General features: G+C 48.3%; 95 protein-coding genes (2 of these 95 running past the window's edge). 64 read left to right on the top strand and 31 right to left on the bottom strand.

Going from position 1 to position 115,343, the window contains the following annotated elements:
• From MJO52_RS17575 to MJO52_RS17585, 3 genes are all read left to right on the top strand, one after another.
• Positions 1–2,623, top strand: the 3' portion of a protein-coding gene (locus MJO52_RS17575) for a S8 family peptidase (protein WP_252083254.1). 1,061 nt of this gene lie to the left of the window's left edge; only the last 2,623 of its 3,684 coding nucleotides appear in the window; its start codon lies beyond the left edge, outside the window; its stop codon occupies positions 2,621–2,623.
• A gap of 14 nt (positions 2,624–2,637) precedes the next feature.
• Complete coding sequence (locus MJO52_RS17580; RefSeq protein WP_252083255.1) at positions 2,638–2,928, top strand: hypothetical protein; 291 nt, start codon at positions 2,638–2,640, stop codon at positions 2,926–2,928.
• Between the two features lie 597 nt (positions 2,929–3,525).
• A complete protein-coding gene (locus MJO52_RS17585; protein ID WP_252083256.1) occupies positions 3,526–3,783 on the top strand; it encodes a hypothetical protein in 258 nt (85 codons plus the stop codon).
• A gap of 255 nt (positions 3,784–4,038) precedes the next feature.
• Here MJO52_RS17585 and MJO52_RS17590 read toward each other — a convergent pair whose 3' ends face one another.
• Positions 4,039–4,314: a hypothetical protein gene (locus MJO52_RS17590; protein WP_252083257.1), complete on the bottom strand. Its 276-nt coding sequence runs from the start codon at positions 4,312–4,314 to the stop codon at positions 4,039–4,041.
• Positions 4,315–4,986: 672 nt separating this feature from the next.
• Between MJO52_RS17590 and csrA the strand changes: the two genes are divergently transcribed.
• Complete coding sequence (gene csrA, locus MJO52_RS17595) at positions 4,987–5,175, top strand: carbon storage regulator CsrA (protein ID WP_252083258.1); 189 nt, start codon at positions 4,987–4,989, stop codon at positions 5,173–5,175.
• A 190-nt stretch (positions 5,176–5,365) separates the two neighbouring features.
• Here csrA and MJO52_RS17600 read toward each other — a convergent pair whose 3' ends face one another.
• Together MJO52_RS17600 and MJO52_RS17605 are read right to left on the bottom strand one after the other, a co-directional pair.
• Positions 5,366–6,550 (bottom strand): serine hydrolase domain-containing protein, encoded by a 1,185-nt coding sequence (locus tag MJO52_RS17600; protein WP_252083259.1) that lies wholly within the window; start codon positions 6,548–6,550, stop codon positions 5,366–5,368.
• Positions 6,551–6,607: 57 nt separating this feature from the next.
• Entirely contained in the window at positions 6,608–7,453 is an 846-nt protein-coding gene (locus MJO52_RS17605; RefSeq protein WP_252083260.1) for an alpha/beta hydrolase, read from the bottom strand.
• Between the two features lie 220 nt (positions 7,454–7,673).
• On the opposite strand from MJO52_RS17605, the gene MJO52_RS17610 reads away from it, so the two are divergent.
• A complete protein-coding gene (locus MJO52_RS17610) occupies positions 7,674–9,842 on the top strand; it encodes a winged helix-turn-helix domain-containing protein (protein ID WP_252083261.1) in 2,169 nt (722 codons plus the stop codon).
• Positions 9,843–10,112: 270 nt separating this feature from the next.
• Here MJO52_RS17610 and MJO52_RS17615 read toward each other — a convergent pair whose 3' ends face one another.
• Positions 10,113–12,926 (bottom strand): Ig-like domain-containing protein, encoded by a 2,814-nt coding sequence (locus MJO52_RS17615; protein ID WP_252083262.1) that lies wholly within the window; start codon positions 12,924–12,926, stop codon positions 10,113–10,115.
• A gap of 450 nt (positions 12,927–13,376) precedes the next feature.
• Here MJO52_RS17615 and MJO52_RS17620 point away from each other — a divergent pair, with 450 nt between their 5' ends.
• Positions 13,377–14,195, top strand: a complete 819-nt coding sequence (locus MJO52_RS17620; RefSeq protein WP_252083263.1) for a hypothetical protein — start codon at positions 13,377–13,379, stop codon at positions 14,193–14,195.
• 202 nt (positions 14,196–14,397) lie between these two features.
• Here MJO52_RS17620 and MJO52_RS17625 read toward each other — a convergent pair whose 3' ends face one another.
• Positions 14,398–15,297, bottom strand: coding sequence for a LysR family transcriptional regulator (locus tag MJO52_RS17625; RefSeq protein WP_252083264.1), 900 nt, complete (start codon positions 15,295–15,297; stop codon positions 14,398–14,400).
• 142 nt (positions 15,298–15,439) lie between these two features.
• Between MJO52_RS17625 and MJO52_RS17630 the strand changes: the two genes are divergently transcribed.
• Together MJO52_RS17630 and MJO52_RS17635 are read left to right on the top strand one after the other, a co-directional pair.
• On the top strand, positions 15,440–16,930 hold the full coding sequence (locus tag MJO52_RS17630; protein ID WP_252083265.1) for an aldehyde dehydrogenase family protein: 1,491 nt from the start codon (positions 15,440–15,442) through the stop codon (positions 16,928–16,930).
• Between the two features lie 36 nt (positions 16,931–16,966).
• On the top strand, positions 16,967–18,091 hold the full coding sequence (locus MJO52_RS17635; RefSeq protein ID WP_252083266.1) for an alkene reductase: 1,125 nt from the start codon (positions 16,967–16,969) through the stop codon (positions 18,089–18,091).
• A 183-nt stretch (positions 18,092–18,274) separates the two neighbouring features.
• On the opposite strand, the gene MJO52_RS17640 is transcribed toward MJO52_RS17635, so the two are convergent.
• Both MJO52_RS17640 and MJO52_RS17645 read right to left on the bottom strand, forming a co-directional pair.
• Positions 18,275–18,976, bottom strand: coding sequence for a cytochrome c biogenesis CcdA family protein (locus MJO52_RS17640; RefSeq protein ID WP_252083267.1), 702 nt, complete (start codon positions 18,974–18,976; stop codon positions 18,275–18,277).
• Positions 18,969–19,370, bottom strand: coding sequence for a thioredoxin family protein (locus tag MJO52_RS17645; protein ID WP_252083268.1), 402 nt, complete (start codon positions 19,368–19,370; stop codon positions 18,969–18,971). Before MJO52_RS17645 ends, MJO52_RS17640 begins: the two co-directional genes overlap by 8 nt.
• A 337-nt stretch (positions 19,371–19,707) precedes the next feature.
• Between MJO52_RS17645 and MJO52_RS17650 the strand changes: the two genes are divergently transcribed.
• The 11 genes from MJO52_RS17650 to MJO52_RS17700 all read left to right on the top strand — a co-directional run bounded on the left by MJO52_RS17650 (position 19,708) and on the right by MJO52_RS17700 (position 32,339).
• The gene (locus tag MJO52_RS17650) at positions 19,708–20,067 is read left to right on the top strand and encodes a hypothetical protein (protein WP_252083269.1); all 360 of its coding nucleotides are present in this window, start codon (positions 19,708–19,710) and stop codon (positions 20,065–20,067) included.
• Positions 20,068–20,116: 49 nt separating this feature from the next.
• Complete coding sequence (locus MJO52_RS17655; RefSeq protein WP_252083270.1) at positions 20,117–20,680, top strand: DUF4166 domain-containing protein; 564 nt, start codon at positions 20,117–20,119, stop codon at positions 20,678–20,680.
• A gap of 219 nt (positions 20,681–20,899) precedes the next feature.
• The gene (locus tag MJO52_RS17660; protein ID WP_252083271.1) at positions 20,900–23,920 is read left to right on the top strand and encodes a DUF2339 domain-containing protein; all 3,021 of its coding nucleotides are present in this window, start codon (positions 20,900–20,902) and stop codon (positions 23,918–23,920) included.
• Positions 23,921–24,177: 257 nt separating this feature from the next.
• On the top strand, positions 24,178–24,714 hold the full coding sequence (locus tag MJO52_RS17665; protein WP_252083272.1) for a hypothetical protein: 537 nt from the start codon (positions 24,178–24,180) through the stop codon (positions 24,712–24,714).
• Positions 24,715–25,044: 330 nt separating this feature from the next.
• Positions 25,045–25,929, top strand: a complete 885-nt coding sequence (locus MJO52_RS17670; protein WP_252083273.1) for a hypothetical protein — start codon at positions 25,045–25,047, stop codon at positions 25,927–25,929.
• A gap of 45 nt (positions 25,930–25,974) precedes the next feature.
• Entirely contained in the window at positions 25,975–27,237 is a 1,263-nt protein-coding gene (locus MJO52_RS17675) for a hypothetical protein (protein WP_252083274.1), read from the top strand.
• Positions 27,238–27,521: 284 nt separating this feature from the next.
• The gene (locus MJO52_RS17680; protein ID WP_252083275.1) at positions 27,522–28,259 is read left to right on the top strand and encodes an OmpW/AlkL family protein; all 738 of its coding nucleotides are present in this window, start codon (positions 27,522–27,524) and stop codon (positions 28,257–28,259) included.
• 165 nt (positions 28,260–28,424) lie between these two features.
• Positions 28,425–28,856, top strand: a complete 432-nt coding sequence (locus MJO52_RS17685) for a DoxX family protein (RefSeq protein WP_252083276.1) — start codon at positions 28,425–28,427, stop codon at positions 28,854–28,856.
• Positions 28,857–28,934: 78 nt separating this feature from the next.
• Positions 28,935–29,906, top strand: coding sequence for a glutathione S-transferase family protein (locus MJO52_RS17690; RefSeq protein WP_252083277.1), 972 nt, complete (start codon positions 28,935–28,937; stop codon positions 29,904–29,906).
• A 610-nt stretch (positions 29,907–30,516) separates the two neighbouring features.
• Complete coding sequence (locus MJO52_RS17695) at positions 30,517–31,413, top strand: LysR family transcriptional regulator (protein ID WP_252083278.1); 897 nt, start codon at positions 30,517–30,519, stop codon at positions 31,411–31,413.
• A 230-nt stretch (positions 31,414–31,643) separates the two neighbouring features.
• Complete coding sequence (locus MJO52_RS17700) at positions 31,644–32,339, top strand: pirin family protein (protein WP_252083279.1); 696 nt, start codon at positions 31,644–31,646, stop codon at positions 32,337–32,339.
• 25 nt (positions 32,340–32,364) lie between these two features.
• Here the strand turns inward: MJO52_RS17700 and MJO52_RS17705 are convergent, their stop codons facing one another.
• Complete coding sequence (locus MJO52_RS17705; protein WP_252083280.1) at positions 32,365–33,507, bottom strand: flavohemoglobin expression-modulating QEGLA motif protein; 1,143 nt, start codon at positions 33,505–33,507, stop codon at positions 32,365–32,367.
• A 507-nt stretch (positions 33,508–34,014) separates the two neighbouring features.
• Between MJO52_RS17705 and mbhE the strand changes: the two genes are divergently transcribed.
• From mbhE to mnhG, 7 genes are read left to right on the top strand one after another with little or no spacing between them, the layout of a single operon-like run.
• A complete protein-coding gene (mbhE, locus tag MJO52_RS17710) occupies positions 34,015–36,300 on the top strand; it encodes a hydrogen gas-evolving membrane-bound hydrogenase subunit E (RefSeq protein ID WP_252083281.1) in 2,286 nt (761 codons plus the stop codon).
• On the top strand, positions 36,297–36,716 hold the full coding sequence (locus MJO52_RS17715; protein ID WP_252083282.1) for a Na+/H+ antiporter subunit B: 420 nt from the start codon (positions 36,297–36,299) through the stop codon (positions 36,714–36,716). Before mbhE ends, MJO52_RS17715 begins: the two co-directional genes overlap by 4 nt.
• 1 nt (position 36,717) lies before the next feature.
• Complete coding sequence (locus MJO52_RS17720; protein WP_252083283.1) at positions 36,718–37,092, top strand: Na+/H+ antiporter subunit C; 375 nt, start codon at positions 36,718–36,720, stop codon at positions 37,090–37,092.
• The gene (locus MJO52_RS17725; RefSeq protein ID WP_252083284.1) at positions 37,089–38,609 is read left to right on the top strand and encodes a Na+/H+ antiporter subunit D; all 1,521 of its coding nucleotides are present in this window, start codon (positions 37,089–37,091) and stop codon (positions 38,607–38,609) included. Before MJO52_RS17720 ends, MJO52_RS17725 begins: the two co-directional genes overlap by 4 nt.
• A 2-nt stretch (positions 38,610–38,611) precedes the next feature.
• Positions 38,612–39,085, top strand: coding sequence for a Na+/H+ antiporter subunit E (locus MJO52_RS17730; protein ID WP_252083285.1), 474 nt, complete (start codon positions 38,612–38,614; stop codon positions 39,083–39,085).
• Positions 39,085–39,420: a cation:proton antiporter gene (locus MJO52_RS17735; protein ID WP_252083286.1), complete on the top strand. Its 336-nt coding sequence runs from the start codon at positions 39,085–39,087 to the stop codon at positions 39,418–39,420. The genes MJO52_RS17730 and MJO52_RS17735 overlap by 1 nt, the downstream gene beginning before the upstream one ends.
• Positions 39,407–39,751 (top strand): monovalent cation/H(+) antiporter subunit G, encoded by a 345-nt coding sequence (gene mnhG / locus MJO52_RS17740; protein ID WP_252083287.1) that lies wholly within the window; start codon positions 39,407–39,409, stop codon positions 39,749–39,751. Before MJO52_RS17735 ends, mnhG begins: the two co-directional genes overlap by 14 nt.
• Before the next feature lie 20 nt (positions 39,752–39,771).
• On the opposite strand, the gene MJO52_RS17745 is transcribed toward mnhG, so the two are convergent.
• From MJO52_RS17745 to MJO52_RS17760, 4 genes are read right to left on the bottom strand one after another with little or no spacing between them, the layout of a single operon-like run.
• Positions 39,772–40,872: a 5-(carboxyamino)imidazole ribonucleotide synthase gene (locus MJO52_RS17745; RefSeq protein ID WP_252083288.1), complete on the bottom strand. Its 1,101-nt coding sequence runs from the start codon at positions 40,870–40,872 to the stop codon at positions 39,772–39,774.
• A gap of 5 nt (positions 40,873–40,877) precedes the next feature.
• Positions 40,878–41,369 carry a 5-(carboxyamino)imidazole ribonucleotide mutase gene (gene purE, locus MJO52_RS17750; RefSeq protein WP_286036982.1) on the bottom strand — a complete coding sequence of 164 codons (492 nt, stop codon included), beginning with the start codon at positions 41,367–41,369 and terminating at the stop codon, positions 40,878–40,880.
• A 6-nt stretch (positions 41,370–41,375) separates the two neighbouring features.
• The gene (locus MJO52_RS17755; protein ID WP_252083289.1) at positions 41,376–42,305 is read right to left on the bottom strand and encodes a sodium-dependent bicarbonate transport family permease; all 930 of its coding nucleotides are present in this window, start codon (positions 42,303–42,305) and stop codon (positions 41,376–41,378) included.
• A 2-nt stretch (positions 42,306–42,307) separates the two neighbouring features.
• A complete protein-coding gene (locus MJO52_RS17760; RefSeq protein ID WP_252083290.1) occupies positions 42,308–42,529 on the bottom strand; it encodes a hypothetical protein in 222 nt (73 codons plus the stop codon).
• A gap of 115 nt (positions 42,530–42,644) precedes the next feature.
• On the opposite strand from MJO52_RS17760, the gene MJO52_RS17765 reads away from it, so the two are divergent.
• The 3 genes from MJO52_RS17765 (at position 42,645) to MJO52_RS17775 (ending at position 47,015) form a co-directional block, all read left to right on the top strand.
• Complete coding sequence (locus MJO52_RS17765; protein ID WP_252083291.1) at positions 42,645–43,598, top strand: LysR family transcriptional regulator; 954 nt, start codon at positions 42,645–42,647, stop codon at positions 43,596–43,598.
• Between the two features lie 253 nt (positions 43,599–43,851).
• Complete coding sequence (locus MJO52_RS17770) at positions 43,852–44,616, top strand: OmpW/AlkL family protein (RefSeq protein ID WP_252083292.1); 765 nt, start codon at positions 43,852–43,854, stop codon at positions 44,614–44,616.
• Between the two features lie 17 nt (positions 44,617–44,633).
• Positions 44,634–47,015, top strand: coding sequence for an autotransporter outer membrane beta-barrel domain-containing protein (locus MJO52_RS17775; protein WP_252083293.1), 2,382 nt, complete (start codon positions 44,634–44,636; stop codon positions 47,013–47,015).
• A gap of 38 nt (positions 47,016–47,053) precedes the next feature.
• Here the strand turns inward: MJO52_RS17775 and MJO52_RS17780 are convergent, their stop codons facing one another.
• From MJO52_RS17780 to MJO52_RS17790, 3 genes are all read right to left on the bottom strand, one after another.
• Entirely contained in the window at positions 47,054–47,950 is an 897-nt protein-coding gene (locus MJO52_RS17780; protein ID WP_252083294.1) for a glycosyltransferase, read from the bottom strand.
• A gap of 268 nt (positions 47,951–48,218) precedes the next feature.
• Positions 48,219–49,145, bottom strand: coding sequence for a hypothetical protein (locus MJO52_RS17785; RefSeq protein WP_252083295.1), 927 nt, complete (start codon positions 49,143–49,145; stop codon positions 48,219–48,221).
• Positions 49,146–49,362: 217 nt separating this feature from the next.
• Positions 49,363–50,130 (bottom strand): class II aldolase/adducin family protein, encoded by a 768-nt coding sequence (locus MJO52_RS17790; protein WP_252083296.1) that lies wholly within the window; start codon positions 50,128–50,130, stop codon positions 49,363–49,365.
• Between the two features lie 81 nt (positions 50,131–50,211).
• On the opposite strand from MJO52_RS17790, the gene MJO52_RS17795 reads away from it, so the two are divergent.
• Positions 50,212–50,901, top strand: coding sequence for a Crp/Fnr family transcriptional regulator (locus MJO52_RS17795; protein ID WP_252083297.1), 690 nt, complete (start codon positions 50,212–50,214; stop codon positions 50,899–50,901).
• A 7-nt stretch (positions 50,902–50,908) separates the two neighbouring features.
• On the opposite strand, the gene MJO52_RS17800 is transcribed toward MJO52_RS17795, so the two are convergent.
• On the bottom strand, positions 50,909–51,811 hold the full coding sequence (locus tag MJO52_RS17800) for a bile acid:sodium symporter family protein (RefSeq protein WP_252083298.1): 903 nt from the start codon (positions 51,809–51,811) through the stop codon (positions 50,909–50,911).
• A 216-nt stretch (positions 51,812–52,027) separates the two neighbouring features.
• Between MJO52_RS17800 and MJO52_RS17805 the strand changes: the two genes are divergently transcribed.
• The 10 genes from MJO52_RS17805 to MJO52_RS17850 all read left to right on the top strand — a co-directional run bounded on the left by MJO52_RS17805 (position 52,028) and on the right by MJO52_RS17850 (position 63,223).
• Positions 52,028–52,978: a DUF1853 family protein gene (locus MJO52_RS17805; protein WP_252083299.1), complete on the top strand. Its 951-nt coding sequence runs from the start codon at positions 52,028–52,030 to the stop codon at positions 52,976–52,978.
• A 174-nt stretch (positions 52,979–53,152) separates the two neighbouring features.
• A complete protein-coding gene (locus tag MJO52_RS17810; protein ID WP_252083300.1) occupies positions 53,153–53,707 on the top strand; it encodes a GbsR/MarR family transcriptional regulator in 555 nt (184 codons plus the stop codon).
• Positions 53,708–53,906: 199 nt separating this feature from the next.
• Positions 53,907–55,301, top strand: a complete 1,395-nt coding sequence (locus MJO52_RS17815) for a cytochrome ubiquinol oxidase subunit I (protein ID WP_252083301.1) — start codon at positions 53,907–53,909, stop codon at positions 55,299–55,301.
• Positions 55,294–56,313 (top strand): cytochrome d ubiquinol oxidase subunit II, encoded by a 1,020-nt coding sequence (locus MJO52_RS17820; protein ID WP_252083302.1) that lies wholly within the window; start codon positions 55,294–55,296, stop codon positions 56,311–56,313. Before MJO52_RS17815 ends, MJO52_RS17820 begins: the two co-directional genes overlap by 8 nt.
• 206 nt (positions 56,314–56,519) lie before the next feature.
• Entirely contained in the window at positions 56,520–57,212 is a 693-nt protein-coding gene (locus MJO52_RS17825) for a TetR/AcrR family transcriptional regulator (protein WP_252083303.1), read from the top strand.
• 509 nt (positions 57,213–57,721) lie between these two features.
• Positions 57,722–57,973 (top strand): YdcH family protein, encoded by a 252-nt coding sequence (locus MJO52_RS17830; protein ID WP_252083304.1) that lies wholly within the window; start codon positions 57,722–57,724, stop codon positions 57,971–57,973.
• Positions 57,974–58,049: 76 nt separating this feature from the next.
• The gene (locus MJO52_RS17835; protein WP_286036983.1) at positions 58,050–58,652 is read left to right on the top strand and encodes a glutathione S-transferase N-terminal domain-containing protein; all 603 of its coding nucleotides are present in this window, start codon (positions 58,050–58,052) and stop codon (positions 58,650–58,652) included.
• Between the two features lie 227 nt (positions 58,653–58,879).
• Complete coding sequence (locus tag MJO52_RS17840) at positions 58,880–60,463, top strand: ethylbenzene dehydrogenase-related protein (protein WP_252083306.1); 1,584 nt, start codon at positions 58,880–58,882, stop codon at positions 60,461–60,463.
• Positions 60,460–61,101 carry a DUF1566 domain-containing protein gene (locus tag MJO52_RS17845; protein WP_252083307.1) on the top strand — a complete coding sequence of 214 codons (642 nt, stop codon included), beginning with the start codon at positions 60,460–60,462 and terminating at the stop codon, positions 61,099–61,101. The genes MJO52_RS17840 and MJO52_RS17845 overlap by 4 nt, the downstream gene beginning before the upstream one ends.
• A 79-nt stretch (positions 61,102–61,180) precedes the next feature.
• Positions 61,181–63,223 carry a DNRLRE domain-containing protein gene (locus MJO52_RS17850; RefSeq protein WP_252083308.1) on the top strand — a complete coding sequence of 681 codons (2,043 nt, stop codon included), beginning with the start codon at positions 61,181–61,183 and terminating at the stop codon, positions 63,221–63,223.
• Here MJO52_RS17850 and MJO52_RS17855 read toward each other — a convergent pair.
• Entirely contained in the window at positions 63,134–65,122 is a 1,989-nt protein-coding gene (locus MJO52_RS17855) for an alkyl/aryl-sulfatase (protein ID WP_252083309.1), read from the bottom strand. The two genes, MJO52_RS17850 and MJO52_RS17855, sit on opposite strands and share 90 nt — an antisense overlap.
• Before the next feature lie 532 nt (positions 65,123–65,654).
• On the opposite strand from MJO52_RS17855, the gene katG reads away from it, so the two are divergent.
• A complete protein-coding gene (katG, locus tag MJO52_RS17860; protein ID WP_252083310.1) occupies positions 65,655–67,928 on the top strand; it encodes a catalase/peroxidase HPI in 2,274 nt (757 codons plus the stop codon).
• Positions 67,929–68,006: 78 nt separating this feature from the next.
• On the opposite strand, the gene MJO52_RS17865 is transcribed toward katG, so the two are convergent.
• Both MJO52_RS17865 and MJO52_RS17870 read right to left on the bottom strand, forming a co-directional pair.
• Positions 68,007–68,444 (bottom strand): rhodanese-like domain-containing protein, encoded by a 438-nt coding sequence (locus MJO52_RS17865; protein WP_252083311.1) that lies wholly within the window; start codon positions 68,442–68,444, stop codon positions 68,007–68,009.
• Positions 68,445–68,739: 295 nt separating this feature from the next.
• A complete protein-coding gene (locus tag MJO52_RS17870; RefSeq protein WP_252083312.1) occupies positions 68,740–70,950 on the bottom strand; it encodes a S9 family peptidase in 2,211 nt (736 codons plus the stop codon).
• Positions 70,951–71,727: 777 nt separating this feature from the next.
• Here MJO52_RS17870 and MJO52_RS17875 point away from each other — a divergent pair.
• The 3 genes from MJO52_RS17875 (at position 71,728) to MJO52_RS17885 (ending at position 74,646) form a co-directional block, all read left to right on the top strand.
• Positions 71,728–72,387: a TetR/AcrR family transcriptional regulator gene (locus MJO52_RS17875; RefSeq protein ID WP_252083313.1), complete on the top strand. Its 660-nt coding sequence runs from the start codon at positions 71,728–71,730 to the stop codon at positions 72,385–72,387.
• Entirely contained in the window at positions 72,377–73,639 is a 1,263-nt protein-coding gene (locus MJO52_RS17880) for an NADH:flavin oxidoreductase/NADH oxidase family protein (protein ID WP_286036984.1), read from the top strand. Before MJO52_RS17875 ends, MJO52_RS17880 begins: the two co-directional genes overlap by 11 nt.
• 575 nt (positions 73,640–74,214) lie before the next feature.
• Positions 74,215–74,646, top strand: coding sequence for a hypothetical protein (locus MJO52_RS17885; RefSeq protein WP_252083315.1), 432 nt, complete (start codon positions 74,215–74,217; stop codon positions 74,644–74,646).
• A gap of 99 nt (positions 74,647–74,745) precedes the next feature.
• Here the strand turns inward: MJO52_RS17885 and fghA are convergent, their stop codons facing one another.
• From fghA to MJO52_RS17915, 6 genes are all read right to left on the bottom strand, one after another.
• Positions 74,746–75,609, bottom strand: a complete 864-nt coding sequence (gene fghA / locus MJO52_RS17890; protein ID WP_353505445.1) for an S-formylglutathione hydrolase — start codon at positions 75,607–75,609, stop codon at positions 74,746–74,748.
• A 12-nt stretch (positions 75,610–75,621) separates the two neighbouring features.
• Positions 75,622–76,755 (bottom strand): S-(hydroxymethyl)glutathione dehydrogenase/class III alcohol dehydrogenase, encoded by a 1,134-nt coding sequence (locus MJO52_RS17895; protein ID WP_252083316.1) that lies wholly within the window; start codon positions 76,753–76,755, stop codon positions 75,622–75,624.
• Between the two features lie 153 nt (positions 76,756–76,908).
• Positions 76,909–77,955: an AraC family transcriptional regulator gene (locus MJO52_RS17900; protein ID WP_252083317.1), complete on the bottom strand. Its 1,047-nt coding sequence runs from the start codon at positions 77,953–77,955 to the stop codon at positions 76,909–76,911.
• 188 nt (positions 77,956–78,143) lie between these two features.
• A complete protein-coding gene (locus tag MJO52_RS17905) occupies positions 78,144–78,719 on the bottom strand; it encodes a PhnA domain-containing protein (protein WP_252083318.1) in 576 nt (191 codons plus the stop codon).
• Positions 78,720–78,884: 165 nt separating this feature from the next.
• Positions 78,885–79,301, bottom strand: a complete 417-nt coding sequence (locus MJO52_RS17910) for a CBS domain-containing protein (protein WP_252083319.1) — start codon at positions 79,299–79,301, stop codon at positions 78,885–78,887.
• A 65-nt stretch (positions 79,302–79,366) separates the two neighbouring features.
• Positions 79,367–79,795, bottom strand: coding sequence for an Hsp20/alpha crystallin family protein (locus tag MJO52_RS17915; RefSeq protein ID WP_252083320.1), 429 nt, complete (start codon positions 79,793–79,795; stop codon positions 79,367–79,369).
• A 378-nt stretch (positions 79,796–80,173) separates the two neighbouring features.
• Here MJO52_RS17915 and MJO52_RS17920 point away from each other — a divergent pair, with 378 nt between their 5' ends.
• A complete protein-coding gene (locus MJO52_RS17920; RefSeq protein WP_252083321.1) occupies positions 80,174–80,611 on the top strand; it encodes a host attachment protein in 438 nt (145 codons plus the stop codon).
• A gap of 100 nt (positions 80,612–80,711) precedes the next feature.
• Here the strand turns inward: MJO52_RS17920 and MJO52_RS17925 are convergent, their stop codons facing one another.
• Complete coding sequence (locus MJO52_RS17925; protein WP_252083322.1) at positions 80,712–81,617, bottom strand: acyltransferase; 906 nt, start codon at positions 81,615–81,617, stop codon at positions 80,712–80,714.
• A gap of 122 nt (positions 81,618–81,739) precedes the next feature.
• A complete protein-coding gene (locus MJO52_RS17930) occupies positions 81,740–83,248 on the bottom strand; it encodes a dipeptidase (protein WP_252083323.1) in 1,509 nt (502 codons plus the stop codon).
• Between the two features lie 357 nt (positions 83,249–83,605).
• On the opposite strand from MJO52_RS17930, the gene MJO52_RS17935 reads away from it, so the two are divergent.
• From MJO52_RS17935 to MJO52_RS17955, 5 genes are all read left to right on the top strand, one after another.
• Positions 83,606–84,271: a hypothetical protein gene (locus MJO52_RS17935; RefSeq protein WP_252083324.1), complete on the top strand. Its 666-nt coding sequence runs from the start codon at positions 83,606–83,608 to the stop codon at positions 84,269–84,271.
• A 272-nt stretch (positions 84,272–84,543) separates the two neighbouring features.
• Positions 84,544–85,155, top strand: a complete 612-nt coding sequence (locus MJO52_RS17940) for a cytochrome b (protein WP_252083325.1) — start codon at positions 84,544–84,546, stop codon at positions 85,153–85,155.
• Positions 85,152–85,718: a YceI family protein gene (locus MJO52_RS17945; RefSeq protein WP_252083326.1), complete on the top strand. Its 567-nt coding sequence runs from the start codon at positions 85,152–85,154 to the stop codon at positions 85,716–85,718. The genes MJO52_RS17940 and MJO52_RS17945 overlap by 4 nt, the downstream gene beginning before the upstream one ends.
• Positions 85,719–86,353: 635 nt before the next feature.
• Positions 86,354–87,328, top strand: coding sequence for an FHA domain-containing protein (locus MJO52_RS17950; protein WP_252083327.1), 975 nt, complete (start codon positions 86,354–86,356; stop codon positions 87,326–87,328).
• Positions 87,329–87,682: 354 nt separating this feature from the next.
• Positions 87,683–90,229, top strand: coding sequence for a serine/threonine-protein kinase (locus MJO52_RS17955; protein ID WP_252083328.1), 2,547 nt, complete (start codon positions 87,683–87,685; stop codon positions 90,227–90,229).
• On the opposite strand, the gene MJO52_RS17960 is transcribed toward MJO52_RS17955, so the two are convergent.
• Positions 90,226–90,720, bottom strand: a complete 495-nt coding sequence (locus MJO52_RS17960) for a hypothetical protein (protein WP_252083329.1) — start codon at positions 90,718–90,720, stop codon at positions 90,226–90,228. The genes MJO52_RS17955 and MJO52_RS17960 overlap by 4 nt on opposite strands.
• Before the next feature lie 534 nt (positions 90,721–91,254).
• Here MJO52_RS17960 and MJO52_RS17965 point away from each other — a divergent pair.
• The 6 genes from MJO52_RS17965 (at position 91,255) to MJO52_RS17990 (ending at position 98,536) form a co-directional block, all read left to right on the top strand.
• Positions 91,255–93,036 (top strand): trans-sulfuration enzyme family protein, encoded by a 1,782-nt coding sequence (locus MJO52_RS17965; protein WP_252083330.1) that lies wholly within the window; start codon positions 91,255–91,257, stop codon positions 93,034–93,036.
• Between the two features lie 109 nt (positions 93,037–93,145).
• The gene (locus MJO52_RS17970) at positions 93,146–94,444 is read left to right on the top strand and encodes a S1C family serine protease (protein WP_252083331.1); all 1,299 of its coding nucleotides are present in this window, start codon (positions 93,146–93,148) and stop codon (positions 94,442–94,444) included.
• Positions 94,435–95,472 (top strand): FHA domain-containing protein, encoded by a 1,038-nt coding sequence (locus tag MJO52_RS17975; RefSeq protein ID WP_252083332.1) that lies wholly within the window; start codon positions 94,435–94,437, stop codon positions 95,470–95,472. Before MJO52_RS17970 ends, MJO52_RS17975 begins: the two co-directional genes overlap by 10 nt.
• Positions 95,469–96,542: a histidinol-phosphate transaminase gene (gene hisC, locus MJO52_RS17980; RefSeq protein ID WP_252083333.1), complete on the top strand. Its 1,074-nt coding sequence runs from the start codon at positions 95,469–95,471 to the stop codon at positions 96,540–96,542. Before MJO52_RS17975 ends, hisC begins: the two co-directional genes overlap by 4 nt.
• Positions 96,543–96,618: 76 nt before the next feature.
• On the top strand, positions 96,619–97,527 hold the full coding sequence (gene mepA / locus MJO52_RS17985) for a penicillin-insensitive murein endopeptidase (protein WP_252083334.1): 909 nt from the start codon (positions 96,619–96,621) through the stop codon (positions 97,525–97,527).
• Positions 97,528–97,531: 4 nt separating this feature from the next.
• The gene (locus tag MJO52_RS17990) at positions 97,532–98,536 is read left to right on the top strand and encodes a D-alanine--D-alanine ligase (protein ID WP_252083335.1); all 1,005 of its coding nucleotides are present in this window, start codon (positions 97,532–97,534) and stop codon (positions 98,534–98,536) included.
• A gap of 85 nt (positions 98,537–98,621) precedes the next feature.
• Here the strand turns inward: MJO52_RS17990 and MJO52_RS17995 are convergent, their stop codons facing one another.
• Positions 98,622–99,191 carry an HNH endonuclease gene (locus tag MJO52_RS17995; RefSeq protein ID WP_252083336.1) on the bottom strand — a complete coding sequence of 190 codons (570 nt, stop codon included), beginning with the start codon at positions 99,189–99,191 and terminating at the stop codon, positions 98,622–98,624.
• A gap of 801 nt (positions 99,192–99,992) precedes the next feature.
• Between MJO52_RS17995 and MJO52_RS18000 the strand changes: the two genes are divergently transcribed.
• From MJO52_RS18000 to MJO52_RS18020, 5 genes are all read left to right on the top strand, one after another.
• Positions 99,993–101,471: a PQQ-dependent sugar dehydrogenase gene (locus MJO52_RS18000; RefSeq protein WP_252083337.1), complete on the top strand. Its 1,479-nt coding sequence runs from the start codon at positions 99,993–99,995 to the stop codon at positions 101,469–101,471.
• Positions 101,472–101,553: 82 nt separating this feature from the next.
• Complete coding sequence (locus MJO52_RS18005; RefSeq protein ID WP_252083338.1) at positions 101,554–101,805, top strand: exodeoxyribonuclease VII small subunit; 252 nt, start codon at positions 101,554–101,556, stop codon at positions 101,803–101,805.
• Complete coding sequence (locus MJO52_RS18010; RefSeq protein ID WP_252083339.1) at positions 101,806–102,714, top strand: polyprenyl synthetase family protein; 909 nt, start codon at positions 101,806–101,808, stop codon at positions 102,712–102,714. It begins immediately after the preceding gene.
• Between the two features lie 94 nt (positions 102,715–102,808).
• Positions 102,809–104,725 carry a 1-deoxy-D-xylulose-5-phosphate synthase gene (gene dxs, locus MJO52_RS18015; RefSeq protein ID WP_252083340.1) on the top strand — a complete coding sequence of 639 codons (1,917 nt, stop codon included), beginning with the start codon at positions 102,809–102,811 and terminating at the stop codon, positions 104,723–104,725.
• Between the two features lie 131 nt (positions 104,726–104,856).
• The gene (locus tag MJO52_RS18020; protein ID WP_252083341.1) at positions 104,857–106,707 is read left to right on the top strand and encodes a DUF885 domain-containing protein; all 1,851 of its coding nucleotides are present in this window, start codon (positions 104,857–104,859) and stop codon (positions 106,705–106,707) included.
• Positions 106,708–106,778: 71 nt separating this feature from the next.
• Here MJO52_RS18020 and MJO52_RS18025 read toward each other — a convergent pair whose 3' ends face one another.
• Positions 106,779–108,854, bottom strand: a complete 2,076-nt coding sequence (locus tag MJO52_RS18025; RefSeq protein ID WP_252083342.1) for a TonB-dependent receptor — start codon at positions 108,852–108,854, stop codon at positions 106,779–106,781.
• A gap of 289 nt (positions 108,855–109,143) precedes the next feature.
• On the opposite strand from MJO52_RS18025, the gene MJO52_RS18030 reads away from it, so the two are divergent.
• Positions 109,144–109,461 carry a DMT family transporter gene (locus MJO52_RS18030; RefSeq protein WP_252083343.1) on the top strand — a complete coding sequence of 106 codons (318 nt, stop codon included), beginning with the start codon at positions 109,144–109,146 and terminating at the stop codon, positions 109,459–109,461.
• Positions 109,462–109,551: 90 nt separating this feature from the next.
• Here the strand turns inward: MJO52_RS18030 and rsgA are convergent, their stop codons facing one another.
• Positions 109,552–110,673, bottom strand: coding sequence for a ribosome small subunit-dependent GTPase A (gene rsgA / locus MJO52_RS18035; RefSeq protein ID WP_252083344.1), 1,122 nt, complete (start codon positions 110,671–110,673; stop codon positions 109,552–109,554).
• A gap of 592 nt (positions 110,674–111,265) precedes the next feature.
• On the opposite strand from rsgA, the gene pulA reads away from it, so the two are divergent.
• Both pulA and MJO52_RS18045 read left to right on the top strand, forming a co-directional pair.
• Positions 111,266–114,592 carry a pullulanase-type alpha-1,6-glucosidase gene (gene pulA / locus MJO52_RS18040; RefSeq protein ID WP_252083345.1) on the top strand — a complete coding sequence of 1,109 codons (3,327 nt, stop codon included), beginning with the start codon at positions 111,266–111,268 and terminating at the stop codon, positions 114,590–114,592.
• 151 nt (positions 114,593–114,743) lie between these two features.
• Positions 114,744–115,343, top strand: partial view of an amidohydrolase family protein gene (locus MJO52_RS18045; protein ID WP_252083346.1) — the beginning only. It continues 675 nt past the right edge of the window; the window shows 600 of its 1,275 coding nt (coding positions 1–600); its start codon is at positions 114,744–114,746; its stop codon lies beyond the right edge, outside the window.

Below are 115,343 nucleotides of genomic sequence, written 5' to 3' on the forward strand. Positions count from 1 at the left end.
GGTGGATGGGGCGGGCCACCTGGCGGACTTCAGTTCCCGGGGCATGTTCGGTACCAGCCTGGACCTGAGCAGTAACAGCATCAAGCCGGAGATAGTCGCACCTGGTGTGGCTATCTCTAGTACCAACTTGGGCGGCGGCCTCCGCACTGAATCCGGCACTTCTTTTGCCGCGCCCCATGTGGCAGGCGCCGCGGCACTACTGCGCCAGTTACACCCGGAACTGACCAGCACCGAGATCAAGGCGCTGCTGGTCAACCGCGCCACGCAGGTGCACGGCAAACTGGCCGAGGTCGGCAACGGGCAGTTAGATGCCTTCGCGGCCGCGAGCGCGCGTTTTCTGGTCAGCCCCCCCACCCTGTATGCGGGTCACTTTGGACAGGGCGCTCACACTCAGAGAAACCTGCAGGTGACGGTGAAGAACCTGAGCGCTCCTACCGAATTTAAAGTTGCAAACGGGGGTAATTTCCCCGCTGGCGCCGACTTGGATCTTTCCGCCGACCAGTTCGATTTGGAAGTGGGTTCGAGCAGAGCCGAGTTCATCGACCTAAATGTCGATCACGATCAGGTGCCCTACCACGAACCGTTGGAAGCCGCCTACGATTCGGCACTTGAATATTTATCTGGCGATGAGCGCGTACGCCTGCCTGTGGCCTTCAATCGCGCGGAGGTGCTGGCCATACGTGAATCCGAGGCGCCGGGAGAATACTGGTCCTATTCCGCATTTTTGTTCAATGAGGGCTGGTCTGCCTGGGAGCAGCTCTCCAGTTTTGAAAATGCTGAACCTGTCCTGCACATGGCAGTACGTGACGAGCCTATCAATATTCTGTTCAGTACGGACGTCATTGCTGATGGGGAGCGGTATGACGTCTGGCATGCATTTGAAAACCGGCACACATCCGATGGTGAATTGGTCGTGCCTGCAAGAGTTCGGGGGGCTGGTATCCCCCCCCTGCGAACAGAAAGCGGCGAGACACTCCAGTTTATGGATCAAGTACTTAGGCTGACTCACCCCGAGATTCCCGGGTCAGGCTTGCACCTGAATTACAGTGGGGATGTGCCGATGAGAACTCTACGCAACCTATCTGACAACTTCCAAATTAATTATATGGGGCTGGCGGAAGAAGGGAGCGCGCACCCTCAAGACCGCAAACTGTATACGGTAAAGCACAGCCAACAGGGCATGTCTGAAGATCTGCACTTCGATCTCAGTAATTCCGGCAGTACGCAACTGCTGATCGGTAATCCGTTCTGGAATTGGGAAGGCTATACCGTGGGTTACGGGCTAAATACGTATGAAGCCGCTATAAACTGGTGGTCGTACCCAAGCGAGTTGACCCACAAATCGTCGCTGCTTACCCTGCATGGGCGCGAGGAGGATATTGCCGCTGGGCCCACATTTTTGAGTTTGTATGTACCCATAGGGGAAGATCAGACCACGGCGGCCCATAGTAACGAAATTTCCATCGGCCGCACGGTCTACCGCAAGCTGCGACCTAGTGATAAGGACTTCACCACCCCCGAGGTAATACTGGAGCGGTCCAACGGAATCATGCTTATGGGTCAGGGCCCCAGGTATTTTGCTGGGGGCCTGCGTAATGACAGCGGCAATCACCACTTGCTTCCCAGCCACATCGGCAGTATTTCTTCGAGCTGGATAATGGACAGCTGGGGCAACGGCTATAGACCGGAGTCCAGATACCGCGCCCTGTGCCTGCCCGGCGATAGTGAATTGAGCAGCAGCGACTTTATTCAAGAATACTTGTTCTTCGCCGACAGCGAATGCACCTCGGTGCAGGTGGATTTCGAGTACACCACGTCTCTCGGTGAAGATGAATATACCTCCAGCGCCCGGGTGCAACTCAACAATCTGGACGGTGCCACCGCGCCGCGCATCGCCATGCTGGAACTGCTGGATGACGGCGTGATTTCACACTATGCGCGCCGCAACGCCAAGCTGTTTTTGTCCCTCGAAAGCCAGTTGCCGCTCGACTCTGTGACCACTGAGCTGGCGCTGGACGGGGGTGACTGGTTGCCGCTGGAAACCGCACTAGAGGACGGGCGCTACCTTACCCTGCTGCCTGAAGTGTCGGAATCCGCCGTTGCCGACCTGCGCATTGTCGCCACAGACAGTGCCGGCAACAGTGTGCAAAACACGATTCGCGGCGCCTTCGTGCTGGGCTTGAATGCGGCAACGGTAGTGGATACCGATAATGATGGCGCTGTAGACAGCGAAGATGCCCAGCCCTTTAACCCCCGCTTCCAGCAGGCATCAAGTTCAGGCGTGAAGCTCAATTCGGGTACTGCAGACGATCGCGAGGCGAGTCCCGGCGAGAAGGATGTAGTGGTGCAACTGTTTAGCCTGGAGACGGACGTGGAGTCGGAACTCAACACCCTGACCTTGCAGGCATCCGGTAATGGGGACGACGTACTGGATATCGCCCAGGCAAAACTCTACCTTGACAATAACAGCGACGGAAACCTGGATGAGGACGACACCATACTTGCCAGCAGTGGGTTTCAAGCAGATGACGGTGAACTGACTTTCCAACTCGACATGCCTGGACCGATGGCGCTGAAGCCCGGCGAGAGTCATTTCATCGTCACTTACGATTTTGTGCAATGAAGGAGCACAAACTAATGAACGGGAAAAACTTCATACTTAAATCTGCTGTCTCTGCACTGCTGTTAATAGCTCTCAGTGCTTGTAGCGGCGGGGGCGGCAGTTCGGATAGCTCCAGCAGCACCGGCGGTTCCGGTAGCACCGGTGGTTCTGGCAGCACTGGCGGTTCCGGCAGCACCGGCGGTTCCGTATCTAAAACCTTCTCCAGCAGTGTTACCGCCGTGGATATTCGCCGAAAAGACAGCGGTGATTCGCTGCCGGTATCCGGATTGCCTGCTAAGGGCGGTGAAATTACGCTGAGCCAATAAATTGCTTTTGGGTATAGGAAACCTAAAAGCCTTTTTTGTCATCCACAAGTAAACACCAACCTTAACGGTCCACTTTGGGTTCTGTCGCAAAGTTTGCGACAGAACCCAACAATAATCCCCCTAAGAGCCGCCTTTGGGCTTTGCACAAAAATATCTTCAGTTGCTTAGAGTTTCGCAACCTTTTCCTCATAGGTGGGCAACCCTCAGCTATTAAACTCCCTTCCCCCTTTCTAGGTAGCGGACTTCCGCTGGCATCCCCCTACTAACCGGTAGATAGTACCTCACAACCAAAGGATTATTATTTCGTCAAACCCGAGTAAAAGTCTTATCAAAGAAGGAGCTTGTCCTAGTTTTTATGTGTGGGATCAATCCATCTGGAAGAAGCAGGCCTTGAAAAACAGTGGGATAATGAAATTGATAATGCCTAAAACCTGATTACGAGACCACCTTACAATGTGCAGCTACTTTTATAGTCGTTGTGGTAGCTACAGTAACTGACAAAAAACGGCTCAAATCACCTCCTATAAGCACTAAAGACAAACCGAAAAATCGCCTTTAGTTTGGAATAATTTTATAGAAAAAAATATTGACCCTTAAATGGTGATAAAAAGGAATGCACACGAACTCACCGCTAGAGATGCAGCTATTCACTACACTAGAAATCCAGCAAATCCACCGACTGAAAATATTGTGCTCAGCAACAATGACATTTCTTCCGCTGACAAAGAGATAAAGCTTGAAGTAGATCTTGACAGATTTATGGAGAAGCCAACAAATATATTCATTGGCCATACAAAAAATGTGGGTTTTTACCAGCAGTGGTTTGAAGATTCCAACAGGATAAACGACGTTTAAGGTTTATTCACCATCGAGTACAATGCCAGCTATTATCAGTATTCCGTTTATCCGCTTCTCTAGCGCTATTATTCTCGGTGAGCCAAAAAAGCTGGCCAACAGTTTACGGGAACCAATGAACTAAAATCATCAATAATTCTTCTATCTATTTTTTCTTCACAGACAGAATAGACAATAAATCTCGCCTGCTTACCAGTGCCTAACTTTGACTCTTCATAGAAACAGAAGGAAAGTATTGAATAACCTCATCACCGTCTACATCTTCATAAGCCACAGTAGGAGAATCCCATGAAGGCGAAGATATACCCTTAAGTAATTTTTTTGGGCACGCACATTATGCTCCTTATAAGCAACTGCCAAACCTGTAAGTTGGTTGCTGGACACATGGAAAGACAATTTCGTATCACCATATGCTTCCGGTAGAGAACACATAAAATCTGCTTTATCCGCTTTTAACACCTCAGGAATTCCTGCCTGAGAAATCGTAGAGGAAGAGGCTAGCAGAAATATTAAAATTCCTACTTTCATCATCCACCTTTCAGCTCTTCAGATAACACCGCCCCACCACATCAAAGACGCAAGAAATTCTAGCGAGTTAAAAATATAAACCAAATTAACAAATAACAAATAACAAATAACAAATAACAAATTCTACAGAGCAACATACCAATCATCTGTCAGATATAACCCCAGACAACCAGTAAAATATAGGCGCCAAAACAATCTTATTGGATTTTATTAAGTTTTCTTCAGCATCAAAGCTGCGTAAAATCGAGTGATATTAATCAAGATCGTGGGCTGAGATAAAACCAGCTTCTACAAGCCAACAGCCCAAGATAAAACAAGAACATCAAGAGTTTTTTAAAAGACCCACTCTCAAGGGAGAACGGTAGCGTGACGCAAGAGTAAGTAAAAGGCGCTGACCCAAGGTGCGGCAACACCCAGGGCCAGCTAACCAAATTGATAGCATAATTATCAAAGTGGCTCCATGAATGGTACGCTAGAAACCCACTCGTCTTCAATAAAAGGTTGCACATTCAGTAACCTGAGGCGATTCCCCAAGCACTGGGAGTCTAGCGCCCGCCTTTTCTTCTTTTACGCCTACCTTTCTCGCGTCCCTCCTCGTCTTTCCTACTGTTTCTTCCCAAGCTTTCCCATTGTGGAATGGCCATCCCATGGTTTGATGATCAGAAGGAAATAAGTATGTTAATTTTAAAACGCCGGGCCGGTGAGAACCTGAGAATTGGAGCTAATGTCTCAGTCACTGTATTGGAGGTTAATGGTAATCAGGTAAAGATAGGGATACACGCTCCCAGATCTTTACCTGTTCACCGAGAGGAAATTTACAGGCGTATCCAAAAGCACCAGAAGGCGGCTGATGAAAACCCTTAAGAGCTGGCTACTTCTAGTGGGGATGGCTCCTAAGCCTCCCCTCCCTATAACACAGTATCAAGTTGCCACGAAGCTTCCTCAGCCCCTCTATTTAACATTAGCAGAAGTGACTGAGGAAGCTCTGAAGTTACTACTTAAACACCCGGCCTATAAAAAATATAGGCCCATAGTTTGCTTTAACTACTTTCTATTAAGTGGATAAAGCAAAGGCAGGCAGAATACGTTTCTCTATTAAATCCAGGGTTTTATCATCATCACCACGGCCTGTGATCGCAATTACCAAATCCAAATCTTCAATAGAGATCACATACTGGCCACCACCGCCCCAGCCAAACTTCGCCAAGTATTTCTTGTTGCCAACCTTCAGAGGGGTTCGCCAGAAGAAATAACCATAGGAGAAATTGGTGTAGTCAAACTCATCATCTGTAGGAACAGCCACTTTACCAGTAGCCTTGGCAATATACGCCTCCGGTATTAACTGGTGGCCATTCCATTTTCCCTTATTAAGAACCAAAGTACCCCACTTAACCATACTGCGCGATGTCATCATGGCTCTTGATCCTGCCTGGGGCACCCCACTAACAGCTTCCTTCCAGTGATAGCTATCGATCCCCATCTTATCTAGCAGCTCTTTTTTAATAAAGTCGCTCGCGGAACCGGGAACCACGGCATCCAGAACCAACATTGCAATCATTGGGTCTGAGCCTTGGTATAAATAGGTTTGCGATTCTGAGGTTATCGGTTTGCTATGGCTCAAATAGATTTGAGCCAGCTTTTTCCCTGTTAACTGCTCTTTGTTTTCCAGTAAGGCGCTCAGTTTTTCCTCTTTAATACGAATTCCTGACTGCATGCTCATGGTATGATTCAATGTAACAAGCTCTGCGCCTTTAACAAGCTGCTTCCGATCCAACCCTTTTAGAAAGGAAATGACAGGCTTGTCCAGGTCTGCCATGGTCAAATAACCTAACTGTATCGCCCGACCAATTGCCAGGGCTGTATAGGCCTTGGTGGCAGATGCTTGCGGGTGAGGCAAGTTTACACGTCCAAGGGAATAGTAGGATTCAAAAACCAGTTTGTTATTTTGGGCGATAAGCAGGCTATCGTAGGGGGTGTGTTGGTTATCCGCTATTTCCTGGGCCAGCTGTTGCAAGCTCTCTTTGATTTTATCTATCTCACCGACTGGAATACCATCTTCTCTATCCGTTGGAGCTGTATCAATAAATGCTTTTTTTAGCTTTGGCGTGGATCTCTCTAGGCTTGGGAGGTCACTACGATAGTCGGCCATATTTATTTCTGGTGCCTGTAAGTCTCCCGCGCCTGCAGTGGCGCTTATGCCGTACAATAGGCCGATTGTGATTAGCTTCTTAAAAATCATCTTATATCCTCAATTTAACGTTGAAGTTTTTATTAATATGACTCGATATGCTCTCGATTAATTTTTCAGCTTCTCGGCAAGCCAATAGATACTGCGTACCGAAGTCTTCGGGAACGCTGTAGTGTGATTAGCGGATTCAATAACCACCGGCTCCAGAGTTAAATTAGCCAATTTTTGGTTCTTTAATTCACCAACAAACTTTTCTACCGAAGCGCCCAATTCCTTCTCTAATGCACCGTAAGCAATAAATACATTGGTTTGTTTGGGTAGTTCCATCAATGGTTTGTTAGGCTCTGATTCAAGACGAGAATCCATATAAGTGCCTATCAATCTTGATGGGCTACCGATAATATAGTTTTGAAAAGTATCCGGTTGGCTTATTAAGGCGTAAACCCCAAAGAGCCCCCCGAATGAGTAACCGAAATAAGTGCGGTTATCTGGATTCGCGCGGTAATTGCTTTCGATATACTGTATAACGTCATTTCTTATAAAGGCGAGATACTGATGGGCCTCTCCTTTATATGATTTTTTATCCTTTTTATTAGAGAGAACTGCCGGTTTAAAGTCTCGATATCGACTTGACCATTCTTTTTCAGCACCGGCCATATCCTTCTGCCAACTAATACCCACCAAAATGGCATCTTCCAGTGCGTATTCAGTGGTGGCAGATAACATTTCAACCCCCCATAAAGCATCTGTATAGTAAATAACCGGATGCTTCTTAGTATCACTCTCCTCGTATTTCTCAGGCAGCTTAATAAACAGCTCGTATTCTCTATTATTGCTGGAGTCCTGAATGGGTATTACTTGGATTGTGGATAACTCCAGGGCCTTATGCTCATCTGCTTTAAGGGCTGTAATAGGTAGCAACAAGAAGAGGGCGACTAGTAAGCGCTTTTTCATATCAGTATTTATACCGTTACATGTGATCGAAGAAGCACTCAATCTAAACAAGGAGCCAGTGAAACACCTGAAGTGCTCCTGATTTTTCGATGACTTTCTACTGCTGGTATAAAGTGCTTGTTTATCAATAGGTTACAAGGCGGGCTTTAGATGTAATCAGGGTTTATGCTAGTATCGATAGCAAAAATGTAGCTCAAATTTTGCTCAGGTAGATACATCAATGGCTTCACAATATTGGGTGGGTGAGTTCTTTATTGATTTATCCAGAAACCAGATCACCCGACATGAGCAATCGCAAACGATCCCCCCAAAAGCTCTTGCCGTCTTAACCCACTTGGCAAAGCATCAGCGAAAGGTGGTGAGCCAGGATGAGCTACTGTCTAAGGTCTGGCCCGATACAATAGTCACACCGAATACGCTGCAAAGAAGTATTACGCAACTTAGAAAAGCCTTTGGGGAGGATCGCAAGCAGCAGTCTTATATTAGAACCCATGCCAAACAGGGTTATAGCCTGGAATGTGATATTGTTTGGCAAGATGGTAGTTCTATTCTACAGGATAAGACAGCACCGGAAGAAGACGCCCTCTCTCCTGCTCCCCCTGAGCCTGTAATAGATATACAACCAAGTAATCCGGATTATCAAACCCAGCCAATTAAACCAAATAGATTCCCAATATTTGCGCTAATCGGGATGGTATTATTGATATTTGTTGGATTTAATTACTCTTCACCCAAGCAAAACGCTCAGCTTATATTTGATCGATTACAGGCAGTAACGGCTACGGATCACAAAGAGTTTGGCCCCTCATATTCACCTGATGGTGAATATATTATATTTAATCGTTATTTGGATAAGCTCTGTGTGAATAAAATCTGGGCCAGGAATATACATACCCAGCAGGAAACGGAATTAACTCCCGAATGGGGTACTAATGGCCGCCATACATTATCTCCGGATGGCAAAAAACTGGTATTTATTTCAGAAGAAGACTGTACCATACCGCTAACCCAGAATACCTGTTACAACCTGGTAAGCCTGGACTTCCAAAAAGCTATGGTAAGCCCACAACAACCAAATGTATTAATGCGCTGTAAGAACTCGGCCATTAAAAATCCGGTATGGTTAAATAACAATGACCTCGCTATTTTGCATAATGAGTCTGATCATTGGCGGCTAATCAAATATTCAGTGAGAGATAACACGAGTCAGGTACTTTATGACTTGGAAGAGGGAAACCTAGCTCACTTTGATTATTCAATCGATGACGATTTAATAGCCGTCACCAGCTATCATCAAGATGGCCAGCTTTATATCGATATGCTGGATTCTAAGGGGGCGCTTTTAACCAGCCATCCGATTGACTATCCAGATGAGATATCTGAACACAGAGCCATTTCCCCTAACTTTTCACCGAGAGAGGATGAGCTAATCTTTAGTACAGGGCGAAGACTCTTCTCTCTCACCTATGATGGCAAGGTCAGTAGAATTCAGTTACCTCTGGACCAGTCTGCCAGCTCTCCAGACTTTCATCCAGGTGGACATAGAGCACTGGTTATTAAAGGGCAATACGATAGTGATATTGCCTCAATACCGCTAAACCTGCCTGGGGCTAGCACCACACCTTCAGAAGAAGATGTCAGCACAATTTACCCAAGCGCCACACGGTCGATTTCCGGGGAGGATGACGGTATTTTCCAACCCAATGGCAACTTGATTGCGTTTACCTCCAGGCGCTCTGGTGAAGACCAGGTGTGGGTGACTGATGGTAGTGATTTACGGCAGGTATCTCAGTTTCCAATCGATACCAATATCGACGGTATCCATTGGTCTGCCGATGGAGAAAGTATTCTGGTAAATGCCAATAATGAGCTCAATAAAATTTTCTTGGATGGCCGTGTAGAGGGCTTGCCCCTGAATGCGCCTGTTGATCAGCTCTTCCAGTGGGACAGTATCGATAATTCAGCGTTATTATCCTTGACGATTAAAGGGGTTACACAATTTGCAGAAGTCGATTTAGATAGCCTTGAGCCCAGGTTTATCAATGAAAAACAAGTTAGCTGGGCCCAGAGGACTAAAGATGGTCGGCTGATCTATATGGACCATATGAACCGCTTCTGGCAGCCCGGCCCTGCTGAAGACCAACTAATTGAGAAGCTGGTTAATCAAGGTAGCGAAAAGAGATTTGTTATCAAAGAGAGTGTGATTTACTCAATCAATCGAGACGACCAGCTGTGGTCATACAATCTCGACACCGATATCTTTTCCATTTTGAGGGAAATGCATAGGGATATCGATTACTTGACCGATGTTAATCAAGAGAACCTGATGATTACCTATGTTGTTGCCGCTAAAAAGGAAGTGGCTGAGCTCTTTTTAAGAAATAAATAAGCCAAGCAACTACAAGTTAAGAAAAATTTAGGCTACCAAATGTTTAATATTGAGAGACATTTAAATTACTCCCAAGCTAACAAAGGATTTATAACCTTTCTTAGATAGCACTAGAGAATATTATCAAGTGCTGCTTCCATAGGCACACTACCATCCAAGTAGGACTTACAGTTGTGGTTGAGAACCACTTTGTAGTCCCTACGAACGATTTAAAAACCACATTTCGGGATAGAGAGATAGGACCCCTTTGAGCAGGGGCCCTGCTGATCTTTATTTGGAAGCTAGTGCGCGTTGACCAGAACGTAAATCGATAACGATGATTCCTTGCTGACCGCTATCATAGGCAAAAAGTCTACGGCCATCTTCGTCGATGGTCATAGACGTGAGACTGCCCGCCCAAACATGGCAATTTAAAGTAGAACAATTCCCACCACTAGACAGTATTGATTGTGAAGCGTCGCCCAGATCGATAGCTATCAGATTTTCGCTGTAGGTGCCAGAGAGTCCGTCAGTGCCCACAAGAAGCCGATTGCCAATTGTATCCAAGACAATACCTGTAGGGGACTGCTTTCTATTGCCACCATGCACCGTCGAGGCGAATGTACTCTTTTCACCAGTAGTCAAGTCTACCTGCCAGATGCCACCTGTACCTGAATCGCTGACGAACACACGATTATTAGCCAGATCCAGCGCTAAGCCGGAGGGATGGCTAAAGAAGGGGGTGTGGCCGAGGGAATCATCGCAAATAATTTCCCTATCGCCGCTATCCAGGTCGACGGTTATCAGTCCTGAGTGTTGTAACAAAACTATACGATTGTTAGTGATATCCAGCTCCATGGCCGCTACAAGACCGAAAAACGCGGGCCCCTCACCAATTCCGGAACCAGAGATTACCTGGGACTCTCCGCTTTCTAGATCAAGTTTGACAAGCCGGTTCCAATTAGGATGATTATCAAATATATAGGCGTAGCGACCTGACTCGTCGGAAACAATTGTGGATGGCTCAACACTCTTCAAGGGCAATGCATTCGAATCAAAGTCAGTCACAATAGTACGATTGCCGTTCTGCAAGTCTATTTCCACAACTATGCCATCATCATCGGAAACCGCCAGTAACCGATCGATCGAACGGTTATAACTTACATAGTCCCATATATAGCTGGGTCCCGTCCCGACATGATTGGAGGAAATTTCTGTGCCATCACCGGTACTTGTATCAACAGACATGATCACCGGATCGAAACCAATTCCGGACACCAGCAAACGATCGTTGTCAGCCCCTCGACTAATTGACCAGGGGTAACGAAGCTGTAACCCTTCACCTTTTGTCCAGCTAGTTACAACTGATCGATTACCGGTTGCAATATCCACTTGCAGGATATTCTGGGCGTTACCATTGGCAACATAAATTTGACCACTATCAACATCGACGATTAAATCCATTGGCTGGTGAATGGGTTGGCCGCTGCCAATACCATTGCCGCTTATTGTTGTTCTATTACCGCTAGCAATATCTACCTTAAGAATAGAATCGGTCCTTTCATCACCCACGTACAGCTGTCCATTCATCTCATCTAATGCAATACCCTTCGGGTACATCATATCGGGGCCAGTGCCCGCCGGGGATGATGAATTGGAGCTTGATATAACGGTGTAATTCCCGCTCGACAGATCAAATTTAATAATCTCACCATAAGTCACCGTTGCTCTTGTAGTGTAAGCCTCACCTCCAGAGCCCGTCAGTGTCAGTGCCTGGAGGTCTGCAGGAATCCATGTGGTCAATTGCTTACGGTTACCAGTGGTGCGTTGCACAGAATAGATACTCCCGTCATCATCTAATACGATGAGGTAGTCATCGGCAGGATTACTGCGTACTTCCGGGAAGTTTTTCTCCATGTCAATCGGCTCTAGCATCGGACCGGAACCGTTCGATGGACCAGAAATCACTCGGCGCGAACTGCCTATCTCAAATATCGTGCCCAAAATGCGATCGGCGAAATACCAACCTCTATAAAATTTATCGTAAAACACACCGACCGGAGACTTGATTAACTGCTCGTTCTTAACAGTGAGTGAGTCTTGGACCGTTTCACCAGTGACAAACTGGGCTGAAAGTGTGTAGGCATCCCGACCTTCATTAATCGGACTATCGAGATACCAGGTTGACGAAGAAGTTGCGTTCACAGTCGGTGACTGATTATTGATGGCGATACTGGCCAATTGCTCAGAGGCATTATCACCATTTTCAAGATCCAAAACCCTGGCAGTAAGGGCGAGGTTGGAAAGCTTTCCGACCATATTGGCACCGCCCGTCGGGAAAATAATGCGAGCCGAAGGTATAACCAGATTTGTCACGACAACTTGCAGCGAAAGCTGGTTCGAGACCCCCTCACTATCCGCGGCACTGATGAACAGCTGATAATTGTTATCCTCGTCACTATCCGCAGGCGACTCAAAATCTGGGGCCGTGTTGAAACGCAGCTCTCCACTAGTTGAATCAATAGAAAACAACGCAACATCAGCACCACCGCTCAAAGAATAGGTAACCTCGTCCTTATCTGGGTCCTTAGCCGTAGCGGTGTAAAAAATACCGCTAACACCTTCTTTGACTGTGATCTCAGCTGCAGAAGAAAATTCTGGAGCGCCATCATTAACATCAACAACGGTAATTACAATTTCCTGGGTTGATTGGCCGCCGTTACCATCGCTGGCCTCGACCGTTACCCGGTAGACATTATCTCCATTTGAGTCGGCAGGATTCTCGAAATCCGGTGCAGAGTCAAAGCGCAGCTGGTTTCCATTCTCGATTAAAAAACGGGACTGATCTTCACCACCGATAATACTGTAACTGATACTGTCTCCATCAGCGTCACTAGCCGATAGTGTGAGTAGAGCACCGGAACCATCTTCCCGGAAGGCTATTTCGCTTAAGGATAAGAACACGGGCGTACGATTGGATGGACTATTGGGGCTGTCACTGTTCGAACCACCATCGCTCGAACCGCTTCCACCACCTCCGCTACAGGCTGACAAAAAAATTAGTGGTAAAATTGTAGTCAATGTTTTTCCGAAAAACTGCTTCATATTCGGCTCCCTATTTAAAGGATCATTATAATTCTTATGATGCCTTGAATGCCAAAAGCGATGTAACCTCTAATCCTACTCCTCTTAGATGCTTTCGACGCATCAAGCCATTTAAGATTTATATTGCTGTAGTAATCTCGCGATCGGTAAGTTTCGTAAGTTGTACACAAGTGTCACTTTATCTATCACAACGAACTCTTTACTGATTTCCGTTAGAAGGTGACGACACAGGTTTAGTGAATATAGGTTCCGCCACTAATTAAGTTATCCCTTAAGCTGTAGCCAGTTGGCATGTTTGAATACCAGCTTTATCATGCGCACATTCCTATTGGATATCACCTTTACCCACTATGTACTGCTGAAAGCTCACCTCTGCATGGCAGCCTCTAGGAACTTACCATTTGGCGACAACTATTAGTTTTATAACCCTCGTACTATTAAGAAGTAACAATGAAGTGCATTCTGAAACTCCTCGTATTCACCATATTAATCTATTCTCAACTGACCTCTGCCGAGCTTTCGGAGAACAGCTTGATATCACAGGAAGATGCAAACTTCGCCCAAAATTATATTGGCAAATTTATGCAAAAGGATTCCGACTATGTGATAAGTCTTGTCGATCCAGAGCTGGCTGATGAACTCACACCTGAATTACTTGAAAAAATTCTCACCCACCTTCCAGAGGGGAACCTGCTTTCCACTGAGCTAATTGGTTCAGAAGCACAAGCCACCAATGACACTTGGATTGGAAATTTCATCTTCGAGTATCACTTTGAAGGTGGCTGGGCCTTGGCAAATGCGGCAATTAAGCGATCGGAGGGAAAGACTACCATTATAGGGCTTAATGTTTATAAAACATTGGCATCACAAAAGGAATTGAACCGTTTTACCTTATCCGACAAATCCCATTTACACTATTTAGTGCTGGCGATGACCATTATTTCCCCAATATTTATCCTTATAACGCTAGTAGTCTGTATTAGAACACCACTACAAAAGCGCAAATGGTTATGGATACTATTTATCCTATTTAGTGTCGGGGCAATCAAGCTTAACTGGACCACTGGGGCTTACCAAGTAAAACTCCTCAGTTTCCAGCTTTTTGGTGGCGGGGCGGTATCCGCAAGTGAGCATGCTCCATTAATTCTTACCGCAGGATTCCCATTAGGTGCCATAATTTTCTGGTTCAAACGTCGCAGTTTGATTGGCCAAAACAAAAAGACTGAACAAAATCAGCTGGAGCTTAAGGAATCAAATAATTCTGTTTGAGAGTGGCTATATAGAAAAGCGAGTAACGATTTATAACCAGTCCCACGCAAAATTGTAGAGAACTTTCTAGAGCCAACTGAGAGCTCAAGGCTTTTATCTACTACTACAGTGAGCAGCTCTTCATTCCGGAGAGCTGCTCCCTAAATCGAGAAATCGACACCTTATCCTGGAGTCGATAATTCCAGAATATTGCCACTTATTGTTAAACCTCACTTTTAAACAATCTCATAAGCTGATCAACTACCCACATATGGAGCTGGCTGTGATTAGATCGGCTATGCCATGCTGCAATGACTTCAAATTTTGGGGTTTGTGTATCCAAGTTGAGAGGAATCACTTTCTTATTGGGCAGCAATCTTGAAGGGTAAAAAGCAATTGTGTCAGTGGCAGCAATAATATCTGGTGCGGCTGAAAAGCAAGGTACTGACATTACGATATTGCGCTTTAGTCCTTGCATAGCAAACCATTCATCGTGAGACCCTCTCAAGTTCGGGCGAGAAGGCGAAATAATCAATTGTGGAAGCTCGGCTACGTCAGCCAAAGTCAATGACCTGCCCTTTAGAGGAGATTTTTTTCCTGCAATACAGACATGTTGCTCTTCAAATAACAGTTTGTAAGGCAAATCATCCGGGATGAAATCAGGGAAAGTGAGCGCTAGATCGATCTCGCCGGCAACCATTAATTGATTTAGGTTATCTGTTTCAAAGTCCCTGACGATAACTTTAAGTTCCGGGGCACATTTACGGACAACCTCTAGTAGTTGGGGTAGTACCGATTGAATCGCGTAGTCTGTGGCGCTAATGCTAAAAACCCCCTTATAGGTTGCCGGGTCAAAAGCAATTGGGGTCAGCAGTGACTCTACATCCTTTAAAATGCTGCTGATCCTACCACCCAGCTGTTCGGCAATAGGAGTGGGCACCATGCCGTTACCTTGCCTAATGAACAGACGGTCATCAAATACTTCCCTCAACTTACGCAGCTGCTCACTGATTGCTTGCTGAGTTAACCCTACCTTTTCCGCTACCCGCGATAGGTTTCTCTCTTGCAGTAGGGCTTCCAATATACGTAGCTGTTTCAGGTCTAACCGACTTATACCATTCATATTTGTAACCAAGACAAAGAGTAGTTGTTTCTAATTGTATCTTTGCCTATCTATTATTCCCACCATCGTAAGGCACAGCCACATCTGGCTGGGGCTATTTACTAGCCCAAGTAGTTACTCTTCTAATTATCTGGAGATAGATATGAGCCGACCCACTAAGCGCTTTGCTCCTCAGGAATCTTATAAATTATTTATTGGTGGTGAATGGGTTAATAGCAACTCGGGGCGTACGATAGACAGCCTCAATCCTGCTACAGGCGAATTACTGACTCGCATACCGTTGGCTGATTCAAGTGATGTCGATGCTGCTGTCATTGCGGCAGAAAAGGCGTTCCCCACCTGGAAACTTACTTCCGCTATTGAACGACAGGATTCACTGCTCAAAATTGCAGACATGCTTTCAGAAAAGAAAGCATTTTTCGCCCACCTTGAGGCATTGGAAACCGGCAAGCCAATTCGCGAAACTTCAAATATTGATATCCCACTGGCCATCGACCACTTTCGCTACTTTGCAGGGGTTATCCGCTCTCACAGCGACGAAGCGGTGATGATTGATGATCAAACCATGAGCTTGGTATTCAGCGAGCCAATGGGTGTAGTCGGTCAGGTAATCCCATGGAACTACCCTCTGCTGATGGCCGCCTGGAAGATTGCACCCGCTATCGCAACCGGTAACACCGTAGTGATTAAGCCATCCGAGATGACTTCATCCACCCTGCTGGAGCTGACCAAGATTTTCAAAGAAGTATTACCAGATGGTGTGGTGAACGTTGTCACCGGCGTAGGCCCAGAAGCGGGCCAGGCTTTACTGGATCACCCTAAAGTCGCGAAGCTGGCCTTCACCGGGTCTACCGGCATCGGCTATAACGTGGCCAAAGCTGCGGCTGATAAATTGGTGCCGGCAACTCTGGAGCTGGGCGGTAAATCAGCCAACATTGTATTCCCAGACACAAACTGGGAAAAAGCACTGGAGGGCGGAGCCCTGTCTATCCTGCTGAACCAGGGACAAGTCTGTGAATCTGGTGCCCGCCTTTTTGTCCACGAAACTATCTTCGACCGTTTTACCACTGAATTAAAAGCCAAGTTTGAAGCCGTGAATGTCGGCGATCCGATGGACCCCAATACGCAGATGGGCAGCCAGATCAGTGAAGCTCAAATGAACCGTATTCTTGGCTACATAGATGTCGCCAAAGAGGAAGGTGCAAAAATCCTGACTGGAGGTAATCGATTACAAAAGCCGGGATTAGAACAGGGTTTTTATATTGAGCCGACAATCATTACCCATGCCGATAACGCAATGAAAGTCGCACAAGAAGAAATCTTTGGCCCAGTTGTTGTAGTGATTCCATTCTCCTCTGAGGAAGAAGTTATAGCGATGGCCAACCAATCCGATTATGGCTTGGCAGGTGCTGTTTGGACTCAGGATATAAACCGTGCACTGCGCGTTGCACGAGCCGTGGAAACTGGCCGCATGTGGGTGAATACCTATCATGAACTCCCTGCCCATGCACCGTTCGGCGGTTACAAGAAATCAGGTATCGGGCGTGAAACCCATAAATCGATGATTGATGCCTACACGCAGAAGAAGAATATCTTTATCAGTCTTAATGAAAAGCCCTACGGTCTTTTTTAAGCCTCACTGCAATAAGCTTTTAGCAGGAAAGTAGTTATGAAAAACGAAGCACTGTTCAGTGAAATCAACCTGGGCCCTTACACCCTGAAAAACCGCATTGTGCTGCCGCCGCTTACCCGATCGCGTAGTTCACAGCCCGGTAACATCGCTAATGACTTAATGGCCAACTACTACGCTCAGCGTGCCGGTGCGGGCTTTATGGTTACAGAGGGCACGCAAATTGAGCCCCGCGGCCAGGGTTATGCCTGGACCCCCGGAATTTATTCACAGGACCAGATCGAAGGCTGGAAAAAAGTGACCAAAGCCGTACACGATCAAGGCGGTATTATTTTTGCCCAGCTTTGGCATGTGGGGCGTGTATCCCACACATCACTACAACCGGGTGGAACGGCTCCTGTTGCGCCGTCTGCAATTCGTGCAGATGCGGTAAAGGTATTTATTGAGACAGGGCCAGGACAAGGTGCTTTGGCTGAACCCAGTGAGCCTCGTGCACTGACAACAGAAGAAGTTAAAGAACTGGTGCAGCTCTATGCCCAGGCAGCACGCAATGCTTTGGAAGCAGGCTTTGACGGCGTTGAGCTGCATTGTGCCAATGGATATCTTGTAAACCAGTTTATTTCTGAGCATACCAATCAACGCGATGACGAGTATGGCGGTAGCCTGGAGAACCGACTGCGTTTCCTCAAAGAGATTGTTGCAGCGGTATCAGCAGAGGTAGGCAATGATCGACTCGGCGTTCGATTTGCTCCGCTGTTTGAAAGTACCGATGAGGACCGTGTTTATCTTGGCCTGGTGGAGAGTGACCCACACACAACTTATATCGAAGCAATCAAACTATTGAACGAGGCAGGAATTGCTTACCTATCTTTAGCAGAAGCGGATTGGGATAACGCACCGGATTTACCCGAGAATTTCTACCAGGAAGTACGAGAGATCTTTGGCGGGCGCATCATGTATGCCGGCAAGTATTCCCCAGAGAAGGCTTTGCGGGTGCTGCAGGCGGGTAACGGAGATATCTTTGGTTTTGGTCGCCCTTTTATTGCCAATCCGGACCTTCCCATACGTATTCGCAATGATTGGCCTCTTAACAAGGTTGACCCGGAAACCATGTATGGCGGTACCGATGAAGGCTATACCGATTACCCTTCTTACCAGCCATAATTTTTAACAGTTCCTTAACAGGACATAAAAAAGCCCCAGTAATTGAAGGTTACTGGGGCTTTAAACTTACTCGTAAAACTTCTTGGATTCCTGAGGTAATTTTCAGTGTTTTTCCAGACACTAAAATAACTATTAGTCGCTTTGGACACCTCGACTAAATAGTGATTTATTTTGAGATGATTATTAAAAACTAAAAGTCCACTCAGGCATCCAGTTCAAAGCCCAGGTTTCCAGGACTTTATCAAAGCCACTCAACACCATAATCCCAAGCAACAAAAGTATGGCACCAAGTGCTACTTTGCCGCCAACAGCAAAAGTACCAACTGATGGTGATAAGCGGCTATAAATTTTCCTTGATAGCCCGCCTGCCACCAGTAGCGCAGCGCCGGTACCAAGCCCAAAAGAAAACATCACCATAAATGACTGGCCTAGTTGCTGGCCCATGGAAGCAAGCGCGATTGCTGCACCTAGCGTGGGACCAACGCAGGGCAACCAAATAATTCCTGTGAGAAAGCCGATACCAAACTGCCCGGCCCAGGCACCATCACCAGTAATACTCGCCCCAGCGGTAACTTTCGATAAACGCAGAGTCACCCAGTCAGAAAGTGGTTTAATCAGTAGAATAAGGGCAACGGCCACAAGCAGGATTGCAGCAATATAGCGAAATAGCTCTGGGTCCAGCCCTAAAGAGACCAGCAGGAAACTGAGTACAGTTCCCGCCAGGGCAAATGACAAGCTGAGCCCTACGGCGAGCGCATAAGGCCCCCAGCGCCCAGCACTGCTGGAGGCGCCAACCACCATTGGCACCAGCGGCCAAACACAGGGGGAGAGAATACTAAGTGTGCCCGCAATCAAGGCCAGGGGGATGGCGCTGACTTCAAGCATTTTCGCCGCAGGCCTTAACTGAGTTAAAGATATTCTGGCGAATAACATCAGCGCGTGTTTCAGCAACACTGAACCATACCTGCTTGTCCCCACGATAGAGCAGCAGAGTTGACTGCCTGGGCGCACGGAAATGCTTTACCCACTCTTTTTGCTTGTCGAAATTCACATTAAGGATTGTGAGGCCGCACTGGGGGTTATCTTCCTGGAACTGCGCAAGAATTATGCCCTGCTTCTTACAGGTAGGGCACCAGTCTGCCCGTACATCAATCAATACGGGTTGCTTGGCAGCTTGCAGCTCTTTGAAGCGCTCTTCGGAGAAGGGCTCTCCGGCTGATGCGAAGGGCATAGAGAGCAGTAAGATAGCTAAGAACAGGGTGCGGTGAAATACTTTCATGCTAGTAATATCCCAAGTGAAGGGTTGAAAATTTCAATAAATAGGCAAGTTTGACTGCTTACCTAGATTTGTCGTACTAGCTAGTAAATTTCTTACACCCGGTAGCTTTAAATATAAGCAACCTCACCTGTTCCGGAAAATCTGAGAACTGTGACAAATCTCAGGCTTCACTTATTGACTGGCTGTTCTTAACCATCTGTTGGGCCTATCTACCCACTAAGTCACTTGATTGCTGACAATATCCCTATAAGATCCCGCGGGTAATTTTTGCGACCGTAACAAGCGTGTCTCAAAACTCTACGTCAGTTTTCAATGTCAAATGGATTCAGATCGAAAAATGAACAAACTTTTTGCCCTTATAGCCATTACTCTTGCCACCGCTTCCTGCATGCAACTCGAAGTCAAACCGGGCCGTGTTATTGGCGATACCGTGGATGCGGGCAAAGAGGCTTATCAAAGTATTCAACGCAGCCGCCGCGGTGAGGAAGAGAGAGGTTTCTCCCATAAAACCAGTTACGATTCTGCCATTTCTAATGCCGCCAATATTGCAGGCTGCAAGGAAGAGCTAATGGAGGTGGTTAGTGTTTCAGACCTCGTTGTATCCCAGGTGATTTCTGAGTCTTCTGAAGTGCTGGTTAAGGATGGTGATAAAACCATTTACTGCGCAATGCGAGCCGTGGTTCGCCCTAAAGCTTGAACACTGCAGAAAACAAAAGAGTTCTAGTGATTTCTTTAAGTATTAACCAGTGAATACTGCCGTCATCAACTGGTTTGGGCCTAGTTTTAGTGAGTTGAATCCACTTTTGCAGCACCTGCATACGCAAGGTGCCAAGCTGTATGGGGAGGTGGAGACCCGTTTTGGTTCCGGCGTCGCCGGCTGGATTGGTCGACGAATGGCGCACAAGCTAGGGGCTCCAACGACAGCTGGCAAAGTGCCTTTTTCTGTAGACATCCATCACTCCCCAGAAAAACTGACTTGGTCCCGCACTTTTGCCAGAACCCATACTGTTACCTCAGAGTTCCAGCCAGTAAAGACCTACCAACAAAGTGGTTACTGGGTGGAATCCACTGGCCCTGTCAAAATACATCTAGGGGTCTCAACAGAGGGTGGCAACTGGCAATGGCTACAGCAATATGTGTCACTTTTTCGTATTCCTATTCCAACAATATTCAGGCCAAGGGTTTCCGCTGGAAAAGCCGTTGTGAATGGGCTCTACCAATTTGAAGTAAAAATCTCCTTGCCGGTGCTGGGCCTTATCTTTGGCTACTCAGATACATTAAAGAAAGACGATGGAAAAATGATCGATTAAACCCGTGCAGTTCACTAGGGAGCCCTTGAGTAACTCCGTAATATCTCTACAGATTTTGAAGACTGCAGGTGTTAGGCACAGCTTGCAGCGAATGGCCATAGCCCTTTGCAAGGCAGCTGTAGTCTTCAAGACCCGCCTACAGGGTTTTCAGAGGCTCCCCCAGGACTTGTTGTAAAAACAGACACGGGATAGTCTCGACCAAAACGATAAGAGCAAGTTATGGAAAGTGAACTGCTGTCGCTCCGGGCTGAACTAGCCCTTCTAGAACGTGACAACCGGCGTCGGCTGGAGACCTTCGAAAGGCGACTCTCCGCCCTTGAGGCACAACTCAAGCGAGGCAATACAGAAAACAAAGATGCCTTGTCAGAAAACACTACTGGGTTAGAGGATGATTTAGCCCTACTTATGGGCTCCCCCTCTGAGTCCCGGCAAACCATTGAGCCAACCCAGCCAGCAAACATACCCCTTACAACCGCGTCTGCTGAATCCAAATCAATTCCACAAGAAAACAGAAAAGTATCAGTAGTCACACCCTGGTTGCAGGAAGGGTTAGCTAGCCTAGTGGCACCAGCTCTGGAACCACTGAATCGCGTGTGGGAGCCCCTTGCAAACTTTTATCGCCATTACCAGCGCCAGGGTAAGGCCCCGGTATTCTTTATGACCGCTGCCGGCATACTGGCACTGGTCTTTGGCTTTGCTTACTTGCTGCAGTTCTCTTTCAATAACTATTTGGGCCCGGCTGGCAAGGTTGCCCTGGGCTTTGTTGTCGCGGCAGCCACAACTATTGGCGGTGTAACTTTCAGCCAGCGCATGCCACATATGGCCGACTACGGCTCTGGGCTGATAGCGCTCGGAGTGATTCTTCTCTACCTGTGTGGGTACTTTGCCGGGCCTTACTATCAGTTGCTGCCTGTTCCTGTTGGAGTCGGCCTGTTGGTGGCGACAACAGGGTTCTCTTACTTACTGGCCCTATTATTTGAGACACGAGTGGTGTCTATGGTGACCCTGCTGGGCGGTGCCACTATGCCCTTGGTGGCGAATCATTTTGATCCTTCCGCACTTGTTTATCTCAGCTATTTATTGGCTCTCGCCCTGGCGATGCTGCATTTGTCCAGGCAAATACGCTGGCCACAGCTTGCGATCGTAACCATGGTACTGAGCGCAGGCATGCTGGAGTTTTCCGTCTCAAATCTGGATGAGGCTACATCTACCTGGGGGCCATTACTAATACTACACGGTTTCTTTTATGGCTTTGCCCATTACGCCTTGCGGGGTCTAAACGCTGAATTAATAGAGTCCAGGGGGCTGGAACGGAAACGCCTGATTATTATTGCCGCAAACCTGGTACTGTTTATCCACATCAGCTGGTCGCTGGCACCCAACAGTAACGCACTGGGCATTGTGTGGCTGCTGAACCTTCTACCCTGGATGGCTCTGGCCATTTATTCACGCTGGCTGTTTGGTTACAGCGTCGCCAGTGTTTCCGCCCGTATTGTACAGAATATGGCTCTACTACACGGTGGATTACTGGCAGGCTTGGCAATCCTTGCTTTGTGCAGTCCCGCTTTATTGGGGATTGTCTGGTGCCTAGAGGGATTGTTGCTGATTTTTCTCGGTGCCCGTTTTGGTTTTCTCAGTGTAAGAAGCGAGGGTTACATCGCCCTATCTGCAGCTGGCGTTACCATGCTGTGGCAAGCTCTGACTTGGGTAGCTGGTGGCGTTGTTCCCGCACCAATGTTGCTGTCATTAAGCGCAGATACTGGTTGGGGTAACTGGTTGGCGCTCTGTGCGGCTGCCTTCGCATTAACCCGACTGTTGCAGCACTGCGCAGATCGGATTACTCCTAAAGAACACCATTTAACCTCTTTCGCGGATAACGCTTTTGTGGTGTTTTTATCCACAAGCTTTCTGCTATCTGTTGGCATCCTTTGGCCCCAGGGTATGTGGTTGCTTGCCTTGCTACCGATGGGCTTTTTAATCTGGCACGGCAAGCGCACTGGCTCAGCATTTAGTGAATGGTTTGGACTCAGCCATTACTTACTGCTGTTTATCCCACTACTGGCGAGTGCATCGATTGTGGGTAACTTGCATTTCTATGATCAAATACCTTATGGAAAGATCGCTAGTGTAGAGGCTTTCCTTAGCTTGTGGATGATTGCGGCTCTGTATAAACACCTGGATATGCAATCCACAGGCTTTTCTCTGGCACTCAATTTGCGCAAGCTGTTTTACGCCCTGTTACCGGCATTTTTCCTGCCGACGGTACTTTATAAAGCGGGAGACTACTTCCCTATCGCCGTTTGGCTATCTTGCGCTATCGCTCTAGCACTCTATACACACCTAAAGCTTGAGGTATTGAAACAGGAACTGAGAATCTTAATCGCAGGGGCAAGCTTTGTAGCAATAATCAGTTGTGCCCTGCAGGAGTTCGCCAACTGGCAAGGGTTTGCCTTGAGTGGGTTGCTGTTGGGGCTGGTATCAATGGCTGCACTGTTGTGGATCGGCCAGGGATTGCGGCGGAAGCCGGTCGGCCAGGATTGGCGGTTGGCCCTGCACCGGGCACTTAAGCCACTCTTTCCATTGGCCTTTTACTATCTTGCGGCAACGCTACTTATTATTAGCTACGCGCTAAGCCGTGACTTTGCACTGGCACTTTTACTATGCCAGCTGTACTTCGCCGGTCTGTATATTTTTAAACCCCAATTAGCGCCGCTGCGCAACCAGTTGACCCCGCTTTATATGCTAAGTCTGCGCCTGTTTGAGTTTATTACCTTGTTACAAGTTGCAGCAGTAATCGTCAATTCCAATAAAGCACCAATGATAGGAATTTATAATTTGGTGGCCTTTGGAGTTGCTTCGCTGCTGGTTTATCAGCGCAACTTCGCCAATAGAGCTGTATGGCCCGGCCGAAGGCTGTTTAATCTGTGGGGGCTGCACCTTACAGCTATTCCAGTTTATATTGCCCTATTGGCACAGATACTGGAAACCATGTGGCTGCCGGCAATATCATTTGCCTTAGTGGTACATGCAACACTGCTACTATTCCAAACCCTAAAACCTGATACCAAAAAGTTACTGAAGCTCTCACTTATGTTGTTCGGCATTGCTGCACTAAAAATTGTACTATGGGATATGCAGGACTTTTCCCTGATACAAAAGATTGTGGTCTGCATGCTGGTGGGGCTATGTATGCTGGGGGCGGCATTTCAGTATCAGAAATTCCTAACAGCAAGAAGCTAAATAAATTCTTATTTAGCTTCCTATCATTGTGGCGATCAGATAACCCATTATTTGATCGCCCAATAACATGTTAAACAGCCCGCCAATTTCAGATAGGATCACGATTTTGTAAAACTAAAAAACTGAGCGCCAAGCCCAATAGGCAGAGAACTTTAGCCTTTCCCACCCTAGACAAACAACTACTGATGTTATTATTACGACTTGCAAAATATCAACAAATCAACCAATGAATTAAACAGAATAAAAATTTTTGAACCATGAGAAAAGTATCAATCTCAAAGCCTACAAGAGAACATCTTGAAAAGATCCTATTAAATATTAGCTATATATATTTAACTTTATTTATCTATCAAGTGTACACCGAAGGCGACATTTTTGATCTCCAGCACTTATCCAACCTAGACATGCAAAATGCCAACACCATTTTCGCAACCAGCTTTCTTGCATTTTTATTTATTTCTTGTTCAGCCTGCATTATTTATCGCATACGGTACTTACTGACCGACAAACCTCTCATATCTGAACCGCAGAAAAAACACCTGTCCAAAATCAACTCAAATATTTGGTATAGCTATTTTTTCCTTTTTATTTTTCAACTATCTACTGAGGGTAATATTTTTGACGACCAGTATTTCTCCAGCTTGTTCAAACAAAGCGACGCCTTTATCCCAGCAGGTATTCTCATTGCACTCGGCATAATGATTTACTTCTTGGGGATCATTCACCATACCTGGCTTCTGCTAAAGCTATCCTTAATTCAGCACCAATCAAATTCAGTTGGTGAGCAGGGGTAAAGGTGCCTATTTTATTCACGAATAAAATAGGCACCTTTATTTGGCTTTATAAGTCAATTGAAATATTGGTTACACTTCGGAAGCGAACAGTCAAAAATGAAAGAACAAAAAGATAAACGGTACTCATCTACCAAATTTCACAGAAACTATTCCCCACCAGCGATACTTGATCCATAACCTGCCCGCGTACTGCACGAACGTACCCCAAAAAGGAACTCCCTCACAATGAAAATGTGAAGCAGTTTGCATTTTAAAATATATAGCCAGCACTATAATACGGCGGCCAAAATCCCGTAAGCGCTAGCGTTGTGGATAGGAACCACCAAGTCTATGTTTGAACGCCTCTTCGCCTCCAGAAAAAAGCCGTTTGTACCAAATCGAGACAAACTAGAAACACTGACTGCCAACTTGTCCGGCAACCGCCTTAGCATCTCACTGCCACCCAACAGTGTGCCCGATATTGATGAGGAATATTATGGCCCCCGTATTGATATCTATAACCGGGACGCTTATGACGATTTGAGCCGTGGAAAGTGGTACCAGGAAGGAAGAATGCCTGGGCAATCCATTATTAAGCGCAACTGGGGTTTTTATGGGCCTCCCTGGATTTCCAGAGAATATGGTTTTTTAACAATATCAATTAGGGTTTATCGGGTAGATGATCTACCTGAAAGTATGAGCTGCTTTAATCCAAGCCACCTTGAACAGGTGATTTTAAAGGATCTATATTTTCATTACGGCCCCCCTGAAATCGACATGATCCCCAAAGCAGCCCCTATCAAATGGCATTCAAAAAACATAAATGGCATAAACTGGCTGTACTGTGAGGCACATCCTAAATGTAGCGAACTAGAACTACGAGAGAATCCCTTTAGCGAAGCTGTGTACGACACGCAACTCTATGCTCCGATAGATGACCAATATTTCATTGATGTCAACTTCAGCGCATTAGGTTATGCCCCTGCCACTTATAGTATTGCCGCAATGGAAAATTTAATGACGAATACTTACTCAACGCTAAATTTAAAGTTGAGTCCGGCCATGCAAAAACGAAAAGAAGAAATTAAGCGACAATTCCCAGAAGCAAGATTTAGTCAGGCCCGCGATCCGGAACCCTGGGTTTACCATAAAATTCGCAAGGGTAATAGTAGAGTTGGCGAAGACTCTTTTGTTGTGGTCGAAAAAGGAACACCACCACCAAATTTTAATCCCTGATTAATTTATTTGCGATTTAGTTTAGAACTATGATAAGGAGATCTTATGCCAGCATTTCGTGCCGGTTGGACCAAAATAATTGAAATGGCTCCTATGGGGACAAAACAGGGCCGTGATGTTTATGTCAACAATGCCCATTACCCGATGTATGAAAAAGTAAAACAGGAAGCGCAAACTAATTACTATTCTGCCACCCTGCTACGAGCACTAATAAGCTTAAATGCCGATACTGGCAGTAGCCAGAGTGCCAATGGAGCTGGAACTATTCGCTATCTAGTACGCCATGGTATGGCCATTGAATACTTTATTGATAATGGCGATGTTCTGATCCATAAACTCCACTATGATGATTCTTTACAACCTAATACAGGAAGTCAAACAACAGGAGTTTACAAAGTTCGACATGATGGAAACGCCTGGAAAACAAATAGTATTCCCCTGGATAAGATGCAGCATAAACATAAATGGAATGGTGCGCACTATGCTGCAGTGAGCGGTAAATTCGGATCAAATAATTCAGCCGGCCGCATACTAATTAAGCATATTGAAAAAGCTTATGGCGGAACGGAGATACTTCCCAGAGATATTACCAAAGTTGACAACCATTACTCCCTCTATTGGATTAACAAAGGAGAGCACGGTGCATTGCCATCTGTCGATGGTCTGACCTCTCTGATACAACAGGCCGCTGATGCCCGTGAGTCAGTCAACTGGTTGGTACACGGTGAGGGTGCCAAAACCCTCCAGCGAGCGTTGGAAATCTTGCAGACTGCCCCCTCTTTAAGCCGTTTTGCGGCGAAGGATGAAGAAATCATGCGCGGATTGCGTATGAAAATGGCAGGTCAGAAGATCTTCCTTTCCAACCCAGTGGGCGCAAATCCCGATAAGATTGAAAAGCTTTGTAGTGTCGTTGGTCTTACCTATGTAAATAAAAATATCAATACACGAAATTTCAAAACAACTGGGGCATGGCGCAACTCCTGGGGAGAGATCAAAAAGATCGGAGCAACGGCTATGGCAATTGGTTTTGCGACAACGGTAAGTAAAAAGTCAGGTGTCTATTACCTTCAAAAACAGGGTGAACTAATGGGGGAGTCATTTGGCGCCGCTATGACTAATACTAGTTCTATTACTATCGCTACTGCGGGTGCGTCAGTTGCCGCCGTTTATGTTTTTGCTCAGTCCCAGTTCACCAAATGGAACGATCACTACCGAGCGATAAGAGCAACCGCAAGTAGTACCTTTGGTCGCGGCAATGAATATTGGTACGAGAGTGATAAAGATCTGCTAGAGCAGTTATCTGGCTAAGACTAGAACAATAATCACCCTACTATTTAGTAGGATAAATCTAGGATTTTATTGGTGCCCGCCTTGGCAGGCACCATTTATTGAAATTTAATAGATACTTCAGATATTTGATCTCATAAGTATCTATTCTTTAAATCACCTGTACAAAATCCCACCCACCCTATTAGATCTTAACTAGAAGTAGTCAATTCATCTACTTAAAAACATATCTAAATAAGTAATTTTTTAAAGTCTACACTCATTGAAAGCCCCCTTTCTCAGATGGACTTTCAGGGAAGTGAGAGATGATACGGCTCAGACTGGCATTAACACTCTTTGCCACCTTATTAACCAATAGCCAGGCAATAGCAGATTACCAAAAAGGAGACTTTATAGTTCGTGTTGGCGCCGCTGCAGTAGCTCCCAACGACGATTCCGACAATCTGCGCCTAAATGGCACCATACTGCCTGATACACGAGTTTACGTGGATACTGGTTACTCCGTGAGCTTTACAGGCACCTGGTTATTCGCCAATCACTGGGGGCTGGAGCTTTTGGCTGCACTGCCATTCAAGCACGACCTTAAGGTGAGTGGCCTGCCAGACCCGAATACCGGGGAACCTCTGGGCAGGGTTCGCCTGGGGGATATCAAACACCTACCTCCTACCCTCATGTTGCAGTGGTACCCGGTATGTACAGAATCCTGGGTGCAGCCATACATTGGTGTTGGAGTAAATTACACCCATTTTTTCAGCGAGCATATCAACCGTGTAGCCCAGAACTACTTTGAGACAGTTCTCGGAGCTGAATCACGGGCAAGACTCAAGCTGGACAACTCCTGGGGACTTGCCGGGGAGGTTGGTATAGATGTCGCCTTTGGCAGGGAGAGCCGCTGGTTGTTTAACGCGGCTATTTGGTATCTGGATATTGATACCAAGGCAAAGATCCATTTTCACTCTGGAGCTGATGATAGCTCTCACATTCGGGTGAATGTGGATATAGACCCATTTGTTTACTCCCTGGGTATCGGCTACCACTTCTGAGGTGTTCAGTACATCACAGCCCCTTTTTTCTATTTATTAGAATGAATAAGCCTATTTATACCAATTTTCATTCTATTAAATATCACTAAACTGCTCCTTAAAGACATCGACTACTTAGCCAAAACCCAGTGTTATCCACTTATTCACATTTTGAGGAGCATCCCTATGACCACTTCTACTTTATCCACAGTCCAGACAAGTACAAACTCGAATCTGTTTGCAGACATCGCCGACCTCAGTGGGCGTATCGGCCTGGCAGCAATCTTTATACTAGCGGGAGTGAATAAGCTTCAGAACTATGAGGGCAGCGCCCAGTACTTGGCTATGGGCGGCCTGCCAGAATTCCTTCTGCCACTGGTAATCTTATTTGAGATTGGCGGAGCCCTGGCATTGATCGTCGGCTTCCATGTTCGCCTTACCGCCCTGGCATTTGCGGCATTCAGCCTGCTAACCGCGGCCTTGTATCACCATAACTTAGCCGATCAGATGCAATTTTTGATGTTCTTTAAAAACATGGCCATGGCTGGCGGCTTCCTGGTACTGGCCGCTCATGGCGCCGGGCGCTTAAGCATCGATAAGCGTAAAAATACCATTTGATAATTTAGCCAACATACTTTTATCTCGCCCTGGCTACCTCAGGGCCGATTATCACAAACACTGATTCAGGAGAGAAACATGGGACTATTAGTCAACGGCCAATGGAAAGACCAGTGGTATGACACCAAAGATTCCAGCGGATCGTTTAAGCGAGAAGCTGCTCAACTGCGCAATTGGATTACCCGTGATGGCAGCGCAGGCCCCAGTGGTAGAGGTGGCTTTAAGGCGGAATCCGGGCGTTACCATTTATATGTATCTCTGGCTTGCCCCTGGGCTCATCGAACCTTAATTTTCCGCAAGTTAAAAAAACTGGAGGAGCACATCAGTGTTTCTGTAGTCAGTCCGGATATGCTTGAACATGGTTGGAGTTTTAATACCGATGAGGGCAGCAGTGGTGATTCGCTATTTGGCTATCAGTTCTTGCATCAGTTATATACACGTAATAAAGCTGATTACACTGGTCGCGTTACTGTGCCAGTACTTTGGGATAAGCTGCAAAATTGTATTGTCAGCAATGAATCTTCAGAAATTATCCGTATGTTTAATCAAGCATTTAATGAAATTAGCGGGGATACGCAGAACTTTTCCCCTGAGGAAAAACAAACAGAAATTGATACCATCAATGAACTAGTATACGAAAATATCAACAACGGCGTATACCGAAGCGGTTTTGCCACCACTCAGGAAGCTTATAAAGAAGCCTATACAAATTTATTTGATGCCCTGGATCGGGTAGAGAATATTTTAGGTCAAAAGCGCTATCTAGTAGGAGAGAAAATCACTGAGGCCGACTGGCGGTTATTTACTACCCTAATACGCTTTGATTCCGTCTATCACGGACACTTCAAGTGTAATCGTCAACGCCTTGAGGATTACCCCAACCTCAGCAATTATGTACGCGAACTATACCAGTGGCCCGGAGTTGCAGAGACCGTGAACTTTCACCATATCAAGCGGCATTACTACTTTAGTCACACAATGATCAATCCAACTCAGATAGTTCCAGTGGGACCGGATATCGATTACACCAACCCTCACAATCGGGGTTAAGCCTAGCCCAAAAAGCCGTTACTGCACACTTATCCACATATCCTTACAGTGGCCGCAACGCGGCCTCCTTTTTACTTTGGGGTCTTAAAGCGTAAGTCTGTTTGCAGATAAACCACGTCACAATAGTTTACAACTCACAGAGTTAATTACTGAGCAAGCTAATTTCGAGATTTTCCATGTACGGAATACAAAGATTAATATGCCAGAGAATATAAGACGTTGAGATTTAGCCAAGACCATTACGGTAAAGCAACAAACTTTTTCAATATCAATAGCAGAGTATTCAACTTTTCTCTATATCTGTTTCAGAAGTGACACGAGCAATACCATACTCGAATCAGAGCTTATCTTGCTTCTCATCCGGCTTACTTTTATGCATTCAAAAACAAAACCGCTGATTCACTCATTATCTCCTTCCTGGAACAACAAGTGTAAAAATACAATACAAGGAGATACCGATTTTTTTTCTCTTTCATAGCGCCTTACCAAGCCGGAGAAATAATTACTTTAAAATCTTCACAGGAGTACCGCCTATAATTTTCACTATCATTCTGTGTAGTCAAGGAATAAAGTAGCCTTTCTGAAATGGCTCTCAGGAGAGGGAAAACTCATGCAAAAGACCACCCTTGAGCAATGGCGGATGTTCAAGGCCGTTGTAGATGCTGGCGGTTTTAATCAGGCAGCCTCGGTGGTTCACAAGAGCCAATCCAGTATTCACCATGCGGTAACGAACTTGGAAGCCGCACTCGGTGTTAAGCTGTTTGAAGTATCGGGGCGTAAGGTAGTACTTACTGAAGCTGGTCGATTAATGCTGCGTCGTGGCAAGTTCCTACTGGAAGAGGTATCTCGTATTGAGGCTATTGCCGATAGCCTGAGTGAAGGGGTGGAATCGGAGTTACGCATTGCGGTGGATGGAGCCTTTCCACAGAAGGTAGTCTTCCAGGCTTTAGAGAAAGTATCTGGAATCTACCCTCAGGTCAATATTGATATTGTGGATACTGTTTTATCCGGTACCAACGAATTAATTCAGGAAGGACTCGTAGACCTGGGCCTTTCGGCCTTTACCATGGATGACAGCCTCAACGATGAAATCTGCCGTATCAAATTTGTGGCCGTGGCTCACAATGCACATCCACTACTCCAGTTTGACCGTGAGTTGACATTTGAAGATCTAAAATCCTATCGGCAGATTATTGTGCGGGATTCGGCGATTCAAACAAACCGGGATTCCGGCTGGCTGGGAGCAGAGCAACGCTGGAAAGTAGGTAGTTTGCGTGCATCTCTGGATTTAATCACCCAGGGCATGGGGTTTGCCTGGCTGCCTATGCCACTGGTGGCTGACTCACTCAATGATGGGACTCTGAAGCTGCTTCGCTTAAAAAAAGGTGGGACACGTTCCACCAGTTTTTATATAAACTTCAAAGACCAGGATAAGCTTGGACCTGTGGCTCGGGAATTTATTGGAGAACTGCGCCTACTAACCCTGGAGATGCCAGCCTCTGAGTAATAGTGCTTATTCTTCATTTTTTCCTGCTTCCTTTCTTCTCCATAGATCCATATTTCTTTATCGCTTTCTCTTTTTTAGCATGGGAAGATGGGATAGACGAATGTTAAGTTGGAGGCCATTCATTCGATTAAGGCGAATTACTTGTCCGTTTTTATCCAATATTTGTTTTCGTAACCATTATCTATCATAGCCCTATCATCACAACCAATCTTATTAATAGGGATCAGGCTATGTATTATTACAGACCCTCACAAGCACGTGGTAGAGCCCGTTTTGGCTGGCTAGATAGTAGACATAGCTTTTCTTTTGGGCATTATTACGACCCTAATCATATGGGGTTTTCTGTACTGCGTGTTATCAATGATGATACTGTTATACCTGGTGCAGGATTTGATACTCATGGCCATCGGGATATGGAGATTATATCCTACATTTTGCAGGGTGCGATTGAACATAGAGACAGTGAGGGTAATCGTTTGGTCGTATCAGCTGGAGAGATTCAGAGGATGAGTGCGGGAACTGGCATCACTCACTCGGAATACAACCACTCACAAACGGAGCAGCTTAAATTTTTGCAAATCTGGATTGAACCGAATCGCCAAGGCATAAAACCCAGTTACGAGCAACAATCAATCCCACAACGGGATAAGCTGACTGCGCTTATCACCCCCGATGGAAGCGGAAACACACTCTCCATACATCAGGATACCAGTCTATACCGTTTGCAATTAAATACCGGAGAAAGCATTACAATACAAACCCATGAGCGGCCCGGCTACTTACATGTCATTAAAGGTGAGGCCAGTGTAAATGATAAATCTATACTGGCCTCAGGGGACGGCCTGGGTTTATTCAAGAAACAAGTACAACTGAAAGCGATAAAGAATAGCATCACGGCCCTGTGGTTTGACCTACCAGCCAACTGAATTTAAGTAAGACTCTCTAAAAAAATTATTTAATCGCATGGGCAATAAACCGTTTAACGGGATCAATAGACTGCGGTTCTTTTATCGCAGGGCTGATAAAATGTGGTGCATGCAGATAGCCTTTATCAATCAACCGAGAAATAAGAGGCAGATATTCCACTGATACCTTGCCGGTCATAAGGTTATTAAAATCCTTACAGTTTTCCAGGGCATTTAACATCTGTTGAAAACCTTGTAGATAAAGATAATCCTTGGTGAAGCCGCCACCTCGATAGACTCTGGTAGTAATCGTAAAGGCCAGATTTTCCTCCACCTGATATTTTTCTTTGAGCAGGATAAAAGTACGTTTAAAATCCCTCTCTTGTAACATGGATTGCACCGCAACCACCCGCAAGGCCAATACTTTTAGTCTTGGCAGAGTGAGGTATCCAGCCAGGAACTCACACAGAATTGCCAAGCCTTCCTGAGTAGTTGTATTGACCGGGCAACCCAACTCTAGAATTTTTAGCGTCTGGCTACGGGCGTTAAGAGTGGTGACCAGGTGAACCCCCAGCTCGTGGTGAGCCAACGCAGAGACCTCAGTCTCCGAAATATTGGCATGGGAGTTGATTTTAATCGTACTACCAGCCACCAAAGCATTGGCAATCATATGATCGTCGATGTGAATATCGTAGCTATAGCCCTGTCTATTAGCGAAGTCACTGAGATACTGCATCATCTCATTAGCATTCAGAAACCGATCATCACTAGATTCCAAATCATCAGGCAAGTGCAGAATAAAATTGGCATTATTTACATCCTTATCTGTGGGCTCTCCAAAGTAACGCAAGGAGTTATAAACAAAATCATCCGTTCCCACAGAGTGAAACTGATCCAATTTATCGACATAAGATTCGATGATATCGCTATATAGCTGAGTCAAATCCCCATCTGGCAGGGATTCTACTGGAAGGGCATAAAGCAGCCGTTTGCGCTGAAATATGTCCATTTTTTGTTCACGGTATACAAACTGAGGATTAATGGAAAACTTCTTCGAGAAAAAATCTTCTTTCATCGCCCGAAAATTTCTTGGCTCAATTGCCGCAAGAATTTCCACCCCACGCACCAACTCGAATAAATCTTGATCTAGGATCTTTAGCTCAGGATGTTTGTTAAGTGACCGATTCATAGTTGCATCCTTTAAGCATATTATTTATGAAATTAGTGAAATTCTTATCTTGCTCAACTACCCAGGGAACCTCTAAATAGCAGGTATTCCACCATCAAATTATTACCCTACTTCTATTTATGCAATATGGCGCAAAGTCATATCCTAAGAAGAGCACCTGACTCTAAGTAAGATAAATTTCTTAGTCGAATAAACCGGCACTCATCGAGACATTCAACTTGAGCCCCTAAATACCTCAGATTCAGTAATTGACGGATATCCTCTACAGGCTTTTAAACAACTCTAATAAGAATTATTTCCAACTATCTGATTGAAAATTACTTTCTAAAAGGCTCATCTGAAAAGCATATATAGAAGCAGCTAGTCGCAATTTCCATTCAACTCGATACGTGCCAATTGGAAAGCATCCCAATCAACAGAAACATAATAATCTCGATACTAAGATTCCGCGCCAGCTCTATTGCCAATTCCCTCCTAAAATAGATCGAGGCAATCGGGGATGTATTGATGGGCGCAGTGGGCGACACGGAAGGTCGCAAAATCGATCAGGCTACGCCAGGGAGATGGATATCCCTACTCTCACCTGTGCTTCCGACTATTTTCACCATTATCTTAATGGTGCATATGCCGGATATTTCAGCCGGTAAGGAATTCTCCTTTGGCGTTACCTGGGTTGAAGCACTGGGAATTGACTTGCGTTTTTATATCGATGGCCTGAGTTTCCTTTTTGCCCTGTTAATTAGTGGCATTGGAATTTTTGTTACCATCTATGCTGCCGCTTATATGCGCGGCGACATTGATTTGCGCCGATTTTACTTTTACCTCTACCTTTTTATGGTGGGGATGCTGGGTTTGGTTCTGGCGGGAGACTTAATTACCCTATTTGTTTTTTGGGAAATAACAACCATTTCCAGCTATCTACTAATCAGCTATAACAACACCAGCGCCATTGCACGTCGCTCTGCTTTACAAGCCTTGCTGGTCACCACACTAGGTGGGTTGTGCCTACTCGTTGGGTTACTACTACTCGCCTCTCTGGCAGAGAGTTTCGATTTAGTCCAGGTATTGGCTACCGGTGAAACTGTACGAGCAAGCCCTCTTTATTTACCGATCTTAATACTGATATTAATAGGCGCCTTTTGTAAGTCTGCACAGCTACCCTTTCATTTCTGGCTGCCCAATGCTATGGCCGCCCCTACTCCAGTAAGTGCCTATCTTCACTCAGCCACCATGGTAAAAGCTGGTATTTACTTGCTCGCGCGTATGCATCCAGTGTTAGCACATACCGAGTATTGGGAATGGATTTTGACTTGTACGGGTGCCGCTACGGCAGCGGTTGCGGCCTTGGCGGCGCTGCGACAAACCGATCTGAAGTTGGCCCTGGCGTATACCACCCTGATTGCGCTAGGTACCCTGACCATGTTCCTGGGCTCAGATGCCTCGGCTGCTGTGGCCGCTGCCATTACCTTTCTTATCGTGCACTCTTTTTACAAAGCGGCACTGTTTATGGTGGTGGGCATTATCGACAAACAGGCCGGCACACGCAATCTCAACAAACTGGGCGGACTCGGCCACTCAATGCATATTACTGTGATTGCGGCTTCAGCGGCGGCTCTCTCCATGGCCGGGTTCCCACCTTTTTTAGGCTTTATCGGTAAAGAGCTTAAATATGAAGGCGCTTTAGCAGTGGCCTCAGAACCGGCGCTGGTTGCTACAGTGGCGGTTTTTGTCAATGCCGTCACGGTAACCGTAGCGGGTATGGTGGCGATCAAACCGTTCTGGAAAAAAAAGCCGCGACATATATCCAATGTTCAAGAAGCACCACTGGGCATGTGGATTAGCCCGTTAATTTTAAGTGGCTTGGGCCTTACTTTCGGTATGGCACCAGATCTTGTTGGTGGCGGCTTGGTAGAACCGGCACTGAGCGCAATTCTGGGAATCCCAGAGACCATCAAACTTAAGTTATGGCACGGCATTAATATTCCCCTGCTGATGAGTATTCTCACTTTTGTTTTAGGAGTCACCATGTATCTAGGCTTACGGCGCATGCGTGCTTGGTTGGCCTGGGATTTCAAACATGCGCCCACCAATGCCGATCAGTTGTGGGATAAATCTCTGGATTTACTCAAAGCCTTTGCCGCACTACAAACCCGTATACTACAAAACGGTATTATGCGGCGTTACCTAACAGTAATTTTTGTCACTGTATCCCTGGCCCTCGCTTATGCCCTGATACGCAGTGGACAATTTCCTATGGAATACGCTTGGCCACGCCTCAACCTAAAGGAATGGGCCGCCCTGCTATTGACCGTGGGAGGGGCCTATATGGCGGGCTCGGCGCGCAAGCCACTTATTGCCATCTGTGCCCTGGGAGCCCTAGGAGTGGGAATTGCCCTGATCTACTTATTTCTTGGCGCACCGGATGTCGCGATTACCCAACTACTAGTAGAAACCCTTTACCTGGTATTGGTTGCGGCAATCCTGCCGCGCCTACCGGTATTTAATCCCGGTCGCAAGGTATTGTTCCGCCCACGAGATGCCACCCTCGGCGCGGTTTTAGGTCTACTGGTCACCTTCAGCTTACTTGCGGTACTACAGACACCTCTGGAGAGCCCAACCACCGAGTTTTTTGAAAAAGCATCGGTTCCGGAAGCCCATGGCCGCAATATCGTCAACGTCATTTTGGTGGACTTTCGAGCACTGGACACATTTGGAGAAATTATTGTGGTCTTCACTGCGGCTGTGGCTGCAGTCACCCTACTCGGTCATCAATTGCGGCGAGGTAAGCAATGAATTCACTGATACTTCAAACCGCAACCCGAGTACTGGTAGCTCTGATTCTATTGTTCTCTATCTATATGTTACTGCGTGGGCACAACTATCCAGGAGGAGGATTTATTGCTGGCTTGATCGCCGCCTCCGCATTTGCCTTATTTGCCATCGCTTGGGGTATGGAGTCCGCACAGAGTGCCCTAAAGATTCCCCCTAGCACTTTGGCTGCGAGCGGTGTACTCATCGCCGCAGTTTCCGGAATGCTGGGCCTTTTTTCTGGTGAAGCGCCATTCTCAGGACAGTGGCTGCAGATTACCGGTGGTAAAAATACTGGCGGAATCACTATTAGCAATGTACTGATTTTTGATATCGGGGTTTATTTCGCAGTGCTCGGCGCTGTGTTGACCCTGATTTTTGCCCTGGAGGAGTCCAACTAAGATGGAAGGTCCACTCGCTCTCGTTGTTGGCATTCTGATCGCTACCGGTGTCTACCTGATGTTGGCCAGAAATTTACTACATTATCTTTTTGGGCTGATACTCATTAGTAATGCCGCCAACTTGGCAATATTTGTCGCAGGGCGCGTCACTCGCGCCGCCCCTCCCTTAATTCCAAAAGGCATGGAAGTTGCTCCTGGGCCAATTTCCAACCCCTTGCCTCAGGCATTAATCCTTACCGCCATTGTGATTGGCTTTGGCCTACTGGCCTTTGCTCTGGCCCTGATTGCTCAGGCCTATAAAGTACTCGGCACCCTGGATGTGGATTCGATGCGTATTGCCGAGCCGGTTTTGCCCAAGAGGGATAAATCCCCTTGAGCTGGTTACTGGCCCTACCCTTTTTAGTACCAATCCTTACCGCACTCGCCACTTTTCCGGCGCGAGGACGAAAGCGCCTGTGTGGTGCTATTTCTGTCTTTGGCTGCACACTTCTACTCGGTGTGACCTTTATCATTCTGTACTTGGTGGAAACAGGCGGCACCCGTGCGGCACAGATGGGAGATTGGGCTGCGCCATTCGGTATCACCTTAGTCGCAGATCGGCTGAGCGCCATTATGCTACTAATTAGCGGTATCGTTGGACTCTGTGTATCGGTCTTTTCCCTTTCCGATATCAGGAAATACCGGGTTAAACTGGGCTTTCATAGTTTCTTCCAATTATTACTGGCCGGAGTTTGCGGTAGTTTTATTACTGGAGATTTATTTAATCTGTATGTCTGGTTTGAGGTAATGCTAATTGCCTCTTTCGCATTGCTGGTGCTTGGTGGAGATCGTATTCAACTGGATGGCGGAATTAAATATGTAGCACTTAACCTAGTTTCCACATTGCTAATGCTGACCTCTATCGGTATGACCTATGGGCTGACAGGCACTTTGAACATGGCCCAGCTGCATGTCTCTTTAGCCACTGTGGATAACCCCACTGCTGTTTCTGCTCTGGCGGTGTTATTTATCTGTGCCTTTGGTATTAAGGCTGCCATTTTTCCATTATTTTTTTGGCTGCCCGCCTCTTATCATGCACCACCTGTCACAGTGACCGCAGTTTTTGCCGGCCTGCTTACAAAGGTAGGGGTTTACGCTTTAATCCGTACCTTCACTCTGATTTTTCCCAGTGAGCTGGAGTTCCCCCACACTATTTTGCTGGGTACTGCATTATTGACCATGCTCACCGGCGTATTGGGCGCAGCTGCACATTATGAATTTCGTAAAATTCTCGCATTCCATATCATCAGCCAGATTGGCTTCTTGGTACTAGGCTTGGCGCTCGATACACCACTGGCATTGGCCGGAGCGATCTTTTATACCATTCATAATATCGTCGCCAAAACCAATTTATTTCTTATCAGTGGTACAGCCAAACGCCTGACAGGCAGTTACGAATTAAGCCAGATTGGAGGCCTCTATCGGGCCAGTCCACTGCTTTCTGTTTTTTTCTTTATAGCCGCCTTCAGCCTGGCCGGTTTTCCACCGTTGTCAGGTTTCTGGGCCAAACTATTGCTATTGAAGGCAAGCCTAGATCTGGACGCTTACTGGGTTGTGGCCGTAGCCTTAATTACCGGGGCCCTGACCCTGTTTTCCATGAGCAAAATTTGGGCGGAAGCTTTTTTAAAGGATCACCCGAAGGACTATTGTCAGAGTTTAAAGAATATTCCCCAGCAGGAGCGCTACCAGCGCCTGCTGCCGGTGGCATTACTGGCCCTGATCACTCTAGTGCTCGGGCTGGCACCGGGCCCTTTTATCGAGTACTCACTGGCCGCGGCAGGGGAATTGTTGAATCCAAGTGATTACATTGAGGCGGTACTGGAAATGGAAACCCAATACGCGGGGAACCACTAATTATGCGCGTATTTTTACTCAATTTAATATTGGCCATTAGCTGGTCGGCCCTTACCGGTAATGCGACACTGACAAACTTTTGTTTTGGTTATTTTGTCGGTTATCTGGCATTGCGAGTTTCGCCCAAGATCCCTGAGGGAACCAAGTATTTCCAGCGTCTACCTCGTCTAATCCGCCTAGGCAGTTTTTTCCTACAAGAACTTGTACTTTCAAGTTTACGTGCAGTCTTGGAGGTGTTCTCACCAAAATTACAAAGCCGTCCACAGGTAGTGCGGCTACCTCTAGAAATAACCGATCAAACCCAGATTTTTATACTGGCGAATTTAATATCACTCACACCGGGAACGGTAGTTCTGGAAATCACTCCGGATAACTCTGAATTTTTAGTACACACTATGTTCGTTGATGACCCAGATATTTTTCGTGAGGAAATTCATCTGGGATTTGAGAAACGCGTGCGGGAGGCGTTTTCCTGATGCACAGTACTATCGTTGATATCAACGCGCCGCTAATCGTAGCGGCCATTAATGTCTCATCACTCATTTTATTACTGGCTCTGGCCATGTGTTTTATGCGAATTTTTCTTGGTCCAACACTGGCAGACCGGGTTGTAGCCCTCGATGTGCTGAATATTCTTGCAGTGGCCTATTGCGCTCTGTTAGCGATTGCCTCGGGAGAGCCAGCCTATCTGAGTGCGGCCATTGCCCTGGCACTGGTAGCCTTCCTGGTGAGTGTCGCCTTCGCCCGCTTTATCGAGAAAAGCGGAAAAAAGACCGTATTACAAGAGGGAGGTGGCAGTGGTATTCGATGAGGTTTTTATTGCTACCCTTTTGCTAGTAGGCAGCCTATTCGGTTTTAGTGCGGCTTTGGGTTTGTTACGGATGCCGGATTTCTACACTCGCATGAGCACTTCGGGCAAAGCCGCCACCCTGTGCTGCGGATTGTTACTGGGGGGCGTTGCCGCAATGTTCCACGATACCCAGGTAACCGCACGCGCAGTGGCGGCGCTGCTATTTTTGCTCTTCACTGTGCCCATCGGGGTGCATATGATTGCGCGAGCAGCCTATCGGGTAGGCACCCCTATGTGGCGAGGCAGGACCGCCAGTCCCCGCTTCAAAAACCCGAAGAGGGACTTAAAGTAGATCCTGCCCAGGTGAGTTAGTTACTGCTGATAGAGATCGGCAATCATCGCCTCACAGCGCTGAGCCAGCTCTTCTGAACTGTCATCCACCAGGATCACATGGCCCATCTTACGCCCGGGACGGAGCGTCTTGCCATAGAGCCAAACTCCCTCATTCTTGCCTGTTGGCGCTCGATCCACACCAAGCATATTGACCATGGCAGCGGGTCGCGGGCAATCGGTGTCACCCAGTGGCATATCCAATATCGCTCGCAAATGATTGGCAAATTGGCTGGTGCCCGCACCCACTAAAGTCCAGTGACCACTGTTGTGGACCCGTGGCGCAATTTCATTCACTAGCAAACCTTCACTGGTGACAAAGCACTCCACTGAAAGTACGCCCACATAGTCCCAGTCATCCATCAACTTTTGCAAATAGGCACGGGCACTGGCCAATAATTGCTCATCCTGATAAGGCGCCTTGGAGAGTAACAGCGTACCTTGGCGATGCAGGTTCTCAGTCAGAGGGTAAGTCTTTACTTCCCCTGAAGCAGAGCGGGCACCGATCAGGGAAACCTCACAGGAAAAATCTACCGAGGCTTCCACCACGCAGGGCAAATCTTTGGCCTCTTCTATGGCTTCCTGTAGCTCTGTCGCATCTTTCACCCGCCACTGGTTCTTACCGTCATAGCCATTTTCACAGCTCTTGATAAACGCTGGATAACCGAGCTTATCCAAGGCATTCAGTAATTCATCACGCCCCTGCGCCGGCATAAAAGACGCAACCGGAAGACCACTCTCAGTAAGAGCCCGCTTCTCCCTTAAACGGTGTTGGGCTTTCTCAAAAACATGGGGATCTGGGTAAACGGGACAGAAGCGTTGCAACGCTCTCAACAGCGCTACATCCACCTGCTCACGCTCGGCGGTAATCACCTCAGGGCAACCAAGTGCCTGAAATAAATCCTCGTCACTGCCCGCCTCATCCAGCCTGACTATTGTGCCGAGACCTTCAACGCAACCCGCGTCCTCGTCCTTCTCCGCCAGGAAACTAAATGTTATACCGAGGGGCTTACCCTCTTGTGCCATCATCTGCGCCAGCTGCCCGCAGCCGACAATAGCGATATGTCTGGTTACTTCACTCACTGACTTCACTCCACCGTTAGCGGAACCTGGTCAGTTTGACGCTCGCGCCAAGCGATCAGTCGCTCCTGTAGTTCAGCATCGCCCAGGGAGAGCATCTGTGCCGCCATCAGGCCCGCGTTATAAGCCCCAGAGGCACCTACCGCCTGGGTAGCCACGGCGATACCTTTGGGCATCTGCACGATGGAAAGAAGGCTATCCATTCCGGTCATAAAACGGCTTTCAACAGGCACAGCAATCACTGGCAGCGGGCTCATAGCGGCAATCATTCCCGGCAGGTGGGCAGAGCCACCAGCTCCGGCGATAATCACCTGGGTGCCGTTTTTGTGGGCTTCACTGGCGAACTCCACCAGACGCTGGGGGGTTCTGTGAGCGGACACAACCGCAGTGGCAAAAGGAACCTCCAGCTCGTTCAAGGGTTTGGTGGCATTGGCCATGGTGGGCCAATCCGATCGCGACCCCATAACGATGGTGACTTTTTCAAAGGGCAGTGATTTCACTTGCGGCTAACTCCAATGTTGAACAAACGCCAGGTAGACGGGAATCGCCACCAGGACATTGAAAGGGAACGTAATCGCCAGGGACAGTGTGATGGACACGCTGGCATTGGCCTGCGGCAGAGCCACAGACATAGCTGCGGGTACCGCGATATAGGAGGCGCTGCTACCGAGTACTGCCAGCAGGAAAATTCCTCCCGCCGACAACCCCAGTAATGCTCCCAGGGCACCCCCGGCCGCACCGCCTAGCAGGGGCATAAATATACCAAAACTCAGCAAGAACGCACCCTGCCCACGCACATCTGCCAGTCGCGCCGCCGCGACTCTGCCCATTTCCAGCAGAAAAAGAGCCAATACACCGTGAAATAACTGACCAAAGAAAGGCATTACTGTTGCAGTACGCTCACCGGCCCAGGCGCCGATGGCGATCCCGCCAAGCAGGAGAAGAACCCCCTGATTGCAAGTCAGTTCATGAGCCAGGCGCCCCTTGTTGCTGTTCTGCATCGATTTCCGTGCTAGAAGAATTCCCACCACGATAGCCGGAACTTCTAGCAGGGCAACGAATAAGGGGAAATAGGCTTCGTAATCGATACCCTTCGCCTCCAACAGGGCCACCGCCACGGCATAGGTTGCCACACTGACCGACCCGTAGTGGGCTGCAGTAGCCGCTGCATCCAGCCGACTCCATTTGCCTATCCAATAGAGAAGCGGGAAGGCCAACAAAGGAAGCAGTGCACCAAAGGCCAAAATTGCGAGAGATTGAGGAATCAGGGTGGAAGCGGAATAAGTACTGAGGGCCGCCCCACCCTTGAGCCCTATAGCCAGCAGCAGAAAGATCACACAGCTTTGGTAGAGACCGGTGGGCAGGCGTAAATCACTACGTACCAGCTGCGCCAGAGCCCCAAGGATGAAGAAACCAACTACAACATCCAGCTGCATGATCAGTGCTTCCCGCGCTTGGAGCGATCGCGGCGTTCAGATAGGGGGAGTCGAATTTTCTGAGGAGCGCGCTTCATTAGCACGTAACCCACATTGGCAAGCACCACCACCAGCCCCACCACCATTAGTGCGGCGGCATCAATACCAACCAGCGCCAATATCCATCCAATGGACATAACTAACAGTCCTACCAAGGTACCAAAGTAAAGTTGTGACTTGTGCATGCAGAGGCCCCCTCCCATAGATTGAAGTGGGCGCATTATCCCTAGGTAGACCAATAGATAAAAATAGATAATGATTATGCTAACTATCATCTTTTATCTATGAATAAGAAAAATCATGTTATCCAGCAGAGCTCACTCCCGCATCGGCACTGTCAGGCAGTTGGAGGTTTTACTTACAGTATATGAACACCGCAGTATCAGTGGCGCCGCAAAAGCGCTGCACCTGACTCAGCCCAGTGTATCCATGCAGTTGGCCAAGTTGTCTGGTGCCGTAGGCTTGCCCCTCTACTACGCCGTAGGCAAGCAATTGCAATTCACTGAAGCCGGACAGACTCTGGTGGACAGTGCCCGAGAAATCCTCAAGAGCTATGAATATCTGGAATTAAAGCTAGCCAGACTGCGCGGTCTAGAAACAGGGCGTTTACAACTGGCAGTCGTCACTACCGCCAAATATTTTATTCCCCACCTGATTGGCGAATTTTACGAGCAGCATCCAAAGTTGGATATTCTCTTTCGCGTGGGTAATCGTCAGCAGATCATCGACTACACCAGTGAGGATGAGGATGATTTTTATGTGTTCAGCCATCCTCCCAAAAACCCTGATCTGGAATTGGTGGAATTCCTGCCCAATCGACTGTTGGCCATAGCACCGGAGAAGCACCCGTTAGCAGGTAGAAAAAAGATTCCCCTTGAAGAGTTTGCCAGCGGTCCCTTCCTGCGGCGAGAGGAGGGCTCTGGAACCCGTCACGCCATTGAGCGTTTCCTACAGGAGAGACATATCGACCTCAATATTCGCATGACCATCGAAAGTAATGAAGCGATAAAGCACGCTGTAATGTCAGGGCTCGGGGTATCTATTCTCTCCGAACATACTCTCGCATTTGGCGGCCATTCCGGCCTGTCAATTTTAGAAGTGGAATCACTGCCAATTATTACCCACTGGTATCTGGCCAGGCGAAAGTCCCGTCCATTATCTCCTGCCGCCGCAGAATTCCTTGAGTATGCCCGCAACCTTGAGACGGTACCGGTAGAAAGCGGTATCGCTTGGCCTCTATCTCCCAATCAATAATCCATAATGTAAAAGCACAGAAAAAATTCAATATTTGAATTGGCTAACTCCGCACACAGGTTAAACTTCTTGGGTGATAGCCAATCTTCTCCCAAAAAATCCCGATTTAATACTCGTCAAATTTCCTCTGCACCTGCCGAATCCTGCTACTTTTGGGATACCTATTGGTGAGTCCAAAATCACCAGTTATCTAATGCAACGAGAAACAATAAATGACGCCGGCCGTCATCGATTTTCACAGAAAGGTATAACGATGAAAATCCAGGGAATAATTTTCAGACTCTTTATATTACTTTTAGCCACAAGCACAATCAGTGTTAAAGCTCAGGAAGATTGGCGCAACATTGACTGGGGTGAATTTATAGTTCGCTTCGGGCTCAGCTATGTTGCTCCCAATGATGCCGGAACTTCACTGAAATACCGGGTATTACAACAATGGGACTTATATAATTCGACCTGGGAAATAGACACAGCACAAACTTGGCAAATTTCCGGAGTATGGCGCCCTTCAGACCGATTGGGGTTCGAGCTGATGCACATTAACAGTGCTGCCTATGATGTGACTCTCGACAATTTTACTGGCAACCCAGGCAGCAGCCAAATTCAACTGGGGGATTTTAAGGTATCGACCACTCTCGCCTTTGCTAACTGGTATTTTCTCGATCCATCCTATTTTTTTCGACCCTATCTAGGCGCCGGTATTAACTATACCGATTACCATACGGTTTCTATCAGCCGCCAATTTGATGAATATTTGATGGACTCAGGTATGTCAGTGGCGCCAGGGGCTCTTAATATGGGACATTCCTGGGATTGGGCTCTTCAAGGGGGAATCGACTTCAACCTAGATTTCCGTCAATTTCGTTATCCTCTGTTAATTAATCTGGCGGCTCTTTACTACTTATCAGATACCGACCCCACAGTTAACTTCCCCACAGAGTTAGGTTCAGACCGCCTCTACGCACACTTCGATTACAACCCATGGATCATCAATGTTGGCATTGGCACCAAGTTCTGAATGGCGGAACTCTGTAAATGAAACTTAGTGCAGATACCCCAATGGAAAACTATAAATCAAACTTTTTCGTCCGCCAGTGGATTAATGCTTTACTTTTTTCTCCCGCATTGACACTAGCGATTATTTTCCCCTTGGAAGCCATTGCGCAGTGTACTCCGAGTAATACGGGTACTAGTGGCGCAGATCAAATAATCTGTGACGAAGATAATGATGCAGAAGAGGCCGATGTCGATGCACTAGGCGGCAATGACACCTTGGATTTAAATGGCGGCACTATCAATAGTGTCTTCGGTGGCGATGGCGACGATGCCATTCATGTGAAAGGGGCAATAGTTAAAGATTCTGTCTTTGGCGGAAATGGAAACGATCTAATCGTACTGGATAATCGCAGTAGCGACATTGGTAACTACCTCAGTGGCGGGGGTATTTATGGCGGAGCGGGTGACGATAATATCCAAATTTTAGACGGACTCACCTTTCATGTTTGGGGTGGTGAAGGTAACGACCAAATCACTCTGGATGGAGGTTTCATTTTTAATTACCTGGATGCCGGCGGGGGAGATGATTACATCCACTGGGATGAGGGAATAAGCAATGAGATACGCGGTGGCTCTGGGTCAGATACCTTAGTCATTGACTCCTATTCTTTCGAGGGTGATGCAATTTTAAATGGTGGTGATGATCTCAGTGCAGAAGATGGGGATATCGACACACTGATTTTCAAGCTAGACTATCGTGTGGATGGCAACAAACTAACCAACTGGGAACGTGTTGTTGTTTGGGGTAGTTCAAAAATTATTTTAACGGGCAGTTTAAATGTTGGCGGCGGCCAAGACGCTGAAAACAATCCATTAGGGTTACACATCAAATGGGGCGGCCAAACTTTTATAGATGCCAAAGAGTATAGAATTACCGGCAACGTTGCTAACGACGGCACTATCGATCTTGCGAATAAAGAATTCAACACTCTAATCATTCAAAAAGATAGTGATAATAATTATGGACACTATAGCGGCGAAAACGGACGCCTGTGGTTAGATGTAGCACTCAATGACAGTTCTGCCGGCAGTGACCAGTTAATCATCAGAGGGGATACCAGCGGATCAACTTATGTAACCGTTTATAATCGCAACGGCACTGGCGCACGCACCCAAGACGATGGAATAAAACTAATTTCTATCGAGGGTGACTCTACTGAACATGCTTTTATTTTAAACGGCGACTACACTACCAAGGATGAGCAACCAGCAACTATTGGTGGAGCATACGCCTATACCCTGCACCACAGTGACGAAACTGGAAATGAGGATGGTAGTTGGTATCTACGTTCTACGATAAGTAATTCAAGTCGCCTTCCCAAAGGCGGTATGATTCGCTGGCAGCCCGCTGCGGTAATGTATGAAACCCTTCCGCAAGTGCTGCGCTCTTTAAATATCCCCTCCACATTGCGGAGTCGTGTAGGCAATCGTTATTGGGTTGGTAGCAGTTATCGGGACGTCTATAATACCGATTACACCAGTTCATTGGAAACCGCTATTGATCGCAAGGGACTATGGCTACGTAATGGCGCACGCTATATAACTACAACTCCCAAAGAGTCCACCACCTGGGCAAGTTGGGATCAAACTTATTATCAATTTCAGTTTGGTATCGACTTTCCTCTCAACCTATTAATTCTTGACACCACACCTATTGTTAGTTTGGCTTTGCACTATGGCGATTCAAGAAATACAGTAGAATCTTTTTTTGGTGATGGCAATATAGATGCCAAAACATATGGCGTCAGTAGCTATTTAACCTGGTATGGCTACCAAGGCCTGTACCTGGATACTCAGTTTAAGCTAAGTTGGTTTGACTTTGACTTCGACGCAGAAGACCTGCGTGCTCTCCGCAATAGCAGTGAGGGCTATGGTTATGGCTTTTCTGTAGAAGGAGGGTGGAGCTTCAAGCTCTATGATTATTATTCTATTACCCCCCATGCACAACTTATTTATACTTCTGAGGAAGCGGAGGATTTCGAAGATACCTACGCCGTAAAAGTAGGAGATATTAATAATAATGGGTTTTTATTGCGCCTAGGCACCACTTTTGAAAAGCGCAAAAGCCAGCGTAAATCAAGTAGAAATATGTACGGCTCCCTACCTCTAGAGCGCTTTGGTTATTATGTAACTCCTGGAGTCACTCTGAATCTCAACCAGGAAACTGACTTGGTCGTTTCTGGAGCCCGCCTCTACCAAAAACCAGACTTTTGGTATGCAGACTTAAGAATGGGGGCTAGTTATGAGGAATGTGGGGACCACTGTTCCATCTATACCGAATTATTTTTCAGCAGCGGCCTGGAGAGTATTGGGGACAGTTTTGTAGGAGGGCTAGAGCTTGGGTTTCGTTATAAATGGTAGACTCTAGCTTCTCATCTCAACGACAATTCAATCTTTTACTATTTCAGCAAATCATAGATGTCATATTCAGAGAAGACCTTCTTAATTTTGCAATCATTCCCCTGACGGTTCTTATGATTTTCCTTCATTAATGCATATTCTTGTGAGCCCTGAATCATTAAGAAGCGATGTCTCCAGCTACGGGTATCAGAAATACGCGCAGCCAAAGTCCCGCTTTTAATACTCATTGCCTTCAACCAAATATCATCTGCATTTGGGCACAGGGTCATAAATTTTTCGGGGTCAAACGCATCCTTATGCAAGGAGTTTGGAGGATACATAACTCCTCCCATGCCAGTTGGAAAGACTAAATGAGATGCCTCTGTGTCCCTTATGCTACTTTCCCAACTTCCATAAGGCAGTAGTGCTCCTTTTTTATCTAGACGCATTCGATGAGCCCTGTGGCAATAAATCTTGGATGGATCTTTTTCATATGCCTGATAAAGTAAATCAATCATATCCGGCGGATAAAGAACATCATCGTCAACAGTAACAATCAGGCTGTCAGGAAATCTTTCAAAAGCATAAGCATATTTTTTATAGGGTCCCAGATCTTCCTCAACAAAAAATATTTGCAGCCCTCTTTGCTGTTGCTTTTTAAGGGTCTCGGGCAAAGTCTTATTTGGAAAGTTCTTGGTAGACAACCAAAGAACAATTGCATCAGCCTTAAGGGATTGCTGGAAGAGGCTTTCAATACACAAATATAAATCGTGGATTCGCTTATCGAAGGACGTTAGAGATATAACAATATTATGTCTCTTAGCATTTCCCACTCCCGGATCTGTGTTGCTTGAAGCGTGTAGACCAAGCAACTGGCAGCGAACAAGTGCTTCCAACTTCAAATTATTGTTTAGGTCGTGCTTTTTTAAGCGCTTCTTTAAAAAATATTGGAACATTCAGGGCCATCCAGCAAACTCAACCTATTGTACCGAATAGCCGAACAGCAATCCGCTCAGCTTGGGAACACCATCAAAAGAGAAGAGGGCGGAAGTGGGTACAAACTTGGCAGATTATGCCAGATGCCACAGCCAATGGCCACTCAAACACCATATTTAGGACAAAAACCCAATTTAAGGCCGAGGGCAGCTTCTTTCACCTAAAAAAAAGTGCTTGAGTAGATTACCCCTATCTGGGGCAGCTCTGGTCTTTCACCCAAGTCACCCCCTAGTGAGGACTTAAAACAGGCTGATTTCGCTCCTGTAAATAGTCAAGTAATTGATACTCTGAAAACACCCTTTTAATCTTGCAGTCATTACCACCTGTGCCTCTCAAGTTGATCTCCTTTAACTGTTGAATCTGTGATCCCTGAATAGTAAGAAAGCGTTCCCTCCAGTATCGATAGTCTGGAACCCTAGTAACATATTTTCCTCGCAATAAACTCATCGCCTTCAACCAAACATCATCAGCAGCAGGACATAACTCCATAAATTTTTTACTATTGAAAGCATCCTCATGTAATGAATCCGGAGGGTACAAAACCCCAGCCATTCCCGTAGCAAAAAGGAAAGGAGATGGCTCACTATTTAGCCCATAAGAGCGCCAACTTTCGTAAGGTTTCAATTCCCCTTTTCCGTTTAACAGAATCTTATGTGCCCTATGACAATGGATATGTGAGGGAGCTCTCAAATAAGATTGATATAGTAAATCGATAGTATCTGAAGGATAAAGCACATCATCATCCACAGTGACAATGAGACTATTTGGAAACATATCAAAGGCATACATATATTTCATATAAGGCCCAAAATCATTCTCCACGAAATGAATTTGTAGGCCTCTAGCCTGCTGTTTTCGAAGTATCTCAGGTAATCTCCTATCGGGGAAATCACGTAAGGATAACCATAGAACTATTGCATCTGCTCTCAAGGATTGTTGATAAAGACTTTCTATACATAAGTAAACATCATAAATACGCTTATTATAAGAAGTCAGCGAAACGACTATATTATGCGGCTTATCATTGCCAACGCCGGATGACTCACAATTCAGAGCCTTCAAGCCGAGAAGATGACCTAAAACCAGAGACTCCACCTTTAAATTATTATTAGAGTCATGTTTTTTTAATCTTTTTTTAAGAAAGTACTGGAGCATGTTGGAATACCGTTGATTAGCCTTCGAGGACTCATTGGTGGCGATAAGCCCACATTAATTCCATTTTGTTGAAAGTAAAGTCCATTAGCCAGGCCTAAATCAGGGTTCCTTTGATTGTGGCGCTTAATTCCCCAACATCCAATTTAAATTTTAAATTCTTGATCAATACCCAGAAATATAGAACCTAAAATCACATTCAGGGTATTTGGGACAAATGCTATTCATTATACCCTGGGTTAACTCTATCCAACCTCCTTAAAAATCCAGGCCAAGCCAATAGCCCCCCTTGATTACTGGTAACCATATCTCCTTCACTCACTATTTTATCCACAATATTCTGGGGCACCGGAGTGAGTGGTGGGTTGCCAGCAAGAGCTGTGACCTGAATTTCACAGGCACGCTGCAATATAAACATTGCTAAAAAGGTATCAGGAATAGTAGAAGCGCAGGTTAACAGTCCGTGATTGCGCAAGATCATATAGTTCGCTGATCCCAGGTCAGCCACCAAGCGTGACTTTTCATCCTTGCGCACAGCAATTCCCTCATAGTCGTGGTAGGCAATACTTGCAAGGGGAAATAGTGATTGCTGCGAGATTGGCAGTAAACCCTCTGCATGAGCAGATACAGCTACCCCGGCAGTAGTATGGGTATGTATAACGCAGTGGGCATCTTTCCTCGCTTCATGAATTGCACTGTGAATAGTAAACCCTGCAGGATTCACCATTGCCACACTTTCATCCACTTTTTCTCCCTGCAAATCGATTTTTACCAAACTGGAAGCAGTAATTTCGTCAAAAAACATCCCAAAAGGGTTAATAAGAAAGTGTGATTCTGGCCCAGGAATACGTACAGAGAGATGAGTGAAAATAGTATCGTCCCACCCAAAATAGGCGATCAATCGGTAAGCCGCAGCCAAATCTATACGTAATTGCCACTCTTCATCGCTAACACGTCCCTTAAGTGAAGGTATTGTTTCCAGTTTCATCGTCCTCTCCCCAGCTTTATTAGTGCTCAAATTCTGAATCATCCCTGCTGTAAACACTGTCAAATTGTTTACACTTGGCAAATGAATAAAAACGTTAGTTTCCTTGATAAATGCCCACTGCTAGCTGGCCTACCCGGTGAGGGTCGAGAATTCTTAGCCCAACAGGCACAATGCCAGTACTTTTCTCAGGGTGATAGCATCTACCCTTCGGGCTCCCATCAGGAGCGCCTTTCAATTATCGCTGAAGGACAAGTAAGAATATGCTCCAGTAATTTTGCCGGGCGCGAAGCGACCCTTGCGATTTTAGATAGTGGAGCTTGGTTTGGTGATACCGTATTTTGCCCTGGCACTCCGCGAGTATTTGGAGCAAGCGCTCACACTGACTGTGCTGTAGTCGATATTCCGGGTGAAATCTTGAGGGCAAAAATGAAACAACACCCCGAAGCCTACCCAATAGTATTGGAACAAATTAGCCTCAGGCTTTGGACAGTAATGTCCATTATCCAGGACGATGTACTACGTGGTACCGAAGCGCGAATTGCTCGACGTCTGCTTTTTATGGCCCAAATGCACAACGGCGGCGAAAAAAGTGGCCCAACCAGTTTCCGCCTCACCAAAGAACTACTCGCCAACACCATGGGGATGACCCGGCAGGGAGTACACCGGGTATTAAAGAATATTGAATCCAAGGGACTAATAGAGTGCTCTTACGGTCGCATCAGTGTGCCGGATATCTCGCACTTGGATACCTATATAAAGCTGTTGGACTGAGAGTATTTCATCCGACCTCGTCAGCTTGCGCCGTGTCTGCCTCCCCAGCTTCGCGCGCTTTCTTGCGGCCATAATAGGCAAGCAACATCCCCGATGGAAACATAAGTACTCCATATACGGCTGAAGGCACCGACATTTCACTGGAGTGCATCAGTGTGAGGGTCACCATGAGACCAATAGTCCCGTTCTTGATGCCCAGCTCGGTAGCTACTGCCAGACCATCCCGCCGGGAAAGCCCACTGAAGTGGCTGATGATTAAGCCAGTCAACACCCCCAGTAAATTCAGCAAAATTGTAGAGGGGCCGGCCAACAGCATGAGCTCTCCAATCCGGTCTCTCATACCCCACACCAATCCCACCACTAAAATGACCAGTACCAGCGCCCCAAAAATACTTACAATGCCCTCAGCGCGGCTGGCCAAATGAGGGTTCCAAGCCCGTATCAACATGCCAATCACCACGGGCAGCAAGACTATCACCGATAACATGGCGACAGTTTTGGCAAAAGGGAGAACGATTTCCTGCTCTGCTCCAAAGTATTGGCGCAGGGCAAAATTGGTGAAGAATGGCAGGGTCAGAATCGTAATTAGACTTGCCGAAACCGTTAACACTATGGAGAGCGCTACATTACCGCGAGCGAGTAACGTAAAAAGGTTTGAGGTCGTTCCACCCGGGCAGGCTGCAATAATCACCAAACCCACAGCTATCGGTGCGGGTAAACTGAGCGCCCAACACAGAACAAAAGCCACAAGTGGCATAAGTACAATCTGGGCAAGTGTGCCCACCACTAACCCACCTGGTTTTACCGTCACCTGATGGAAATCCCTGGCGGTCAGGGTCATTCCAATGCCCACCATAATGATAAACAGTGCGATGGGTAGACCGATCGAGATCATAGGCCCTGATTCCACATTCACCTCCTCTTTTTATTATTGTCTGGCTATAGCTCCCCATATCCCATGTAGATTACGCTTTGGCAAAAACGTGTAATCCACACGAGGTAAGATATAGGGGGACAGCAGTTTTATTATTAAATATCTCTCTGGAAGATGAACCCTAGCACAGTCCCAGGTCAAGTGCCGACTCTGGTAGAATTAGAGAGCTTTTTTTCCGCTGACAGGGTTTACATGACCAATCGACTTCCCAGCCCTATTGTAGATGACTGGTCCAACCTACTTTGGTCCCTGGGCAGTAACGATATTGTTGATACTAGTGACAAATCAACTAGCACCATTGACCTACCATGGCTACCTATGGCTCGTCGCAACCAATTGCACACTTATTTTTCTCGCAAAGAAGTCAAGCAAGAATTAATTGATAAGCTCGAAACATACCTGATTGAAGGCGACCGACACAAACCCGCCAACCGGCTTGGCGTTTACTTTGAGCGACTCTGGTCTTTCGCTTTTCAATACCACCCCGATTACCAGTTGCTGCACCAGAACCTGCCCCTGCGTATTGAGGGTAGAACTCTCGGCGAACTGGACTTTGTGGTTCATCACCTACCCAGTAATCGCTGCGAGCACTGGGAGGTTGCGGTGAAGTTCTACCTCTCTCAGCCCGTCGGCTTCTGGGTTGGCCCAGGCCTCAAGGATCGCCTGGATATCAAATTAAAGCGTATGGCGGAACATCAACTGCCTCTCATCCAACAACAATCCGTACAACCTTTATTAGAAGCTCAGGAGCTTTATATTGATCGACAGTGGACGCTGATGCCAGGCCGACTCTTTAACCGGTTACCAACTAATCAGACACCGGGGAGGAATCTGAAGCATCTATGCAATAGTAATTGGTGGACCGACTTGGAAACCCTCGGAAACCTTGCCACTCAAGGAAATATCTCAGCAGGTCTGCGCTGGCTCCAGCTTCCCAAAAAAGCCTGGATGGCATCAATAGAATGGGAAGAACCCCACGGCGTCTCTTTTGAGCAACTTATGGCCGGACTTCAGAGCTCAGCAGTTGATAAGCCTCTATGTTTTGCTCTTATGGGCCAAGAAGGTGAAATGGGTCGCGGCTTTATTGTACCTAGCGACTGGCCGCGTAGAGCACAGGCATCACTCCCTCTGAAATACCCATAACGTCCTGAGAGAAAACACTTTCTGCCTACCACTACTTGTGGGCCCGACCTCCCTGACAATTTACTTATCTACAGCCCAAAGCAAAAAACTTAAAACAAAATTTTTCCAATTATTTATTGACTTGGATCAATTTATATTTACAATTTTCAGAAATTTCTGAAACTTAAGAAGAAAATGAAACTATCCAGTCAAGCCCAGGCTTTTGTACTGCACTTTGGAGAAATGGGCAGCCGGTGGGGTTTTAATCGCACCGTGGGCCAGATGTTTGCCCTGCTTACCATCCACCCTTCCCCCCTAAATGCCGAGCAGCTGGCTCAGGCACTGAAGATCAGTCGCGGCAATGTGAGTATGGGCCTCAAAGAACTGCAAGCCTGGCGCCTTGTTGAGCTACAGCACCAGCCAGGTGACCGAAAAGACTATTTCACCGCTGCAGGGTCCATCTGGGAGCTTGCTCGAACTGTATTTGAAGAGCGACGTAAACGTGAACTGGACCCCACCCTGAGCCTATTGCGCCAGCTCTTGCTCAATGAGCCTCAGGATGAACAAGAAGCACAGGCCCAGGAAAAAATTCAAGAAGTCTACAGGCTGCTGGAATTACTTGAAGAGTTTGCCAACACCCTGAGCAAGCTGGAACACGACGATTTACTCAAGCTAATGAAACTGGGCTCCGGCATCGTCAAGCTACTGGAGCTGAAAAGTAAAATGACAGGAGGAAAGGCTCCAGAATAAACCTATACCTGAATTGCCCGCTGGGCAACCAAGACAGGCGGTAAAAGGATAAACCGCCGCCGACACAACGTCGGCAGCCGCTCAATAAACACCGTGGGTCCATACTCCTGCAATGGTGTTTAACGGGCACCCCCGGGCCTATCAGGAAGAGTCGCCCGGTTATCTGGTTAATAAATTAGTCCGACCAGCAGAGGCTCCCATGCTAGATACTCTGATCCTCTCCCGAATACAGTTTGCGGCCAATATCAGTTTTCATATTCTTTTTCCCACCATCACAATAGCCCTCGCCTGGATTATTGTTTTCTTCAAGCTTCGCTACGACCAAACTGATAATCCTGTTTGGATGAGAGCCTATCGTTTTTGGGTAAAGGTCTTTGCCCTAACCTTCGCGCTCGGTGTCGTTAGTGGCATCACTATGTCTTTCCAATTTGGTACCAACTGGCCAGGATTTATGGCTCGGGTTGGCAATATCGCCGGGCCTCTCTTGGGTTATGAAGTGCTTACCGCTTTTTTTCTGGAAGCCACTTTTCTAGGTATCATGTTGTTTGGAATAAATCGTGTCCCCAGCAAAGTTCACACCTTCTCAGCCTTTGTAGTGGCTATTGGCACCACACTTTCCGCCTTCTGGATCATTGCACTCAATTCCTGGATGCAGACCCCATCCGGCTTTGAACTACGAGATGGTGTCGCCTACCCAGAGAGCTGGCTGGCTATTATTTTTAATGCCTCTTTCCCCTATCGCCTCACTCATATGCTACTGGCCTCGGGTCTCACTGCAGCCTTCTTTGTCGCAGGTATCTCTGCTTACCGGATACTTAAAGGTGACCCAAAGCGTGCACCGCGGCTAGCACTAAAAACCGGGTTGGTATTGGCAGCTGTTTTTATTCCAATCCAGATTTTTGTCGGCGACCTACACGGTCTTAACACTTTTAAGTATCAGCCGCAGAAAGTGGCGGCAATGGAGGGAGTATGGGAGACCGAAAGGGGCGCGCCACTATTACTATTTGCAATACCAGATGGTGAGAAGAAGACCAATCATTTCGAGATAGCTATCCCCAAAATGGCCAGCTTTATTCTGACCCATGATTTAAATGGAGAAATAAAAGGTATCGAAGAATTCCCCAATGATCATCCGCCGGTTGCACCCGTTTTCTTCGCCTTCCGAATTATGGTGGGTATGGGGATATTAATGCTAGCTGTCGCCTGGGGAGGTTGCTACCTCCTCTGGCGGCGCAAAGAGCTACCCAACTGGGCGCTCAAAACCCTGGTAGGAATGACGTTCGCGGGTTGGGTAGCCACCTTAGCAGGCTGGTATGTCACTGAAATTGGTCGGCAACCATGGCTTGTGACCGGGGTTCTCAAAACCGCAGATGCCGTAACCCAGATTCCACCTTCCCATGTGGGCTTCTCTCTCACCCTATATCTGCTTGTCTATGTCATCCTGCTCTATGCCTATATTCACACCCTAAAAGTAATGGCTTTGAAATCGGTCAAAGTGGAGGAGTTTGAAACCAAAGAACCTCTCGCCGGTGGCAGCCTAACCAACCTACCGAAATCCACCCAAGAGCAATCCAAGGGGGAATCCCATGAATGAGGCCGCATCATCCGCAGCCTATTGGCTACCCGTTGTCTTTATCGGCCTAATGGGTCTAGCAGTACTGGTTTACGCCATTCTGGATGGTTACGACCTTGGGGTGGGTATTCTCCTCCCCCTGGGTAAGGAAGACGAGCCCCAGCGGGACACCATGATTGCCTCGATTGGTCCTTTCTGGGATGCCAATGAAACCTGGCTGGTGCTCGCCATCGGCCTGCTGCTTATCGCCTTTCCCATAGCCCACAACCTAGTGCTGATGCATCTCTATATACCAGCAGCGATAATGCTGGTGGGGCTGATTTTGCGCGGCGTGGCTTTTGACTTTCGCGCCAAAGCAGCCGTGGGGCATAAACTCGCTTGGGACAGGACGTTTAAAGCAGGATCCATAATCACCAGCCTGGCCCAGGGTTATATGCTGGGGCAATATGTGATGGGGTTCCAGCCTGGCTGGCAGGCACAGCTTTTCTCTGCAGTCAGTGCCCTGGGGGTAACTGCCGCCTACAGCTATATGGGCTCGGCCTGGCTGGTATTGAAAACCGAGTCACTGTTGCAGGAACGGGCAGTACGCTGGGCGCGTCGGGCTGGGCGGGCGACTCTCCTTGGCGTAGTCTCAGTCTCCACGATCAATCCACTGGTCAATCCAGCCGTTTTTGATCGTTGGTTCAGCTATCCACTGGTGATGTTCGTACTCCTGATACCCACCCTGTGTTTTCTGGCTTTTATTTTTAATGACCTCTTGCTGGCCAGGTTACCCAAAGCCAACGATAGGCACAGTGCACTGCCCTTCACATTGGTAGTGACTATTTTTCTGATGTGCTTTATCGGCCTGGCTTTTAGCTTCTTTCCCGACATAGTGCCTGGGCAGCTGAATATCTGGCAGGCAGCCAGTGCCACCGCTTCACTGAAATTCATTTTAGTGGGCGCCCTGATTGTAGTGCCGATCATACTGATCTATACGGCATTCTCGTACTATGTGTTTCGCGGTAAAGCTTCCGAACTTCACTACCATTAGCACAACCTTTTTCGAATTGTGTGGGATAGTAACACTTGATCAAAATTAATCCGCCAGCGCGGAACTATCCCACAATTCGAACAAAATCCCCTTGCTCCCCGAAATTGGTACGATAATAATCATCAATTCCAGAAGACAATTTTTTACAAGGAAGTAAAGCGCACTTCTGGCGCTTGCCAACTGCGCTTGTCTAAGGGGAGGTGAATTTGAACCAAATCGATCGACGTGCTATTAGCCGGCGCGACACTGCCAGTCCGCGCAAACCACAACGTAAAAACGGCCGTGAGAAGTATGAAAAGCTTCTCGACGCGCTGGAAACCCTCATTGCCGAGCAGGATTCCACAGACATAAGTCTAGCCAATCTGAGCCAGGTAGCTGGGGTCCCAGCTGCATCCGTGTACCACTTTTTCCCAAGCGTAGATGCCAGCCTTACCGCTCTGGCGGAACGTCACTACAAGTCATTTGGCGATGTGGTACTGGGGCACTCTGATTTCTCACCAGCGGATAGCTGGCAAGATATGCTCTACCACCTGTGCGACTTAGTGCGTAGTTATTACGAAGATAATATCTCCGCACTCAAAGTACACTACGGGCCACAGTCCAGCTGGGCTCTACGTCAATTACAGATGGAAAACAACTGGCGCTTGGCAGATACCTTGATTAAGAATCTGTCTCGTGAATTTGAGTTGCCTCCATCACAGGACTGGCGCGACCGTTTTATGTGCGCCATCAATATCAATGATTCGTTTTGTTCCCAGGCATACTCGCGTTTCGGAAGAATTACCGAGGAAGCCGCCGCAGAGGGCAAGCGTGCCGCTGCAGCTTACTTAAAGCTGTATCTCGGAGAGCTGTTGCAAAGACGTCAGTTGCGCTTTGCTCCATTAGAAGCCTCTGCATAAAGCCTAAATTTTATTAATTAAAATTTAGATAATATCGACACACCTAGGGCCTGGCAATAATATTTGCCAGGCTTTTTTGTGTACCCAGTCAACAAAACTTCCAATTAGTTAAATTTCATTTTTTATCAATATAAAAATTACGAATGCGGCAATACTGAAAGCCATTAACATTTCACCATCGCTTTCGCCTTACAATGTCATAAACGACACACTCAGAGTAAACTTCTGATCAATCACAAGCATACTCTCTAAAAAATGGCATTCTAAAATTTTCTTTTGTTAGAATTTTTCTTCATAAAGAATACCGCCTTCAAGAAATCCTATAATTGAACAACCTTTTCACACCTAAAAATTAGCCGCCTAATACGTTATCAGCTTGAAACAACGGGGGTAAATCATCGTCCAAAAATTAGCAGCCCAGCCTGCTTCTTGGAGGTGATTTTTGTGACTTTAAATTCACAAACTAATATTACCCTTGATGCTTTAACTGAATGGAGGGGAGGTTTTCTATGTCCATAGCCGCGCATGAGCTGGAGTTGGATTTTCCCGAGTACGCCGATACTATCAAGCACCTGATCAGGAATGACGTAGAATTCAAGCTAGATAACGACCAGTATCGAAAACTGGATAAACAAATTAGAGGACTACAGGATAGTGGCATCGGCACTGATGACGATCACTATTCAAGACTAAAAAAGCAACGTGCCTATCTCAAACAACACCTCTATAACCGTATTACTGATGTCATTCCCCACCATTAGTAGTTATTTTGCAAAATTAGCGGCGCCTCATCACCAATGCCGGCCATATAGAGTGGCTGAGTGATTAAGCGCCGCTATGCAACTCTTTCTGACTTACTCCTCCCCCTTTGCCCGAAAAACCCGAATTGTTATAGAAGAACTCAAGTTACACTCCCGCGTTAGTGAGGTTTTTTCTCACCCTTTTCACAATACAAATTATTTAATATCCAATAATCCTTTAGGTAAAGTTCCCTGTCTGACCTTAGATAACGGAAACGTTATTATGGATAGCGAAGTGATCTGTGAGTTCCTAGATAAACAACTTGGAGATGGCCACCTCAGCTCTGCGATAGACAATGACTGGAATTTAAAAACACTCTATAGTGTGTCCTCGGGTCTAATGGAGATCTTGGTTCACAGACAGGTAGAGAAAATTCGCGGGCGTGAAGGGCTTCAGTCAGAATTTTGGTGGCAGCGCTACAACAGTGCAATCAATCGTACCCTGGATTTTTTTGAAGCCAGAATCCATCAATTTCCTCAAACATTTTGTCTTCTACAAATTGCGCTCGGCTCTGCACTTTCATACCTTGATTTTCGGCACGAAGACTTCAACTGGCGCAAAGATAGGCCACAACTAAGCGCCCTGTCAGAAACCCTCGAAATACGAAAAAGCTTCAAAATAACGCCATTACGCGACTAACTTAGCTTTGAAATCTTTAAGTAAAACTTAGCGTCGCCAAGCCTCCCTACAGTTTCTCCCTAATTAAGCATGGCCTAAATATTTTCAACGCATCCCCCAACATCACTTTTTTAGCAAACACTGCATTTTGGCGGAGTAATGAGTTTTAACCATTTCTCAGAGCCACATAAGTTTCTCTAAACTGTCATATCCCGCCGATAGCCTGTGGGCTTTTTTAGGGCCTAATTATGTCTGACAGATCAAAAAGCCCCATGTGGATACTGCTGCATACTGCATTAGTAATAGCAGTGATCTGCAGTCTTTTCAGTGGGTTGCGTATTGCCACACTCACTAAACCCGCCATTGCCTCAATTGAAGAACTGCTGCCCCAGGGAGAGGTACACAGTGTACATTTCTTCTCTGCACTCCTGCTTTCGCTGGTTGCCCTTTCTTATTTATACTCGAATGCTATTCGACTTTATCGAATTGAACAATCATGCGCTCATAAACAATGGAATTACCACCGAGTAGTCACCTGGGGGGGCATTAGCTTCATTGGCATCTCGTTGGCCAGTGGCTGGCTGCTCTTTGCTGGGATAGGCCAGTTATCACTGGTCCGAATATTACATTTTTTCGCCGCGCTTGGACTCAGCGCCTATATTTTTCTACACGCAGGCGTTTATCTACTGCAGTTCGGGCAAAGTGCTCTTCTCTATATCCTCAAGCCAGCCACAAACAAAAGAATTCAACTGGCATTGCTATGTAGTTTGCTGCCCATCTTTCTGCTCAGCGGTTGGCTGCTTCTGACCAAATTTTCTTATTATCAACTGCCCGTAACCTCGATTCCTATCCATACGATCATTGATATTGATGGCCATGCCGATGAACCCCAATGGGCAAAAGCTTGGCCATTAAAAATCAGTACCGATGGCGGCGCAAATTTTTATCAGGGTCGCACTGATGTGCATCTCAAAGCTCTGCAAAATGGTGAGGAGATTTATTTTCATATTTCCTGGCAGGATCCCACAGAAAGCCTGACTCATTTACCCCTGATAAAAACGGATCAAGGTTGGAAGATCCAGCAGCAAGGCTTTGAGAATTTTGATGAAAAGAATTTTTACGAAGACAAATTTGCCTTGTTACTTTCCAGTCACTGTAACTTTGGAGGTGCTGGCACCGCCCATCTGGGACGTTCACCACTGGCAAATAAGCCATCAAACTGGCATGGCAAGGGGTATCACTACAGCCAATCGGGGCAACTACACGATCTTTGGCACTGGAAAGCAGTACGCACTAATAAAATGTATCTGGCGGATGACAATTTTATCGGCGCGCCAGATAAAGTGCGTGCAGGTAAACGCCGCTACACCGCAGGTTACCAACAGGATGCAAAGGAATCCGGTGCTTATTTACTGAACTGGAAATGGTATTCCCCCACTGGCATCACTCCCAAACGCTTGCCTAGTGACGATAATGTATTGGCTCCCTTTCAAAATGTTAAAGAAGGCCAGGAGCTTGATTGGACCATCTCTTGGTTTGATTACCAACCTTACTCAGCAGAAAGCGACCGGATAGCACCAGGAACTCTAATGCCTTCGGTACTTTATACCTCCAACCGCTTCGAGGGTGATCGCGCCGATGTTAGAGCCAAAGGTATTTGGCGTGATGGATATTGGTCGCTAGAGCTTGTGCGCAAATTAAATACAGCCTCTCCCCTGGATATTCCTATTGAAGATGGCACCTGCCTGTGGGTTTCCGCATTTGATCGCGCACAAGTTGCCCACACCCGTCATACCAGAGCCATCCAACTGAATCTGAGTAAAGCACTATGATCACGCGACTCTTTTTGATTTTTATTCTCCCCGCCTGTCTGATCGGTGCTGCCGTTATCCACACACCACAGGCTCCAAAACCGCAGCAATACCACCTTCTAAAAGTGAGCGCTGAGGGAAAAGTAATGGATACCTGGGAGGGCCCCTGGTCCTGTGTCTGCGATAGCCGCAGTGGTCTGCTGTGGGAGGTCAAGACAGATAGTGAGGACATTCACGATGGACGTTGGACTTATTCGCGACTATTAAACAATCAGGGCGTTGCCAATAATGGAGATTGTTATTTCGAAGCAGAGCGCTGTGACACAGAGGACTTAATCCGGCACACTAACCGGGAACAACTCTGTGATGCAAAACATTGGCGCCTGCCCTCCGCCAGCGAACTGCGTTCACTGGTGGCTCCAGACGCACAGCCGGGAAGCCCCAGTATCGAAACTGGATACTTCCCCAAAACCCAGCGCGGTGATTACTGGACCAGTGATGGCGACCTCCCCCTCGAAGGCATCTACTCCTATCTAAAAGTCGGTGGCGCATCGGTCAATTTTATAAATGGGCAAACCGTCACAATTCCCTATCGCAATGCAGCTTTCACACGCTTGGTAACCAATCGTTCAAGCATCTGTCACATCGTTCCCCAATAATTCCTGCGCGCCACCAACCTGCCCCCTCCAGGCGGTGGCCTCTCACAAAAAGTCCCAACTTTGCAGAGGAATTTCCGCAATGAGACGATATATAGGCCCCGCTCTCACTATTTCGACATTGTTGCTGGCAGTCGACGTCAGTGCCGCCACCAAACACTACCGCCTTGCCTGGGATGGCGATGCTTCCAGCAGTGCTGTCATCGGTTTTTCTCCAGATGTCAACAGCAGTAATCCCTATGTCAGCTACGGTTACTCCACCAATGAAAGCAGCTGGAACAGCGCATTTGTCAGCAATAGCGAAACATTCGATAGCGGTATCACCAGCCATTTTGTACGCCTGCAAAATTTGAATGCGGATTCTCCTGTTTATTTTCGTGTATGTGACCAAAATGGCTGTGGTGAGCGATTTTGGTTTAGGACAGCTCCAGCAGAAAACGCGCCTTTTGTAGTAATTGCCGGTGGTGATACCCGCACAGGACATACCACTCGTCGCCAGGGAAATACTCTGCTAGCTAAAATACGCCCTCTCGCAGTGATGCATGGCGGCGACTTCACCAATGCCAATAGCGCCTCAGAAATGCGAGAATTCCTCGACGACTGGGAGTTGACTTACTCCAGCGATACGATTGATGGTTATAGCTACAAGCGAATCTACCCATTGATCCCCACTCACGGCAATCACGAAGATGATAATTACTCGACCCTCTGCGAAGTCTTCGGCGTGGATTTTAATGGCGATGGAGACTGTTCGCCCAGCGACACTTATGGTGCCGTGCAGGTGTCACCATTACTGCGTATTTACACCTTAAATAGCCAGTTTCAGAACAGTGGATGGTCCTCTTACGCCAGCGCAATGAATAATTGGCTGTCGAGCGATTTATCCAGCTATGGCAGCGCCGCCAGCTGGCGTCTCGCCCAATATCACAAACCCATGTTCCCCCATTACAGCGGCAAGTCTGACAATCCCACTTTATTTAACTGGTGGGCGCAGCCATTTTACGACTATGCGATGAATCTGGTGGTGGAATCCGATACTCATCTCACCAAAATGACTGAGGCCGTGATACCCAGTGGCAATAACTTTTCTACCACCAACAACGGCGGTACCGTTTACGTGGGGGAAGGGAGTTGGGGTGCTCCAGCCCGTTCAGCTAACGACGCCAAAACCTGGACCATCGACATGGCCAGTATCCAGCAGTTTAAGGTCATCCAGGTGAGTGAAAGTGGACTGGTAGTGCGCACCGCACAGTTCGATAACACTGCAGAAACTCTGACTCGGGAGGCACGTGCCGCCGATCCACTCATCCTGCCAGATAATGTGAATTGGTGGAGCGCCAATCGCCTGGGGGAATCCATGAATTTGATCGCTAATAACGCTGGCCGCAGCGTGATTCAAGAGAGCTCAGATAGTAACGGCAGCTTTTCCCTACCAATAAGCGATGATGTGTTTATCTCCTCCCGTTACGCATCAAGTAATTTTAACCATGACCCCGAAGGACTACTGGCCGATGGGAGTGACCACACCTATGGGACACTCTACACACTGATTAAATTTGATCTAGGCAGTCTTTCCGGCTGCTCCTCTATCAGCTCTGCCACTCTGCAGCTGAATGTCACGAATCGATCAGGTAGCACTTTCGGTATCTACCAGGCCGCCAATAACTGGAGTGAGGAAAACGCCACCTGGAACTCTGTGGGGGGCTCATCGGTACGTGGCAATCTGGCAGAGAGCTTTGTGCCTTTTTATAAGGGTTTAGAAAGTATCGATCTTCTGTCTTCCGGGCTTCTCAATAGTTGGCTTAGCGGTATGAATACTGGGCTTGTTATTGCCGCGCGCAGTGGTATTAACGGTGTAGACTTCACTTCCAAGGAAAGCGGCATGTCACCGGCACTCAAAGTTGAGGCTACTTGTAACAATTTTGCTCTAAAAGCGAAGCCGGCCGCTTCCACTTATCAGGGACTCATACCGCAACGAGTAACGGGTGATATGAGGCCCGACAAACTGTTGCCCACCTTGCCCGGCATCTCCCAATTAAGGGGTCACCAGGTTGAAGTTCCTATCAAACTTATCGAAGAGTCTGCCAAACTGGATCAAAGCCAAGGGATTGCCGCGCACCTTTAAGCGCCCCTCCTTGATCATGGTGGGAGCACCGACCAAACCACTGAACATCAGTCGCAGGTCGGTGCTACTTAGTGCCAGACTCGCTGAAGGATCTTCACTGTGTCGACCTGGATAACCGTGTAAAACTCCATTTTTAACGACCACTAAGTATTTATTTTTGTTGTCCGTCATCTCAATATTTAAGCGGATATCCGCATCCGCCGCCTTCTCCCCATTGAGACGTACCGCCATAGCATCAAATAAAAGTTGTAGAGGCACCCGCGCAACAATTTCTTCCGGCGGGTGCATCTCCTCACGGAACTCAACTCCGTGGCGTAACTCCCTGGCACCACTTAAATAAAAATTGCGCCAAATTCCAGACTCCGCCTGATACCCCAGCTGTTCGAAAGCATCCGCCAATAAATAACGTGCCTCCTGATTTTTTGGCTCAGCAAAAACCAAGTGCTTTAACACCATCGCCACCCAACGGTAATTTCCCTGGGAAAAATCCTGCCGTGCCCGCTTCATTATTTCTTCTTCCCCCCCCATATACTCTACATAGTGAAGCGCGGCTTCTTCCTGAGGGAGTGGGTGTAGATTGGAAGGGTTCCCATCAAAATATCCTAGATAACGGTTGTACACCGCTTTTGCTCCCACATTGACCGTACCGTAATAACCCCGGTTAGCCCAGGTGTGGGAGAGCGCCTCTGGCAATTGTATTTGTTCGGCGATTTCGATCATGTCGTGGCCATGGTTAGCCAGACGTAGAGTCTGATCGTGAATATATTTGTAGAGATCTCGTTGCTTTGCTAGGTAATCCAGCGCCTCACTATTTCCCCAGGTGGGCCAGTGATGGCTACTGAAAACCACCTGGGTATCTCCACCAAATTTTTCCATGGCTCTCTCTATGTAGCGACTCCACGCCAGCGCATCCCGAGTTTTAGCACCGCGAAGCGTATAGATATTATGTAAAGTGTGATTGGCAATCTCACTCATACATAGGGCGTTAAACTGGGGAAAGAAGAAGACCATCTCAGTGGGAGCTTCGGCTCCAGGGGTGCTCATAAAGATGATATCTACACCATCTATTCTCATCTCTGCCCCTTCTTCGGGAATCAGCTGTGTAGGCGTTGCAATACCGTGCTCTCCATCAGACACGCGATTGCCAAGACCCGAGGACACAAATCCATCTGGGCTGGATGGTAACAGGTCCCCAAATTGGTAGAGCGCCCGCCGCTGCATCACATTGCCCGAGCGGACATTCTCGCTGATTGCCTCCTCGGAAAATCCGTCAGGCGCGATAATTTCCACACTCCCTTCGGCTAGCTGTTGCATCGTGAGAACTCCCGCCACACCGGCAAAATGATCCGCATGGCTGTGGGTAAAAATTACAGCGCTAACAGGCCTATTGCCTAACGTCCTATTAGCCAGAGCCAAGCCAGCAGCAGCTGTCTCCATAGAAGTTAGGGGATCGATAACAATCCATCCCGTTTCCCCTTTGATCAAGGTCATATTGGCTAGGTCTAGTGAGCGAACCTGGTAAATCCCTTCAACAACTTCAAACAACCCATTGTTCAAAGCATTAAGTTGAGCCTGCCGCCAAAGACTCGGATTAACTGTATCCTTTGGCGCCCCATCTAGAAATTGCATCTGAGCCAGTCCATAGACCTCCCTTCCCATAGCGTTTGTAACCTGTGCTCCCGGAATCGTGGCAATAAACCCACGTTTGGCTAGCTGGAAATCCAAGTCATTGGAGAAGGGCAGTTGCTTCGCTACAGACAAGTTATGCGCTTTGGTGACCTTACTCGCCGGCTTAACTTTGGTATTCAGTTCCTCAGAATATTTGATCGCTTTTTGTGAATATTCACCACAAGCCATCAATAAAAGACAAAGCACCCCAAAAATAAAATAAATACGCATACAGAATCTCCTTATAAATCATTGCCATAGGCTTAGCCCTAGAATCAGAAAATAGAATCATGGGCCAGCACACCTGAACGCAACAACTCATCTCTGCGTATTGAGGTGGTCTTGTTTAAACTTCCCAAAGAAGCTACTGCTCACATATCATAAAAGCCACTAATATTGAAAAATAGTGTTAGACACCAGGATTTATTTCGCCATTTTCAACAATTAACTATTTAAAGAAGCTAAACAGCCGAATAAATTACATTTAATCTTGAGAAATCATTCACCAAAGACACAGATGATTAGTACTTATAAAATCACGATGGATAAATACGGATAACGTCCAATATCGCCCCAAAAAACCACGCTAGCCAATATTATTTATTTTTCACCCACTGAAAATAAGTACTTTCTCAGCTGCTTGATCCGACAAAGCTCGAAAAAATTACGTCGCCAATATAGGCTATATACCTCTTTAAATTCGTAAGAAAGACCAAATTAAAAAGCTGTAATCTGCATTCCTTATCCTATGGAGATGATTGCAATGCAATTCTATAGAGCTTCACTCGGCACCGCTCTTTTCATCATATTGTCATTATTGGCGTCAAATTCATATTCTGCTGAGGAGGAGGAGGTAGTGACCGATCCCGTCACCCGCCAAGGCCCAAAGGACTTCCAACCTAAACCAAACCAATTCTGGTGGCCCAACCAGCTGGATCTGCGCCCCTTGCGGCAACACTCCCCAAAGTCTAACCCCATGGGAGGAAACTTTAATTATGCCGAGGCGTTTAAAACACTGGATCTCAAAACAGTAAAGAGTGACATTGAAACGCTGTTAAAAACTTCCCAGGAGTGGTGGCCTGCGGATTATGGGCATTATGGCCCCTTTATGATCCGAATGGCCTGGCACAGCGCAGGTACATACCGGGTTAACGACGGACGCGGAGGCGCAGGAGGGGGGCAGCAGCGATTCGACCCTCTGAATAGTTGGCCAGATAATGCCAATCTAGATAAAGCACGGCGTCTGCTGTGGCCTATCAAGCAGAAATACGGAGCCAATCTATCCTGGGCTGACCTAATGGTGCTCACTGGCAACGTTGCTCTTGAATCCATGGGATTTGAGACCTACGGCTTTGCCGGTGGCCGTATAGACGACTGGGAGCCAGATCTGGTTTATTGGGGCCCGGAAACAAAGATGCTGGCCGATGAGCGCTACACCGGTAATCGCCAGTTAGAAAGACCACTGGCGGCCGTTCAGATGGGATTGATTTATGTAAACCCAGAGGGTCCCAACGGCAATCCTGATCCCAAGGCTGCGGCTATCGACATCCGTGAAACCTTCGCCCGCATGGCCATGAACGATGAAGAAACGGTTGCTCTGATAGCTGGTGGCCATACTTTTGGCAAGGCTCATGGCGCGGTAAAAGCTGATTGCTTAGGCCCAGAACCGGCAGCAGCCCCAATTGAGCAACAGGGACTGGGCTGGAAAAACAAGTGTGGTAAGGGTAATGCCGATGACACAATGACCTCTGGGCTTGAAGGGGCTTGGTCGGCCCTTCCTATTAACTGGAGCCAACAATACCTGGATAATTTATTCAAGTTTAACTGGGTAAAAACCAAGAGCCCCGCTGGTGCAGTACAGTGGATCCCCGATGATCAAGCTGCGGCCAACTTGGTGCCAGACGCCTTTGATAAAAACAAGCGGCATGCACCAATCATGTTTACCACCGATTTATCTTTAAAGTTTGATCCCAGTTACCGGGAAATTGCCAAGCGCTTTCAGGAAAATCCTGAGGAATTTAAACACGCTTTCGCCAAGGCATGGTTCAAGCTGACTCACCGCGATATGGGCCCTCAAGCGCGTTATCTGGGTGTGGAAGTTCCCAAAGAGGATCTGATCTGGCAAGACCCAGTACCAAAAGTTGATCACCCTGTAATAGATGACAATGATGTCGGCCAACTTAAAACGAAAATCCTCTCCTCAGGCCTTACCGTGCCTGAGCTAGTAAGAACGGCCTGGGGCTCTGCTTCGACTTTTCGCGGCTCAGATATGCGTGGAGGAGCAAATGGCGCACGTATACGGCTGAATCCCCAGAAACAATGGCCAGTCAATGACCCAGAGGAACTTGCCAAGGTTCTAGCACAGCTAGAAAAAATTCAGCAAGAGTTTAACAGTGCCCAATCTGGGGGTAAGAAAGTCTCTCTCGCCGACCTTATTGTTCTCGGTGGCACTGCTGCTGTTGAGAAAGCAGCTGCGGATGGGGGGCAAAAGATCAGCGTTTCTTTCAAGCCTGGTCGTACCGATGCAAGCCAGCAACAGACTGATGTTAATTCCATCGCCATGCTGGAACCCACAGCCGACGGCTTTCGCAATTATTTCAGCAGTAATAATAGCCGTACACCCACCGAGATGCTGGTGGACCGCGCCAGTCTGTTGACCCTCACTGTACCAGAAATGACGGTTTTGATTGGCGGTATGCGCGCGCTGAACGCCAATACTGATGGATCGAAAAACGGCGTCTTTACCGATAAACCAGGAACACTCACTAACGACTTTTTTGTCAACTTACTAGACATGTCCACAGTATGGAAAAAATCCGATAAAGCAGAGGGGGTTTATGAGGGTAGCGACCGCAAAACCGGTAAGGTGAAGTGGACGGCAACCCCTGTGGATCTAATCTTTGGCTCTAACTCTGAGCTCAGGGCAGTCGCTGAGGTCTATGCCTTCAATAACTCTCAGCAGAAATTCGTGCAGGACTTTTCTAAGGCCTGGACTAAGGTAATGAATCTGGATCGTTTTGACACTGCTAGTCAGTAAATAGTTCTTACGATAATTACCTCAAGGTAAACCAGCATATCTGCCGGTTTACCTTGCCTCTTAAATCCTCATCAAACTTTAATCCAAGTTTGCAAAAAGTATTTCTCCTTCAATAAATTTCAAATGATGTGATGATATAACTCTGACATCCTTATAGCCGACTGCAGATAATTTATTTGCCAATCTTTTTGCCCGTGTGCCACTTTTGCAGTAGACCAATACCATCTCGTCAAGACCTATTGTTAAATGCTCTCTCATTTCATCGAAATCACCTAGAGGGACATTAATTGCACCGTTTACATGCCCAGCCTCAAACTCCCCCACTGTCCGCGCATCAACTAGAGTCAATAGGGATTGGTCCTGCATATAAGCAGATAGTAGTTCTGCTTCAACTCCCACCATTTCGCCACTTTCATCCTGGGACGGCATCTCTTTTTCAGTTCCAACACCGGCACACCCCAAAAAACTTATCAATGCAGCTAATACAATAAATCTACCACCAATTCTATTCAACATAATTCACCCTAACCCAATATATTCCTGAACAGATCCACCAAAAATCACTTAGTAGATTATTTGCACTCTCAATTTCCTCAAACAACATAATCCATGAGAAAGAAAGTAAACAAAAAATATCAATCACCAAAAATGATTGAACACCACATGAGACAAATAGAGATGTTCTTGAGATGATTGGAAACTTGGTACAAAAAACGTAAAAGGGATAAGAACGATATCAGTACTTCACTAATCAAACCCCAAGCTTTATTTGCCTGGGGGCCTGATATGCAGAAACCAATATAACTAAAAATTAGCTGTCTTTGCGTAAATGTCGATCAAAGAAATCTCTGATCATTGTGTACTGGTGAATCCGAGTTTGTTTACCGCGCAAACTATGCTTCTTGCCAGGGTAGGTCATCAATTCAAACTGCTGGCCATTATCCTGCAGCTGTTTGATCAGTCGGGTGGTGTTAGTAAACAAGACATTATCATCCGCCATACCGTGATAAATCAACAGGGAGCCCTTAAGTCCCTCAGTGTACGGAAAAACTGATGAAGCCTGATAGGCATCCGCATCGGTCTCGGGTTTCCCCATATAACGCTCAGTATAATGGGTATCATAAAGGGACCAATCGGTAACAGGAGCACCGGATACACCTGCCTTAAAATAGTCACCCGCTTTAAACATACTCATAAGAGTCATATAGCCCCCATAACTGTGCCCAAAGATACCAATATTCTCACTATCGACAAAAGGTAGTGTGCGCAAGAATTTCACCCCAGTAACCTGATCTTCAACTTCAGGGCTACCCATATTTTTAAAAATGGGGTTCTCAAAAGTCGTTCCGCGGTTAGCAGAGCCTCGATTATCCAGAGAAAAAACGACATACCCTTGCTGAGCCATAAACTGGTTAAAGGCTTTATCCCAGCTATTGGTAACTACCTGAACATGGGGTCCACCATAGACATAAACCATAACCGGGTAACGCTTTGATGCATCAAAATTAGCTGGCTTATAAAGTCGATAATTAAGCTGATGCCCCAGAGGGGATTCAATGGTACCGAACTCAGGAGTAATCCAATCAGCTTTGTAAGGGTGTAAAGGGTGCCCATTAATAACCGCATTTTCTTCCAGCCAGGTCGTTAGTTCGCCACTGGCATTATGCAGGCTTACTTGAGGCGGGGTATTTACACTGGAAAATTTATCGATATAACCCGAGGCATCTTGGGAAAACTCGATATCATGCATTCCCTTCTTGCTGGAGATACGTTGTATCTTTCCATCCCCATTGAATGGCGCTCGATACAAATGTCGCTCTATCACAGTATCTTTACGCCCGGTGAAATACACCAAACCCTGATTCTCATCAATCGCTTCAACTTCATCCACTACCCAGTCACCCTGAGTGATCTGGTTCAACAATTTACCACTTAGATCATAGAGATAGAGATGTTTAAAACCATCTCTCTCTGAAGACCAGATAAATTGATCTTTATTCTCCAAGAAGTGAAGATCATCACTCAAATTTACCCAGGTATCACTGGACTCAATCAACAGGGTATTACCAGTGTTCGTCTTCAGATCAAAAGCACGCAACTGCAACTTCTGTTGATTGCGGGACTGCCATTGATAAGTCAGTAGGTTATCGCGCGCCCACTGCACGCGAGGAATATAAATATCCTGCTCATTACCAAGGTTTACCCAGCGGGATTTACCGGTTTCTACATTCAGAATGCCCAGCTGAATTTTTACATTCGCTCTCCCTGCAGCGGGATAGCGTTGCTGAATCAGGTCAATGCGATCAGCATAGATTTCACTGCGAGTTACCTTATCCACCGGAGACTCATCCACCTGCAGAAAGGCGATATGACGGTCATCTGGTGACCACCAGTATCCGCTCATACGCCCCATCTCTTCCTGAGCAACAAATTCGGCCATACCATTTTTAATAGGCCCGTGGCCATCACTGGTTAATGCACGCTCTTTACCATTCTTTAGGTCAACAACAAAAATATCCTGGTCGCGAATAAAAGAAACATAACGCCCTTTAGGGGAAACCCGCACATCGGTTTCGAAAGTTTCAGTTTCAGTTAAGCGCCGCGCGGATTTACTATCCAGGCCGTAGTAATAAACATCTCCAGCTAACGGAAATAACAGGGACTTACCATCTTCCGACCAGCTGTATTCCATAATGCCACTGCCATAAATTCGCTGGCGCTCGCGTCGGGCTTTTTCTTCATCGGACAATTCCTCATGACCACTGTGCAGGCTATCGGAATTCACCAGGATACGGGACTCTTTATCGGCAATGTTATATTCCCACAAATCGTAACGGTTATAGTCTTCATCGCGCCCCTTCAGAAAAGTTACCCGACTACCATCGGGAGAGTACTCAAGGGCACGGGGCGCTGTGCCTCCAAGGGCCGGATCGGAGAATATTCGCTCAATAGTCAACGTATCCGCGGAACAGAGTCCCGCAAAGGTTGTACAGCTAAGTAGGGCAAGCAGTTTTCTTTTCATAGAAGGGCTCTTTGTTTTAGTGTTTTATGCTAGGCGCAAATCTGCGTTAAGAAAGGCGTTAAACCACTTTCTCTGCAAGCAACAAAGTCCTTGAATTCTACAATGTAATCTTCAGATAACGGAGGGCATCAAGCTCTCTTTCTGAATTTAACAGAGTGACAATCAAACCTTCTGCAATTGTCTTACTTTACCGTCATTTACTCTGCATCATCGATATTCGCAGTGCCTGAAGACAATCTTGGGGCTGGCTTTTGGCGAAACAAAATCAGTAAGAAGAACCAATTTACTTCTTCTATTAAAACAGTTCTCACCTCCTTCCATAACAATTTGCCCCCAAAGATATCCAGGTCGCGGCTCTTCCCTGTTACCACCGCGAACTCAATCACAATTGATCCATTTACTTATCTAACTCTGAGGGAGACTCTATAGTCGGAGCAGGCAAGTTGATAGAGGAACCATCTCAGTATGCGGCGATGAAAAGAGTAGCGCCCCTGCCAAAATGGGTAATTGAAACCAAAAATAACCAATTAAAGAGTAAAAAAACCTAATATTGATTCAAAATCCCTGCTTAAATTTTATTTTGAAAGAGTATTTTCGATTTCAGTAAACTATTGTGTGTGGCCAATGATTAATAGGTCGTCGGGGCCAATCTCCCCATATAAGTAACCTTTCCTGATCCCTAGCCTAGAAAATACCAAAACAAAACACTCCCTCTTGCATTCCAAGACGATCGGTCATATATTGACCACCAGTTAATAGACGACCGGTCTAATATTCATGGCTCGACCACGTAAAAGCGAAAACACCAAAGAAGCACTGTTAGAAGCAGGCACCGCGATGCTGACCAGCCAGGGATATCACGGCACTGGTATCAAGCAGGTCTTGGATGCAGTAGGTGTACCCAAAGGTTCGTTCTACAACTATTTCCCCAGTAAAGAGGCCTTCGTAGCCAGCATTATTCACCGCTACGGCCAGCAGATTGATGCGGAACTAGCGCAGACGATAATAAACCTGGATCAGGCACCTGGCTTGATCCAGCTCTGGTGCTGCTTTCATAACCGTGTTCAAAACAAAGTAAAAGTTGGTCAGTCTTGTGCCTGTCTACTCGGAGCGATGTCGGCCGAGGTAGCCCAGGCCAGTCCTCTTTGCCGTGAAGCCATTGAGTCTGTAGAGCACAGGTGGCTGGAAAATCTTCAGTCGATATTACATTTAGCACAGGATCAAGGAGATCTACGCAGTGACGTCCCCGCCGATAACCTTGCGACACTGTGTTATAGCGTTTGGCAGGGCAGTATTCTGCAATACCAGGTATCCGGTGATCCCAATGATTTACTCAGACAGCTACGGACGTTTTTTAGCACCTTGGTGACGCAACAAGGGGCACAAACACTGGCCAGTATTAAAACTTACAGGCAGGACATTCATTTTGAAAAATAGTATCAACGCCTTAAAAAACACCGATCGAGATTCACCTCTCGCTCGTCCACTGAGTATTCTGCCGGGAACCAGTGTTAAAAACCGCTTGTTTAAATCTGCTATGAGTGAGCAATTAGCGGATCCCAATCATGCCCCCACCGAGGAGCTGATTCACTTATATCGCACATGGTCAGAGGGAGGCACAGGTTTACTGGTCACCGGCAACGTCATGGTTGATCGAACAGCTCTGGGTGAGCCGCGGAATGTGGTATTAGACGAGAAGTCGGACCTTTCCCTGTTCCGGAAATGGGCCCAAGCTGGGCGCCAAAACGGTACACAAATCTGGATGCAATTAAATCATCCAGGCAAGCAAACACCCAACTTTTTAAGTACCGAACCCGTCGCACCTTCTGCAATTCCATTGGCTAATGGCTTAGAGAAGACGTTCAACCGCCCGAGAGAACTCACTGAAAATGAAATAGTAATTATCATTAAAAAATTTGCCTGGGCCGCAGCACAGGCGAAAGAACTTGGATTTACTGGGATTCAGATACATGCTGCTCATGGTTATCTGATCAATCAGTTTCTATCCCCTCACCACAATCGGCGAAATGATCAGTGGGGAGGTACCTTAGAAAATCGCTTACGATTTTTACGCGAGGTGTATAGCGCTATTCGCGAAGCCGTTGGTGAAGATTTTCCGGTAGGCGTAAAACTCAATTCAGCAGATTTTCAAAAAGGTGGGTTCAGTGAAGAGGAATCCATGCAGGTTCTGAAAGCCCTGCAGGATGAAGGTATTAACTTAATTGAAATCTCCGGCGGCAATTATGAAAACCCAAGTATGGTTGGTGCCAATGTGAAAGAAAGCACTATCAAGCGAGAGGCCTATTTTATCGAATATGCAGAAAAGGCACGTGCACAGTTGCAAATTCCTGTCGTAGTCACCGGTGGCTTCCGTTCCGCAGCTGCCATGGAGGCCGCCCTTGTATCAAATGCCGTGGATATGATCGGCCTAGCCCGCCCATTAGCAGTTGACCCACGGCTATCGCACAAACTGTTATCGGATGGCAACCATAAGATAACATTGAAAAAGCTCACCACAGGTATTCCCAGACTGGATTTTATGGCTATGCTGGATGTCACTTGGTACGAACAACAGCTGGCCCTTATTGGCAAAGGAAAGCCAACGAAACCAAATATGAGTGCTTGGACCTCAGTATTAAAAACGCTGACTGCTGTCGGATTGCTTTCTTTTCAGAGGCGACGAGCCTGATAAAACTTTATTGCGCCTAGGAAAACTATAGTTCCTCACCGTAAATCACAGTAGATAAGTGAGACAATACAAGGACGTACCGCCGCCGGCCAAAACCAGGGCGAGCTCGAGAAAAACAAGTATTTTTAAAAGCCTGTAACAAAATTTTGTTGTCAGATTATAACTTTTCTGCAGGTCTTTGTGACTGAGGATAATTTCCTAGCGAGTCAGAAAAATAGGTCTCTCCAGCTGCCCAGGAGACACTGTGCACCCTAAAATAAAACCCGAAAATCTGCTCTCTATTTCTCCTCTATAAATTGCCATAGAACTAAAAAGTCATTTTATTTTTTAGGCCCTTATCCCATTATCAAGCCATAGATTATAGTAAAAATAATCTGGGTAGACCTCTACGCATATATAAAAACACAGATTTCAAGAGTAACTTATTTAGGTAAGAAGAAAATATCCGGTAAAGGCCCCTAAGAAAGAAACACCTTGTTGAATTGATTGACCTTAACAATTGTTTACTCTGCTTAACCGACGTTAGTACAGGGCAAAGGTCATACTGGAAACGAATGACTCACAGGATAACAACAATGAAGGCTAACCTCCTCTCTACTATGGGAGCTTCCCTGCTCATCTTCAGCTGTAGCTCCACACCTAAGGTTCCCACTAACGAATCTTTTGTTGCTGATATCACTGAACTAGGACACAAACGCTTTGTATATAAGGCAAGCCTGGGGGCAGCGCCCCATAACGATGGAAGCCACGGCAGTAAACATAACCGTGGCCCCGGAATGGGCGGTAAGGGTAAACCAGCAAGGGGCAAACCCAGCTCTGGTATACCTGGCCACAGTCAATCAAACTCAGGCGATATTAAGAAAATGGCAATGGCGAGGGTGGAACTCCTCATAAATGAAAATGGATTCTGTTCTAACGGCTGGTTCCCGATTGAACAGACTTTCGAGAAAGGCCGGGCAGAGATTCACGGTGAATGTCGTGCAGTTGCCGCTCAATCAGATAGGTGAAAGACACCCAGGTAAGCTCGATAAAAAGCTCATGTATTACAACCGGGCAATTATAAAGTGCCCGGTTGCAGCGCAGCTCTAAACGATATGACAGCAGCTTTAGGCAGGAATTTTATCGTTACTCAAGAGGTAATCCGCATGGAAACGCAGGTGTTCCTCAATAAATGAGGCGATAAAGAAGTAGCTATGATCATATCCTGCATGGTGCTCCAGTCGCAAAGGATAGCTACAAGCTTCGGCGGCCATTTGCAGGGCCTCGGGTCGTAACTGCTGCTCAAGGAATTGATCTTCATCGCCCTGGGAGACCAGTATCGGGAGGTGCGTTGTCGCTCGCCCTACTAAAACACTCGCATCGTAACCTTCCCAGCCGGTTGTATCCGCGCCCAGATATGCACCAAACGCTTTCTCTCCCCAGGGGCAAGCGATCGGATTACAGATCGGACTAAATGCTGAAACTGAGGTATATCGCTCAGGGTTACGCAAGCCAATAACCAGGGCGCCATGACCTCCCATGGAATGACCACTGATGGCGCGCTTCTTACTTACCGGAAAATGCCCTTCAATTAGCGCCGGTAATTCAGCCGCTATATAGTCATACATACGGTAGTGCTGCTTCCAGGGTTCTTGAGTGGCATTCACATAGAACCCTGCTCCCTGGCCAAGGTCGTAGGAGGGATCATCGGCAACATCCTCTCCACGAGGGCTGGTATCTGGTATGACCAGCACAATACCCAGCTCTGCAGCCATACGCTGGGCGCCCGCTTTCTGGCTAAAATTAGCATCGGTGCAAGTCAGGCCCGATAACCAATAAAGCACCGGATAGCGATGCCCTTCTTCGCTGTCTGTACCCTGAGGCAAAAAAATAGAAAACTGCATAGTGCAATTCAACACAGCGGAGCGGTGCCGGTATTCTTGTTGTAACCCATCAAACGATCTGGTGCTACTGACAAGCTCAATTGACATAGGTTATCCCACTCAAACGTTTTCGTAATGAATGACACTGCGAATACTCTTGCCTTTGTGCATCAAATCAAAGGCCTCATTAATATTATCCAAGGGCATCGTGTGGGTAATAAAGTCATCCAACTTAAATTCCCCGGCCAGATAGCGCTCGACATAATCCGGAAGTTCAGAGCGACCTTTCACTCCTCCAAATGCAGTGCCGCGCCACACCCTACCAGTAACCAACTGGAAGGGGCGCGTGCTGATTTCCTGACCCGCACCGGCAACGCCAATAATTACAGACTCGCCCCAACCTTTGTGGCAGCACTCCAGCGCAGACCGCATAGTATTTACATTACCAATACATTCGAAGGAGTAATCCACTCCACCATCGGTAAGGTCGACAATGACTTCCTGGATGGGTTGTTCATAATTTTTGGGGTTAATACACTCTGTCGCACCGAGTTTTTTTGCCAGGGCAAATTTATCTTCATTGATATCAATGCCAATAATACGCTCAGCACCCGCCATCTTGGCCCCGATAATTGCCGATAGGCCAATTCCACCCAAGCCAAAGATTGCCACGGTTGAACCCGCTTCTACCTTAGCGGTATTCATCACCGCTCCCATCCCCGTAGTGACACCACAACCAAGAAGACAAACTTCCTCAAGCGGCGCCTCGGGATTAATTTTCGCCAGGGAGATTTCCGGTAATACCGTATACTCAGAAAAAGTGGAGGTGCCCATATAGTGATAGATGGGCTTTCCATTGATCGAAAAACGCGTGCTGCCATCCGGCATCAAACCCTTACCTTGGGTTGCTCGAATTTTTTGGCAGAGGTTCGTTTTGCCAGACAAACAAAACTTACATTCGCCACACTCGGGGGTATATAGCGGGATAACATGATCCCCAACCGTTAAGCCGGTAACTCCTTCACCCACCGACTCCACAACACCCGCTCCCTCATGGCCAAGGATCGCAGGGAAGACACCCTCAGGATCCTCCCCCGAAAGTGTGAAAGCATCGGTATGGCAGACCCCGGTAGCCGTCAGCTTAATACGTACCTCGCCTTTTTGCGGCGGCATCACCTCAACTTCCTCGATAGAAAGCGGCTCGCCCGCTTTCCAGGCCACAGCGGCTTTACAGCGAATCGTCTCTGCACCCATGGTGTTATTCCTTACTGGTCGTTGTTTCAATCAACAGGTGCCCAGCATAGCCTGCCAGTATTTATGAGGCAAAAAGGGAAGGACAAAATAGGATACTGAAATGAGGCGGGACACTGCCGGGTAAATACCCTTTGAAAAACCTAGAAGTAAAAATCAATGTTGTAGCTTGCGCCATTGTAAGGGGGAATTCCCATGCACAGTGCGAAAAGCTTTGGAGAAGGCACTGGTATCGGTATAACCGAGGCTCGCCGACAGTAGAGCAATATCAATATTTGAGGACCGTAAATGCCATCGAGCCGTTTCCATGCGCGCTTCTTGTAAAAGCTGCTTGAAAGAGGTGCCGGCAGCACGTAAATGGCGCTGCAAAGTGCGAACAGGGGTATCCACCAGTTGGGCAACCTGTGCCAGGTTATGCTGTTGGGCCCCCAATGTCTGCAAGATCAGCGTCCGCACTTGACTCGCTATATCCCCCCTTTGCCCCTGAATGAGCAACTGGGTAAATTCCTCAAAATATTGCACCAATCCCTCACTAGCCGCATTCAAAGGCCTTTCTAACACTTCAGCATCGAACACGAGACAATCATATTCCTGGGCAAAAAATACCTCAGCTTCAAAGTACTCACGGTAACGCTGGAGTGAAGAAACCGGTACATGGCAAAAATGCACTTGGCGTGGGCGAATATCCGCTCCAGCCAACTCCCTAAATAGCCTGCAGGCGGCGCCCAAGGCCAGCTCGCTGTACTGCTCAGCAACACCAAGCCCTTCATAATGGCAAATGCGATAAGCGTAGAGTCTGCTATCGCGCTCAATTATTCGCCAGTGATCAGCCTGGTTGTGTAATACCATGTAGCGGTGGCTGGCACTCAACGCGGCATCCAGGTCTTTCTCTTTGAGCACCAACTTACCCAACACTCCAAGCATACGCAGGCCCTGCTGCTCCGCCAGCCGCAAGCCAAAGTCATTGCATTGCAGCTCACGCACACACAGGTTTAACAGGTCGATCAGAGTAGAGATTGGAATCAAGATATCCGGGCGACGCATACAGTCTGCGGGTAGGCCAACCTCAGCGAGAAAATCCGAAGGTATTCCGCCCAACTGGGGAACCAGAGTGTTGAAACCCGCGAGGGTGCCGCTGCGAATTTCATAGGTGGGGCTCATCAATCCATCTCCACTGCCTGTCATAGCTACAACCACAGCCATAGCCAGGCGCACCAGCTAGCATTGGGATCTACGGCCAATGCCAGGCGGTTAAAGTCCTAGGGAAGTATCCCAGGGATGATAACAGGGCAAATTTATTCCAGTAATCTTCACAAGACTGAAATGTGATAGGAAACCACCCTTCCCTTCGCAAACTAGTCCTGTATCTAAAGCTGGCAATCAATAGAGTTTCAGACAATTTTCTTGACGAACTTAGTCAGGATAACGATACGCTGCCCCTCGACACGCCCTTCAATGTGTTCTGGGTTATCCGTTAAACTGATACCACGAACTGCAGTACCGCGCTTGGCCACCAAACTGGCCCCTTTTACATCCAAGTCCTTGATAATGGCCACACTATCACCTGCCTGTAGCTGCACGCCGTTGCTGTCGCGGTGAACAAGAATGTCGCCCGCTTGAGGTAGTGCACCGGCTTGGGCCCAGTTAAGAAGATCGTCATCCAGGTAAAGCATGTCTAGTAAATCCTGCGCCCAGGTTTCCGTAGACAGGCGCTTGAGAAGCCGCCAGGCCAAAACTTGCACCGCCGGCTCTTGGCTCCACATGCTGTCAGATAAACACTGCCAATGAGCGCTGTCGAGTTCGGCTGGATTGTTCAGCTGATCGCGGCAGGTCTGGCACAGGAGTAACTGGCCCTCCGTCCCGACAGGGGACTCCGGCAGTTCATAAGCTTCCAAATTATCCTGAGCTTTGCAGAGTTCGCACTGACCACCACTGCGCTGAAGCAGCTGTTCCTGACTGACCGCCATGGATTACCTCAAAAAGTGCGGAGTATACGCCCTCACTCGCTAATTCGTGCAACCCTACCAGAACCTATGAATCAATAAGAAAGTAAAATAAGACTGGGCCCCATCGGAGAATTCTCCTCACAGGGCCCAGAAAATAAGTTAAGCCCCATAATGGGGCTACGGAAACTAGTGGTGAGCCGAAACCGCAGAGGCGAAGTGACCACCCTGCTTACTGGCAATGGCTGAGGTGATATCGCCGAGACTGAGAATGCCGACCATGCGCTTCTCACTATTTAGAACTGGCATTCGCCGTAGCAGCTGCTGTTCCATTTTGTGTACCGCGGAGAGTAGGTCATCCTCTTCCCAGCACCACTCAATGCCCTCAGTCATTACATCACGGGCAGTTAGGGAAGAAAGATTGCCTCCCTGCACAACACCGCGACATACGATATCTCGGTCGGTCACCATACCCACTAATCGATCGTTTTCACCGATGGGAACCGCTCCGATATCCTCGTCCCGCAGGATTTTTGCCAATTCCTGTAGAGAGGTATCTGGTGTACACCAGGTCACACCCTGGTGCATTGCCTGTTTCACTTTCATTGCTTTACCTCAACTAATACTGAAAACATACTTTTAAAGCGACGGAAGCCCGTCGCATGAAAAAATCAGTGCACTTCGATACGCTTTCTCTGTGGCGGATGTCCCTCGTGTCTGGGGACAGTCAGAGTCAGAATGCCATCTTTGAAATTCGCATCAATTTCATCTTCTCGAACATCCTCCCCCAGATTAAAACTACGCAGGAATTTGCCATAACGGCGCTCTTGTCGCAGAATCCGACCATCTTTTTCTTCCTTGATCTCGCGATGTACTTCCGCCTCTAGGGTTAAAACCCCATTCTCCAAAGTGATATTGATATCATTCTTACCAACACCTGGCAGTTCGGCACTGATTTCATATTTATTTTTCCGTTCACTCACGTCGATACGTGGCGAGAAAAATCCCTCCCTTTCACTGCCGATAGCGCGGCCAGGTGACAACATCTGCTCAAACATATTATCCAGATCCAGCAGGGAACCTCTGGGTATCAGACTCATACTTACAACCTCCATCTACCGCTATGTCGCAAGAGGCGCAAGCTAGACCCATGGATCCGGCTTGCGCCTCTCACATCTTGATTTCATTCTAGGTAATCTCACGCCATTCGGTAGGAATATGTGCCTGCAATAACCATCACAAAAGGCATAAAGACAACTGTGAATATTTAGATTTCATCTATTTAGAAAATCTATAACGCTCTACGAAATGAACCGAAAAGCATCGCAGGCAAATCCCACTCTTCTATCCACAATTAACTCTCCAATATTCTGGAAAATGAAAAAAAATCAGATAGTTACCCAATTAAATCCAGACAGATAGTGGATGGCGCTGAAATTAACTAGGATAAGAGAGAGTAAAAGAATGAGGATACGCTCATGGCTTTAGCATGGGTTCTTGTGGCCAACCAATCGCAAGCCAGAATATTTGAAGCACAAAAACGCGCCGGCAACCTCCATGAAATTCAAGCCCTACTCCATCCAGAGTCCCGACTATCAGGACGCGAAATAGATAGCGATGCACCTGGACGCAGCTTCGACAGCTACGGCCAAGGCCGCCATGCGATGGGAAATTTTGCAAATCTACACCGCCGCAGTGGTGAAGATTTTGCCAGGAAAATTGCCCATACACTGGAGCGTGGGCGCCAAGAAGGCCGCTTTGAAAAGTTATATATTGTGGCTGAACCCTATATGGTGGGGAGCTTGCGCGATGCATTGAAAACGCCCACTCGTGCCACCGTTGCCGGAGAGACCGGTAAAAACCTGGTCGACAGCCAGCCAGATGAAATTCGTGCTCAGCTACCCATCTGGCTTTGATTGATTCCTCATTGAGGAAATCTGTTGGGAAGGCGGGGCTGAAAAAACAGCCCCTCAAGCCTTCTTAAGTAGCATTCGCCATAAAAATAGCCTGCGCCTCTTAAGCCCCTTTAGAATCACTCAATAAATTTCCAATCAATTGATCCTTATCCTGCCAAAGTTTATACACCCAATGATTAAATTCAGCACGAAATACCTGGTCATTCATATAATCAGCCGTGAAAAATTTATCTGGTATGCGAATCTGCTCCACCCGAACGACTACGCGCTTCACTTTTCCCGCAAGGAAATCCGCAAATGATGGGATACCATCTGGGTAGACAATGGTTACATTTAACAGGCGGTTAAGTTGCTCCCCCATACTTTGCATGGCAAAAGCAATACCACCAGACTTGGGCTTGAGCAAATAGTTAAAAGGGGAACCCTGCCTATCATGCTTTTCCTGAGTAAAACGCGTACCTTCAAGGAAATTCATAATACTGGTGGGAATTAATTTAAAGCGCTCACAAGCCTTTTTGGTTGATTCCAGATCTTTGCCGCGCATTTCCGGATGCTTCTCCAAATATGCCTTGCTATAACGCTTCATAAATGGAAAATCCAGAGCCCACCAACAGATCCCCATTACAGGAACCTTGATAAGCTCCTGCTTGATAAAAAATTTCAGGAAAGGGATTTTTCGGTTAAAAATTGACTGTAGTACAAAGATATCCACCCAACTCTGGTGATTGGAGGTTACCAAATACCAGCCATCTTTTTTCAGCTCCCCTCCAATTTTCACATCCCACTCTGTCTTTTGCGTAAGTTTCATCCAGCCTTTATTCATGGTAATCCAGGCTTCAGCAATCGACATAAAAATGGACGTGTAGATTTTGCGCAGCGCTGAAAATGGAAAAATCAATCGCACTACAACAAAAAACAAAATGGGAATAAAGCAAAGGATCGTGCTGATGACCAGCAACACCGAAGCCAATATCAACAACACTGCCGAGGGAAGAAAATTTAACATCTTATGCTTCTAAAATAGTGGTAAAAGAGATTCCTAACGGACGCCTGAGAAAACCGTTTTTACATAGTAAACTCTGGCGCCCACATTCTTATTCTTATTCAACAACTCGCAGATTCACCAGCCTAGAGGTTAGCCACCTCAATCATCATCGCCGTATACATTTTTAGATTCAGCCGAAACTGTTCAACGGTAATAAATTCATGTTCCGAATGCCCGGAATAAGCAACTCCAGGCATAGAGGGCCCAAAACTCACAGCATTAGGTAATAGCTTGGCATTGGTGGAACCACCAATCGCGACCGGCTCAGCCTTTTCCATACCGGTGAAATGACGAAAAACTTCTAGCAAAGGTTTTACATGAGGAGCATCGTCTACTCGGTAGGGATTCCCCAAAATCACTTTTGTATCTGCCAATGTGATACCCGAAAGTTCCTGCCACTCGGCCAAGGTAGAGTCAATCTCCTTTTCTAGCTGCGGGGCTGTTTTACCTGTGGGGCGACGCAGGTTGAGGTGGCTGATCAGTCCAGATTCAGTCTCTTTCACCATGGTGACAGCCGCCGTCATTGGACCCATAAATGCATCGCGATAAGCGATACTGCCAAACTTCTCAGCCAGGACCCCTGTGCCCACCAAGTCATTCAGATAGCGCACCGTCGCACCAGCGTCATTGGCGGGCCAATCGTACACACTGAGCGCATCCGCAAGATAGGCGATCGCATTTACCCCATGTTCAGGCTCTGAGCTGTGGGTAGCCACACCGCGAGCCACTACCTCTAAACTGCCATTACCGCTTTTAAACTCATATGAGACAAGCTTGTTCTGAGCGGCGCGAGCGCGGATAGCCGAAACTAGCTCAGCATTAACATTTCCCAACAACGCGCGCGCCTCATCCGGCACCTGGCTACGAAAATAGCCACCTGAGAAACTTTTTATGTAAGGCTTATCGAAGTTCGCTGCCAGTACACCAGCAGTGGTGACCTGCACCTCACTCCAGCCCTTCTCGGCAGTCACTACCGGATAATTAGCGTCGATGGTGATGTTGTAGGCAGGGATTGGATAAGTTTTCAGGAATTCCTTGAGGGGCTCCCAGTCAGACTCTTCCGCCAAATAGATCAGAAGTTCAACCCTGCGCTTCATGGGCACCGCCTGATCCTTAATCGCTTTCATAGCATAAAGGGCCGTAGCGATCGGACCTTTATCATCCTCACTACCACGGGCAATCAGCCTGCCTGGCTCACTTTCCGCATCCAACATAAACGGGCTTTTCTGCCACTTGGCCGGGTTGGCTGGCTGGACATCCCCATGGGTAACAATACCCACTTTCTCAGCCCCCTCACCCAGGGCAATTACCACAACATGGCCGAAATCCTGATACTCCAGCCCCAGCTCCCGAGCCTTATCCTGTAGAGTGTCCTTGAAGCCTGTAAACTCAGGGTTGCGCTCCAAAGGCAGGTCTTCGCGAGCTACCGTTTCAAAGCGTACCAAGCTCGCTAAGGTCTCAGTCATGGCTTCTTCATATTTTTCAACTGCATAGTCAGAAGCCTCCTGTGCCTGAGAAGACACACCAGCGACAACAGGTGCTGACAGGGTTGCAGAGAGAAACAGCGGTAAAAGAGCATTTCGTAACTTCATAAGCACCCCAGGTAAATAAAAGTGCCATTGTACATCTCCAGCCAATGGCATGACCCACCAATTCATCCCAGTCTCTGTGTTAATAATCTCCAGTCACAGTTTCCTGAGCCGAACCTATACCAATACTCCACTGCTAAACTAATATCCTGGCAATGTAATAGGTGTTCCCAGGCCTCCTCAATCAGCACTACTTTAATATTCCTACAATTGAATAAATCTGGCGATAATTCACGGCGCGATTGGATCATAGCCAGCAAATGTGACTTCACTTATCACTTGCCAAGCCTATAAGCCACTTATAGTGGTTTTTCAGGGTTGCTAAAATTTGGGGAGCTTAACGCGAGGCTGGAGCAGCGCATGACCACGTCCAATGGCAAACATTTCCATCGCAAGCAATGGCTGAGTGTCCAGCAGGCCGTCAGCCACTTGAGCGCCCTAGCAGAGGAACCCCTAACCAGCATCCATCTTGCAGATTTAGCCGAGGAAAAGCTCCTCGATCTCTACTGGTATCGTCCGGGGCAGAAACTGACCTTTCTCAATCGCGAGGGGCAGAGGGAATTGATTGAGCCACTGCGCCTGTGCTCAGAGAACCGCAGTGACTGGCGGGCCCTTGTCGGTATCTTGCGACACAGCCCCGCCCTACCCGCTTATGAGCAAGACACCCCTCTACTCGAGGACGCCGAGGGCAATCGCCTGCGAATCACGTTTGACTATCATCAACGCCCTGAGCCCTTCAGTGGCCGCTGGTACCCTAGCCTGGCAGAGCTGGTATTGAAGCGCAGCGACTTGGAGAGGCTAGAGCCACGGCTGTTCTCCAGCCAGGAAACTGAAGACAAACTGGAGCGGCAGTTAATGCTCGACGTGATCTGGCAGCTTGAACAATTAGCCCTGGACCGCGAACATCACTCCACCAGCTGGCTGGCTGAGCAGCTGGCACAGCGATCTACAGCCCTGGACAGAGGGGCCTGCGAGCGGATTCTTCTTGCCGCAGAACGTGAGGGTAATCGGAGCCGCCACCACTAACAGCACAATTATTGCGCTTTCTGTCTCTTTTATTAGTCACCTGAGCTTAATTGATCTCTCTCGCAAAGATTCCCTTCAGCCATTGGTCATAGACAACAAAAACGATACCCTAGCGCCAAGTTATAATCCGCTAACGGGGTGAGTGCGAATGTAGCCTCTCCAGACCTTCTTCAAGCAGAAAGAAAAACCCTGGCGGAATTCGAGGCTAATCAAATCAGCATACTAAAGCCTCATCAATTTACCCGATCAATAAACACACTTGGAGAAAGAGCTTGCAAGCTCGTAACAACCAAAATAACTACGGCTGGGTCGCGATTATGCTGCACTGGCTAATGGCCCCAGCGATCATAGGCCTCTTTGTGCTCGGCTGGTGGATGCGCCAGCTGTCCTATTATGACCCCTGGTATCAGCAGGCCCCCAGCATCCATAAAGGCATAGGTATTTTGCTCTTGATTGCTCTGGTGCTTCGTTTACTGTGGCGTTCAGTGAATATCACCCCCAGGGCTGCCCCAGGAACACCTCGCTGGCAAGCACTCACTGCCAGTGGCATACACAACCTCATCTACCTGCTTCTATTGGCCATTATGCTATCGGGTTACCTGATATCGACCGCCGATGGACGCCCCATTGATGTATTCGGTTGGTTTAGCGTAGCGGCTACTATCCAAGGCATTCCCAATCAGGAAGATATTGCCGGGAGCCTTCACGAAATTCTGGCCTGGACCCTGATCATCCTGGTCAGCCTTCACGCCCTGGCGGCATTGAAGCATCATTTTTTCGACAAGGACGTAACACTTCGCAGGATGCTTGGACTATCTGGCATGCCGACCCGTCCGAATAAGCAAAATACAGTTACAACCACAAAAAAGGAAATCTCCCTATGAAGAAGCTCACCGCCCTTCTTTTCGCTGCCCTGCTCGGCACCACAGCCCAAGCGGCGGAATATAAAATCGATACCAAAGGCGCCCATGCCTTCGTCCAGTTTCGCATTAAACACCTGGGATATAGCTGGCTCTATGGACGCTTTGACGATTTCAACGGTTCATTCTTTTATGATGACAAGGCACCGGAAAAATCTACTGTAAACGTCAATATCGACGTAACCAGCCTTAACAGTAATCACGCCGAGCGCGACAAGCACCTGCGCGGTTCCGACTTCCTCCACACGGAAAAATTCCCCACAGCAACCTTCAAAAGCACCAGCTTTGAACCAACAGAAGACGGAAAGGCACTGCTGAAAGGTGAGCTAACCCTACGTGGGGTAACCAAGCCGCTAACTATCGACGTTACCAATATTGGGGGCGGTAAGGACCCCTGGGGTGGCTACCGTCAGGGCTTCAGTGGCACTGCAGAGTTTGATCTGAAGGATTTCGGTATCGACTACAATCTGGGCCCAGCCTCCCAGAAGGTTGAAATGATTCTGGATATTGAAGGCATCCGTATCTAAACCTATTTAGAAACTCTTATTCCTTTGACAGCCCGATTTACAACAAATCGGGCTCCTATCCCTCAAGCACCCATTTAACACCACTTGGCAGAAACTGCCGCAAAAATGGCATTTTTAAGCGCTAGCAGATCCATTAGATTAGTGCCAAATGGCCTACAGCTCCCTAAAACTAATACTTAAAGAATCTCTCAGCTTTAGCTAAATACTGGAGAAAAGACATCTGACAGCTAGCCCAGATGGCAATAAAGAAACTGCAAGCACTTAAAATTTTAACCAGTTCACAATTAGTAAGCACAAACTATTACGCTACTTTTGACGACAGCAAAGTTTTTCAGTGAAAATAGCAACCATTAGTAGTAGCAGTGATTACAATCATTCCACAGTAGGTATAAAGAACCTCAAACTTATTTACAGCCAGACTCCTAGTGAGCGCCCACTTCTCCCTTAGAGGGGGAAAATAGCCAGACTCTCTTGGCCTTGTAGAGCGAATCTCAAAGAATCTGGACAATAGCACTTGTAGGTTACTTTTATTGCTGCCGAGTGAGCAATCCCATCTGCAGCATTGAACTGCCAACAATTCTGGCAAGCAGCTCTAGCTCAGCACCCGACGCAACCCGGAGAAAAAGGACAAGATAATGGCTTGCTTACAGCATCCAGATAGGGACCAACCCGTATACCTGATGGCACACCACACCATCGGCCGCCGTCAAGGGGCCGTGGATACCCGTATCACCAGTGCCGAAATCTCTGGTATTCACGCGGCCATTCAGTGGACCGGCACGCATTGGAATATTCGCGATCTTAGTCGCAATGGAACCTGGCTAAATGGCCAGCAACTGGTTCCAGCCAAGAGCTACCCATTGCAAACCGGCGACAAGATCTGTTTCGGGCGAGTCAATAACCCCGCTTGGATTGTCGAGAATCTCGACGCCCCAGAAAATTTGTTGATTGACCTGAAGACTGGTGAAGCCCAGCTATTGGAGCAATACCACCTGCTACCGGACGAGAGCGAGCCCCTCGCCAGCTTGCATTTCAGCCCCGTTACCGCCCAATGGCAATACGAGTTTACTGGTAGCACCGGCGAAGGGGGCAGCAAGAGCATGGTCAATCACGGGGATCGTATTGATTGCGGCCTGCAGAGCTGGCAACTGTTTCTCGCCGACAACCAAGGGGCAACCAAAGAACTCTCTTTACAGCAGTTATCCATAACAGATTTCGGCCTGCGCTTCTCTGTCAGCTCCCACGAGGAACATGTACAACTGCAGCTGCAGCGAGAGGGTATGAAGCAGTCCCTGCCCGCACGCATTCACAACTACCTACTGCTGTACCTGGCTCGAGCACGCTTCCGTGATATGCAAAACGACATGGATACAGACTCCCAAGGCTGGGTTTCCATCCAGGTAGCCACTCACGAGCTGGGCATAACCGTCAACCACCTGAACACCCAGATTTTCCGCGCACGCAAGCAGATCTCTGAATCCTTGCCAGATGCCGTAGATACCTCAAACTTAGTAGAGCGACGCTCCTGGGAAATCCGCCTGGGCTGCCACCAGTTTGAAATCTATAAAGGCACTCAATTGGAATCGAAGACCGAGCTGCAGGAAGCGTAAGGTCTTATCGCTATTTCTAGCTCAGCAAAGCCGATCTGTACCTATAGCGATCATCCTATAGGTACAGATCTTATGCCATCCCTTCGTCTGCTGTTATAAACAACAAAGCCTTTCCTGCCACATATGACTTTCCATCAGACTGAACTCACCTCACGGATTCGAGTACTGAAACTCTCACGCCTCTCCTCTTAAAGTAAAGACTTTTTAGACCTTAGGCAGTCTCTTTTTGCAACCGATAGCAATCCAAATGAAATGGAATAACGTGAACCATTTCCTCTGAAATGGAGACAGATAGCTTCACGAAAATGTACTATCGGGTAGAATCCCCTATCCATCCGAAAAGAACTAAATACAATGGACGTAGTTGCGCTGGAGAAAACTGAGGTATATCAAGGTCGCTATAGGGTAGAGCGCACCCTTGGCGCCGGCGGTATGGGTGTTGTTTATCTGGCTGAAGACGTAAAGCTGGGGCGCAAGGTCGCCATCAAGCAGCTGCGCTCTGATATGACCGGCAACTCTGCCGAAGCCCGTTTTCGCAGCGAAGCGCAATTATTAGCCAGACTGAACCACCCTAACATTGTACGTCTGTACGATGTTCTGGAGGAAGATCATAATATCGCTCTGGTTATGGAGCTGGTTGAAGGGGTTACTCTCAAGGAGTGGATACGCGAACGTACCGCCACGCTAGCTGAGAAACTCGATTTACTGATGCAGATCTGCCAAGGGCTGGGTAAAGCCCACTGCCTGGGAATTATCCACCGGGACTTAAAGCCCGAGAATATCCTTGTCACCAATGATGGCGTAGCCAAAATTACTGATTTCGGAATCGCCAAAGCCCTAGACTGCGACCAGCAACTTACTAGGGAAGACCATATCGCTGGCAGTGTACAGGCCATGTCTCCCGAGCAGTTACAGGGTACAACCCTGGATGCCCGCAGCGACCTGTTTAGCTTCGGCAGTATTGCCTATGAACTCTTGTGTGGACGTAAACCCTTTGAGCGTGGCGATAAGAGTGCACTGGCTTTTGCTCAACAAATTACCAGCAAGCCCCATATTCCACCGCAACAGGCCTGGCCAGAGATACCCAAACCACTTGCTGCGCTATTAGATCGACTTTTGGGCAAGCGCCCAGAGCAACGGCCAGAATCCGCAGAAAGGGTTTTTGAGGCACTGGAGCTGGTGAGAAAACATGGAATTGATGCGAATACTCAGCAATATTCTGAAACTGTTACTCAGCTACTAATCAAGCCCCATAAAAAACGTAGGAATATTTCTGTTACGCTGACAGCTTTAATAATAATTATTTTGTCGACAATTTGGGGCTGGCATAAATATCTACAACTGACCCCACAGTATATAGCTGTTCTTCCTATAGAGTTTAATGGTGAAGTTCGTGGTCACAAGGATACGGAAGCACTAATAAAAGCGATGGTTCGACAGGCATTGATGAGCACTCCATCGCAACTTAAATCCAGCGCACTGGTCAGCTTTGAGGCAAAGGGGGAATCTAACTTAGATCAACAACTGCAAAATCTCAAAGATAAGGGAGTAACTGACGCCCTTCGTGCCCGTCTGGCTTGTGTGCAAACCCGCTGCAACATCGAACTTCAAAGAATTGACCCTACTGATACACAGGTAAAAGGACAAACAAGCTTTGTTTTCCTTAGTTCGGCACAACAGGAAGCACATTACACTATTAGTAATAGCATGCTTGAGCTTTTTCCTAACAACTACCGGCTGGGAAAAGTTAGTCAAACCAAGATGGAGCCTCTTGATTACGAGCTATACTTAAATACCCTTACCCATGGAACTGGGTCTATTCCCAAATTACTCTCTCTGGATGACCTAGAGGAGTTAATATTCAAATACCCAAACAATATCAACTTATATACATTATATGCTCGGGAAGCCCTTAACAGATACATCCACACCAACAATAAAAAACACCTTACTAAGGCCCTAAAAATTTTTGCGAATGCGGAAATTGCAGAGTCACATAGGACGGCTATTCTTGAAGCAAAACTTACCATTCTTTCTGTCAGCACAGACAAACAAAGGTTCGAGTCAGTCCTTAAAAAGCTGCAAAATAAAGGGCACCCATCCGCCAACCTTCTTGCAAAATTTGCCCGTTTCCAATACTTACAAGGTAACTATGAGCAGGGACTAAGCTACGCAAAAGAAGCTGCTGAATTAAGCCCTTCACCAAACAACCTATATTTAGTAGCCATCAATAAGATGGCAATCGGCGATTACGACTCAACCAGAAGGGCATTAATAAAATTAATTAAACATTCCCCAAATTATTGGGGAGCTTATGCACTACTTGGCACAATTGAGCTAGAAAAAGGAAACTTAGAGCTCGCCGAAAAGGCAATTAAGTCAATCCCCAAAAACCAAAGAAGCTGGCGTATGAAATCCAACTTAGGAATAGTTTATTTTCTAAAAGGTAATCTCACTCTAGCTCTAAAAACTTATCAAGACGTCTTAGAATCCTCTCCAGATAACATCCACCTAATAATCCAAGTTGCTGAAACTTATTCAGCTCTTTCTGATCACATTAATGCCGAAAACTATTACAGAAAAGCTTTAGAATTAACGAGCAATAGTTCTGCACTTGAAGAAAAACAATTTCGCGCACAAGCTTTGGCAAATCTAGGGATGACTCCCGAAGCAATTGCTCTTATTAAAGAATTGCTCAGAGAGTCTCCAGATGATACCTATGTAAAATATTCTGCTGCGCAAGTATACGCATTAGCAGGTGAATTACAGTCAGCTACCTACCATTTAGAGCAGCTTACAGCTCAAGGAATGGGTACAGTATGGTTTTCTCTACCTGCATTTCAACAGCTCTGCTCCCAACCTCAAACCTCATCCAAGATAGTACTTGCAATTTGCGATTAATTCTCTGCAGGCGGAGCTGGATCAACCCCGGCCTTAGGATCACCTGAAACAAAGTGCATTCCCGTGGCGGGGTCAACACACATCCATAGGAAGTTAAACCGATCAGGAATACGATCTTTATCCCTGATTTTAATTATCAACTTGGTATAGTCTCCATCCACTTCCCTAGCTCGCGCACGGAATTGATGACGAAAATCTGGAGTTAATGCGATAATACCGTCCAACTTATGGTCTTGCTTATAGCGAACAAATTCCAACTCACGACCTGGAACTTCAGATAGATCTAAGGTGATCCTTAAGGTAAGTACACCGCCCTTATGGGTTTTAAAAAGCATATTACCAAAATGCTCTTCTGGATTATCAGCATTAAATAGCGGCCAGTACTGCGGCTCACCATCTTTTTGCTCTCTGGGCCGCAAAACCAGATCCAGCTTCAAGCCCTCTTCAGGTACCTCGCACTCGAGTACGGGTAAATCGGCACAAGTGCTCATCGTTCATCCCCTTGTAAGCATTTGTTATTTGGTGTCATCCTAAGACGTTTTTATTCGTGTAAAATACGTCTGTGACTGCGTCATGATAACCAGTTCAGCTCTGAAAAAAAGCCGGCAGTATAGCCACTGCCGGCCCGGAATGATGGTCCCAACCATCGACGGTTACAACAACACTATCAAGAGCAAAATTTGGCATCCGTGCCTCGGGCAAGCTCATCCACAAGGTCCGACTAAGACTCTGCACCCGTCGGTTCCAGCTTGTCCGCTCAGCTTGCGCTGATTCTTCCCGCTTCTCGCACCTCCGACAGTGCGAGAATACAAAATCCATCCGAAATGTTGTGGGGGCTGCCCATCCGTGGCAGGGAACCGCTTTCACAATCTCCCGTACCCCCTCAACTGGTAGCTACTTTACGAATTCGGGAATTACAGGTCTATCACGGCCAATTACAAGGAATTACACGCCAAGTATTTTATCCTTTCACTTAGGCTGTTAGAGTCATCTAATAACAAAAAGCATCACCTGATGAGGATACGATGGAAGCGAATCTCGAAGATGTAAAAATTCTCTCTCCCCGACGCAACAGCACTGAGGCCACTAATATTGCGGAGCTTGCTCGGGAGCAACTCCAGCATTTTTGTATTGATCGGGAGTCGGAGCACGGGCGTTTACTGGAGCAAACTGCGGCACTGTTATATCAAGCACAGGGCAACTTGAACCAGCTGTGGAGTCAGGTAAGCGAAACTCTGAACCGATTGGATCGGTCCGACAAGATTGCCTACTTCAATGCCAAGCGCTTTATGAGTTTCCAGCTGGCAAAACTATTGGACACCCTTCAAAATCCGTTGCGCGCCAGCTTTCAGAGTCTGCAGGGAGATGATTTCAATATCACCACCCGCGGTGGCTACCCACTGTTCGATAATATCCCGGCGATTTTTTCTGCTACGCCGGTGATTGCACGCACCGCCACTTATATCTATGCCTGTACCGAGTGGGTAGACGACGCCTTCCGCGGCCGTGAACCCAGCCACGATATCTACTCGCGCCTACTCAACCCTACCTCGATCTCCCTGGCCAACGCCATTGTGGATTTGGAGTGCGGACCGGCAGCCAATGAGTATATGGCCTGGAACTTCAATTCCGGTATGGCCGCCATTGACGCACTACTCTCCAATCAGCTGCGCCGCGACGATATTTTAATCGTCTCACGCAATATCTATGGCGGCGTACACCAGCTCTTACAGGATTTTTATGCTCGACCAGACAAACTGGCGATCCAGCTGGTTTGGTTTGACGGCACCAGCGGTAAAGACTTCGAAAAACTACTGGCCGACACACAGCGCGATTACGCCGATGCCCTTCAGCAAGGCTCCAGTCTCCACGTCTATATCGAATCGCCCTGCAACCCCCACGGTATCATGTTGGACGTACCCGCTATCTGTAAGGCTGCACACCAGGAAAATATTCTGATCAGCCTGGATGCCACCCTGGCCACCCCCTTCCTCTACCAACCACTGCGACGCCAAGATCGCGAGGAGCGTCCAGACTTTGTTGTGCACTCCTACACCAAAGACATTGGCGGCACCGGTGCCGCAACCGCTGGCGTGGTGATTGGGGAAAACCACCGTATGTTTATTCCCAAGGGCGACAGTGCCAAGGGGCTGAACTGGGATCAGTGCATGTTCTGGGATGTGTATTACATCAAAGGCGCTTTCCTAGATGCGGATAAAGCCTGGGAGGTGCACTGTGGTATGCGCACTCTGGAAATGCGTATGTTGACCAAGTGTATCAATACCCAGTGCCTCAGCCATTTCTTCGCCAGTCACAGCAAAATTCGTGTGAACAGCCATGCCGTGGAAAGCCATCCGAACGCGAAGCTACGCAAAGCCTTGATGCGCTATCAGCTGCCAACCCCATTATTTAGTATTGATATGGAAGCGGCACAGATTCCCACAGAGGCTTTCAAAAGTTTCTTCGATGCGCTGGAGCCCGCATTTGGACAGATGGTAAGCCTGGGGCAGACCAATACCATGGTACTTTGCCCCGCACTCACTTCTCACTCCGAACTTTCTCCTCAGGCCATGGAGGCGGCGGGTATATTCGCAACCACAATCCGAATATCGGTGGGAGATGAAAATATGGCCCAGCTAGCGGCTCATGTGATCAGCTGTGCGCGCCTACATCTGGACCCGGTCAGCCCTGGGTTTAGTGAGGGCTTTATCTCACCGCAGGAAGCGGATGCTACCTTCACCCGCTTCTATCTGGAATCGCATAAAAAAGTTGTAGAAGCACAACCGAAAATCACCGACTACCTGTAAAAAGCTCAAACGCGGGCGCGCAGCAATTATCCCCTGCCGTGGCCCGCTTGTTGCACTACCCTATATCCCGTAGTATCACCGCTTCTGTCCATAATTTAATCAAACAAAAATGCCGAATTTTTCTGCCCACTTTCTGGCCTGGGTGCTCTTCTGTCTCTCAACTCTGGCGCTGGCACAGGGATATGAGCAGCTTTACAGCGACTATCGCGGTAGCCTTTATCAAATACGCTTAATTGAAAAATCTTCTAATTCGAAAGCCGGGCTCGGCTCAGGATTCCAGATTTCCGCCGATGGTCTACTCGCCACCAATTACCACGTTGTCGCGCAAGCAGTTAGCGATCCGGATAAATATATACTGGAATATCTTTCAACCGATGGCACCAAGGGCACCCTGGAGCTCTTGGATATCGATGTCGTCAACGACTTGGCGCTATTGCGCCAGGACAAGCCAGGCAAAGAATACTTGCAACTCGCCACCGAAACCCCTAAGCAAGGCGAAACCATAGTCTCCCTCGGTAATCCTCTGGATCTAGGGATGACCCTGATCCCTGGCACTTACAACGGTATCGCCGGAGGTAGTTTTTACGATCGTATTCATTTTGCCGGTTCTATTAATCCCGGCATGAGTGGTGGCCCGGCTATTAATACTCGCGGCCAAGTAGTGGGGATCAATGTGGCAACTGCCGGTAACCAGGTAAGCTTCCTGGTTCCGGTGGATAAACTGATCAACTTGTTAAAGCACTTCCATCAACGCAATGTGGCACTGGACCTACAAAAGGTCACCTACCAGCAGCTGCTCGACAATCAACAGCGTATTATCGACTCCATTCTGGAGGCGGACTGGCAGCGCCGCTCCCTCGGCGAGGCCAAGGTTGTTGGGGAAATAGTGCCCGCCATTAAGTGCTGGGGCAACAGTGAGGAAGATAGCGACAATCCTATTAAACGCATCGATAAAGGTTGTACTGGGCAGGATGTGATTTTTCTCTCCGACGACTTTAACACCGGTCGAGTGGAGTACGAGTTTTTCTGGCTCGAATCTGAAGGTCTTCTACCGGCACGCTTTTATGCGGAATACGAGCATCAGATGAGCACTTTTTATCCTGGCAACAGTGCCGGTGAAGATGATGTCACCAACTTCCGCTGCCGCCAGAACTTTACCTCCCAGCCGCGCAATGGCAATGGCCCCGTATCCAAACCAGAGCGCAGTAAAAAACCGCTAATTAGCCGCACCAGTTACTGTGTAAGACGCTATAAAAACTTCCCCGATCTATACGATATCTTTTTCTTGAGCCTCAGCGTGGACCAAAAGAATCGCGCGCTGGTCAGCCACTTTACTCTATCCGGCTTTACCCGGGAGTCTGCCGACGCCTTTGCCGAGAAGTTCACGAGCGAAATCCAATGGCACTGATAATTGAAGAACTCAACCGCGCTCACCGGGTGCAGGTGCGCTACCGAATGGAAGGTGAAAAGTTCACCCTGGGCCGCGCCTATAGCAACGATGCGATCTTGGAAGACATCCACACAGATGGGCGCCATGCAGAAATTCGTCGGGAAGAAGATGGCAGTTATATTCTGCACGATTTGAATACGGTGAATGGCAGCCAGCTACTGGGGAATCTGAAAGACCGATCGGTTAAGCCGGGGGAGATCTCCTCCCATCAGATTACCTCTGGGGATCTAATACAATGTGGTAAGTCGCGCTTACGAATATTTAATTGCGATGACGATGTTGCCGAGGCTACCCCTCTGCATTCGCTGGAAAACCTGTTTGCCAGCCTATCCAACCCTCTGTACGCCACACTCCTGGTACTCGCCGTAGCTCTGTCCACGGTACTGCTCAGCTACCTCGGCTACGCGCGTACTTATCAGTGGACCATCGCCGTCAACATCTTAGTCAGTGCGGTGATCGGCTTGGTGATTTATGCGGGTGCCTGGGCTTTTGTAGGCAGGGTGGTACGCCACGAAACACACTTTTTTGCTCACCTTTCCATCGCCGCTATGGGCGTACTCACTTACGCCGTCTGGGAGTGGTTCGGCAGTATACTGAATTACAACTTCGCCATAGGGGATACCATGGAGGTTCTGGACTTCCTGGTACTCGCTGTCATTTTGCCCACTATGCTCTGGTGCGCTTGTTATCTGGCCACCAACCTAGGGCGCGCCTGGCGCTGGGCGGTAGCACTAGTACTGCCGCTCGGCTTTTTAGGCCTCAGTCTGGTGGAAACGATCAGCTCGATCGATGACTTCCGAGAAACACCGGCGCTCTCCACTGAGCTCAAATACGATAATATGCTGTTGCGTAAACCGGTGCCCATGCAGGAATTTATCACCGGTTCGGCCGCACTATTTGATATTCCTATCAAAAAAGAAGAGCCGGAAAATGAGAGCAAGGAGAGCTCTTCCGCAGAAAACGAGAACGTAGAGGTAGAGCAGTGAATACAGTGTTTTGGAGCCCCGGCCTGGAACAGTTGGAACCTTACACTCCCGGTGAGCAGCCCAGCGGTACAACTCTGATTAAACTGAACACCAACGAGAACCCCTACCCCGCTTCGCCCCGAGCCCTGGCACTATTGGCACAGAAAGATTTTGCCGACGCCCTGCGTCGCTATCCCGACCCAGAGTCCTGTGAGTTGCGCGCAGCCATTGCCACGCGATATGGACTGAATGACAGGCAAGTTTTCGTCGGTAATGGCTCCGATGAGGTTCTAGCGCTGAGTTTTTATAGCTTTTTCCGCCGCAACGAACCCTTACTGTTTCCCGATATCACCTACAGCTTCTACCCGGTGTACTGCCAGCTTTTCGACATAGAGTCCCGCAGTATTCCCCTCTCAGAAGATTTTAGTCTCAATGTGGAGGATTTCTCGGGTACTGCCGCTGGAATTATTATCCCCAATCCCAACGCCCCGACAGGACGCCACTTATCACTCGATAGAATTGAAGCACTACTGCAGCTACAACCAGAGCGAGTGGTGATCATTGATGAAGCCTACATCGATTTTGGGGGGGAAAGCGCCACCCAATTGATCGAGCAATACCCCAATCTGCTGGTCATTCACACCCTGTCTAAGTCTTATGCTCTGGCAGGTCTGCGCCTCGGCTTTGCTATGGGGCAGGAACACCTGATTGAGGGGCTGCTGCGCGCCAAGAACTCATTCAATTCTTATCCTATCGATGCCATCGCACAGGAAGTGGCTACTGCAGCCATCCGCGATAGGGCTTGGCATGAAAACAACTGCAGCAAGGTTGTCGCCACACGCTCTCGCACAGAAGAGGCACTGCTTGAACTGGGGTTTGAAGTTATACCTTCCAAAGCGAATTTCATACTGGCGAAGCCCCCTGCCCCTGGTGCCGAGGCCCTCTACCTGGCACTGCGCGAACTGGGCATTCTGGTGAGATACTTCAATAAGCCCCGCATCAGTGAATACCTGCGTATCTCTATTGGCACAGATCAGGAAATGGACCAACTGATAGGGAACTGTAAAGAGATACTTGCGTCACAGAGCTAGTAAACTGTCAGTCTATACTCGTCGGGTCCGCGCCCAGCGCAACCCGACCACCAGACTTATCGGTAACTAGGGATTTATGTCTCTCTTATTTAATCGCCCCAAACTGTTCGCCAATACCAAGCTCTTCGCCAGCGCTCTGGCTCTAGCCACCGCCATCCTGAGCTATCAGGCCCAGGCCAACCCCTGGGAGGAGAGTGAGAGCCCCAGCGCACAGAACCCAGCCAGCATAGGCACCTATACCAATGGCTGTCTCGCGGGAGGAGAAACCCTGCCTCTACGTGGCGAGGGCTATCAACTGGTGCGCACCGGCCGCGATCGCCACTTCGCCCATCCGGACACCATCGCCTTCCTCAAGGACTTTTCCCGGAGTGTTGCACGGAATAATCTCGGCAGAATTCAGATCGGCGATATGTCCATGGCGCGAGGTGGTCCCTTTGGCAGTGGAGGGCACAGTAGCCATCAGACCGGCCTTGATGTGGATATTTGGTTTTCACAAGACAAGCGCGCCGCAGAGCGGGCACTGACAGAGTGGGAGCGCGATAATATCTCCGCTATCCCTCTGGCGGATACCCGCGAACATCGCTTGGTCAAAGAAAATTGGGACGAACGAGTCCCCAAGATCCTGCGTATGGCCGCAAAGGATCAGCGGGTAGAGCGGATTTTTGTCCATCCCACCATCAAGCGTCACTTATGTGAAATTTCGGGCGTCGACAATGATTGGCTACGCAAAGTACGCCCTTGGTGGGGACACAATTACCATTTTCATGTGCGGCTTGCCTGCCCGGCCGGCAGCAGTGACTGCAAGCCTCAGGCTCCAGTGCGCACCACACCCTGCGGTAATGACCTGGACTGGTGGTTCAGCGAAGAATTCTACGCAATACTGAACGGCACTAAGGCCCAGCCGACAAAACCCAAACCCAAGACGATGCCGCAGCAGTGCCAGCAGGTTTTACTGGCGCCTCCAGCTGGCACCACGATGGAATAACTTTATGATCAACACCTTGCTTATCTGCGGCGGTGGCAGCAGCGAGCACGAAGTGTCCTTGCGCACCGCAGATTTTATTGAAGGACAATTGGCCGAATCCGAAGATATCGCCCTGATGCGAGTTGAGATGGATGCTAGCGGCTGCCTGACTGATAAAGAAGGTCGCGTCTATCATATCTTTTACGATGGCAAGATTCGCGATGAAGCCGGCAATGCCTGGGATGTGGATTACGTCATCCCAGCAATTCACGGTTACCCAGGAGAAACTGGCGACCTGCAATCCCAGCTCGAGATGTTCGGCATCCCCTATTTCGGTTCAGCACCGGAGGCGAGCAAAATTTGTTTTAACAAGATTAAAACGAAAATGTGGCTGAGCGCGCTAGGGATCGATAACACCCCCTATCTGTTTCTACACAGCCTGGAGGCTGAAGAGTTGAGTAAGGCCCACGCCGCACTGGAAGAGTGGGAAGCGGTCTTTATCAAAGCTTCAAACCAGGGTTCCTCGGTGGGCTGCTTTAAAGTCAGCCATAAGGAAGATTTGGAAGATGCAATCGCAGAAGCCTTTACCCTCTCATCCTATGTATTGGTAGAAAAAGCCCTCAATGCCCGCGAACTCGAGGTGGCAGTTTACACTTATGGCGAAGAGCTCATAGCCACTCATCCCGGTGAGGTCCGCGCGCCAGCAGATACTTTTTATACCTATAAGGAAAAATATGCCGCAGGCAGTCGCGCCGAGACGTTTATTAAAGCTGAGGGTCTGAGCGAAGAGCAATTGGCTTGGATTCAGGAAGTTTCGATACGTACTTTTAAGGCCCTAAAGCTGAAAGATCTCTCTCGCATCGATTTTTTCCTAACAGACGAAGGGGAGCTCTACCTAAATGAAGTCAATACTTTCCCCGGAATGACCCCCAACTCTATGTTCCCCAAAATGATGCAAAACCATGGCCATGATTTTACTGAATATCTGACGGGTCAAATTCGTTCCGCGGTAAAACAATCGCTTAAATAAATACTACCTTGAACCCCACTCAGAAAATTGACATTAAAAAAAGGGGCAATAGCCCCTTTTTTTAATGTCAGTAAACGAAACACAACTAGTGCAACAACCAATCCTGTTGCCGTCTACGGGAAAATTGGCTGCGCAGAAACTCCATCTGATCCCCGCGAATCCGCTCACTATTAATCAAAGCCAGATATTCTGCAGCATTGGGACAAAAGGGCAGAGCCAGTAATTCCATATCAATATCTTCAAGTAAAAAATTGCCCTTATGCTGATTACAGCGGCGACAGGCTGTGACCACATTTTCCCAAGAGTCCATCCCTCCCTTCGACACTGGGATAACATGATCTCGAGTTAGCTCAGCTGACTTAAAAATACTCCCGCAGTAGAGGCAGGTGTGCACATCACGAAAAAAAAGTGCGCGGTTTGTAAGCGGCGGACGGTTGCGTGGCCGCGCCATTCGAGCACCGCCACAGGCGATAATTGATGCCAGATCCAGGGCCGAACGCTCTCCACTCCGATTAAACCCGCCCCTTACCCTCTGTACTATGCCCCCCAAAGACCAGGTAACCAGATCCCGGACGTATAAACAGGAAGCCTCCTGCCAAGTGAGCCAGTCCAATGGCTGTCCCGCCAAATTCAGGCGCAAAATGCGTGCTTGCATGACTTCGCCTCCCCACAGTTAGACAGAAGAACCCGGCCTACTACTACAGCTAACCAAGCGGATGCTTTTCCGGCACTCAAGTATCTGATTTGACATGCTGCCTGGAAGAAAGAGATAGATAAATAAGACTGAACTTGAGAGTCCAGTTTGGATAAGGCGTTAAAGTGATAAGGGCGATAACCCGCTGATGATTTCAATGACGAGAGGACAAGAGTCCGGCAGTGAGAGAATGCCAGAGCGTAAACGGGCACTGCTAATGATTGATTGCTGAATGCGCCATCCTCCACCGGCCCGAGCAATAATGGCCGACCTCTCATCATTAAAGCGGATAAATATTACAAATTCCAGACAGAAGCAGACCTGGCTTTAAAAAAGTACCGACCGTGAATAATTAACGATTAGAGAGAGCGAAGATTAAGTAAAGAATTACTATTAAAAGTTATTTGAACAAATATAAAGTCTTCGATCATGTAAAACACCGCCCAGGCAATCCGGCCCGGGCGGTGCGTCTCACAGGATGGTGCCCATATCCTTAGGGCGAGCGGCGCATTCCTTTTATCCTTTGCCGCAGAGTTGCAGTCCCTTTTGCGTCCCTGCCAGTTAATTATGGACATTAGGCGAAAAAAGAGTAGGGGTAATCTGCTGAATTTTATGTAAGACATATCTCACAAGGTGAAATATTTCTTTAATAAATGAGAGGGAGACTCGATGAGTACACTGTGCTAAAACGGAGCTCAGTGCATGAGCGCGGCCACTATAAACACCTTTATTTCAAGTTCAATCGAAACAGGGAAAAAGACGTTGAAATATACGCTAATTTTTTTGCTTATCTTCAGCGCCGTTATTTCAAGCGCCTTCACAGCAGTCTCTTCGGGTATTAGTGTTCCCTGGCGCCAAATCATTGGAGGCGCGAAAATCAGCGAGCAGGAGGTCACTCAAAATTTAACAGCCGCCACTGGCTATCAACTACAACTATTTACAGATAATGTGCCCAATGCTCGCTGGCTGGCAATAACCCGTTCGGGGGATATCCTCGTATCCCAACCCAAGAAGGGACAGGTTTCCCTGTTAACCCCCGATCGTAACGGTGATGGACGCGCCGACAGCCAACGCATATTAATTGGAGACTTAAACCGCCCACACGGACTTCTACTGCATGAGAACTGGCTATATATAGCGGAAAGCGATGCTGTAGGCAGAGTGCCCTTTGATCACTCCGATGCCCGCCTGGCAGGGCGTTACCAGAGAATCGTCGAAGGCTTGGCAGACAGCGGCCATTGGACCAAAACCCTTGAAAAGGGGCCGGATGGCTGGCTGTACCTCAGTAGCGGTTCCAGCTGTAACGTCTGTGTAGAAAAAGATCGTCGACGCGCCAGTATTATGCGCCTGCGTCCCGATGGCAGTGACCTCAAAATATTCGCCACCGGCCTGCGCAATAGTGTGGGGTTTGACTGGTCACCCAAAGATGGCGGCCTCTATGCCACAGATAATGGTCGCGACTGGCTGGGTGACAACCTGCCACCCGATGAGCTCAACCTTATCCAAGCCGACAAATTCTACGGCTGGCCCTACGCCTATGGTGACCGGGTACCGGACCCGGACTTTATCGACGATGAAGACCCCACCATCAAAGAAATGATTGCCGCTTCCCTCCCCCCTGTACACGAGTTCGCCGCACATAATGCCCCTCTAGGCATCCGCTTCCTGCGAAGTCCGGAACAACCGACAGGTTATCGCGGTGCTGCCTTAGTAGCACTGCACGGTTCCTGGAACAGAAGCGTGAAAGATGGTTACAAAGTGGTATCTCTACACTGGGATGAAGGCGGGAAAATCACCCAACGGGATTTCCTCTGGGGCTTCCTCAGCAACAACCGCAAGGAGGTTTCTGGCAGGCCAGTGGCAATTGCCGAAGATGGCAAGGGCAATATTTATATTTCAGACGATTACGCGGGGGCCATCTATCGTCTCTCACCCACCGCTACCCCACAAAAAGTAAAGTTATCCGCGGAGAGAACACCTACCACACCTAGGGTACCCAAAAAACCGCCACCAACCGATGCCACCGCCGCGCGCGAGGGAAGAGCGCTATACCTGAGCCACAATTGTGCGCAGTGCCACCAGCAACAGGTACCATTAGCAGGGCTCAACAAAAAGTACACCGTGCAAAGCCTGGCGGACTATTTTGATACGCCACCCCCCCCGATGCCCAGATATGATTTCACCGAGGAGCAGAAAAAAGCATTGGCCCACTACCTGCTTTCAAGGGAGGCTTTGCAATAACTCCCTCTTACCCCTTACTCCGTGCCAATTGACCCCTGCCGCGCCAGCGGCTAAGGTTGCCCCGCAATTACGAGGCGATGCTATGGTGGCAAAGAAAAAATCGGCAAGTTTTGAACAGAGCCTGGAGGCTCTTGAAGAATTAGTAGAACGCCTGGAGGCAGGAGACCTGCCCCTGGAGGAGGCCCTGGCCGACTTTGAGCAAGGGGTCAAACTCACCCGTGAGTGCCAGAAAAAACTCGCCAGCGCCGAGCAAAAGGTCAAAATGCTGATGGAGGAGAACGGTAGTATTCGCGAGTTGCCGTTCGAAGCCGATAACTCCTCAGGCGATTCCTAAGTGAGCTCCCCTACCCTGCCCGCCGAGCTGAGTGCATTCCTCAAGGATTCCTCCCAGCGTGTCGAAAGCCGTATCCGCGACACGCTGACAGAATCTATTCCCGGTGCCAATAAGCTCTTTGAGGCCATGCGCTATGCCGCACTGGGCCCTGGCAAACGCCTGCGCCCAGCACTCGTGTACGCCTGTGCCCAGGTCTTCCGTGGGGTGGATTTTGATCCTGCCAGATGCGACGCCAGCGCCGCTGCCCTTGAGTGCATCCACGCCTATTCACTGGTGCACGATGACCTGCCAGCCATGGATGATGACGACCTGCGCCGGGGTCGCCCCACTTGCCATATCGCCTACAACGAGGCCACCGCTATTCTCGCCGGTGATGCACTACAAACCCAGGCATTCGAACTGCTGTTGGCCGATAACACCGAACCCGCATTGAAGCTACTACTTATTGCGGAGCTCTCAAAGGCATCTGGCAGCCGGGGAATGGTTGCAGGTCAGGCCATCGACCTGGATTCTGTGGATAAAACCCTCACCCTAGCACAACTAGAAGCGATGCATCGCCTGAAAACTGGCGCCCTTATTCGCGCTAGTGCGCGCATGGGCGCGCTGCACGGTGGTGCTACCAGCGACCAACTGGAAGCGCTAACTCTCTACGCAGAAGCTATTGGCCTGGCTTTTCAGGTACAGGACGATATCCTTGACGTCACAGTAGATACTGCCATTCTGGGTAAAACTCAGGGCGCAGACGCCCTTCTCAACAAACCGACTTATGTCTCCCTATTGGGGCTCAAAGGCGCAAAAGAGAAGCTCCAGGGCTTGCGTGGGGAGGCTTTAAGTGCCCTTTCAACACTGCCCGGCGATACACTACTACTGAAGCAGCTGGCCGATTATATTGTCCAACGCGGCCACTAAGTCGGGATCTCTACCCCGTCATTGGGATGCAATATGCCCTTCACAGGCATACAATCCCCTTCACTAATACCATCTGTAGCAATTGAACCGTTTGATGCTCGAAGAAATTCCACGCACACGCCCGCATACGCCGCTGCTTGACGTCATTGACGAGCCGGCACAGCTGCGCGCACTCGATGAACGCCAACTGCCCGAACTCGCTAGCCAGCTGCGCGAGTACCTGTTGTATTGTGTCGGCCAAACCGGCGGACACTTCGGCGCCGGTCTCGGTGTGGTGGAGCTGACCATCGCCCTGCACTATATCTACAACACGCCAGAGGACCGCTTGGTCTGGGATGTGGGCCACCAAACCTACCCTCACAAGATACTCACCGGCCGCCGCGAGCAGATGCTCACCATGCGCCAGCAAGGCGGCTTGTCAGGCTTCCCCAAGCGCAGTGAGAGCCCCTACGACACCTTCGGCGTGGGGCATTCCAGCACCTCTATCGGTGCCGCCCTGGGAATGGCCCTGGGCTCCCCCGACGAGCGCAAAGTCGTGGCGGTGATTGGCGACGGCGCTATGACCGCTGGCATGGCCTTCGAAGCGCTCAATCACGCGTCTCACACAGGCCGGGATATGTTGGTTGTGCTCAATGACAACAGCATGTCGATCTCTAAGAATGTCGGAGGCTTGGCTACCTACTTCGCCAAGATTCTTGCCAGCAAGACCTATCTCAATATGCGCGAGGGCAGCCGCAAGATTTTATCGGCTATTCCCAAGGCCTGGCAGTTGGCGCGCCGCACCGAAGAGCATGTTAAAGGCATGATCACACCCGGCACTCTGTTTGAGGAACTGGGCTTCAACTACGTTGGGCCACTGGATGGGCACAACATGCACGATCTAGTGCACACCCTGCGCAACCTGCGCAGCCAGCCCGGTCCCCAGCTACTGCATATCGCCACTACCAAAGGCAAAGGCTTTGGTCCGGCTGAAGCCGACCCGGTGGGTTACCACGCATTGAACAAGCTGGAGCCAGAGAGCAAAGTCCAGGTGGCTGTGCCGGGCAGGAAGAAGCTGCCCAAGTATCAGGATATTTTCGGCCAGTGGCTGTGTGACACCGCCGAAAAGGACGAGCGCCTAATCGGAATTACCCCCGCCATGTGTGAGGGCTCTGGCATGGTAGAGTTTTCCAAGCGTTTTCCAAAACGCTTCCAAGACGTAGCTATTGCCGAGCAGCACGCCGTTACTCTCGCTGCCGGCCTCGCCTGCGAGGGCCAAAAGCCGGTTGTGGCCATTTACTCTACTTTCCTACAGCGCGGCTATGACCAAATGGTGCATGATGTTGCTATCCAAAACCTGGATGTCACCTTCGCCATCGACCGCGCCGGCCTTGTAGGTGAAGACGGCCCAACCCATGCAGGCAGCTTCGATCTGACCTTTATGCGTTGCTTGCCCTACCTCGCCATCGCTGCACCCAGCGACGAGAACGAATGCCGCCAATTACTCTATACCGCATACAAGTACGAGGGGCCCGCCGCTGTGCGCTACCCCCGCGGTACCGGTATGGGCACCGCGATAGAAGAAGAGATGCGCGAGTTACCTATCGGTAAGGGCCGCCTACTGCGTAAAGGCAGAAGCGTGGCCATTTTGAATTTCGGCACCCTACTCGCTCCCGCTACGGCAGCGGCTGAGCGCCTCGGCGCCACTCTCGCCGATATGCGCTGGGTCAAGCCATTAGATGAAGCGCTGATTGATGAACTGGCCGACAGCCATCAGTTGCTGGTCACCATCGAAGAAAATACCATCGCCGGAGGTGCTGGCAGCGCCGTTATGGAGTATCTCAACAGCTCTGCGCGAACCCTGCCCGTACTGCAACTGGGCCTGCCGGACCGCATTATTGAGCACGGCAAACACAAAGACCTACTCGCAGAGATAGGCCTCGATGCCGGCGGCATTGAGGAACAAATCCGCCGGCGCCTGCAGCTGCTTAACCGGCACAATTTTAACGACCGCGCCGCAGCCGCAAACTAACCATAAGGGCCCGATAACCATCTGGGATATCGGGCTCCTGAACCACAACTCAGCCGCCTACTATTGATTTGACGATACCGCGTGACCTAGCGCCCTTCTATCAATCAATTTCCGCACGCCTTGGGGGAAAGATGTCACTACTCAAGAAAACTCTTGTCGCATCCATCGGTCTGTTCGCCAGCCTCAATGCAACCGCTATGGAACAGGAAGGTTTTAAGAAGGGCTATCGGGCGCTACCGAAAGAGAATGCCTCTGAAAGACTGGTGGCCCTACAGGATCTGCGCTATCGCTGGATTATGGAAAGCTTTCCCAGCCAGGCCACTTATGAGGGCTATCCAGGGCAAAATGATCGCTGGGTAGACAACTCAAAGAGAGGCATTGAGGCTCGGCAAGAGCAGACTCGTCGACTTTTAGGTGCTACCCGCAACCTCGATATCAGCGAGTTGCCCGAGCAGCAACAACTGGACTACCAGCTGCTTTACCAGGATTTGCTCGGGGAGGTGAAGGGCTTTCAGTTCCCCGAACATCTACAGCCCATTACCCATATGAGCGGTATCCAGCTCAATGTGCCGAATGTACTCAACAGTATGCCGCAGAGTACGGTTGCTGATTACGAAGATATTCTGGCACGCCTATCAAAGCTACCAACTTTGGTAACACAGACACAGACGCTGATGCAGCAGGGATTAAGAAAAGGGGTTACTCCGCCGCAAATCACTCTGCGTGAACTACCCCGGCAGATCCGCGCGCTGATCCCCACAACTCCCGAGCAGAGTCCTCTACTCAGTGCTTTTGAGGAAATGCCCAGCGCCATCCCCAAAACGAAACAAAAAAGCCTGCGCCAGCGCGCCCTCGCCATCTACGCAAGCCAGTTATTACCAGCATGGCGAGACATGGCGGAATTTATCGAAAGGGAATACATTCCTGGAGCACAGAAAGGCATCGCCCTCAGCAGTCGCCCAGACGGTCTACGCTGGTATGCCTACAAAGTAGAAAAGAGCACCACCACTCACCTTAGCCCGGAAGAAATCCACCGCATAGGCTTGGCCGAAGTGAAGCGTATCCGTGCAGAGATGCAAGCTGTCATGCAGAAGACAGGCTTCCAAGGTGACTTCAAGGCCTTTACCGAATTCCTGCGCACTGACCCACGCTTTTACCACACCAGCCGTGAGGCCCTGTTACGAGACTACCGAGATATTGCCAAGCGCATCGATGGCGAGCTGCCCGCCCTGTTTGGTACCTTGCCCAGGCTGCCCTATGGAGTTAAACCCATTCCCGGCTACTCGGAGCAGTCACAGACCACAGCCTATTACCAGCCTGGCTCCAGCGAAGCCGGCCGCGCGGGTATCTTCTTTGCCAATACCTACAACCTGCCCAGTCGACCCAAATGGGAAATGGAAGCGCTGACGGTACATGAGGCAATGCCTGGCCACCATTTACAGATTGCCCTGGCCCAGGAGCAAGCTGATATTCACCCATTGCGACGCATGGCTCTCTATACCGCTTTTGTGGAAGGCTGGGGCCTCTACTCCGAAAGCCTCGGTTATGACCTGGGTTTGTACAAAGATCCCTACAGCGAGTTTGGGGCGCTGACCTACGATATGTGGCGCGCCGTGCGTCTGGTTGTAGACACCGGCATGCATCAGCTGGGCTGGAGCCGTGAGCAGGCAATTGACTATTTTATGGAAAATAGTGCCAAGCCTCTGCACGATGTCACCGTGGAAATTGATCGCTACCTGGTTTGGCCTGGACAGGCACTGGCCTATAAATTAGGGCAATTAAAAATTAAGGAGCTACGTGTAAAAGCAGAAGAGGAACTCGACAATAATTTTGATATCCGCAGCTTCCACGATGCCCTTCTTGGCGCCGGTGCCCTGCCCTTAAATATTCTCGAAACACGAATGAACAGCTGGATTGAAAGCCAGGGCTCTGCATCGGCCCAGGTTACTCCCCCTGTAACATCACAAATCTCTGCGGGCTAGATAAACGAAAGGGCAGGTATTTCCTGCCCTTTTTTATGACTGAAGTATCCGCTAAAAACCCTCTAATTAAATCACCACTCGGAAGATACAGATAAATAGATTGCGCGTGGCTCCCCAGGAAAATACCTGTCCCCAGCAAAGCTGCTATAGTCCGCTCGCTCTGCGTAAGCCCTATTGGTTAGATTTAACATCCTTGCTGAGAGAGCCCAACGATCAAATTCCCACCGGGCTCGCAGATTCAATAAGTTATGCCCAGAATATTCATGCTGATTTTGGGGGTCGGTGTAATAGCGCCCCTGATACAACCACTCCAGTTCAGCGTTTATACCTTGCCGAGGTTGCCACTGCAGGCGATAGCTACCGAAAGCCCTGGGAGCTGAATCCACAAGATTGCCATCCAGTAGTACTCCCCTCAGCTCTCGCTCATCTCGATAACGGTGCTCCGCATAACTGGAAGAAGCCTCCAGTCGCCAGTCCTGAGCAAATTTATAGCCAAGAGCCATCTCTACACCGCGATGTGAGGTTTTCCCATTCGATTGGTTAAAGTACTCCGTATCCCGAAAAATCACATTGCGCTTGCGCATTCCATAAGCGACGAGCTCATAAGAAAGGTTTTCCTTAATAGCTCGTACCCCCAATTCAATACTGCTGATTTGCTCGGACTCCAATTCGGCAACAGTTTGTTCTCGCTGTAAACGGTAAAGTTCAGTTGCCTGGGGAACCCGATATCCTTGAGCCATATTGACAAATAATTGCAGGCCTGATGTGAAATCGTAAGTAGCTCCTAGTTTGGGTGACCAGTTCTGGAAACTGTCTTTGCGGTCTTCTGGCCGGCTAAACCTACAGCCACCAAAGCCACAAGGAAGACCATCCTCGGCCGTACGGCCAGAAAGCATTTTATTGTTGTAGTCATACTGTACCGACTCAAAACGTACACCGCTGTAAAGCTTTAAAGTATCGGTAACATTCCAGGTAGCCAAAGTAAAAGGAGCAACGCTGTAAGCATTTACTTGATAGTCATAGTGCTTACCTGCGGGGATAGTCTCCCGCAAAAAATCTGATCCCTCAGTTGGATCTTTTTGGAGTTCTCGTAAGTAGCCTTGAGTAAATTCTGTATCTAGCCCCATTACTACTTCCAAGTTGCCTGCCCAGCTAAAAAGATAGCTACTCCGCAAGCCGATACTCTCCTGGCCATTTTCTTCCAACGCCTGCCCCGGCAAATAATGCTGCAGAAAACGCATATCTGTTTTTCTAAGATAAGGGGCCAGTGATAGCTTTTTTTCCGAGCCCAAATCAATATCGAGAATGGAGTAAAGCCGTACCGCGGAGACATCGCGGAATGCTTCTGGATTCGGGTTTTCCCTGTCCCGCTGATCATCCCGATAGGCATTGTATCCTTCGATATAACCCGCTGTTTCCTGATTTAAATTCGTGACTGCCAGACGAGAACGGATTTGTGTCTTCCCTGTAATGATAGAGTGCAAAAGGCTGAGCTTTTGTTGATCGTAACCAGAGTGGTCCCGATAACCACCATCAGATGCCAGGGAAAGATCTGCTCGCACTCTGCCTTTGTTAGAAAAGTTAGATTCTGCGGAAATACTGGCTCGATAGTAATCGTGAGGACCACCTTCAAAGCCTAAAATGCCAGAAAAGGACTTGGTATTTTCTTCAATTTCCGGACTCAGAGTATTCACGACACCATGCATAGCATTGGAACCATACAGGGTGCTGGCCGGGCCGCGAATAACTTCAATTCTCTGAGCCATTTCACTATGGGATTCAAACAACTCATTAATATTGCAGAATCCATGTGCCCGCAGAGGGATGCCATCCTCCATTGTCAGCACACTGCCACAGGCTCCAGCCCCAGACAGTACTGGCGAACGCAATGCGGGTAAATATTCCTGACCGTTACCCCTTGCCACATTGGCCCCTGGAACCCGCACTAAACTTTGCTGGATATGATTGTGCTTAATCAGCTTTAACTCGAAACGATCAACCATGGAGAAACTTTCTGGATAATCCTGAAACTGTTTCTCAACACGACTGGCTGTGACAACGACCGACTCTATTTTCGCCGAATCCGACAAAGCCACCTGACTGACCGACAAAAGTATTAGCACCAGGCTCTTGGTTTTTATTAACATGCTTCCAGCTTATTTTTCCTTTGATATCAGTGAACCATACAGGACCTGGGCAGGGTTTTCCCACTCTCCCCCTACTTCTCTCAAAGTCTCCTTCCGCATTAAGCTATCAAGCTCCCAGTCAAAAGCTATACCGAAGTAAAAACACGCTATAAAAAGGCGTCATCTGTAAATTAGTCAGTCTATTTCCCCTAATTTCTAGGCAAAGTGGCAGATAGCTATTCTCCAACCTAACCTCCAAGAGGAGGTCGAAATAAGATTTTTTAAAAATTACCCTTTAAAGAGGAAAAGCATGGCCTGGTTCTACCTGTTAATGGCTGGTCTTTGTGAGATAGGCTGGGTGCTGGGGCTAAAAATATCCCAAGAGACATCGACTCGCCTGCTGGGTGTTGTAATGGCAGTCGTATTTATTGGCCTCAGTGGGTTTTTATTGTGGTTGGCCCAGCGAGAGATTCCCATTGGCATCTCCTATGCCGTCTGGACCAGTATCGGTGCGGCCGGTGCCTTTCTGATGGGAGTCATTTTCTTTGGTGAGACAGCCAGTCTCGGACGATATCTCGGAGTACTGCTAATTATCGTCGGGGTTGTCACATTAAAACTGGCTCGCTAGCTTACATAACAGTTTTGAAGGGCAGCTAATGCTGCCCTTCTATCCCTGGTTGCATACCACTTATAAAAATTAGAGATTCAGGAGTTACTTTCAATCCTCCCCGTGATACTTGCGCTTACGCGCCTGGTTTTGCACAGATCGATACATCTGGGATAGCGCTCTCTCCCCTGCCCGTTTCTGCGCCAGAGTTTGACCGTTACGGCTTAGTTCCTGTTGCAGTTTTTGCCAATTGCGCAAGCGCCGGTCATCCAGCGAACCGCCCGTTATTGCCTCTTGTACCGCACAGCCTGGCTCCGACTGGTGCTGGCAGTCAGAGAAGCGACACTCCCTGGCCAAGGCCTCAATATCGGAAAAAGTCTCCGCCACGCCATCTTCAACATGCACCAACCCCAACTCCCGCATTCCTGGGCTATCGAGTAACAGCGCTCCCCAACTCAGGGAGTGAAGAGAGCGTTTCCGTGTAGTGTGACGCCCTTTACTGTCGGCTTCGCGAATGGTCCCAGTCTCAGCCAGGGATTCGCCAGACAGCGTATTTAGCAAAGTGGATTTACCCACTCCAGAAGAACCTAACAGCGCGATAGTTTCCCCAGATAAGCACCACTGGCGCAGCTGTGCCACGCTTTCTTGATCCAGGCTATTTACCATTGCAACAGGTAATTCACCGAATGGGCGCAAAGCCTGAAGAAAAGGGGCAGTATCTTCACACAGGTCGGCCTTAGTCAGTATCAAGTGTGGGCGGCAACCGGACTCCCGCGCCAGAGCCAAATAGCGCTCAATGCGTGAGAGGTTAAAGTCATCATTCAGGGACGAAACAATAAAAACACTATCGACATTGGCGGCGATCATCTGCACCTGATGCCCCCCAGGTGCCATGCGCTCAAACTGGCTGCTGCGGCTCAACAAACGCATAAAATATCCACTGCTCTTCTCTAACAACAACCAATCCCCCACCGTCGGCAAATTAGCCACAAGACTCCCGGTTAGGGGAAGGGACACAGCCCCCTTCTCGCCGGCCAATTCCAGGCGACTGCGGTGTACAGCCATAACCCGCAGCGGCAAACACTGTTCGAGTTCTTCGAGCGTCAGCTGCTGTTGGAAAAAAGACTTCCAACCAAGTTTTTGTAGCGGAGAAGCTTCCCGCTCAATTTTGATAGATGGGGATTTAGTGCCGAATCTATTAACAGACCGGCGGGTAAAGTGAGATTTACTCAAGATTGAAACCCTCTGGGCGCAACAAAGCACCAAGCGACCGCACATACGCGGCCAACAGAGCTTTCTCAGGGAAAGCCCGACGTCTAGGAATCTATCGCCGGGCGTGGGCAGCTGGAGGCTGCTACTGGACCCGACGGAGGGTTGCAACAATCATCAATCATCCTCCGCAGTAATTGAGTTTTGGACTCCGCCATTGTACTTGGCGGGTTATGGGCAAATTAGCACTACCAGGGGACAGGAGCAAGTCTGTAATCCTGGGAAGCCTCTTAGTAATTGCCTCGCCACAAAAAGCAAAGCCGGCAAAAGCCGGCCTTCGAATCCGATTACAGCGAGTGCATCACCTTTCTCGACTCACTATAACCCGATCAGTTGAGTATAGATCCGGCTTTTTCTTTCGCCATCACGTTTACTCGGGAAGCATCTTCTCCTGAGGGCGTTTCCATCAGGTGACGAATTTATAAAGGTTTTATGACACCCCCTACCACCTCCCCCAGACCTCCACCTCCTCGGGGTGGGAGGCCGTCAATGCGTGACTGCGATTCAATACCAACTGAGAGAACCGCAACAAGTACAAGAAAAAATGGGAAGCGCTATGCCAACAACAAAATTTACAGGACTCGGCACAAGAGCGGGTCTGATTCTGGGGGCAGTCTTCTGCTCCATCCAAATACCGGTTTGGGCATCTGACACACCAGATCCCACCGAGGTCAATATTCCCGGCAACCTGCAAAGCCAACTGGGCTGCGATGGCGACTGGCAACCAGGTTGTGTCGCCACCCTGCTCAGCTATGACAGCGAAGACGACAAATGGCAAGGCAGCTTTTGGATACCCGCCGGCAACTGGGAGTACAAAGCCACTCTCAACAACAGCTGGGATGAAAATTATGGATGGGGCGGCCAGCGGGACGGCGGTAATATTTCCCTTAGCCTGGATGAGGCCCGCGAAGTTAAATTTATCTACGACCACGAGACTCACTGGATCACCGACAACCACAGTAGCGTGGTCGCCGCTGTAGCCGGCAACTTCCAATCCCTGCTGGGGTGCCCGGGAGACTGGCAACCCAGTTGCCTGCGCAGCTGGATGCAGGATGCCGATGGAGATGGCACCTACACCTTTATCACCTCAGCGCTTCCTGCCGGTTCCTATGAATTCAAGGTAGCCCTGCATGAAGGCTGGGAGGAGAGCTACGGCAACAATGGAGCCAACGTTAGCTTTACCGTGGCTGCCGATTACGATGAAATCTACTTTACTTTTGACTCGAATAGTAAAGAAGTCACCGTCAGCAGTGACGGCTTCGCCAAGGGTGACCTGAGTAACGACAAAGCTCACTGGGTAGATACCAATAGCTTTGCCTGGGATATCCCGGTGCAGGAAGGTGCAAAGATTAAATTGCACTACAGCAACAGCGCCGAGCTAAAACTGGAGGACGGTGATATCCGTTCCGATGGCACCATCGATCTCACCCCTCTCGCCACCCTGCCCGACAGCGCCCAACAAAAATTCCCGCACCTGGCCAGTTTCAGTGCCTGGCAATTGCCGGGGCAGGCTTCCACTAGTGATCTGGTAACCCAGCAGCTCGCCCTCGCCGCTTACGATGCAGAGGGCAAGTTACTGGATGCGACTGGTGTGCAGATGGCCGGTGCCCTCGATGACCGCTTCTATTACGACGGTGAACTCGGTGCCCGTGTCGGCGAGAGCGATATCCAGCTCGATCTCTGGGCGCCCACCGCACGGGCGGTAAAACTGCACTTATTTTCGGACTCCAGCAACGATAGCGCCGATCAGGTGGTATTCATGCAGCGCAATGAATCTACCGGGGTTTGGAGTGCCAATATCGACAAGCAGTGGGATCGCAGTTTTTATCTCTATGAGGTCGAGGTGTACTCCTACTTCAGCCGCCAGATTGAAACCAACCTGGTCACCGACCCCTACTCCCTAAGTCTCTCCATCAATAGCGGCAAAAGCCAGATCGTCAACCTGGATGACCGGGATCTGAAGCCGCGCGGTTGGGACCTCCTGCGTAAGCCCAAGTTAACCCAGCCGGAAGATATCAGTGTCTACGAGCTGCACGTACGCGATTTCAGTATTGCGGATAACACTGTCCCCGAAGCCGAGCGCGGCACCTTCAAGGCTTTCACCCGCCAGCACAGCGACGGCATGCGCCACCTCCATAAACTGGCCCGCGCCGGCCTCAGCCATATCCACCTGCTGCCGGCCTTTGACTTTGCCACAGTCAATGAGGATCGCACGCAGCAGCAGCAAACCCCGGACCTCTCCGGCTATGCATCGGACAGCAGCGAGCAGCAGGCCCAGGTAGATGCTGTGCGCGATACCGATGGCTTTAACTGGGGCTACGATCCGTTGCACTACACCGTCCCCGAGGGCAGCTACAGCAGCGCTCCCGATGGACCTGCGCGTATTCGCGAATTCCGTCAAATGGTGCAAGGGCTGTCCCACTCCGGCCTGCGACTGGTGATGGATGTGGTTTACAACCACACCAGCTCCTATGGCCAATACGACAACTCCGTACTCGATAAAATCGTCCCCGGCTATTACCACCGCCGCAATCTGGAGGGCGGTGTGGAAATGAGCAGCTGCTGCGCAAATACCGCCAGTGAGCACGCCATGATGGAAAAGCTGATGATCGATTCCCTGGTCACCTGGGCCCGAGCCTACAAGGTGGACAGCTTCCGTTTCGATCTGATGGGACACCACAGCCTCGACAATATCCTCAAGGCGCAAGCGGCATTGCAATCACTGACCCTGGCAGCCGATGGTGTCGATGGCAACGCTATCTATCTGTACGGCGAGGGCTGGAATTTTGGCGAGGTGGCTGACGATGCCCGCTTTGTACAGGCCCGCCAGGGCAATATGGCCGGCAGCGGTGTCGGCACCTTTAACGATCGCCTGCGCGATTCCGTGCGTGGCGGCAACCCCTTCGGAGGCTTTGAGGAACAGGGCTTTGGTACCGGTCTGTTCACCGACAGCAACGGCAAGTTTGAGGGAGAAGATGAGCGTGCCATACTGCTCACCCTGGCAGATAAAGTCCGCGTTTCCCTCGCCGGCAACCTGGCGGATTATCCTTTTGAAGATGCCAACGGCAATATCATTACCGGCAGCGAGTTGATCTATAACGGCCAGCCCACCGGCTATACCGCCGACCCACAGGAATCCATTAATTATATTGCCGCCCACGACAACGAGACGCTGTTCGACGGGGTACAGATCAAAGCCAGCGACAGCGCCGACTTGGCTGAACGAGTGCGTATCCAGGCATTCAGTAATTCCCTGGTTCTGTTCGCCCAGGGAGTGCCGTTTATCCACGCAGGCCAGGATTTCCTGCGCTCAAAGTCAATGGATCGGGACAGTTACAACTCCGGTGACTGGTTTAATGCACTGGACTTCAGCCTCGCCACCGATAATTGGGGTGCGGGTTTACCTATCGCAGATAAAAACGAAGATAACTGGTCCCTGATGCAACCTTTACTGGCAAACCCGGAATTGGCTCCCGAGCGCCAACACCGCTTGTGGAGTTCTGCTCTATTCCGCGAGCAGCTGGCGATTCGCAACAGCTCTCCCCTGTTCCGCTTGTCTGATGCAGAGTCCGTAGAGGCACACCTCAATTTCCTCAACACCGGACCCGACCAGATTCCTGGGCTGATTGTGATGGAGTTATCCGATTCCAGTGGCAGCATCGATCGCCGCTTTGAACGTATTGTGGTGCTGTTTAATGGCGATGACGAATCATTGGAATTTACCAACGAAAACCTTATTGGTGAGTACCTGTTCAAGCACCCACGTCAGCGCCGATCAGTAGACTCACGCCTGCACAAAGTAAAATTTGATCGGAACAGCGGCACCTTTACTCTACCCGGCCGAACTACCGCAGTATTTGTGCAACCACGCCGTAGATATTAATTCTTCATAAATTTTAAAAGGCCGGATTTTCCGGCCTTTTTTTCATTTTTTAGAAACTATTTCCCGGCTCTCACCAAGTAATCAGCTCGCAATTGTCATATTCCGCAGATTGATTTAGCGTGTGCCTAAATAATAAATAGGTGTACAAATCATGAAGCATTTCCTTCTCAGCAGTATCGCAGCGACTCTTTTCTCTTCCTCAGTACTGGCAGAAACCATTATCCACGCAGGCACACTGCTCGCTGTTCCCGGTAAAAAACCTTTAAAAGAGCAAAGCGTAATAATCGAGGATGGCAGGATTACTTCCATCCGACCTGGTTATGTGAACAGAGATGATGCCGAAGTCATTGATCTTAAGGACAGCTTCGTAATGCCGGGCTTAATGGATATGCACGTTCACCTGCAAACTGAGTTGGGGCCCAAAAACGATTCCGAAGCCCTAAAGATGTCCATGCCATTGACCCAAATGCGCTCGCAAATGTTTGGCATGCGTATTCTGAAATCTGGTTTTACCACTGTGCGCGATGCGGGTAATAGCGGTGAAGAAATGTATGCGATGCGCGATGCGATCAACAATGGCTGGGTAGATGGCCCACGTATTATCGCAGCCGGCGGAGTGGGTATTACCGGAGGGCACGCAGATATCAGTGGAGTTAGCCCCGAGTTAATGGCACTGCATGACGATAAAACCAGAACGGTATGCGACGGCCCCTACGATTGCCGCCGCGCGACCCGTCATACGATCAAATAC

The sequence above is a fragment of the Microbulbifer variabilis genome (assembly GCF_023716485.1).
In the GTDB taxonomy this organism is placed as follows: domain Bacteria; phylum Pseudomonadota; class Gammaproteobacteria; order Pseudomonadales; family Cellvibrionaceae; genus Microbulbifer; species Microbulbifer variabilis_B.

What these genes read in the sequence shown, in the direction of transcription:
- MJO52_RS17580 (WP_252083255.1), top strand. Translation starts at nt 2,638, where the DNA reads ATGAACGGGAAAAACTTCATACTTAAATCTGCTGTCTCTGCACTGCTG.
- MJO52_RS17585 (WP_252083256.1), top strand. Translation starts at nt 3,526, where the DNA reads ATGGTGATAAAAAGGAATGCACACGAACTCACCGCTAGAGATGCAGCT.
- MJO52_RS17590 (WP_252083257.1), bottom strand. Translation starts at nt 4,314, where the DNA reads ATGATGAAAGTAGGAATTTTAATATTTCTGCTAGCCTCTTCCTCTACG.
- csrA (WP_252083258.1), top strand. Translation starts at nt 4,987, where the DNA reads ATGTTAATTTTAAAACGCCGGGCCGGTGAGAACCTGAGAATTGGAGCT.
- MJO52_RS17600 (WP_252083259.1), bottom strand. Translation starts at nt 6,550, where the DNA reads ATGATTTTTAAGAAGCTAATCACAATCGGCCTATTGTACGGCATAAGC.
- MJO52_RS17605 (WP_252083260.1), bottom strand. Translation starts at nt 7,453, where the DNA reads ATGAAAAAGCGCTTACTAGTCGCCCTCTTCTTGTTGCTACCTATTACA.
- MJO52_RS17610 (WP_252083261.1), top strand. Translation starts at nt 7,674, where the DNA reads ATGGCTTCACAATATTGGGTGGGTGAGTTCTTTATTGATTTATCCAGA.
- MJO52_RS17615 (WP_252083262.1), bottom strand. Translation starts at nt 12,926, where the DNA reads ATGAAGCAGTTTTTCGGAAAAACATTGACTACAATTTTACCACTAATT.
- MJO52_RS17620 (WP_252083263.1), top strand. Translation starts at nt 13,377, where the DNA reads ATGAAGTGCATTCTGAAACTCCTCGTATTCACCATATTAATCTATTCT.
- MJO52_RS17625 (WP_252083264.1), bottom strand. Translation starts at nt 15,297, where the DNA reads ATGAATGGTATAAGTCGGTTAGACCTGAAACAGCTACGTATATTGGAA.
- MJO52_RS17630 (WP_252083265.1), top strand. Translation starts at nt 15,440, where the DNA reads ATGAGCCGACCCACTAAGCGCTTTGCTCCTCAGGAATCTTATAAATTA.
- MJO52_RS17635 (WP_252083266.1), top strand. Translation starts at nt 16,967, where the DNA reads ATGAAAAACGAAGCACTGTTCAGTGAAATCAACCTGGGCCCTTACACC.
- MJO52_RS17640 (WP_252083267.1), bottom strand. Translation starts at nt 18,976, where the DNA reads ATGCTTGAAGTCAGCGCCATCCCCCTGGCCTTGATTGCGGGCACACTT.
- MJO52_RS17645 (WP_252083268.1), bottom strand. Translation starts at nt 19,370, where the DNA reads ATGAAAGTATTTCACCGCACCCTGTTCTTAGCTATCTTACTGCTCTCT.
- MJO52_RS17650 (WP_252083269.1), top strand. Translation starts at nt 19,708, where the DNA reads ATGAACAAACTTTTTGCCCTTATAGCCATTACTCTTGCCACCGCTTCC.
- MJO52_RS17660 (WP_252083271.1), top strand. Translation starts at nt 20,900, where the DNA reads ATGGAAAGTGAACTGCTGTCGCTCCGGGCTGAACTAGCCCTTCTAGAA.
- MJO52_RS17665 (WP_252083272.1), top strand. Translation starts at nt 24,178, where the DNA reads ATGAGAAAAGTATCAATCTCAAAGCCTACAAGAGAACATCTTGAAAAG.
- MJO52_RS17670 (WP_252083273.1), top strand. Translation starts at nt 25,045, where the DNA reads ATGTTTGAACGCCTCTTCGCCTCCAGAAAAAAGCCGTTTGTACCAAAT.
- MJO52_RS17675 (WP_252083274.1), top strand. Translation starts at nt 25,975, where the DNA reads ATGCCAGCATTTCGTGCCGGTTGGACCAAAATAATTGAAATGGCTCCT.
- MJO52_RS17680 (WP_252083275.1), top strand. Translation starts at nt 27,522, where the DNA reads ATGATACGGCTCAGACTGGCATTAACACTCTTTGCCACCTTATTAACC.
- MJO52_RS17685 (WP_252083276.1), top strand. Translation starts at nt 28,425, where the DNA reads ATGACCACTTCTACTTTATCCACAGTCCAGACAAGTACAAACTCGAAT.
- MJO52_RS17690 (WP_252083277.1), top strand. Translation starts at nt 28,935, where the DNA reads ATGGGACTATTAGTCAACGGCCAATGGAAAGACCAGTGGTATGACACC.
- MJO52_RS17695 (WP_252083278.1), top strand. Translation starts at nt 30,517, where the DNA reads ATGCAAAAGACCACCCTTGAGCAATGGCGGATGTTCAAGGCCGTTGTA.
- MJO52_RS17700 (WP_252083279.1), top strand. Translation starts at nt 31,644, where the DNA reads ATGTATTATTACAGACCCTCACAAGCACGTGGTAGAGCCCGTTTTGGC.
- MJO52_RS17705 (WP_252083280.1), bottom strand. Translation starts at nt 33,507, where the DNA reads ATGAATCGGTCACTTAACAAACATCCTGAGCTAAAGATCCTAGATCAA.
- mbhE (WP_252083281.1), top strand. Translation starts at nt 34,015, where the DNA reads ATGGGCGCAGTGGGCGACACGGAAGGTCGCAAAATCGATCAGGCTACG.
- MJO52_RS17715 (WP_252083282.1), top strand. Translation starts at nt 36,297, where the DNA reads ATGAATTCACTGATACTTCAAACCGCAACCCGAGTACTGGTAGCTCTG.
- MJO52_RS17720 (WP_252083283.1), top strand. Translation starts at nt 36,718, where the DNA reads ATGGAAGGTCCACTCGCTCTCGTTGTTGGCATTCTGATCGCTACCGGT.
- MJO52_RS17730 (WP_252083285.1), top strand. Translation starts at nt 38,612, where the DNA reads ATGCGCGTATTTTTACTCAATTTAATATTGGCCATTAGCTGGTCGGCC.
- MJO52_RS17735 (WP_252083286.1), top strand. Translation starts at nt 39,085, where the DNA reads ATGCACAGTACTATCGTTGATATCAACGCGCCGCTAATCGTAGCGGCC.
- MJO52_RS17755 (WP_252083289.1), bottom strand. Translation starts at nt 42,305, where the DNA reads ATGCAGCTGGATGTTGTAGTTGGTTTCTTCATCCTTGGGGCTCTGGCG.
- MJO52_RS17760 (WP_252083290.1), bottom strand. Translation starts at nt 42,529, where the DNA reads ATGCACAAGTCACAACTTTACTTTGGTACCTTGGTAGGACTGTTAGTT.
- MJO52_RS17765 (WP_252083291.1), top strand. Translation starts at nt 42,645, where the DNA reads ATGTTATCCAGCAGAGCTCACTCCCGCATCGGCACTGTCAGGCAGTTG.
- MJO52_RS17770 (WP_252083292.1), top strand. Translation starts at nt 43,852, where the DNA reads ATGAAAATCCAGGGAATAATTTTCAGACTCTTTATATTACTTTTAGCC.
- MJO52_RS17775 (WP_252083293.1), top strand. Translation starts at nt 44,634, where the DNA reads ATGAAACTTAGTGCAGATACCCCAATGGAAAACTATAAATCAAACTTT.
- MJO52_RS17780 (WP_252083294.1), bottom strand. Translation starts at nt 47,950, where the DNA reads ATGTTCCAATATTTTTTAAAGAAGCGCTTAAAAAAGCACGACCTAAAC.
- MJO52_RS17785 (WP_252083295.1), bottom strand. Translation starts at nt 49,145, where the DNA reads ATGCTCCAGTACTTTCTTAAAAAAAGATTAAAAAAACATGACTCTAAT.
- MJO52_RS17790 (WP_252083296.1), bottom strand. Translation starts at nt 50,130, where the DNA reads ATGAAACTGGAAACAATACCTTCACTTAAGGGACGTGTTAGCGATGAA.
- MJO52_RS17795 (WP_252083297.1), top strand. Translation starts at nt 50,212, where the DNA reads ATGAATAAAAACGTTAGTTTCCTTGATAAATGCCCACTGCTAGCTGGC.
- MJO52_RS17805 (WP_252083299.1), top strand. Translation starts at nt 52,028, where the DNA reads ATGACCAATCGACTTCCCAGCCCTATTGTAGATGACTGGTCCAACCTA.
- MJO52_RS17810 (WP_252083300.1), top strand. Translation starts at nt 53,153, where the DNA reads ATGAAACTATCCAGTCAAGCCCAGGCTTTTGTACTGCACTTTGGAGAA.
- MJO52_RS17815 (WP_252083301.1), top strand. Translation starts at nt 53,907, where the DNA reads ATGCTAGATACTCTGATCCTCTCCCGAATACAGTTTGCGGCCAATATC.
- MJO52_RS17820 (WP_252083302.1), top strand. Translation starts at nt 55,294, where the DNA reads ATGAATGAGGCCGCATCATCCGCAGCCTATTGGCTACCCGTTGTCTTT.
- MJO52_RS17830 (WP_252083304.1), top strand. Translation starts at nt 57,722, where the DNA reads ATGTCCATAGCCGCGCATGAGCTGGAGTTGGATTTTCCCGAGTACGCC.
- MJO52_RS17835 (WP_286036983.1), top strand. Translation starts at nt 58,050, where the DNA reads ATGCAACTCTTTCTGACTTACTCCTCCCCCTTTGCCCGAAAAACCCGA.
- MJO52_RS17840 (WP_252083306.1), top strand. Translation starts at nt 58,880, where the DNA reads ATGTCTGACAGATCAAAAAGCCCCATGTGGATACTGCTGCATACTGCA.
- MJO52_RS17845 (WP_252083307.1), top strand. Translation starts at nt 60,460, where the DNA reads ATGATCACGCGACTCTTTTTGATTTTTATTCTCCCCGCCTGTCTGATC.
- MJO52_RS17850 (WP_252083308.1), top strand. Translation starts at nt 61,181, where the DNA reads ATGAGACGATATATAGGCCCCGCTCTCACTATTTCGACATTGTTGCTG.
- MJO52_RS17855 (WP_252083309.1), bottom strand. Translation starts at nt 65,122, where the DNA reads ATGCGTATTTATTTTATTTTTGGGGTGCTTTGTCTTTTATTGATGGCT.
- katG (WP_252083310.1), top strand. Translation starts at nt 65,655, where the DNA reads ATGCAATTCTATAGAGCTTCACTCGGCACCGCTCTTTTCATCATATTG.
- MJO52_RS17865 (WP_252083311.1), bottom strand. Translation starts at nt 68,444, where the DNA reads ATGTTGAATAGAATTGGTGGTAGATTTATTGTATTAGCTGCATTGATA.
- MJO52_RS17870 (WP_252083312.1), bottom strand. Translation starts at nt 70,950, where the DNA reads ATGAAAAGAAAACTGCTTGCCCTACTTAGCTGTACAACCTTTGCGGGA.
- MJO52_RS17875 (WP_252083313.1), top strand. Translation starts at nt 71,728, where the DNA reads ATGGCTCGACCACGTAAAAGCGAAAACACCAAAGAAGCACTGTTAGAA.
- MJO52_RS17885 (WP_252083315.1), top strand. Translation starts at nt 74,215, where the DNA reads ATGAAGGCTAACCTCCTCTCTACTATGGGAGCTTCCCTGCTCATCTTC.
- fghA (WP_353505445.1), bottom strand. Translation starts at nt 75,609, where the DNA reads ATGTCAATTGAGCTTGTCAGTAGCACCAGATCGTTTGATGGGTTACAA.
- MJO52_RS17895 (WP_252083316.1), bottom strand. Translation starts at nt 76,755, where the DNA reads ATGGGTGCAGAGACGATTCGCTGTAAAGCCGCTGTGGCCTGGAAAGCG.
- MJO52_RS17900 (WP_252083317.1), bottom strand. Translation starts at nt 77,955, where the DNA reads ATGGCTGTGGTTGTAGCTATGACAGGCAGTGGAGATGGATTGATGAGC.
- MJO52_RS17905 (WP_252083318.1), bottom strand. Translation starts at nt 78,719, where the DNA reads ATGGCGGTCAGTCAGGAACAGCTGCTTCAGCGCAGTGGTGGTCAGTGC.
- MJO52_RS17910 (WP_252083319.1), bottom strand. Translation starts at nt 79,301, where the DNA reads ATGAAAGTGAAACAGGCAATGCACCAGGGTGTGACCTGGTGTACACCA.
- MJO52_RS17915 (WP_252083320.1), bottom strand. Translation starts at nt 79,795, where the DNA reads ATGAGTCTGATACCCAGAGGTTCCCTGCTGGATCTGGATAATATGTTT.
- MJO52_RS17920 (WP_252083321.1), top strand. Translation starts at nt 80,174, where the DNA reads ATGGCTTTAGCATGGGTTCTTGTGGCCAACCAATCGCAAGCCAGAATA.
- MJO52_RS17925 (WP_252083322.1), bottom strand. Translation starts at nt 81,617, where the DNA reads ATGTTAAATTTTCTTCCCTCGGCAGTGTTGTTGATATTGGCTTCGGTG.
- MJO52_RS17930 (WP_252083323.1), bottom strand. Translation starts at nt 83,248, where the DNA reads ATGAAGTTACGAAATGCTCTTTTACCGCTGTTTCTCTCTGCAACCCTG.
- MJO52_RS17935 (WP_252083324.1), top strand. Translation starts at nt 83,606, where the DNA reads ATGACCACGTCCAATGGCAAACATTTCCATCGCAAGCAATGGCTGAGT.
- MJO52_RS17945 (WP_252083326.1), top strand. Translation starts at nt 85,152, where the DNA reads ATGAAGAAGCTCACCGCCCTTCTTTTCGCTGCCCTGCTCGGCACCACA.
- MJO52_RS17950 (WP_252083327.1), top strand. Translation starts at nt 86,354, where the DNA reads ATGGCTTGCTTACAGCATCCAGATAGGGACCAACCCGTATACCTGATG.
- MJO52_RS17955 (WP_252083328.1), top strand. Translation starts at nt 87,683, where the DNA reads ATGGACGTAGTTGCGCTGGAGAAAACTGAGGTATATCAAGGTCGCTAT.
- MJO52_RS17960 (WP_252083329.1), bottom strand. Translation starts at nt 90,720, where the DNA reads ATGAGCACTTGTGCCGATTTACCCGTACTCGAGTGCGAGGTACCTGAA.
- MJO52_RS17965 (WP_252083330.1), top strand. Translation starts at nt 91,255, where the DNA reads ATGGAAGCGAATCTCGAAGATGTAAAAATTCTCTCTCCCCGACGCAAC.
- MJO52_RS17970 (WP_252083331.1), top strand. Translation starts at nt 93,146, where the DNA reads ATGCCGAATTTTTCTGCCCACTTTCTGGCCTGGGTGCTCTTCTGTCTC.
- MJO52_RS17975 (WP_252083332.1), top strand. Translation starts at nt 94,435, where the DNA reads ATGGCACTGATAATTGAAGAACTCAACCGCGCTCACCGGGTGCAGGTG.
- mepA (WP_252083334.1), top strand. Translation starts at nt 96,619, where the DNA reads ATGTCTCTCTTATTTAATCGCCCCAAACTGTTCGCCAATACCAAGCTC.
- MJO52_RS17990 (WP_252083335.1), top strand. Translation starts at nt 97,532, where the DNA reads ATGATCAACACCTTGCTTATCTGCGGCGGTGGCAGCAGCGAGCACGAA.
- MJO52_RS17995 (WP_252083336.1), bottom strand. Translation starts at nt 99,191, where the DNA reads ATGCAAGCACGCATTTTGCGCCTGAATTTGGCGGGACAGCCATTGGAC.
- MJO52_RS18005 (WP_252083338.1), top strand. Translation starts at nt 101,554, where the DNA reads ATGGTGGCAAAGAAAAAATCGGCAAGTTTTGAACAGAGCCTGGAGGCT.
- dxs (WP_252083340.1), top strand. Translation starts at nt 102,809, where the DNA reads ATGCTCGAAGAAATTCCACGCACACGCCCGCATACGCCGCTGCTTGAC.
- MJO52_RS18020 (WP_252083341.1), top strand. Translation starts at nt 104,857, where the DNA reads ATGTCACTACTCAAGAAAACTCTTGTCGCATCCATCGGTCTGTTCGCC.
- MJO52_RS18025 (WP_252083342.1), bottom strand. Translation starts at nt 108,854, where the DNA reads ATGTTAATAAAAACCAAGAGCCTGGTGCTAATACTTTTGTCGGTCAGT.
- MJO52_RS18030 (WP_252083343.1), top strand. Translation starts at nt 109,144, where the DNA reads ATGGCCTGGTTCTACCTGTTAATGGCTGGTCTTTGTGAGATAGGCTGG.
- pulA (WP_252083345.1), top strand. Translation starts at nt 111,266, where the DNA reads ATGCCAACAACAAAATTTACAGGACTCGGCACAAGAGCGGGTCTGATT.